Consider the following 115,077-nt stretch of genomic DNA (forward strand, 5'->3'; position numbering starts at 1 on the left):
TGCCGTGCTCACGGACATCGACCGCTGCGACGGACTGCCCGAACAGGGCGAGGACAGGGCGAGGCTCACCCCCGTGCCCGGGTCGAGTTCGTGCCACTGGCCTTCCGCGTCCCGCAGCAGGAACGGCGTCTCCAGGATCAGCTCGGCGTCCAGCCGGTAGCCCTCGTCGGGGTCGAGGGCGCAGAGGCTCAGTCCCACTTGGTGGTCGAAGGCTGTGCGCTCCACCCGAGATCCGATCAGAGCGGTGGGGATCTTCATCGCTTGCCTCCGTACTGCTAACCGACAGTTAGTGCAATCTTCTGGTCAGCGCTGTGCCGGAGTATCCTCGGGGTATGGAATCAGCCGCGCAGACCGGTGTGGCGCCCGTGCGGGAGGCCGCGGAGGCGGGTGTCGTGGATGTCGATGGGCTGGCCTTCGACGTGTTCGCCAGGAACTGCCCCTCGCGGGGCACCCTGGAGCACGTCACGGGTCGCTGGGGCGTGCTCACCATGGGCGCGCTGTACGACAGTTCGCTCCGCTTCAACGAGCTGCGCCGCCGTGTGGACGGCGTGAGCGAGAAGATGCTCTCCCAGACGCTGCACGCCCTGGAGCGCGACGGCCTCGTCCACCGCGACGCGCAGCCCACCAACCCGCCCCGCGTCGACTACAGCCTCACTCCGCTCGGCCGTGAGGTCTCCGCGCGACTGATGTCCCTCATCAGCTGCGTGGAGGACCGCATGGAGGAGGTGCTCCGGTCCCGTGAGCGCTACGACGCGGCGCGCGGCGCCCGCTGACACGTCGGGCAGAAGTAGCTGGACCGGTTCATCCAGGGCCGCCGTCGCATGGGCGTGGCACAGCGGCGACAGGGCAGCCCCTCACGGCCGTACGCGTCCAGGGAGCGGTCGAAGTACCCCGACTCACCGTTCACGTTGACGTAGAGGCTGTCGAAGCTCGTGCCGCCCACCGCGAGGGCCGCGTTCATCACGTCCCGTACGTGGCCCAGGAGTTCGGTGGTGCGGGGGCGCGTGAAACCGGCGGTGGGGCGCTCGAAGTGGATCCTCGCCCGCCAGAGCGCCTCGTCCGCGTAGATGTTGCCCACTCCGCTGATCAACGACTGGTCGAGCAGGGCCCGTTTGATCGTCGTGCGCTTCCGCCGCAGCGCCTGGTGGAAGGCCTCGGCGTCGAACTGCGGGTCGAGGGGGTCGCGGGCGATGTGCGCGATGACGTCCGGCAGCCCGTCGGGGGTGGTGTCGTGCAACGACAGTCCGCCGAAGGTGCGTTGGTCGACGAAGCGCAGTTCGGTGGCGAGGTCGTCCGCGAAGCGGACCCGGATCCTGAGGTGCTTCTCGTCGGCCGCGTCGTGCGGCTGCACGAGCAGTTGGCCGCTCATGCCGAGGTGCGCGAGGACGGCGATCCCGGTGTCCTCCACGGGCAGCCACAGGTACTTGCCGCGCCTGCTGGGCTCCCCGATGCGGTGGCCCTTGAGCCGGTGCGCGAAGTCCTCCGGGCCGGCCAGGTGCCGACGGATCGCCCGGGGGTGCAGCACCTCGACGTCGGCGACGGTGCGGTGCGCCACCCAGCGCTCCAGACCGCGTCGGACGACCTCGACCTCGGGCAGTTCGGGCACGGGGTCCTCCGGAGGTTGAGCGGGGGGGGCGTGAGGGGGTGAGCTTGGGGGGTGGGTGCGGGCGGGTGGGGCTTCTCGCGCAGTTCCCCGCGCCCCCTGAAAAGCAGGGGCTGCGCCCCGTGCTTCTCAGGCCCGCTGCCGGTCGCCCTACAGGGCTGCGGGCCTGGTCTTTCAGGGGCGCGGGGAACTGCGCGAGAAGCCCTACCCGCCCGCACCCGAGAACGCACCGAAGCCGCCCCCTCACCCCCTCACGGGGGCTTCGGGGGCGGCAGCCCTCGGCGTCAGGCCGGGGCGGTGTCCGAAGGGGTGTCCGCGATGTCGGCGGCCGACGCCGCGGCTTCGGCCGCCGCCTTCGCCCGCTCGTCCGCCGCGGCGCGGATCGCACGCCAGGCGGACTCGGCCGCCTGCTGCTCCGCTTCCTTCTTGCTGCGGCCGGTGCCGGTGCCGTACGAGACGCCTCCGACGCGGGCGGCAGCGGTGAAGGTCTTCTCGTGGTCGGGGCCGGTCTCCGTGACCAGGTACTCGGGCACGCCGAGCCCCTCGGTCGCGGTGAGCTCCTGGAGGCTGGTCTTCCAGTCCAGGCCGGCTCCGAGGTTCGAGGACTTCTCGATCAGCGGGTCGAACAGGCGGTGCACCAGCTCCGCCGCCGAGTCGAGCCCCTGGTCGAGATAGACCGCACCGATCACCGCTTCGAGGGTGTCGGCGAGGATGGATGCCTTGTCCCGGCCACCTGTGCCCTCTTCACCGCGGCCGAGCCGGATGAAGGAGCCGAGGTCGAGCCCACGGCCCACCTCCGCCAGCGCACGAGAGTTGACCACCGCGGCCCGCAGCTTGGCCAATTGGCCTTCGGGCAGGTCGGGGTGGGTGCGGTACAGCGTGTCCGTGACCACGAGGCCGAGGACGGAGTCCCCGAGGAACTCCAGGCGCTCGTTGGTCGGCAGACCGCCGTTCTCGTACGCGTACGAACGGTGGGTCAGCGCACGCACCAGAAGGGCGGACTCGAGCTTGTAGCCGAGCCGCCCTTCCAGAAGCGTGTGGGACGAGGCTGTGTTCTCCGCCTTTTTCTTGGCGTTGGTCTCCGCCTTGGCGTCAGACATAGAGCCTCTCACCAGCCGCTCAGACCTCGAGGACCTGGCGCTTGTTGTAGGTGCCGCAAGACGGGCACGCGATGTGCTGCAGCTTGGGCTCGTGGCAGCGCTCGCACGCAACCAGGGTGGGGACCGCAGCCTTCCACTGCGACCGGCGGTGGCGCGTGTTGCTGCGCGACATCTTCCGCTTCGGAACAGCCACGGCTACTTCTCCTGCTTCTCGTCGACACCGGGTTCGGCGCCGCTCATCTCGTCCTTCTCGCCGTCTTCGAGTGAACCGGCGAGTCCCTGCAGTGCCGCCCAACGGATGTCGACGGCGTCGTGGTGGTGGTCCGGGTCGTCCGCGAGCCGGGCTCCACACTCGGAGCACAGGCCGGGGCAGTCGTCCTGGCACACCGGCTGCATCGGCAGTGCGAGCACCACCGCATCACGCAGCACGGGTTCGAGGTCGAACAGTCCGTCCTCGAGGAAGAGCCTGTCCTCGTCGTCCTCGGCGTCGCTGTCGGGTTCCGCGATCACGCGGCCCCGCTCATCGGCGTCGGGGTACGAGAACATCTCCTGGAAGTCCGCTTCGAGCTCCAGCTCGACCGGCTCCAGACACCTTACGCACTCCCCCTTGGCGTCGGCACGGGCGGTGCCTGTGACGAGCACCCCTTCCATGACCGATTCCAGACGGAGTTCGAGCTCCACCGGGGCGCCTTCCGGCACTCCGACGACCCCCTTGATCCCGAGGTCCTTGGGAGCGTCGACCGAACGCGTCAGGCGCTGCTGCGCACCGGGCCGCCGACCCAGCTCGTGTGTGTCGAACACGAGGGGGTTGCGGTGGTCGAGGCGGGCGTTCAGAGCCATTTCTGCTTTCGGTCTTCGAAACTCGTCAGGAGGGCGCCGCCCCTGGTGTTCCGGGCAGCGCTCGATCGCGGGCGTCTGTTGCGGACAGCATGAACGCACGCACGACCGAAGAACCAGGATACTGGACCTTTCGCTGTCGGCCCAATCCGCTGTCAGCGGCCCTGCTCGTAGCGGCGCAACTGCTCCGCCGTGATCATGGTGGTGTCGAAGAGGCTGGTCTCGTCGAGCGTGTTCGCCTGCGGCTGCGCGTACCCCTGGTGCCCCTGCTGGTCCTGCTGCCCCTGCGGGTCCACGTGCCCCTGGTTCGGCTCGTACGACGGCTGCTGCGGGTAGCCGGCCGCGTACGGGTCGGCCTGCTGGTAGCCGTAGGGGTCTGCGGACTGCTGGGGCTGGGCGTACTGCTGCTGGTAGCCCCCGTAGGGGTCCTGCTGGTACGCCGTCGCCGCGTAGGAGTCCTGCTGCCCGTACGGCCGCTCCGCCAGGGACGGGGTCTGCTGGGCGGGGCTGTCGGCGAGACCGGCCAGGTAGTCGGCGTCGCTGGTGGGCTGCGGGGAGGTGCCGTCGTCGTTCAGGGCGAGGGAGCCGAGGTCGTCGGTGGCGATCCGGCCGTGGAGCTTCTGGCGGCCGCGGCCGACGGCCTCCAGGGTCTTGGCGAGGACGGCCTCGAAGGCGCCGAGCTTCGCGTCCACGTAGGCGTCGGCGTCGCGGCGCAGGGTCTCGGGGTCGTGGCTGCGCTCGGGGGCGTCGTCGTCCGCGTAGCCCTGCTCGTCGAGGCCGGGGCCCGTACCGAGGAGCTTCTCGCGGCCGCGGCCGACCGAGCCGAGGGTCTTGGTGAGGACGACCTCGAAGTTGGCGAGCTTGGAGTCGACGTAGTCGTCGGCCTCGGCGCGGACCTCCTCGGCCTCCTGACGGGCCTCGCCGAGGATGCGCTCGGCCTCGTCCTGGGAGCGGCGGGCGACCTCGGTGTCGGAGATCAGGGAGCCGCGCTCGGCGTGCGCGTTCGCGACGATCCGCTCGGCCTCCTGGCGGGCCCGCTCGACCATGTGGTCGCGGTCGCCGATCAGCTCCTGCGCCTGGGCGAGGGAGTCGGGCAGGGCCGCGCGCAGTTCGTCGAGGAGGGAGAGCAGTTCGGCGCGGTTGAGCACGCACGAGGCCGACATGGGCATGGATCGGGCGCCGGAGACCACCGAGACGATCTCGTCGAGCTTCTTCTGCACGTCCACCGTGTGGTCCACCGTGTGCTCGCCACTCTCTACAGCTGTGTTGGAGACGGTCGGGTCGACTGTACGGCCAGCGGGGGACGTTCGTCCGCTCAGTCCCGCTTCAGTCGCTCGGCCAGCGCTTCGAGCACCAGCGGCGGCACCAGGTGGGAGACGTCGCCGCCCCAGGTCGCGACCTCCTTGACCAGGGAGGACGACAGGAAGCTGTAGGTGGGGTTGGTGGGGACGAAGAGGGTCTCCACGCCCGACAGGCCGATGTTCATCTGGGCCATCTGCAGCTCGTAGTCGAAGTCGCTGACCGCGCGCAGGCCCTTGACGATGGCCGGGATCTCGCGCTGCTTGCAGAAGTCGACGAGCAGTCCGTGGAAGGCCTCCACCCGTACGTTCGCGTACTCGGCGGTGACCTGGCGGATCAGCTCGATCCGCTCGTCGACCTCGAAGAGGCCCTTCTTGGACTTGTTGATCATCACCGCGACATAGACCTCGTCGTACAACTTGGAGGCGCGGCCAATGATGTCGAGATGTCCGTTGGTGATGGGGTCGAACGACCCGGGACAGACGGCACGGCGCACTTGGGATCCCTCGCTCTCCGGTCCGGTCATCGTGCGTCTTCGCACGTAGAGGCGGCGCGACCGTACCAAAACGTTCCCTCGCCGTAGCGACGGGCCCTGATGGCTTCGAAACCGGTCGGCCAGGCGAATTCACCGCCTCTGGTGCTGCGCTCCACGGTGACGAGGGCTTCGTCGCCGAGCCAGCCCCCGGTACGGAGTGTGAGCAGGATCTCCCGAAGATCGTCGTCCGAGACGGCGTACGGCGGGTCCAGGAAGACGAGGTCGTACGGCTCGTCCGGCGCCGGGCCCTGGATGATCTGCTCGGCTTTGCCCGATCTCACCTCGGCGCCGGGGAGGCCGAGCGATCGGACGTTGTCGCGGACCGTTCTCGCGGCGCGGGCGTCGGCCTCCACCAGCAGGGTGTGGGCCGCGCCCCGGGAGAGTGCCTCCAGGCCTACGGCGCCGGAGCCGGCGTAGAGGTCGAGGACGCGTTCGCCGTCCAGGGGGCCGCCGAGGAGGGACTGCCAGGTGGAGAAGAGGCCCTCGCGTGCGCGGTCGGAGGTGGGGCGGGTGCCGTTGCCCGGCGGGACGGCGAGGCGGCGTCCGCCGGCGGCGCCGGCGATCACGCGGGTCATCTTGGGTCCTTGTTCGAGGGCGTGGTCACAGGTCCAGTCTGGCAGTCGGAGGAGAGGGGTGGTGAGGGCCAGGGGCGACTGCGACAGCGTCGTGGTCGCTCGCGCAGTTCCCCGCGCCCCTGAAGGACGCGCTGCCCTCAGCCCTTGTCCAGGTACTGCTCCCTCTCCTCGTCCAGGAGGGCGTCCAGGGCGGTCCGCAGTGCCGGGAGGTGCTCCAGGTCGGGGTCGGCCGCGACCACCGCCGCCGCCTCCTCCCTCGCCTCCGCGATGATCTCCTCGTCGTCGATGACGGTGAGCATGCGCAGGCTGGTGCGGGCGCCGGACTGGGCCTGGCCGAGGACATCGCCCTCGCGGCGCTGTTCCAGGTCGATGCGGGAGAGTTCGAAGCCGTCGAGGGTGGAGGCGACGGCGCCCAGGCGCTGGCGGGCGGCACTGGCCTCGGGCATCTCGGTGACGAGGAGGCAGAGACCGGCGGCGGAGCCCCGGCCCACCCGGCCGCGGAGCTGGTGGAGCTGGGAGACACCGAAACGGTCGGCGTCCATGATCACCATGGCGGTGGCGTTCGGGACGTTCACCCCGACCTCGATGACCGTGGTGGCGACCAGCACCTGGGTCTCGCCGGCGGCGAAGCGGCGCATGACCGCGTCCTTGTCGTCGGGGTGCATCCTGCCGTGCAGGACTTCCACCCGCAGGCCGTTCAGGGGGCCCTTGGCGAGCTGGTCGGCGACGTCGAGGACGGCGAGCGGCGGGCGCTTCTCGGCCTCGTCCTCCGGGGACTTTTTGGCCTTCTTCGGGTCGCCGGGTTCGTCGATGTCGTCGCCGATGCGCGGGCAGACGACGTACGCCTGGTGGCCGTTCGCCACCTCCTCGCGGACCCGTTCCCAGGCGCGGGCGAGGAAGTGGGGCTTGTCGGCGGCCGGGACCACATGGCTGGCGATGGGTGAGCGGCCGGCCGGGAGCTGGTCCAGGACCGAGGTCTCCAGGTCGCCGAAGACGGTCATGGCGACCGTGCGCGGGATGGGGGTGGCCGTCATGACGAGGAGGTGCGGCGGCTGTTTGCCCTTGCCCCGCAGGGCGTCGCGCTGTTCCACGCCGAAGCGGTGCTGCTCGTCCACCACGACCAGGCCCAGGTCGTGGAACTGGACCTTGTCCTCGATCAGCGCGTGCGTGCCGATGACGATGCCGGCCTCGCCGGTGACCAGGTCCAGCAGGGCCTGCCGGCGGCCGGCGGCGCCCATCGAGCCGGTGAGCAGCACCACCTTGGTGGCGTGCTCGGCGCCGCCCAGCATCCCGCCCTCGGCCAGCTCCCCCATCATCTCGGTCACCGACCGGTGGTGCTGCTGGGCGAGCACCTCGGTGGGCGCGAGCATGGCGGCCTGCCCGCCCGAGTCGACGACGGCGAGCATGGCGCGCAGGGCCACCATCGTGTTGTGGGTGACCGTGAAGTTGTCGGTGACGTATGCGTGGCTCGGGTGCGCCACGCTGATGCACTGGACCGGCTTTCGCCCCACGTGCTCGACGGCTCGGATTCCCCGCCGGAAGGTGTTGCATTTCGGCCGTGGCCGGACACGGTCGGCCTTACGGGTCAGCCTGAACGGCGTGTACTCGTCGGGCAACGCGACCGAGACGTTGAAAGCCGCTTGCTTCGGCAGGACGCGGGCACGGCCGCCGAGCGAGCGCACCAGCCAGGCGACATCGTCCGCAAGCCTGCGCGAGGCCGTGCAGAGCGACACGCTCATGCCGTCCGCCTGGACCGTGCCATCGATGTCCAGGAGCCCTTGCAACAGAGCGAGACGGTTCTTGACCGACGTGTTCTTGAACTCGTCGGGAACGAACTTGCCGTGCGACGTCTCGCCCCAGAGGTTCAGATCCCGCAGGGTCTGGATCACCGGGTTGCGCAATCCGCCGACTCGTCGGGAGAGCTGGATCGTGTAGTCGCAGCGAGAGCCCTTCACCGGTACGAGACTGCATTCCGGCGCCACGGCTGCGGCCACGGCATCACGGATCTCGTCGTCGATCGCGGACAGCCGCAGGTTGTGCCGGAATGAGCCGTCCCCGAGGAGAAGGCCGAACAGATAAGGGTCCAGTGGCAGCCCCGAGTCGCCTCCGAGGTCGGCGGGTGCTGCGGCCGGGATGTACCACTTCGAGGACCCGTTCGCCTTGAACGTATCGAGACGGATCTCCCGCGTCGTCATGACCTTGGGCGCCTGGCCCCGGTGCCACCCACAAGTCGTTCCGACGATCCAGAGATGCTCGTCGTCGCACTCCACAGAACTTCCGTCGGAAAGGACCAGACGCCACACATCGCGCTCTCCTTGCGGGAAGACGCCGTCGATCAGCGCGGTCTCCCCGTCCGGTACGACGACTTCGTCACCGACCCGCATCTCCCCCATTCGACGGAAACCGGCAGGTGTGAGCACGAGCGAGTCGAGGGGTTGGGCCTTTCCTGATCCGACTTCCCCCTGGAGCAGCCGGTGCATCGGGTGCTCGGTGGCCAGGTCGTCGAAGATCTCCCGGGAGACCTTCTGCTGGCCGTCGGTGAGGGTGAAGGGGAGGCGGGCGTCGAAGGCGGTGAGGAGGCCTTCGGGGGCGGGGCGGCGGGCCACGGCGGGGAGTTGGGCGTCGGCGTGGCGGCGGCGGGCGAGGGCGACCTGGAGGACGAAGGCCTCGTCCCACTTGAGGCGGTCGCGGGCGGACTCGATGTCGGCCCTGGTGTGCGGGCGGTGGATCTTCAGGAGGGCTTCGGGGAGGGTGGCCAGGCCCCGGCCCTCGCGCAGGGAGTCCGGGAGGGGGTCGACGGCCTCCTGGGCGCGGGGGAGGACGGTCTGGACCGCCTTGGCGATCTTCCAGGACTCCAGCTTGGCGGTGGCCGGGTAGATCGGGATGAGGGCGCCTGCCCAGGTGTCCACGGTCTCCGTGTCGTCCTCGCCGCGCAGCAGTTCGTAGGCCGGGTGTGCCAGTTGGAGGCGGCGGTTGAAGACGGAGACCTTGCCGGCGAAGAGGGCACGGGTGCCCGGGAGGAGGTCCTTGTGGGGTTTGTGCACGCCGTTGCCGAAGAAGACGAGCTGGAGGCGGCCGCTGCCGTCGGTGATGGTGACTTCGAGGCGCTGGCCCTTGCCCCGGGGTGCCTTGGCGGAGGCGAAGGTGTGCAGGCGGGCGTCGGCGACCTGGGCGACCACCGTGACGTGCTCGTCCATCGGCAGGTCGGCGAGGTGGGTGAGCTGGCCGCGCTCCTCGTATCTGCGGGGGTAGTGGTGCAGCAGATCGCCTACGGTGTGCAGGCCGAGGTGCTCGGCCATCACCTTCGCGGTGGCGGCGCCGAGCGTGTTCTTGAGCGGTTCTTCGAGCGCGGGCACGAGATCCATTGCACACCACGCCACTGACAATCCCGTATACGTCCTTGAAATCCGCTGGTCAGGCGGGTCGTTCGCGCCTAGGATGACGCACTCCCGGGCCCAGCAGTCGGGCCCTGCCGCCTCCGTCCGCGGTCACCGTCGAACGGGACCGCCCGACCCCGCCGCCGTCGCCAGAATCCCCTCCCCACCGGCGCTGCGACGATGGATTCAATGACCTCACAGTCATCCCAGGCACCCCAGACTCCTCAGGCACCCCAGTCGCCTCACACGTTCCAGGTCGATCTGCGTGGCCTGGTGGATCTGCTCTCGCACCACCTGTACTCCAGTCCCAAGGTCTATCTGCGCGAGCTGCTGCAGAACGCGGTGGACGCGATCACCGCGCGCCGCGCCGAGCAGCCCGACGCGCCCGCCCGGGTACGGCTGTTCGCCGAGGGCGGCACGCTGCGGGTGGAGGACTCGGGCATCGGGCTCACCGAGGCCGATGTGCATGATCTGCTCGCCACGATCGGCCGCAGCTCCAAGCGCGACGACGGGGGCATCCAGGAGGTCCGCTCGGACTTCCTGGGCCAGTTCGGCATCGGGCTGCTCGCCTGCTTCGTGGTCGCCGAGCGCATCCGTGTGGTCAGCCGCAGCGCCCGCCGGCCGGACGCGGCGCCCGTGGAGTGGACGGCGGCCGACGACGGCTCGTACACCGTCCGGACGCTGCCCGACGAGGCGCGCCCCGAGCCGGGCACGACCGTGCATCTGGTCGCGCGGCCCGGGGCGGCCGAATGGCTCTCCCCCGCGCGCGTGCTGACGCTGGCGCGGGACTTCGGGTCGCTGCTGCCGTACGACGTCCGGGTGGGCGAGGAGGCGGTCACCGATCTGCCGGCGCCCTGGGACCGGGCGTACCCCTCCCCCGCCGGCCGGCGGGTGGCGCTGGCCCGGCACTGTCACGACCTGTTCGGGTTCACACCGCTGGACTCCATAGCCCTGGACGTGCCGCTGGCCGGGATCCGGGGCGTCGCGTACGTACTGCCGACCGCCGTCAGCCCGGCGCAGCGGGCGAGCCACCGGGTGCATCTGAAGGGCATGCTGCTCACCGAGCGGGCCGAACAGCTGCTCCCCGACTGGGCGTTCTTCGTGCGCTGCGTCCTCGACACGGACAGCCTGCGGCCCACGGCGTCGCGGGAGTCGCTGTACGAGGACGAGACGCTGGCGGCCGTGCGGGAGGCGCTCGGCGAGCGGATCCGGAACTGGCTCACGGGCCTCGCCGCGGGTGATCCGGAGCGGCTGGCGGCCTTCCTGTCGGTGCACCACCTGGGCGTGAAGTCGCTGGCGCGGCACGACCGGGAGATGCTGCGCACGATGTTGCCGTGGCTGCCCTTCGAGACCACCGACGGACGGCTGTCCCTGGAGGAGTTCGCGCAGCGGCACCCGGTGGTGCACTTCACGCGGACGGTCGAGGAGTACCGGCAGGTGGCGCCGATCGCGTCCGCGCAGGGCGTCGGGGTGATCAACGGCGGTTACACGTACGACAGCGAGCTGGTCGAGGCGCTGCCGTCGGTGCGTCCGGGGACGGTGGTGGCCGAGCTGGACGCCGACACGGTGACCGCGCACCTGGACGTGCTGGACCCGGATGACGAGCTGGCGCTGGCGGGCTTCCTGTCGGCCGCGCGGGCGAAGCTCGACCCCCTGGGCTGCGACGTGGTGCTGCGGGCCTTCCATCCGCTGTCGGTGCCCGCGCTGCACCTGGACGACCGGTCCGCCCGGCACGAGCAGGCCCGCGCGGAGGCGGAGGAGCAGGCCGACGACCTGTGGGCGGGCATCCTCGGTTCGCTCCGGGGCAGCGCCCCGCGCGCGCGGCTGGTGCTCAACCACCTCAACCCGCTGATCCGGCGGATCAGTTCCCTGACGGACCGGGAGCTGATCGGCACGGCCACGGAGTCCCTGTACGGGCAGGCCCTGCTGATGGCCCAGCGGCCGCTCAGGCCCGCGGACTCGGCGCTCCTGAACCGCGCCTTCATCGGCCTGCTGGAGTGGGCCACGCACACCGAGGGGAACGGCCGCACGTGACGGACGCCATGGACTTCGACGAGCTGCGCCGGGCCATGGCGGAGAACTACGAGCAGCCGGAGGGCCCGGCGCGCAACGCGCGCGCCGAGCGGCTGCTCGCCGAGGCCGAGAAGCTGAACGTGCCGCTCGCCGTGATCGAGGCGCTCGGTCACCAGCTGAAGGTCTACAACTACAGCTCCGAGAAGGCGAAGATGTTCGTCCCCTTCGCGCGTCTGCTGCGCATGTGGGACGAACGGCCGGAGGACTTCGACGAGTACGAGATCCACTCCCTGCACTGGGTGTTCAAGTGGATGTCGGCCGGCATGCTCAACCAGCCGCACGTCCCGCTGGCCTCCATCGAGAAGTGGCTCGGCGAGATGGAGCACCGCTACCGGCTCGCCGGGCACTCGGAACGGGCCGTGCGCAGCGCCGAGTTCAGTGTGGCCGCGCACATCGGCGACCTGGAGCGCGCGGAGCGGGCGTACGGGGCGTGGCTGGCCGCCGACCGGGACACCATGGCCGACTGTCACGCGTGCGAGCTGCACGGGCAGGGCTGGTGGCGGGCGCGGCGGCGCGAGGACGCCGAGGCGCTGGAGCTGTGGGCGCCGGTCCTGGAGGGCGAGTACGTCTGCGCCCACGAGCCGCACACCGTGCTGGCGTCCTCGCTGGTGCCCCTGCTGCGCCTGGGGCGCCCGGACGAGGCCCGGGCCCACCACCTGCGGGGTTTCCGGCTGGTGCGGGCCATGGAGAGCATGCGGGGCGCGTACGCGGACCATGTGGAGTTCTGCGCCCTGACGGGCAACGAGGCGCGCGGCCTGGAGCTGCTGGCCGAGCGCCCGGCGTACTTCACCGATTCCGGGGACCCGCGCAGCAAGCTGGACTTCCTGAGCGTGGTGGCCCTGCTCATGGACCGCCTCACGGCGCGCGGGGTGGGCGAGCAGGCGGTGCCCGGTCCCGTCGGCCGCGAGTGGACCGCCCGCGAACTGGCCGCCCACGCGCGCGAGGAGGCACTGTCGCTGGCCGCGCTCTTCGACGAGCGCAACGGCACGGCGTACGTCAGCACGCATGTCCGGGAGCGGATGGACCAGCGCCCCCTGCTGGACCGGCTGCCGCTGGGGGTGCGCGCGCGGCGGACCACGGTGACGGTGCCCGCGCCCCGGCAGCCCCCCGCCGTGGAGACGACGGGGACGGCCGCGGCCCCGGAGGGCCTGCCCGCCCTCCTCGCCGAGGCGCGGCGGCTCTCCGCGTCCCTGCATCCCGGTTCCGTGGAGGCCTGGGCCGCCGTGGCGCGTGCCGCCGAGACGGAGGGCGCGGAGCTGGACGCCTGGGACCGCGCGGAGATCGTCGACCACGAGGCGATCGGCCTCGGACCGGAGGGCCTCCCCCTCTTCGAACGCGCGGCCGACATGTACGAGGCCGCCGGTGACCCCGGCGAGGCACTCGCGGCACGCGCGCGTGGGGCGAACGTGCACGCTCTCACGGGCCGCGTGGATGCCGCCCTGGAGCTGATGGCCGAGCCGTACGAGCGGATCCTCGCCCTCTGGTCGAGCGGCGGGACGGGGGCGCGGCAGACGGCGTCGGTGCTGGTGGGGCGGGCGCGGATACTCGTGCGGCGGATGCACGAGTCCGACGACACCGACGCAGGCGCCGACGCGGTGGCCCTGGCCGAGGCCGCGGTGCGGGAGCTGGCGGACTTCGTCGAGCCGCGCCGCTCGGAGGACGTACGGCTGGCCTCGCGGGCCGCGGAAGCACGGGCGATGCTCGGCGAGCTGGCCGCGCACCGCGGGGACGCGGAGACCGCCGCCGAGCTGTTCGCGGACGCCGCGCGGCGGTACGTGGCGGCCGGGCTGCCGTGGTTCGCGGTGCAGTACGAGGCACGGCTCGCCGGGCTGGCGCAGCACCTGGGAGACCTGGAGACCGCCGAGCGGGCGGCCCGCGCGGCGCTGGAGCACGGCGGGGCGGAGCTGGAGCCGGTGGGCCACGCCCAGCTGCGCCTCCAGCTGGCGGAGCTGCTGGGCGCCGGGGAACGGGTCGAGGAGGCCGCCGGGCACGCCCTGGAGGCGGCGCACTGGGCCGACGAGGCGGGCGAGGGTCCGACCCTCGGCGCCTGGGCCCGGCATCTGCTCGGCGGGTTCCTGCTGCGGCTGGGGCGGTGGGCGGAGGCGGCCGAGGTGCTGGAGTCGGCGCTGCCGGATCTCACGGCCGAGACGCACGGGGACGGGGCGGTCGCGCAAACCCTGTGGTGGCTCGGCGACTGCCACACCGAACTGGGTGAGCACCGCGAGGCGGCGGAGCGGTGGCTGCGGGCCGCCGACATCGCCCGGCACTGGCCCGAGCAGCGCGACCACGCGATGCTCGCCCATCTCGCCGCGGAGGCGCTCGCGCGCGCGGGGCTGCCCGCCGACGCCGACCGGGCGTACGCGCGCGCGGTCGACCTCTGGGGCGAACTGGGCCATGTCCACGGGTACGTCCGGGCGCTGCGGGCGCGGGCGTGGTACGCGGCGCGCGAGAGCCGCGCGGCTGCGGCGCCCGCTTCGCTGGACGAGGCCCGGGAGCTGATGGGGGACGCGGTCGCGGGCTGCGAGGCGGCGCTGTCGGACGTGGCCGGTGAGGAGCACCGGCGGCGGATCGTCGCGGAGCTCGGCGAGACGTACCGGCAGTTCGGCGATCTCCTCGCCCGGTCGGTGGCCGAGGACGCGGAACTCGACTCGTTCGGGCCGGTGTTCGAGGAGGCGCTGGGGTTCGTCGAGCGGGCGGTGTCGGTGTACGACTCCCTGGGGCCGGACTTCCTCGACGCGCGGACCGCCGCGGAGCTGGCCGCGGGCTGGTTGGAGGTGGATCTCCGGCGGAGTGGGGCGGCTGCCGGGCGGGCGCGGGGGGTGCTGGCCGTGTTCGCCGACGGGGGCGAGGACGACGAGACGGTGGTGGCTCGGCGGGTGGAGGCGGGGCGGCTGCTGGAGGCGGCGGATCAGGGCTGAGCGACACGGCGGGCCGCGTGCCCGAGCTTCCCCGCTCCCGCCGCCCCTACCTGTCCCGTCCCCAGGGGCTGCGCCCCTTCGGCCCCCACACGTCCGTCCGGTGGGGCTTCTCGCGCGGTTCCCCGCGCCCCTGAAAGGCCTGCGGCCATTTCATAGGGGCGCGCAGCCCCTGGAGGCGGGGACGGGGCGGCGGGGGCGGGGAAAGGTCTCACTCCACGCCGATCAGCAGCAGCGCCCCCTGCCGCCCACCCCGGTACACCACCGTGTCCACCGCCAGATACCCCTCCCGCACCCGGGCCTCCACCCGCTCCACCACGTCCTCCGGCGCCTCGTCCCCCAGCACCAGCGTGACCATCTCCCCACCTGCCGCCAGCATCCGGTCCACCACCGCCGCCGCGGTCACCGTGACATCCGACCCGATGACGGCGACGTCCCCGTCGACGAGCCCCAGGACGTCCCCGGCCTGGCAGATGCCCGCCATGGTCCAGGACTGCCGCTCGGCGACGACGACCTCGGCGTAACGGGTGGCACCGGCGGCGGAGGTCATCGAGACGACGTCCTCGTCGAAGCGGCGGCCGGGCTCGTGGACGGCGAGGGCGGCGATGCCCTGGACGGCCGAACGGGTGGGGATGAGGGCGACCCGGACCCCCTCGGCGCGGGCCTGCTCGGCCGCGGCGGCCGCCGTGTGCCGCAGGTCCGCGTCGTTGGGCAGCAGCACCACCTCGCGCGCGTGGGCACGCCGTACGGCCTCCACCAGCTCCCCGCTGGCGGGCGGCTCACCGGGCCGGGCCAGCACCGTGGTGGCGCCGGCCTCGGCGTAGAGCCCGGCCAGTCCCTCCCCCGGCACGACGGCCACCACGGCCCGCCCGGCGCGCTCACGCGGCTGCCGCCCGGCCTCGCCGGTCATGTGAGCGTCCTCGGCCCCGAAGTGGGTGATCCGGATCCGGTAGGGCCGCCCGGCCTCGACCCCGGCCTCCACGGCGGCGCCCGCGTCGTCGACGTGCACATGGACGTTCCACAGCCCGTCCCCGCCGACCACGACGAGGGAGTCCCCCAGTTCGTCCAGGCGTCGCCGCAGACGGGCCACCGCCGTGTCACCGGCCTCCAGGAGGTAGATCACCTCGAAGGCCGGGCCGCCCGCCTCGGGCCGGTCGTCCCCGTCGCACAGCTCCGCCACGGCTCCGGCGGCGGCCTCGGCGACGGCCACGCGCGTGTGCACGGCGGGAACGGCCACCGCCCTCGGCGCCTCCCCCGTGAACGTCTCCACCAGCGCCGCCAGCACCGCCACCAGCCCCCGTCCGCCCGCGTCCACGACACCGGCCCGCGCCAGGGCGGCCAGCTGGGCGGGGGTCGCCGCCAGGGCCCTCCCGGCGCCCTCGTGGGCGGCACGGGCGACGCTCGCGCAGTCGTCCTCGGCGTCACCGGCCGCGTCACCGGCCGCGTCTGCGGCGGCGGAGGCGACGGTGAGGACGGTCCCCTCGACGGGGTGCGCGACGGCGTCGCGGGCGGAGTCGGCGGCGTGCCGCAGGGCGAGGCGCAGTCCCCGGCCGTCGGTGCGGGGCGTCTCCCCGTCGTCGGCGAGGACCTGGGCCATGCCCCGCAGGAGCTGCGCGAGGATCGTCCCGGAGTTCCCCCGGGCGCCGATCAGCGCGCCGTGCGCCATGGCCCGCGCTGCCTCGGCGAGCGTGGGCTGTCCCGCTCCGGCCGCCGGGCCCGCCGTCTCGTGGCCCGCGAAGACCGCCTCGACGGCCGCCGCGGCCGACTCCATCGTCAGATACAGATTGGTGCCGGTGTCGCCGTCGGCCACCGGGTAGACGTTGATGGAGTCGATCTCCTCGCGCGCGCGTCCCAGCGCCGCCAGCGCGAGTCCGCACCAGGTGCGCACCGCGAGAGCATCGAAGAATGTCTGCGGCACCTGCGGCACCTGCGCCTCCTTGAGCTGCTGGGACTGGGACGCAGAGTAGACCTTGGAAGGGTGTCCGCCGGAAGGGGGCGGAGCAGGGCTCCTGAGCGGCCATGGTAGTTTCGTTGTACTGGCGCAGTCGTTGTATGCTGCTCCGGTTGCCCGATCCACATCGGGCCATTCCCCCTGGCAACGCCACTCAGATCTCTGATCCTGTGATCATGATCCCGGCCTGCCGGGATCATCCGTAAGTGCATCTGAAGTCTTTGGAGTGACCCGTGGCTGCCAACTGCGACGTCTGCGGCAAGGGGCCGGGCTTCGGCAACAACATCTCGCACTCGCACCGCCGTACGTCCCGTCGCTGGAACCCCAACATCCAGCGCGTCCGTACCGTGGTCGGCGGGACGCCGAAGCGCGTGAACGCCTGCACCTCGTGCATCAAGGCCGGCAAGGTCTCGCGCTGACGCACAGCTAAGCGCGCGGCCACTGCTGGTTCGCTGCATCGAGCCGGTCCACCTGGTGTGGACCGGCTTCTTGCTGTCCCCGCGGCGGCGTCCGCCTCAGGCCGCCGGAGTACCCGGGCCGAGCGTCCACCGGTGGTCCACCGGCCCGATGCCCCCGCCGAGCGCGAACCCGGCGGCGATCGCGCCCGTGACGTACTCCTTGGCCGCCGCGACGGCCTCCGGCACGGTCCGGCCCCGGGCGAGGTGCGCGGCGATCGCGGAGGCGAGGGTGCAGCCCGTGCCGTGGGTGTGACGGTTGTCGTACCTCGGGGCCCGCAGCCAGTGCTCCTCGGAGCCGTCGGTGAGCAGGTCGACGGCCTCCCCCGAAGCGGCCCGTCCCGAAGCGGCTCCCCCCGGGACGGCTTCACCGGAGAGAGCCTCACCCGGCAGATGGCCGCCCTTGATCAGCGCCCACCGCGGCCCGTACGCCAGCACGGCCTCCGCCGCCTCGCGCATCCCGGCCTCGGACTCGACCCTGACCCCGGTGAGTTGGGCCACCTCGTCGAGGTTCGGCGTCGCCACCGTGGCCACCGGCAGCAGGAGCGTGCGTACGGACTCCAGGGCGGAGGCGGCCAGCAGCGGGTCGCCGTGCTTGGAGACGCCGACCGGGTCGACGACCACCGGCACGTCCGTGGCGGCCAGCAATTCGGCGACGGCCTCGACGAGTTCGGCGGAGGCGAGCATGCCGGTCTTGACGGCCTGGACGCCGATGTCGTCGACGACGCTGCGGTACTGGGCGCGCACCGCCGCGACGGGCAGCTCCCAAGCGCCCTGCACACCGAGGGAGTTCTGCGCGGTGACGGCCGTGACGACGCTCATGCCGTGCACCCCGAGCGCCAGCATCGTCTTCAGGTCGGCCTGGATGCCGGCCCCGCCGCCGGAGTCGGACCCGGCCACGGTGAGGACCCGCGGCGGCGCCGCGCGCACGGCCGGGCTCATGACTCGATGTCCCCGAAGTGGTCCCAGCCGCCCTTGCTGGTCCAGGGCGCGCCGTCGACGGTCACCTGGGGCAGCGCGGAGGGGTTCTGGACCTCGCCGATCACCTTCCACCGCGCGGGCAGCTTCACGTCCTGCGGGAAGGTGGCGACGATCGCGTGGTCCTCACCGCCGGTGAGCACCCACTGGAGCGGGTCGACGCCGACGGCCTGGCCGATGTCGTGCATCTGGGTGGGGATGTCGATCGCGCCGGAGCGGATGTCGATCCGGCACTTGCTCGCCTCGGCGATGTGCCCCAGGTCGGCGATCAGTCCGTCGCTGACGTCGCACATGGCGGTCGCGCCGAGCGAGGCCGCGGCCGGACCCGCGTGGTACGGCGGCTCGGGGCGCCGGTGGGCCTCCACGAAGGCGCGCGGCGAACGGAAGCCCCGGGAGAGCACCGCGTGCCCGGCGGCGGACCAGCCGAGCCAGCCGGTGACAGCCACGACGTCGCCGGGTTGGGCTCCGCCCCGGGTCACGGGCTCGTGGTTGCGCAGATCACCGAGCGCGGTGATCGAGATCATGATGGTGTCGCCGCGGACGACGTCACCGCCGACCACGGCCGCGCCGGCCACCTGGCACTCGTCGCGCAGGCCGTCCATCAGCTCGGTGGCCCAGGTCACCGGCAGGTCCACGGGCGCGACCAGACCGAGCAGCAGCGCGGTGGGCACGGCACCCATGGCGGCGATGTCCGCGAGGTTCTGCGCGGCGGCCTTGCGCCCCACGTCGTACGCCGTGGACCAGTCGCGCCGGAAGTGCCTCCCCTCCAGCAGGAGGTCGGTGCTCGCCACGACCCTGCGGTCCGGCGCCGCCACCACGGCGGCGTCGTCGCCGGGGCCGACCCGGACCGCCGGGGTGGTGGTGAGCCGGGAGGTGAGCTCCCTGATGAGCCCGAACTCCCCCAGCTCTCCCACGGTGCCCTTCATCGTCGTATCGCCCCTTCTCGTGCCGCTTCCAGTGTCACTCGCGCCCGGTCGCGGGCCGTTGTCGTCCTCGGTACGGTCGAGTGGACCGTCAACTTCCGTCGCCCCCGCACCCCGGTGCGTGCGGCGCGGCCTCCGGGGGTCTCCCCCTGGCGCTCGGCGACGCGATACCGTGGCGTTCCTTTTCCCGACATGATCCACATGATCCTCGTGGCCGCCCTGGAGGTTCCGTGGTACAGGCGTACATCCTGATCCAGACGGAGGTCGGCAAAGCGTCGACCGTCGCCGACACGATCAGCAAGCTCCCTGGGGTCATCCAGGCCGAGGACGTGACGGGCCCGTACGACGTCATCGTGCGCGCCCAGGCCGACACCGTCGACGACCTCGGCCGGCTGGTGGTCGCGAAGGTCCAGCAAGTGGACGGGATCACCCGCACCCTGACCTGCCCGGTCGTTCACCTGTAGCCCCCGTCTACCCTTGCCCGGTGAACTCGTTCCGTCACCGGCGCCCCGCTCGTCTGGGGCTGCCCGTCCTGGCCGTCTCGTTGATCGCCGTCGCGGGCTGCTCCTCAGCAGACGACAGCGGCTCGGTGGCGGTTCCCGGCCCGGGGGCCGCCGCCACGAAACTGTGCCGGAACCTGGACGAGGTGCTGCCGCGGAAGGTGGACGGTCTCGACCGCCGGGATCCTCAGCCCGCCTCGACGCTGACGGCGGGCTGGGGCGACGCGGTGATCATACTGCGCTGCGGGGTGCCCCAGCCGCCCAAGATGGTCGACCCCGGGGTGGCGGAGGGACGGGACGCCGACGCGGTGGCCGGGGCCGTCGACGGGGTGGACTGGCTGATGGAGAAGCGGGACGGGGGCGCTTACCGCTTCACGACAGCCAATCGCTCCGTGTACGTGGAGGTGTCCGTGACGGCCGAGCGGGCCGCCGAGGACACGTCGCCGATCCTGGTGGGGCTGGCGCCCGCCATCAAGAAGGCGGTTCCCGAAGGGGTCGCCTCCTGAGGGGGTCCCTCAGGAGGCCGTCGGGAGGCTACGACGCCTTCGTGGCTGGTCGTGCGGCCCCCGGATGGGGCACGTCTCAGCGCAGGCCCGTCGAGCGGTGCAGGGCCGCCTGGATCAGGCGGTCCACCAGCTCGCCGTACTCGACGCCGCTCGCCTTCCACATCGCCGGGTACATCGAGATCGGCGTGAAGCCGGGGAGCGTGTTGATCTCGTTGATCACGAAGTCGCCGTCCTCCGTGAGGAAGAAGTCGGCGCGGACCAGACCCTCGCAGGAGGCCGCTTCGAAGGCGTCGACCGCGAGCCGCTGGACCTCGGCCGTCTCCGCCGGCGTCAGCGGGGCCGGGACGATGCCGGGGGTGGAGTCGATGTACTTGGCCTCGAAGTCGTAGTACGCGTGGGCCTCGGGCGGCGGGATCTCGGCGGGGACGGAGGCGCGCGGACCGTCCTCGAACTCCAGGACGCCGCACTCGATCTCCCGGCCGCGCAGGGCCGCCTCGACCAGGATCTTCGGGTCGTGCCGCTGGGCCTCGGCGATCGCCTCGTCGAGGCCGTCGAGGTCGTCGACCTTGGTGATGCCGATGGAGGAGCCCGCGCGGGCGGGCTTCACGAAGAGGGGCCAGCCGTGCTCGCCGGCGAGGTCGATGATCTTCTTGCGGGCGGCGGACTCGTCGAGCTGCCACTCGCGCGGCCGGATCACCACGTACGGGCCGACCTTGAGCCCGAACGAGGTGAACACCCGCTTCATGTACTCCTTGTCCTGGCCGACGGCCGAGGCGAGGACACCCGAGCCGACGTACGGGACGCCGGAGAGCTCCAGGAGGCCCTGGAGGGTGCCGTCCTCGCCGTAGGGGCCGTGCAGGACGGGGAAGACGACGTCGACCTCGCCGAGGGCCTTGGGCACCGAACCGGGCTCGCTGTAGACGACTTCGCGGTTGGCGGGGTCGACGGGCAGGATCACGCCGCCCTCCCGGGACTCGGCGAGTTCCTCGACGCTCGGCGTACGGCGGTCGGTGATCGCCATCCGCTCCGGTTCGTCGGCGGTGAGCGCCCAACGGCCGTCCCGCGTGATGCCGATCGGCAGGACGTCGTACTTCGTCCGGTCGATGGCACGCAGTACGGCGCCGGCCGTGACCACGGAGATCCCGTGTTCCGAGCTGCGGCCGCCGAAGACGACGGCCACGCGCGGCTTGCGGGACGGCTGCTCAGGGCTCTGGGGGAGGTTCTCGCTGCTCATATCGCGACGAGAGTACCCGGTGGTAGGGCGCGCGTCAGTGCCCGAACGGTCGCTTTCGCTCAGCGTCGCTCCGGTTTGGCGCTGCGCGACATCATCTCCTTGAGGGCGACGACCGGCGGCTTGCCGTCGTGGACGATGTCGACGACCGTCTCGGTGATGGGCATGTCGACGCCGTGCCGGCGGGCCAAGTCCAGCACGGACTCACAGGACTTGACGCCCTCGGCGGTCTGCTTGGTGACCGCGATGGTCTCCTGGAGGGTCATGCCCCTGCCGAGGTTGGTGCCGAAGGTGTGGTTGCGGGAGAGCGGCGAGGAACAGGTCGCCACCAGGTCGCCGAGGCCCGCGAGTCCGGAGAAGGTGAGCGGGTCCGCGCCCATCGCGAGACCGAGCCGGGTCGTCTCAGCGAGACCGCGGGTGATGAGCGATCCCTTGGCGTTGTCGCCGAGGCCCATGCCGTCCGCGATGCCGACGGCGAGACCGATGACGTTCTTCACCGCGCCGCCCAGCTCGCAGCCGACGACGTCGGTGTTGGTGTACGGGCGGAAGTACGGCGTGTGGCAGGCGGTCTGGAGCTTCTGGGCGACCGCCTCGTCGGTGCAGGCGACCACGGAGGCGGCCGGCATGCGGGAGGCGATCTCACGCGCCAGGTTGGGGCCGGAGACGACGGCGACGCGGTCCTGTCCCACCTTGGCGACGTCCTCGATCACCTCGCTCATCCGCATGGCGGAACCGAGTTCGACGCCCTTCATCAGCGAGACGAGGACCGTGCCGGGCGCCAGCAGGGGCGCCCATTCGGCGAGGTTGGCGCGCAGGGTCTGGGAAGGGATGGACAGGATCGTGAAATCGGCGTCGGCGGCGGCCTCGGCCGCATCCGTGGTGGCCCGCACGTTCCGCGGGAGTTCGAGGCCCGGCAGGTAGTCGGTGTTGGTCCGCGTGGAGTTGATCGCGTCCGCGACCTCCGGACGGCGCGCCCACAGGGTGACCTCGCACCCGGCGTCGGCGAGCACCGTGCCGAAGGCCGTACCCCATGAACCGGCGCTGAAGACGGCCGCCTTGACCGGCTTGCTCACTTGCCCTGCCCCTCTTCCTGATGTTCCTGGGCCCGCTGGACCGCGCTGTGCTCCTGCCGCTTCCCATTGTCGAGGACCGCACGCGCGCTCCTGCGCCGCTGCTCGATCCGCTCCCGCTTGGGGTCGTAAGGCGTCGCGGGGGCCTTCTCGCCGCGGATCTCCTCCAGCTGGTGGGTGATGGCGGCCATGATGACCTCCGTCGCGTCCTTCAGCAGGTCGGGGCTCATCTCCCGGCCGTAGAAGCGCGAGAGGTCGACAGGCGGGCCGGCGAGCACGTGGTGGGTCTTGCGCGGCAGGAGGTGGGGCTTCTTGGCGTACGGCGGCAGCAGCTCGTTGGCGCCCCACTGGGCGACCGGGATCACCGGGCACCTGGTCTGCAGCGCGACCCGCGCGGCACCGGTCTTGCCGGTCATGGGCCAGCCGTCCGGGTCGCGGGTGAGGGTGCCCTCGGGGTAGAAGGCGACGCACTCGCCGCGCTCCACGGCGTCGATCGCGGCCCGGAAGGCGCTCAGCGCGTCGGTGCTCTCGCGGTAGACGGGGATCTGACCGGTGCCGCGCATGACGGCGCCGATGAATCCCTTGCCGAAGAGGCCGCTCTTCGCGAGAAATCGCGGAACTCGGCCGCTGTTGTACTGATAATGGGCGTACGCAAAGGGATCGACATGCGAATTGTGGTTCACGGCAGTGATAAATCCACCCTCGGCCGGAATGTTCTCCATTCCGCGCCAGTCCCGCTTGATCAGCACCACCAGGGGTGGTTTGGCGATCACCGCGGCGAGGCGGTACCAGAAGCCGATTCTCCGGCGGGGCACGCGGACACCTTCCTCTAGGACTTCCCAGGGCCTGTTCCGGGGGCCCGGAGCCGCACAAGTGTCGCCCCGGGCTGCCGGTCTGTCGAGAACACCGTACGCCCCGCCCTGCGGCCGTCCTTGGCGCCCAGGTGACAATGGCCGCGACAAGAGAGGGACGGAACGCCCGTGCAGTGGACCCTGGTCGTACCCCTGAAGCCCCTGGCGCGGGCGAAGAGCAGGCTCTCGGACACCGCCGACGACCAGGTGCGCCCCGGTCTGGCCCTCGCCTTCGCGCAGGACACGGTGGCCGCGGCCCTGGCCGCCACGGCCGTCCGGGGTGTGGTGGTGGTCACGGACGACGCGCTGGCCGCGCGCGAGCTGGCGGCCCTGGGCGCCCGTACCGTCCCCGAGAATCCCCACGAGGGCTCCGGGGGCGGCCTGAACGCCGCTCTGCGGCACGCGGCGGCCGTCGTACGCGATATACGCCCGCAAAGCCCCGTGGCGGCCCTGAACGCCGATCTGCCCGCTCTGCGGCCCGGGGAATTGACCCGCGTCCTGGACGCGGCCGCCGAATTCCCCCGCTCTTTCCTTCCCGACGCGGCCGGCACCGGGACGACCCTGCTCGCCGCGACCGGCGGCCATGACCTCTCCCCCGTCTTCGGCCCCGACTCCCGTCGGCTCCACCGCCGCTCGGGCGCGGCCGAGCTCGCCCTCGCCGACGTCGACTCCGTACGCCAGGACGTGGACACCGGGGACGACCTGCGCGCCGCCCTCGGCCTCGGCGTCGGTCCCCGGACGGCCGCGGCGGCCGCGCGCCTGCTGATCCCCGGCCAGTAGGCTGCGGCCATGCAGGCCACCGCGTACACCTACGACCCCGCCACCCGCACCGGCCAGGTCCTCCTGGACGACGGCACCCCGCTCCCCTTCGACACCCCGGCGTTCGACGCGGGCGCCCTGCGGCTGCTGCGCCCGGGTCAGCGGGTGCGGATCGAGACGGAGGGCGAGGGCGAGGCCCTGCGCATCACGCTGATCACCCTGCAGACGTTCTGATTTCCTTGCGGCGCCTTCGCCACCCGCCCATGGACCAGATCCCCCACGGCGAACAGGCGCCCCGGATTCCTCCCCGAAACACGCCGCGGGCCGGGCTCCGAGTAACAGGGAGCCCGGCCCGGTGCGTGTGAGTACCCGGCGTTCTAAGCCTGACGCGCGGCCGTCTTCTTCGCGGTCGTCTTGCGAGCCGTCGACTTCTTGGCCGGCGCCTTCTTCGCGGTGGCCTTCTTGGCCGGGGCGCTCTTCGCCGCGGTCTTCTTCGCCGCCGCCGTCGTCTTCTTGGCGGTCGTCTTCTTCGCCGCCGCCGTCTTCGTGGTGGCCTTCTTGGCGGTCGTCTTCTTCGCCGTGGTCTTCTTCGCGGTGGCCGTCGTCTTCTTGGCGGCGGCCGTGGTCTTGCGGGCGGTCGTCTTCTTCGCCGTGGTCTTCTTCGCCGCCGCCTTCTTGACCGTCGCCGAAGCGCCACCGCTCAGGCTGCCCTTGGGCGCCTTCTTGACCGCGACCTCGCCACCACGGGGAAGCTTCTTCGAGCCGCTCACCAGGTCCTTGAAACCCTGGCCCGCGCGGAACCGCGGCACGGAGGTCTTCTTGACCCGAACCCGCTCACCCGTCTGCGGGTTGCGGGCGTAACGGGCCGGCCGGTCGACCTTCTCGAACGAACCGAAGCCGGTGACCGACACCCGGTCCCCGCCGACGACCGCGCGGACGATGGCGTCCAGAACAGCGTCGACCGCGTCGGCGGCCTGCTGACGCCCGCCGACCTTGTCCGCAATCGCTTCTACGAGCTGCGCCTTGTTCACGTCTTCCCCTTCGGAGACATCGCCCGAACGATAGTGTTCAAGCTTTTTCGCACGTTAGGCAGATATATACCGCAAATCAAACACGAAACGGGCTTATCACCCTTGTGCCGCAACGAACTCGGACGGTCATGGAGTTCCTTCAGCGTTCCTCTACGGGCATTCGCCCCTCGTCGAGGTCCGTCGTGAAGCTCTCCAGCCGCCTTGCCGCGTCGGCGAGATCGTGCTTGGCCACGGCCGTAATGACCAGCAGCTTCCGGGTCAGCGCCATGCGTACGCCCTCCGGGACTTGCAGTGCGCGCACTCTTGCGTGCGCTTCCTTGAGTTGGCCCGCGACCGCCGTATAGAGCTCGAGTTGGCCGTCGTGTTCCATGCACAGATTGTGCCATCTGGGGCGAGTTGTCGCCTGCGCAGGGGGCAACTGCCGTCTCCCCGGGGCTCTGGGAGCACCCCGAGGCGATGCCACACCATGATGCGCGTACCCCGGCAATCACCTTTGTAACTAGGGGAGTTGAAACCTTTCTGCACATGACTTCGAAGGTGCCCGGACCCGGACATGGAGGTACCCCCAACCGTGCACGATTGGGGGTACCTGGGGGTGTCGCGGTGGCTGGAATCCGCCTTGCGCGGCCCGCCCGAGGGTGGGTCCGCGTCGGCGGATCAGACCTTCAGCGTCCTCGGCTTGTACGAGGGGCGCTTGGCCTCGTACGCGGCGATGTCGGCCTCGTTCTGGAGGGTGATGGAGATGTCGTCGAGCCCGTTCAGCAGCCGCCAGCGGGAGTTCTCGTCCAGCTCGAAGGAGGCGGTGATGCCCTCGGCGCGCACCTCGCGGCTCTCGAGGTCGACCGTGATCTCGGCCTGCGGGTCGTTCTCCGTGAGCTGCTGCAGCGCGTCCACGATCTTCTGCTCCAGGACGACCGTGAGCAGGCCGTTCTTGAGCGAGTTTCCGCGGAAGATGTCGGCGAAGCGGGAGGAGATGACGGCCTTGAAGCCGTAGTTCTGCAACGCCCACACCGCGTGCTCGCGGGAGGAGCCGGTGCCGAAGTCGGGGCCGGCGACCAGGACGGTGGCGCCCTCGCGCTCGGGCTGGTTGAGGATGAAGGTCTCGTCCTTGCGCCAGGCCTCGAACAGCCCGTCCTCGAAGCCGTCCCTGGTCACCTTCTTGAGCCAGTGGGCGGGGATGATCTGGTCGGTGTCGACGTTGCTGCGGCGCAGCGGGACGGCCCGGCCGGTGTGCGTGGTGAATGCTTCCATGGCTGTTCAGACTCCAGCGGGCGCGGGGGTGTCGGTCAGGTCGGCGGGGGACGCCAGGTGGCCCAGGACGGCCGTAGCGGCGGCGACCTGCGGCGACACCAGGTGGGTGCGGCCGCCCTTGCCCTGCCTGCCCTCGAAGTTGCGGTTGGAGGTGGACGCGGAGCGCTCACCGGGGGCCAGCTGGTCGGGGTTCATGCCCAGACACATCGAGCAGCCCGCGTGCCGCCATTCGGCGCCGGCCTCCTTGAAGACGACGTCCAGGCCCTCGGAGACGGCCTGCAGACCGACCCGCGCGGAGCCGGGGACGACCAGCATCCGTACGCCGTCGGCGACTTTGCGGCCCTTTACCAGCTCGGCGGCGGCGCGCAGGTCCTCGATGCGGCCGTTGGTGCACGAACCTACGAAGACGGTGTCCACGGTGATGGACTTCAGCGGCTGGCCGGCCTCCAACCCCATGTACTCCAGGGCCTTTTCGGCGGCGAGGCGCTCCGAAGCGTCCTCGTACGAAGCGGGGTCGGGGACCGAGGCCGAAAGCGGCGCGCCCTGGCCGGGGTTGGTGCCCCAGGTGACGAACGGCGACAGGGAGGCGCCGTCGATGATCACCTCGGCGTCGAACTCGGCGTCGTCGTCCGTCTTCAGCGTCTTCCAGTACGCCACGGCCGCGTCCCAGTCCTCGCCCTCGGGGGCGTGCGGACGGCCCTTGAGGTAGTCGAAGGTGGTCTGGTCGGGGGCGATCATGCCCGCGCGGGCGCCGGCCTCGATCGACATGTTGCAGATGGTCATGCGGGCCTCCATCGAGAGTTTCTCGATGGCTTCGCCCCGGTACTCCAGGACGTAGCCCTGGCCGCCGCCCGTGCCGATCTTGGCGATGATCGCCAGGATCAGGTCCTTGGCGGTGACGCCCTCGGCCAGCTCGCCCTCGACCGTGATCGCCATGGTCTTGGGGCGGACCAGCGGCAGCGTCTGGGTGGCCAGCACATGCTCCACCTGGGAGGTGCCGATGCCGAAGGCCAGACCGCCGAAGGCGCCGTGCGTCGAGGTGTGGGAGTCACCACAGACGACCGTCATGCCGGGCTGGGTCAGACCCAGCTGCGGGCCGACGACATGCACGACACCCTGCTCGACGTCGCCCAGCGGGTGCAGACGCACACCGAACTCGGCGGCGTTCGCGCGCAGCGTCTCCAGCTGGACGCGGGAGACCGGGTCCGCGATGGGCTTGTCGATGTCGAGGGTGGGGGTGTTGTGGTCCTCGGTCGCGATGGTCAGGTCGAGCCGGCGAACCTTCCGCCCGCTCTTGCGGAGACCGTCGAAGGCCTGGGGGCTGGTCACCTCGTGCAGCAGGTGCAGATCGATGAAGAGGAGGTCGGGCTCGCCCTCGGCGCGCCGGACGACGTGGTCGTCCCAGACCTTCTCCGCGAGTGTCCTACCCATCGCTTTCCCTCCGGCCGACGCGACAGCGCGCCGACCCAACTAGAGATCTCGGAGGTGGCGAGCGCGCGAATCCCCTCGTGGCGCGCGCCGGCCGCCGGGCTCGTCGGTCCGCGAGCCGTTGTTGTTCTGCTTCCAGAGTGGCAAGGTCCACGCGAAATTGAACTTGCGTTTCACAGAGTGAGACGCGAGTATCGTTGCATGGACAACAGTAGCGGCGTCGGCGTTCTGGACAAGGCGGCCCTGGTCCTGAGCGCTCTGGAGTCCGGTCCGGCCACCCTCGCGGGTCTGGTCGGAGCCACCGGACTCGCACGACCCACGGCCCACCGCCTGGCCGTGGCTCTGGAACACCACCGCATGGTGGCACGCGACATGCAGGGCCGTTTCATCCTCGGCCCCAGGCTGGCCGAGCTGGCCGCGGCCGCCGGCGAGGACCGCCTCCTCGCGACGGCGGGCCCGGTGCTCACCCATCTACGGGACGTGACGGGCGAGAGCGCGCAGCTCTACCGCCGCCAGGGCGACATGCGCATCTGCGTCGCCGCGGCGGAGCGCCTGTCCGGTCTGCGGGACACGGTCCCGGTCGGTTCGACCCTGACGATGAAGGCCGGCTCCTCGGCGCAGATCCTGATGGCCTGGGAGGAGCCCGAGCGCCTGCACCGCGGCCTGCAGGGCGCCCGCTTCACCGCCACCGCCCTGTCGGGTGTACGGCGCCGGGGCTGGGCCCAGTCCATCGGCGAGCGGGAGCCGGGCGTGGCTTCGGTCTCCGCCCCCGTGCGCGGGCCGTCGAACCGTGTGGTCGCCGCGGTCTCCGTCTCCGGCCCCATCGAGCGGCTCACCCGGCATCCCGGCCGTATGCACGCCCAGGCGGTGATCGACGCCGCGGGCCGTCTCTCGGAGGCCCTGCGTCGCACCGGCTGACCCCTCGAAGCGTCCGTCCCACCACGAAGAAGGCCTGCCTCAACGCCGCGGCGGGCCTTTTCTCGTGTCGTCGAACTCAGGCCCCGGTAGGCCGAGTTGGGCATGACGAAGGCCCTCCACCAGAGGTGGAGGGCCTTCGTCGACGTACCCCCGACCGGATTCGAACCGGCGCTACCGCCTTGAGAGGGCGGCGTGCTAGGCCGCTACACAACGGGGGCGTGGAGCCTGCAGGCGCTCAGTACTGCACCGCCGCAGGTCCGAGCTGGTCTACCTGGACTCGAACCAAGACTAACTGAACCAGAATCAGTCGTGCTGCCAATTACACCATAGACCAATGTGGTTTAGACCAGTCAGTACCCCCGACCGGATTCGAACCGGCGCTACCGCCTTGAGAGGGCGGCGTGCTAGGCCGCTACACAACGGGGGCCCTAGCGATCCTGCGTCGAGGTGAGTGGGTGCGACCCGAACTCTCCCCGCGGGAAGGATCTGTACCCCCGACCGGATTCGAACCGGCGCTACTGCCTTGAGAGGGCAGCGTGCTAGGCCGCTACACAACGGGGGCTTCGCGGAGTTGATCTCCGCCTGCAGATGAGCTCTGCGAGCTGGCCTACCTGGACTCGAACCAAGACTAACTGAACCAGAATCAGTCGTGCTGCCAATTACACCATAGGCCACTGGAACGCAAGCCCCTGAAGGGATCTTGTTCTAGTGTGCTCCGTCGGTTCCGGCCTTTCGGCCCGCTCCCCGGCGGCGCAGAAAGAACATTACCCGAAGGTGGACGGCGCTCCAAAACGGGTATCCGAGCCGAGGATCGCGGGGAGTTCGGCGAGGGTGGCGATCCGGTGCGGCCCGACGGGCGGGTCGACGGTCGCATGGAGATCGCCGCGGTCGATCCAGACGGAGAGCAGACCGGCGTCGGCGGCGCCCCGGCCGTCGATCTCCGGGTGGTCACCGACGTACGCGACCTCGTGCGGAGGCAGCTCCAGGGCCTCGCAGGCCACGTGGAACGCCTCGGCGGCCGGCTTGTGGACACCCAGCTGCTCGGCGCACAGCACCGTCTCGAAGCGGTCCCACACGCCGAGGGTGCGCAGCTTGCGCTCCTGGACGGGGAGGCTGGAGTTGGAGAGCACCGCGTGCCGGTGGCTGGCGGCGAGGGCGTCCAGGACGGGCAGGACGTCCGGGAAGAGGGTCCAGGCACGCTCGTAGTGGGCGACGTACCGCTCGAACCAGGCGTCCGCCTCCGGGTCGGTCAGCGGTTCGCCGAGGAAGTCCCGGACGCGGTCGCGCCGGGTGGCCTCCCAGTCGCCCTCGCCGGCCGCGTAGCGCCGCCAGTGCAGGCTGGTGAGGTCCTTCCAGCGGGTGATCGCCTGATCGACGGAGGCGTATCCGTGGAGCAGCCCCTCGACGCCCAAGTGGGCGCGCATTCCGGCGCGGTCGGCCGCGGTGTAGTCGAAAAGGGTGTCGTCGACGTCCCAGAGAACGGCCTTGATGTTCATGGAACCGACCGTAACCCGAGGTCGCTCCCCGTGTCCGGGGGACGCGGAAGGGCGGCACCCGGATCCCCGGGTGCCGCCCCTCACACACCGTGCGTCACGCCGCGAGCTTCGCCAGCGCCGCGTCGATCCGGGCCAGCGTCTTCTCCTTGCCCAGGATCTCCAGGGACTCGAAGAGGGGCAGGCCGACCGTGCGGCCGGTGACGGCGACGCGTACGGGTGCCTGGGCCTTGCCGAGCTTGAGGCCGTGGGCCTCGCCCGCGGCCAGGACGGCCTCCTTCAGGGACTCCGCCGAGGTCCAGTCGGCGGACTCCAGCTTCTCGCGGGCCGTGCGGAGCAGGGCGTCGGAGCCCTCCTTCATGGCCTTGGTCCAGCTGGCCTCGTCCTCGGCCGGCTCCGGCAGGAACAGGAAGTCCACGTTCTCCGTGATCTCCGAGAGGACCTTCAGACGGGTCTGCGCGTGCGGGGCGATGGCCTCCCACTTGGCCTCGTCGAAGTCCTCCGGCGCCCAGGGGGCGAACGGGGCCTTCAGCCACGGGGCGCAGCGCTCGGTGAACTCCTTCACATCCAGCAGACGGATGTGGTCGGCGTTGATCGCCTCGGCCTTCTTCAGGTCGAAGCGGGCCGGGTTGGGGTTCACGTCGGCGATGTCGAAGGCGGCGACCATCTCCTCGATCGTGAAGATGTCCTTGTCGGCGGAGAGCGACCAGCCGAGGAGGGAGAGGTAGTTGAGCAGGCCCTCGGGCAGGAAGCCGCGCTCGCGGTAGAGGTTGAGCGAGGACTGCGGGTCGCGCTTGGACAGCTTCTTGTTGCCCTCGCCCATCACGTACGGCAGGTGCCCGAAGGACGGGACCTCCTTGGCGATGCCCAGCTCGATCAGCGCCTTGTAGAGGGCGATCTGGCGGGGGGTGGAGGAGAGCAGGTCCTCGCCGCGCAGGACGTGGGTGATCTCCATCAGGGCGTCGTCGACGGGGTTGACGAGCGTGTAGAGCGGGGCGCCGTTCGCGCGGACGATGCCGTAGTCCGGCACGTTCTCCGGGGTGAAGGTCAGCTCGCCGCGGACCAGGTCCGTGAAGGTGATCGCCTCGTCGGGCATCCGGAAGCGGACGATCGGCTCGCGGCCCTCGGCCTCGTAGCGCTCCTTCTGCTCCGGCGTGACCTCGCGGCACTTGCCGTCGTAACCGGAGGGCCGGCCGGCGGCGCGGGCGGCGTCGCGGCGTTCCTCCAGCTCGGAGGCGGTGCAGTAGCAGTAGTAGGCGTGGCCGGCGTCCTTGAGCTTCTCGGCCACCTCCTTGTACGTCTCCATGCGCTGCGACTGGCGGTACGGCGCGTGCGGGCCGCCGACCTCGGGGCCCTCGTCCCAGGTGAAGCCCAGCCAGCGCAGGGAGTCCAGGAGCTGCTCGTAGGACTCCTCGGAGTCGCGGGCCGCGTCGGTGTCCTCGATGCGGAAGACGAACGTGCCGCCGGTGTGGCGGGCGAACGCCCAGTTGAACAGGGCCGTGCGGACCAGGCCCACATGGGGGTTGCCGGTCGGGGACGGACAGAAACGTACGCGGACGGAGCCGTTAGCCACGCTTGATCACCTTGTTGGTGAGAGTGCCGATGCCTTCGATGGTGACGGCGACCTCGTCGCCGACGTTGAGGGGGCCGACCCCTGCCGGGGTGCCCGTGAGGATCACGTCGCCCGGGAGCAGCGTCATGGCCTCGGTGATGTTGACGATCAGGTCCTCGATGGAGTTGATCATCTCGCTCGTCCGGCCGAGTTGGCGCTGGTCGCCGTTGACGGTGAGCTGGATGGTCAGGTCGCCCGGGTCGAGGTCGGTCTCCACCCAGGGGCCCAGCGGGCAGGAGGTGTCGAAGCCCTTGGCCCGGGCCCACTGCTTCTCGCGCTTCTGGACGTCACGGGCGGTGATGTCGTTGGCGCAGGTGTAGCCGAAGATGACGTCCTTGACGCGTTCGCGCGGGACCTCGCGGCACATCCGGCCGATGACGACGGCCAGCTCGGCCTCGTGGTGGAGGTCCTCCGAGAAGGAGGGGTACTGGATCTCGTCGCCGGGCCCGATCACCGAGGTGGCGGGCTTGAAGAAGGCGAACGGGGCGTCGGGGACCTCGTTGCCCAGTTCGCGGGCGTGCTCGGCGTAGTTGCGGCCGAAGGCCACGACCTTGTTGGGGAGCACCGGCGGCAGCAGCCTGACCTTGTTGACCGGGACCTTCGTACCGGAGAGCTCGAAGTCCGCGAACGGGATGCCCTTGATGATGTCGAGGACGAGCTCGTCCGGCTTGTCGCCCTCGACCGCGCCGAAGGCTACGTTCCCGTCGATGGAGAACCTGGCGATGCGCACGGGTTGCCTGCGCCCCCTTGACTGAGCTGGCTGGAGTCTGACGGTCCAGGCTAACGCGGGGCGGGGTGGCCACCTCGCCCATGAGGTCGGTGGGCACACGGAAGGGCGCCCGGCTCGCGCCGGGCGCCCTTTCACCGAGCCCTCACGGAGACCCGCCGATTCCTCACCGGAACCGGCTTGAGTGATCGGCGGATTCCGCGCGTACTTGAGCCTGCAACTACTCCGCCGCCTGCACCGGGACCGTCATCAGGATCGTCCGGCGAGGGTTGGCGGTCACGGAGGGGAGGTCGACGGAGTGCTCCTGCTCCGGCGTACGCAGGTCCTCGGCGTCGGCGAGGTGGGCCAGGGTCGTGCGCCGGGGGTTGGCTATCGTGCGGAACATCGTCGTCGTCTTCACTGTTGTCCTGGACCTCGTCGTGTACGGGCGCCGGGCGGCCGCAAGGGCCGCCCCACAAGCGCGGGTTGTTGTCGGATTCGCCATCCCTGTAAAGCGTCAGGCTAAACATCCGATTCCCGGGTCAAGTCGTGAAGAAGGCATGATCGGCGTGTGAGTTTGCTCACTCAGTAGTGGGCAAAAGGGGCAATCCACACCACCAAGCCGCGCCCGCTAAACGGACATTAGTGACCTGAAGCCCGCATTCCGCTCCTGATCATGGCGACTGGGACACCCTGCTCACACCCCCGGATCGCACGGGTATGTCCGCAATAGACGGAAACACCTTCCACGCCTGGTGACGTAGTCCTCACATGCTGTCACAGTGAACAGACCGTTACCCATTGGCCTTGTTGGAGATCCGGCACTGTGCTGGAATTCCACGGACCGCCGCAGGATCGTGCCGGCGCGCAGGGGCGCAGAGAAGAAGCGCCTGGCGGCGGTGGAAGGGGGAGCCAGCGCCGGTCACTCACGACCACCAATTGGGGACGTATTCAGGGCGCCCCCGAAGACGCCGACACCGTCCCGCCGTTCACGCGGGGGGACGCCTGGTCCAGAGGTTGCGACGCTAGTGCAGGGACGTTTCAAGAGGGATGGCAGTGCTTCGGCGGAGCCGGAGCCACACATCGGGACCGGCAACGGTTCCTCCCCCCAGCACGCCCAGAACCCGGGTCCGGCGGAGATCGGCGACGGCGGGGAGCGCTCCGGGCGCCCCGGCGCGTCAGTTCCTGCCGTGCCGCCCGGGAAGCCCAAGGGCGGCACCAAGGCGGGCACCGGCAGCGGCTCGCGAATAGCCCTGCGCAACTGGCGCATCTCGACGCGTCTGGTGTCGCTGCTGGCGCTCCCCGTGGTGGCGGCGACCTCGCTCGGTGCCCTGCGTATCGGCGACAACGTCGACGACATCCAGCAGCTCGACAACATGCGGCTGCTGACCGACATGACGAAGCAGGCGACCGAGCTCGCCGCCGCGCTCCAGCAGGAGCGCGACCTGTCCGCCGGTCCCCTCGCACACGGTCTGGACGCCACCGACTTCACCGTCAAGGGCACCCGCGAGAAGACGGACCAGGCCCGCATCCAGTTCACGGACGCGACGCAGGCCGCCGAGACCGCGAACACCACCGCGAAGATGCCCGGCGTCCGCGACAGCCTCGTCCGCGTGGTGCGCGAGCTCTACAACCTCAGCAGCATCCGCAAGAACGCCTACGTGGACCCGAAGAACTCCACGCAGACGGTCGAGGCCTACCACCGCCTGATCTCCCAGCTGCTCGACCTGTCCACGGACATGGCCGAGGCCACCAGCAACCCGGACATGATCAAGCGGACCCGTGCCCTGGCGGCCTTCTCCTCCGCCAAGGAGTACGCCTCCATCCAGCGCGCGGTCATCGCGGCGGCCCTGCCCGCGACCGACGACAAGGGCGGCAAGCTCTCCGAGAACGACCGGCTCTACGCGAACTCGGCCCTCTCCAACGAGGAGTCCGACCGCAGCACCTTCTCCGACATCTACGGCACGGGTGCCGAGGAACTCACCAAGCCGATCGACGACGCGAGCCCCACCATCGAGGCCGCCGACGTCTACGCGGACCGGGTCCTCGCGAGCGCCGGCGGTCTGGGCGGTCAGGACAACCGCTCGTACAAGGACTGGACCGACGACTCCTCGGCCAAGATCGAGCAGATGAAGAAGATCGAGGGCTCGCTCCTCGAGCAGATGGAGCAGACCGCTCGCAACCTGCGCGCCGACGCCGAGCAAGAGGCGATCATCTCCGGTGCGCTGATCCTGCTCGTCCTCGGTGTCTCCCTGGTCGGCGCCTTCGTCGTGGCCCGGTCCATGATCCGCTCGCTGCGGCGCCTCCAGGACACCGCGACCAAGGTCGCCCAGGACCGGCTGCCCGAGCTGGTCAAGCAGCTCTCGGAGTCGGACCCGCAGGACGTCGACACCTCCGTCGAGTCGGTCGGTGTGCATTCCCGGGACGAGATCGGCCAGGTGGCCGCGGCCTTCGACGACGTGCACCGCGAGGCCGTCCGCCTCGCCGCCGAGCAGGCCCTGCTGCGGGGCAACGTCAACGCGATGTTCACCAACCTCTCGCGTCGCTCCCAGGGCCTCATCCAGCGTCAGCTCTCGCTCATCTCCGAACTCGAGTCCCGCGAGGCCGACCCGGACCAGCTGTCCTCCCTCTTCAAGCTCGACCACCTCGCCACCCGCATGCGCCGTAACGGTGAGAACCTCCTCGTCCTCGCCGGTGAGGAGCCCGGCCGCCGCTGGACCCGCCCGGTCCCGCTGGTCGACGTGCTCCGCGCCGCCGCCTCCGAGGTGGAGCAGTACGAGCGCATCGAGCTGGCCTCCGTGCCGACCACCGAAGTGGCCGGCCGCGTGGTCAACGACCTCGTGCACCTGCTCGCCGAGCTGCTGGAGAACGCCACCTCGTTCTCCTCGCCGCAGACCAAGGTCAAGGTCACCGGTCACGCGCTGCCCGACGGCCGCGTCCTGATCGAGATCCACGACACCGGTATCGGCCTCTCCCCCGAGGACCTCGCGGCGATCAACGAGCGGCTGGCCTCGCCGCCCACCGTGGACGTGTCGGTCTCCCGCCGCATGGGTCTGTTCGTGGTCGGTCGTCTGTCGCAGCGCCACGGCATCCGTATCCAGCTGCGACCGTCCGACTCGGGCGGTACGACCGCGCTCGTCATGCTTCCCGTCGACGTGGCCCAGGGCAACAAGAAGCCCACCCCGGGCAAGCCCGGTCAGGGCGGCCCGTCCACCGGTGGCCCCGCCGCCGCGCAGGCCGCGGCCGGTGCCGCCGCCGCGCGCCGCCAGGCGGGCAACCAGTCAGGTCCGCCCCTCGGCGGCCCCTCCGCCGGTGGCGGACTGCTGGGCGGCGCCCCGCAGCGTGGGCAGGTCGGCGCGGGCCAGGGTCCGCGGGCCGCGCTCCCCGGCAACCCCAGTGGTCCGGGCGGCTTCGGCAACCCCGGCGGCGGCCCGCGTGGTCCGCAGGCCGGTCCGCCGGTGCCCCCGCAGGGCGGTCGTCCGGCTCCGGCCGGCGCCGGTGCCGGCGGGTTCGGCGGCGGTCAGGCGCCGGGTGCCCCGCAGGGGCTGCAGGCCGCCGGGACCGGTGGTCCGGGCGGGTTCGAGAGCTTCGACGACTCCGGACGCCAGGGCGGCTTCCCGACCGGCACGGGCCTGCGCCCGGCCGGCGGTGCCGGTGACGCCGGTGCCGGACGGCAGGGCGGGGCCGACAATGGCCCGGGCGCCGTGCCGCCCAAGCAGGGCAAGGAACGTTCCGGCAGGCGTCGCCCGCAGCTGCCCGGCCGCGGTGGCCCGCGCGCCGAACTGCCCGGCGGCAACGCCCCGGCGCGGCCGAGCTGGAGCGACGACAACGCGCAGCCGCCGGTACCGCGCGCCTCGCTGGACGCCCCGCGCGGCCACGAGGAGCAGCCGGACGTCACCGCGCCGATGCCGCGTGTGGACCCCCACCAGGCTCCGGGTTCGGCCAACGACTACTCGCGCGCCCCGCAGGGCGACTTCGACAGCCGGAACCCCGGCACGGGCACCCCGCAGAACGGCACCGGGTCCTACGTCCGCTCCGACGTGTTCGGCGGGGCCGGTGCTCCGCCGGCGCCCACCGGCCCGTCCCACGGCGCCCCGCAGGACCCGTCCTCGACGGGCCAGTTCGCCACGCAGGGTTACGACGGCTCCAGCACGGGTCAGTTCCCGGCGCCGGGCCGGCAGAACCCGCAGGACACCGGCCAGTTCCCCGCGCCCGGCAGGCAGAACGGCCAGGGCACCGGGCAGTACGGTGCTCCGGGGCGGCAGAACCCGCAGGACACCGGCCAGTTCGAGCGGCCGCAGGTCAACGGCGAGAGCTACGGCGCGCCCCGCCCGCCGGTGCCCCCGCAGCGTCCTCCGGTGCCCCCGCAGCGTCCCGCGCGGCCGCAGGAGCCGGAGGCACTGCCCCCGGCGACGGGCCCGATGGACGGCCGTACCCCGCTGTACGACACGCTGGAGACCAACTGGTTCCACGGTCAGGGCGGCCAGAACGGCCAGCAGCAGGGCAACGGTTCCGCGCCGCAGCACACCACGCCGCAGCACACCGCTCCGGCACCCCAGACTCCGGCCGCCCCCCAGCGTCCGGCGGCTCCCGCAGCGCCTGCTTCCCCCACCTGGCGCAGCACTCCCAACGACGACCTGGTCCGCCAGGCCGAACGAGCCCGTCAGCCTTCGGCGGGCGGGGTCACCACCTCCGGCCTGCCGCGCCGGGTCCCGCGCGCGAACCTCGTGCCGGGCACGGCTCAGCAGCAACAGCACCAAACCGGTCCGCAGGTCTCGCGTTCGCCTGACGACGTACGCGGCCGGCTGACCAATCTCCGTCGGGGCATCGCGCAGGGTCGACAGGCCGGCAACGGCCAGACCGGCAGCTTCCCGAGCCCCACTCACCAGCAGGAGCGTTAGTTGAGCCAGATGAGCCAAGCGGCACAGAACCTCAACTGGTTGATCACCAACTTCGTGGACAACACCCCCGGGGTGTCCCACACCGTCGTCGTGTCCGCCGACGGTCTTCTTCTGGCGATGTCGGAAGGCTTTCCGCGCGACCGTGCCGATCAGCTCGCGGCCGTCGCCTCGGGACTCACCTCGCTCACGGCCGGGGCGTCCCGGATCTTCGAGGGCGGGGACGTGGCCCAGACGGTGGTCGAGATGGAACGCGGTTTTCTCTTCCTGATGTCCGTCTCCGACGGATCGTCCCTGGCCGTCCTCGCCCACCCCGAGTGCGACATCGGCCTGGTCGGTTACGAGATGGCGCTGCTCGTCGACCGCGCGGGCGCCGTGCTCACGCCCGACCTGCGCGCCGAACTCCAAGGCAGTTTGCTCCACTGACGCCTGCGGATCCACAGAATTCACCACATCACCGTCCGGCCGCCACAGTCCCCCCACCGGCCCCCGTCAGACGGCACGACTGACCGACTTGCTGTCCCGCTCGGAGGATCAATGACCCCGCCCACCGCTCCTCACGATCCGTACGCAGAGCCGTACGGAGACGAGGGCGACCAGCCGCTGGTACGGCCGTACGCCATGACCGGTGGCCGGACGCGGCCGCGTTACCAGCTCGCCCTCGAGGCGCTGATCAGCACGACGGCAGACCCCGCGCACCTGATGGGGCTGCTCCCCGAGCACCAGCGGATCTGCCACCTGTGCCACGAGGTGAAGTCGGTGGCCGAGGTGTCGGCCCTGCTGTCCATGCCGCTCGGTGTGGCCCGGATCCTGGTCGCGGACCTCGCCGAGGCCGGACTCGTCGCGATCCATCAGCCCGGTGGCGACGAGAACGCCGGTGGCGCCCCGGACGTGACTCTGCTGGAAAGGGTTCTCAGTGGACTTCGGAAGCTCTGAATCGGGGCGGGCCACCACCTCGGCGAAGATCGTGGTGGCGGGCGGTTTCGGCGTGGGCAAGACCACGTTCGTCGGGGCCGTCTCGGAGATCAACCCGCTGCGCACCGAGGCCGTGATGACGTCCGCGTCCGCGGGCATCGACGACCTCACCCACACCGGGGACAAGACGACCACCACGGTCGCCATGGACTTCGGCCGCATCACCCTCGACCAGGACCTGATCCTGTACCTGTTCGGCACCCCCGGCCAGGACCGCTTCTGGTTCATGTGGGACGACCTGGTCCGCGGCGCCATCGGCGCGGTGGTGCTGGTCGACACCCGGCGGCTGGCCGACTGCTTCCCGGCCGTCGACTACTTCGAGAACAGCGGCCTGCCGTTCGTCATCGCCCTCAACGGCTTCGACGGGCACCAGCCGTACTCGCCCGACGAGGTGCGTGAGGCGTTGCAGATCGGGCCCGACACCCCGATCATCACGACGGACGCCCGCCACCGCGCGGACGCCAAGTCGGCCCTGATCACCCTGGTCGAGCACGCGCTCATGGCCCGCCTGCGGTAGTTCCGCGGGTCGGAAGCACCACGACTGGGGCCAAAACAGGACCCAAGTCCACAACCGCATACGGCAGTTGTCGTAGTTACACCGAAGCCGGCTGTGTCCTTTGACACGGTCGGCCTCGGTGTTCATAACGTTTCGACAGAGAAATAGGGTGGTACGACCACGCGTCGCGGTCGATCGGTGCCGCTGCGCTCACAATGCCCCCGCTTTTTGCCGGGGCTCGCTCTTTATGACCGTTTTATCTGGGACTTACATCACGCGGAATCGTTGCCTCCCAGTGTTTGGAAGTCCTCAGCGTGACGTGCTGGAATGCCTGAACTGCCCATTAGTCAAAGACGTACTAGGGCGTGGAGTCACCCGCGGCACGACGTAGGTGCCGGCGCCGAGAGGTTGTTGGTCGAGTGAGGCGAAGCAAGAAAGGTCCCGAGCCGTCGGCGCGGGGCAACTTCACCCCGCCGCCGCGCGGAGCGGCACCCGCACAAGGACCGGAGCCGACGGCAGTTCCCGCGCCCAGCGGCAGTCGTCTCTCCCCCCGCAACTGGCGCGTACCCACCCGCCTGAACGCGATTCTCCTCATACCCGTGCTGGTCGGCCTGGTCATGGGCGGCTTCCAGGTGAAGGGCTCGATCGACACCTGGCAGGAAGCGAAGGACGCCGAGAAGGTCGCCAAGATCGTGGCCGCCGCCGGTACCTACGCGGAGGCCCTCCTCAACGAGCGTGACCTCTCCGCCCAGCCGCTGTTGGACGGCGACCGCGACAGCGACGTCGTCAAGGACGCCCGCGCCTTCACCGACGAGAAGGCCGACGCCTTCCACGCCGAGGTCGTGGGGATGCCGGCCGGGCAGGGCCTGGAGCGCCGGCTGCGCCTGGTGGAGGAGGCCGAACCGGCGCTGGAGAAGCTGCGGCAGACCGCCTTCACCCGCGCCGCCGACCCGGTCCAGACCGAAGAGGGCTACGTCACCGTCGAGCACCTCCTGGCGGAGTTCTCCAACGAACTCGGACTCGGTACCGGCAACATCACCGCGTACGGCCGTACGGTCTACGCGGTCACGCTCGCCAAGGGCGCCGCCTCTCTGCAACGTTCGATCGGCACCCACCTGCTGGTCCGGCCCAGCGAGGACGAGAGGGTCTTCCGTCAGCAGGTCACCGCGTTCACCTCGTACGCCTACCTGGAGAACATCGCCGTCCAGGAGTACGTCTCCGGCGGTACCGAGGCCGACGCCGCGCGGCTCGAGTCGGTCATGGCGCAGAAGACCGAAGAGGGCAAGAAGCAGGCGGCCGAGGCCGCCGCGAAGGACCCGGACTACGTCGCGCCGCCGGACACCATGCTGAAGATGATCCAGGCGATCGGCAGCGGTGCCTCCCCCGAGGACCTCGCCAAGCAGGGCGTCACCTACCAGAACTGGATGGCGGCCTCCACCCTGAAGTTCGAGGGCTACAGCGAGGTCGAGACCGAGCTGATCAACCGCGCCGTGGCCGAGGCCGGCCAGATCGCCTCCGACGCCCAGCGCGACGCCTACATCAACGGCGCCATCGTCATCGTCGCCCTGCTCGCCGCGTTCATCATCGCCGGGATCATGGCCCGCCAGATGAGCCGCTCGATGCGCCAGCTGCGCAACGCCGCCTTCGGCATCGCCGAGCAGCGTCTGCCGATGCTGGTCGACCAGCTCTCGCGCACCGACCCCGGCCGGGTCGACACCCGGGTGGCACCGATCCCGATCACCTCCACGGACGAGATCGGCGAGGTCGCCCGCGCCTTCGACCAGGTCCACCGCGAGGCCGTCCGGCTCGCCGCCGAGCAGGCCCTGCTGCGGGGCAACATCAACGCGATCTTCACCAACCTCTCGCGCCGCAACCAGTCGCTGATCGAGGGCCAGCTGACCCTGATCACCGACCTGGAGAACAACGAGGCCGACCCGGACCAGCTGGAGAACCTCTTCAAGCTGGACCACCTGGCGACCCGTATGCGCCGCAACGGCGAGAACCTCCTGGTCCTCGCCGGCGAGGAGCCCGGTCGCCGCTGGGACCAGCCGGTCCCGCTGGTGGACGTGCTGCGTGCCGCCTCCTCCGAGGTGGAGCAGTACGAGCGCATCGAGCTCTCCGGCGTCCCGGAGGCCGAGATCCACGGCCGCGCCGTGACCGACCTCGTGCACCTGCTGGCCGAGCTGCTTGAGAACGCCACCACGTTCTCCTCGCCCCAGACCAAGGTCCGCGTCACCGCGACCCGTCTCCCCGACGGCCGTGTGATGATCGAGATCCACGACAAGGGCATCGGCCTCACCGCCGAGGACTTCGCGGACATCAACCACAAGCTGGCCAACCCGCCGACCGTGGACGCCGCGATCTCGCAGCGCATGGGTCTGTTCGTGGTCGGCCGCCTGTCCGACCGGCACGGCATCCGCGTCCAGCTCCGCCCCTCGGGCGAGCAGGCCGGTACGACCTCGCTGGTCATGCTCCCCGACGTCATCACCCACGGTGGCGGTGGCGAGCAGCAGCCGGCCGCCGACCAGTTCACGGTCTCGCAGATCATCCCCGAGCAGCACTCGTTCCAGCAGCCGGCCGTGGCCCCGATGCGGACCGCCGCCGAGCTGGGCTTCGACGACAGCCGCTACGAGGTTCCGGACGACATCCGCGACCTGGACCCCGTGGGCCGGTCCCTGATGCGCGAGGAGCGCCGCGCGGCCCTGGAGTCCCAGGCGCACCAGAACCCGCAGCTGCCCGCCGGCGAGGCGCCGCGCTACGGCGACGACTTCCAGGCGCCCGAGCCGTCCTACGACAACGGCGCGAGCGCGTACGCGGACCCGCAGCGGTCGTACGACCATCAGACGGCGTACGAGGAGCCGCAGCAGCCGTCGTACGACGAGGCGTACTTCGGCCAGGGCAACGGCATGGCGAACGGCAACGGGCACCTGCCGGGCGGGAACGACACGTTCAGCGCTACCGGCGGTTACCCCGAGCCCGCCTATGCGGAGCCCGTCCAGGAGGACCACACGGCGGCCGCCGCGAACGCCCCGGAGACGTACACGGGCTTCGAAGAGCCGTCCTATCAGGACGACTGGCCGCAGCAGCAGGACTACCAGAGCTCGTACCGCTCCGAGTACGCTCCGGAACCGGAATCTGCGCAGGCCGCTGACGTGACGGAGCCGGACCGCGTAGGCTTCGACCGTCCGGGACCCACCCCTTCCGCCGGCCACGCGCTGACCGACGCCGGCCTGCCCCGCCGCGGCTCCACCGCGAGCGCGGGCGGCACGAGCGCGGGCGCCGCGAACGGACGACAGGATGTGGCCCAGGACCAGCCGACGACGGCCGGGGGACCGAACGGCGACTGGCGCTCCGCCAACGACGAGCGCTGGCAGCAGGCCTCCCAGCTGAAGAAGCCCAAGGCAGGCGGGGTCACCTCCTCCGGTCTGCCTCGGCGGGTGCCCAAGGCCAACCTGGTCGAGGGCGCCGCCACGACGACCCCGCAGGGAGGTCCACAGATCTCCCGTGCTCCCGAGGACGTCCGGGGCAGGCTGAGCAACCTGCGCCGTGGTGTCCAGCGTGGGCGCAACGCAGGCAGTGAAACGAACGGCCAGGGCTTCGGTCCTGACAGCACCTACAACCAGGAGCGTTAGTGTGAGCCCGATGAGCCAGGCGGCACAGAACCTGAACTGGTTGATCACCAATTTCGTGGACAACACCCCCGGGGTGTCGCACACGGTGGTGGTCTCCGCCGACGGACTCCTTCTGGCGATGTCCGAAGGGTTTCCCCGCGACCGTGCCGACCAGCTGGCGGCCGTCGCGTCGGGTCTGACCTCTCTGACCGCGGGTGCCTCCCGCATTTTCGAAGGTGGCAGCGTCAACCAGACGGTTGTGGAGATGGAGCGGGGATTCCTGTTCATCATGTCCATTTCCGACGGATCCTCGCTCGCCGTTCTCGCACATCCGGAAGCCGACATCGGCCTCATCGGGTACGAGATGGCCCTTCTGGTGGACCGTGCCGGTACGGTCCTGACGCCCGATCTTCGTGCGGAGCTCCAGGGCAGCCTGCTCAACTAACAGTCAGACGGTGCGTTTTGACGTCCCGGGGCCGTAAGGTTTCGGGACGCGGCTTCCAATGAGCCATGGATGCCAGCACAGTCGGAGGAGGAGAGAACGTGGCAACACCCCCAGGCGGTTCATCGTCGGGCAACTGGTCCTACCCTGGCCAGGGGCCGGGCCAGGGTGACCAGAACCGGTACAACTTCCCCTCCGCACCGAGCCGCCAGCAGCCGTACGCACCGCAGGGCCCCGGCCCCTCGCCGTACGACCAGCCGCCGGCGCCGCGCATCCAGCCCGTGCAGCCGCAGCGCCGCACCCCGGAGCCGTCGCCCGCCGGCGCGGCGACCAACCCCCTGGTGCGCCCGTACGCCATGACGGGCGGCCGCACCAGGCCGCGCTACCAGCTCGCCATCGAGGCACTGGTGCACACCACCGCGCAGCCGCACCAGATGCAGGGCCAGTTGCCCGAGCATCAGCGGATCTGCAACCTCTGCCGAGAGATCAAGTCGGTCGCCGAGATCTCGGCGCTGCTGACCATCCCCCTCGGCGTGGCCAGGATCCTCGTCGCCGACTTGGCGGAGGCAGGCCTGGTCGCCATTCATCAGCCCGGCGGCGACGAGAGCGCCGGCGGCCAGCCAGACGTGACACTGCTCGAAAGGGTGCTCAGTGGACTTCGCAAGCTCTAGCGGCGGTCCTTCCCGCTCCACCACCTCGGCGAAGATCGTGGTGGCGGGTGGCTTCGGCGTGGGCAAGACCACGTTCGTCGGGGCCGTCTCGGAGATCAACCCGCTGCGTACCGAGGCCGTGATGACGTCCGCGTCCGCGGGCATCGACGACCTCACCCACACCGGGGACAAGACGACCACCACGGTCGCCATGGACTTCGGCCGCATCACCCTCGACCAGGACCTGATCCTGTACCTGTTCGGCACCCCCGGCCAGGACCGCTTCTGGTTCATGTGGGACGACCTCGTGCGGGGCGCCATCGGCGCGATCGTGCTGGTCGACACCCGGCGGCTGGCCGACTGCTTCCCGGCCGTCGACTACTTCGAGAACAGCGGCCTGCCGTTCGTCATCGCGCTGAACGGGTTCGACGGTCAGCAGCCGTACAACCCGGACGAAGTCCGGGAAGCCCTTCAGATCGGTCCGGACACCCCGATCATCACGACGGACGCGCGGCATCGGGCCGATGCGAAGTCGGCGCTGATCACCCTGGTGGAGCATGCGCTGATGGCCCGGCTTCGGTAGCGGCCGCGGCTTCGACAGGGACCTCTTCCTTCGTGGGAGGGGTCCTTGTTCGTTGTCGGGTGCGGGTCCGGTGGGGGCTGGTCTTTCAGGGGCGCGGGGAACTGCGCGAGAAGCCCCACCGGACCCGCAGACACCCCGCACGCCAAAGGGCCCCCTCCCAGTAGGAAGGGGGCCCTTTCAAGCCACGGCTCAGCGCCAGCTGTGCGGTGCCCGGAAGCCCGGCTCGCGCTCCAGGCGGCGCCAGCCCGCGCGGAGGCGGCCGCGGTGGGCCGGGAGGGTCTCGGTCGGCTGCGCGGCCGCCCGGGCGAGCAGCAGCGCGGTGATCGCGGCCACTTCCTCGGGCTCGGCGTGGCCCTTCTCGACGCGAATATCAGGCAGCTTCATGGGTGTCAGTCTCCGTGGATGAGGTTTCCGCAGGGGTACCGCGAAGGAACCGGCGGGTTACTGCGGCGGGTTGCCGTGCTTGCGGGACGGCAGGTCCGCGTGCTTGGTGTGGAGCATCGCGAGGGAGCGGATGAGGACCGCGCGGGTGTCCGCGGGGTCGATCACGTCGTCCACGAGGCCGCGCTCGGCCGCGTAGTACGGGTGCATCAGCTCGGCCTTGTACTCCTTGACCATCCGGACCCGCATGGCCTCGGGGTCCTCGGCCTCGGCGATCTGGCGCCGGAAGATGACGTTGGCGGCACCTTCGGCGCCCATGACGGCGATCTCGTTGGTCGGCCAGGCGTAGGTGAGGTCGGCCCCGATGGACTGGCTGTCCATGACGATGTAGGCACCTCCGTACGCCTTGCGCAGGATCAGGGAGATCCGGGGCACGGTCGCGTTGCAGTACGCGTACAGCAGCTTCGCGCCGTGGCGGATGATTCCACCGTGCTCCTGGTCGACGCCCGGGAGGAAGCCGGGTACGTCCAGGAGAGTGACGATCGGGATGTTGAAGGCATCGCACATCTGTACGAACCGCGCGGCCTTCTCGCTGGCCTCGATGTCGAGGACGCCCGCGAGGGACTGCGGCTGGTTGGCGACGATGCCGACCACCTGACCGTCGAGCCGGCCCAGGGCGCAGATGATGTTGCGGGCCCAGCGCTCGTGGACCTCCAGGTAGTCGCCGTCGTCGACGATCTCCTCGATGACCTTGGCCATGTCGTACGGCCGGTTGCCGTCGGCCGGGACCAGGTCGAGGAGGACGTCGCCGCGGCGGTCGGCGGCGTCGGAGGCCTCCACGCGCGGCGGGTTCTCACGGTTGTTCTGCGGCAGCATCGACAGGAGGTAGCGCACCTCGGCGATGCAGGTCTCCTCGTCGTCGTACGCGAAGTGCGCGACGCCGGAGGTCTCGGCGTGCACGTCCGCGCCGCCGAGGCCGTTCTGGGTGATCTCCTCACCGGTGACCGCCTTGACGACGTCCGGGCCGGTGATGAACATCTGCGAGGTCTCGCGGACCATGAAGACGAAGTCGGTGAGGGCGGGGCTGTAGGCCGCGCCGCCCGCGCAGGGGCCGAGCATCACCGAGATCTGGGGGATGACACCCGAGGCCCTGGTGTTGCGCTGGAAGATGCCGCCGTAGCCGGCGAGCGCCGAGACGCCCTCCTGGATACGGGCGCCCGCGCCGTCGTTGAGCGAGACCAGGGGGGCACCGGCCGCGATGGCCATGTCCATGATCTTGTGGATCTTCGTGGCGTGGGCCTCGCCGAGGGCGCCGCCGAAGATGCGGAAGTCGTGGGCGTAGACGAAGACCGTACGGCCCTCCACCGTGCCCCAGCCGGTGACGACGCCGTCGGTGTACGGCTTCTTGGCCTCCAGACCGAATCCGGTGGCCCGGTGCCGGCGCAGCTGCTCGACCTCGTTGAACGAACCCGGGTCCAGCAGCAGCTCGATGCGCTCCCGGGAGGTCAGCTTGCCCTTGGCGTGCTGCGCCTCGGTCGCCTTCTCGCTGGGGCCGGCCAACGCCTGGGCACGGATCTCGTGCAGTTCGGCCACTCGCCCGCGCGCGTCCGTCGGCTCACCCGGTGCCTCATCCAAAACGGTCATGTAGCGACCTTACGAAGCCGAGCGAGGAAAGCGGTCCGTCGACTCCGTACAGTCTCCGGCGTGTTTTCCTGGTACCCCTGAACAGAACCTCGTCGGCATGCAGTCGAACCGACTGCTCAGGGGGTGTGGGGCTTGTAGGGGTCACACAAAGGCGGGGTTCTCCCTCAGGGGAGAGTCAGGTCACAGGTGTGAGTGGCGCAGGCCGTGCCGGGCGTGACGCGGAGCCGTAGGCGTCCCGGTGCCGACTCCAGCACCTCGACGGTGTCGTCCGCCCGGCCCACCCCACGGAACGGGCCGTTCCAGGTGATCTCCATCGGCTCGCCCGTGCGCGGCGGTTCGCTCACGCAGAGGGTAGCGGTCCTCCCCCTGCGGCGGACCAGCACGCTCGTCCCGGCGGATGCCGTCAGCGGGCCCACCGTACCGGGCTGCCAGAAGTTCGCGGCGAACAGCCCCAGCGAGGGGACGTGGACGGCCTGGCACCTGCTGTCGTTGGCGTAGATCGACAACCAGCGCCGGTCGGCGGCACGGGCCTCGACGGCGTGGCGGGAGGCTCCGGGCATGAGCAGATAGGCGTAGCCGGCGTTCACCGGATCGGTGCCGTGGTCCAGCCAGAGGGTCTGCCAGCGCCGGGTGCGGCGTTCGGTCGTACTGCCGGTGTTGATGTCGGACCAGGCGCCGGTGCGGTCCTCGCGCAGGGTGCGCAGGGCGCCGTCCGTCCGCGCCTCGGGGAAGACCCAGCCCCCGTGCCCCGCGAGGTGCGCCCAGCGGCGGCCCCGCAGCAGGGCCCGGGGTGCCGAGGCAGTGGCCGCCTCCCCCAGGTTCCGGTTGTCGACCACCGTCTCCACCGGCACCCCGTCCGCGCAGGTGATCCCCGCCCCGAGGCAGACGACGGCGTCCGCGACGCAGAACCACGACTTGTGGGCCTCCAGCGTGGAGCCGAGCCCCTTGAGGTGCTGGCCGATCGCCGCGTACTCGCCGTCCGTGGTGCCGCCGACCCACCGCACGGCGGGCTTCGGCGCGCCCCACTCGCCGCCCTCCCGGTCGGCGAGCCGCTTGGTGGAGACGGTGGTGCCGGGGAGGCGGTACCAGTCGACGGTGGGCCAGAACCAGTTCGTGTACTGGTCGCCGTGTCCGTCGGCCCACCACAGGGTCGTCCCCGAACCGGTGTGCCAGCCGCGCGGGTTCTCGCCGTTGCCGCACTCGTAGTGGGCGATGCGGTCGGAGGCCATGGCGATGTTCACCGTGAAGGCGGGCCGGCGGTGGACGGCTCTGTCCATGGCCGGGAAGAGTCGGTGGCCGACGGGTTCGGGCGCGGCGGCGACCGGGGAGGCGGCGACGGCGTGCAGCCGGGCCAGGTCCGCGACACCGAACTGGCGCGCCGTGAGGATCGGTGTCACCGTGTCGCGTTCGATCCATCCCTTGATCCGTCCGTGCCACCGCCGGCGCTCGGCGGCGTCGGCGCCGAGCGCGAGCAGCGCGATCGCGGCGATGACGCCGTGTCCGTGGAAGTGGTCGCCGCGCATGATGTGCCGGTCGTCGCCCTTGAGGTAACCCCGGCTGATGGCACGGCCGTTGACGCTGTCCATCACCAACCCGTCGTGGATGAGCGGGGCGTAGGCCCGCTCCACGCCGTCGAGCACGATCTGGCGGTTCGGATCGGTGACCGCCCAGCTCGACCCGGCAAGCAGGGCGAAGAGCCGGCCCAGTCCGTCGAGCATGACCTGCCCGTACGTTCCCGAGTAGGCGACCCAGGTGTGCTGGACGAACGAGCCGTCGGCGTACAGGCCGTCGCCCCGGGTGACGTACGGGAAGACGGGCGAGAGGGCGTCACGGGCGAGGGCGATCTTCTCGGGGGCGCGGCCGAGGATGCCGCGCAGGGCCACGGAGCGGCAGAGGTCGACGCGGTTGGCGCCGGTGGAGGTGCCGGTGTAGTCGCGGAGCATCGCGTCCGGGATGAAGTGGTCGATCGCCGCGCAGGCGGCGGCCCTGCGGGCAGGGGCCAGCTCGTCGTACAGGGCGGCGACGATGTCCAGCAGGAGGCGGGGGCTGCCGATCTGCCACTCCCACCAGTTGCCGTAGCGGGTGGTGCCGGGGTGGTAGACGGTCGTGGTGAGGTGGTCCAGGCCGCGCAGGACGTCGGCGAGGAGGGCGGCGTCGCCGGTGCGGCCGGTGCCGGGCTGGGCGTACGCCTGGGCCATCGTCCACAGACGGCTGTAGCTCTGGGTGATTCCGGCGGGCGGGTCGAAGGGATGGCCCGGCCAGAGGGAGTTCACGGTGGGCGCCATGGCAGCGCGGAAGGCGTGGGCCAGGTCGCCGGTCTCACGCAGCCGGGTGGCGTAGGGCTCGGCGGCGGGGTCGTAGCCCTCGCCGAGCGCGATGGCGAGCCAGCGGTGGCGGAGGGCGTCGAACTCGTCGTCGGCGTGCGCGGCGGCGCGCACACCGGGGCGTGAGGAGGGGCGCGCGAAGGGGCTGGGGGCGTTCGCCGCCACCAGGGTCGCGGCGGCGAGCAGGAGGGCGCGGCGCGTGGGGGTCATGCCCATGCCGTCTATCACTCGGGCCGCACAGGATCAACAACGCGTGACACTTCGATCACCGAAGCGACACGGTTGAACATTGAACGGAATAGGTCTACGGTGGGCCGTGTTCAGTTCGTTGAACATTGAACGACATCACTCAAGGAGCACGTCATGGGCATCTTCGGCCGCACCAACTCGACCACCGAGACCGCCACCACCCCGGCGACCGTCTCCGCGGTGAACCCCGACCTCGCCGCGCTGACCGGTGACTACTCGATCGACGCGTCCCACACCACGATCGGCTTCACGGCCCGCCACGCCATGGTCACCAACGTCAAGGGCTCCTTCCTCGACTTCTCCGGCAGCCTGCACCTGGACGGCACGGACCCGTCCCGGTCCACCGCCTCCATCGACGTCAGGATGGAGAGCATCGACACCGGCAACGCCGACCGTGACGGTCATCTGAAGAGCGCGGACTTCTTCAAGACGGAGGAGTTCCCGACGATGACCTTCCGCTCCACCAAGGCGGAGGCCCTCGGCGGCGACGACTACCGCATCACCGGCGACCTCTCCATCCTCGGCACGACCAGGCCCCTCACCATCGACCTGGAGTTCAACGGCGCCGCCAAGGACCCCTTCGGCAACGAGCGCGTCGGCTTCGAGGGCAAGGCCGAGCTCCTGCGCTCCGAGTGGGGCCTGACGTGGAACGCGGCGCTGGAGACCGGCGGCGTCCTGGTGTCGGACAAGATCAAGCTCACCTTCGACATCTCGGCGATCCGCAACGCGTGACCCCTTCGCCGGCGACGCCGCGCGTCTTCGACGCACCGCTGAGCACCCCCGCCCTTCGACTGCCCGGTGGGCAGGAGGGCGGGGGTGCGGCGTGTCCGAGGCCCACCTCCGTCTCCTCCGATGTCGCCGTCGCCATCGCTGTCACCGTCGCCATCGCCGTCGCCGTCGCCGTCGCCTCCAGCCTCTCCACCGTCGCGGCCGACCGAGCCACGCGCTGATCCGGGGTGCGCGCCCGCAGCACGCCGAGCATGGCGAGGTACCGCTCCGTCCTGCCGAGCCCGTCGAAGGCGGCCTTCGCGCGGGGGTTCCGCGCCAGCGCGGCCGCGAGGGCGTCGGGGACCACGGCGTTCTTCTGCGACTCGTACGCCGCCGCCCACCGGCCGTCCGCCCGAGCTGCGGCCACCTCCGCGAGACCACCGGACCGCATCCGCCCGGCGGCGGTCAGCGCCGCCACCCGCCGCACGTTCACCATCGACCAGTCGGCGCCCGGCCGACGCGGGGTGATCCGCTGGAGGAAGTACGAGGCGTCGAGACGCCGACGGCTCCCGGTGATCCACCCGTGGCAGAGGGCGACGTCATTGACCTCCCCGGCGTCGACGGAGCGGATCCCGGTCCCCTTCTTGGCGACCTTGACCCAGAGGCCACCGGAGGACGGGGCGGGGTGGGCGCCCAGCCAGGCGTCGAGGTGGCCGGCGTCGGGGAAGGCATGGAATTCCGGGACTTCGGAAGTGGTCATACCCGCACGGTAGACAGCCTCTAGGACGGTTTCGGTCCTAGACGGCCCTGGCGGGCTGGATGGTCCTCGCGGTCCTGGAGGGCTCTCGGTGCTAGACGACCGCGTCCTCCATCACCTGGTCGAGCACCCGGCGCTGTCGTCCCTCCGGGTCCGGGCTGGACAGGCCCGCCGTGCTGACCAGGGCCTTCCACAGTGCCCAGCCCCGGGCCCGCCGCCAGGCGTCGTCGGGCAGGCCGACGGCCTCGCGGAAGACCTTTCGTTCCTCGGCGGTGAAGTGGTTCCAGGCGATCACGAGGTCGCAGGCGGGGTCGCCGACGCCGGAGGAGCCGAAGTCGATGACGGCGGAGAGGACCCCGTCCGTGGTGAGGAGGTTGCCGACCGAGACGTCACCGTGGAACCACGTCGGCGCGGAGGGCCAGGCGGATGTCAGGGCCTGTGCCCACACGGCCCGGCAGGCGGCCACGTCGACGGAGTCCGCCAGCCGCTCCAGGGCCGCCTCGACCTCGTCGCCGTAGACGCTGGGATGACAGCCACGGAAGTACGAGTGCCGTCCGGCGGCCGGGCCGCGCCCGACCGGCGCCTCGCGCAGCCGGGTGAGGAAGTCTCCGAGGTCGCGGGCGAGCCGCGTCCGGTCGACGCCCGTCGCGGCCTCGACCGTCTCCCCCGGCAGCCATCGCCGCACCGACCACGCGAACGGGTACCCCGCCCCGGGCGCCCCGACGGCGACCGGCTCAGGCACGGGCAGCGGCACATGCCGGGCCAGCTCGGGCAGACAGCGGTCCTCCTTGGCGACGGCGGCCACGTACCCCTCCGCGCTGGGCAGCCGAACCGTCAGTTCGTCCCCGAGTCGGAAGGTCCGGTTGTCCCATCCCTGCCGGTCGACGGCTCTGACGGGAAGATCGCCCCACTGCGGGAACTGGCTGGAGATCAGGGCACGTACGAGTTCCGGTGAGATGTCGACCACCGGGTCAGTGTGCGCACTCCTCCGGCGCGGCCGCACTCCCTTTTCCGCCGGGACGGTTCCTCGGGCGGAAGGGGAGCTGGCTGGTTCGCGCCTCTTGTGCGGGGGGTTTCGGCGTTCTCATAATCCTGCAACAGAAATTGACCTGGGCATGCCACCCAAGGTGATTTCCTGGCGCCATATTGGCATGTCTGCGTCATGTCTGCGGTTCGGCAGTACGCGTCATCGAACGACTCATCGCATGTCAACCCCCCACGGAAGGCATCACGTTGAAGCGACTCATCACCGCTCTGAAGAGATGTGCGGCTGTCGGCGCCGCCGCGCTCGCGATCGCCAGCCTGCAGCCCCTGTCGACGGCGACGGCCGCGCCGGCGCCGGTGGTCGGCGGCACGCGGGCCGCGCAGGGCGAGTTCCCGTTCATGGTCCGGTTGTCGATGGGCTGCGGCGGCGCGCTGTACACGCAGCAGATCGTGCTCACGGCCGCGCACTGTGTCGGCGCGACCGGCAACAACACCGGCATCACGGCCACGGCCGGCGTCGTGGACCTGCAGAGCACCAGCGGCCGGGTCCAGGTCCGCTCGACCAAGGTGTACCGGGCCCCCGGCTACAACGGCGACGGCAAGGACTGGGCGCTGATCAAGCTCGCCTCGCCCATCAACCTCCCGACGCTGAAGATCGCCACGACCACCGCGTACAACTCCGGCACCTTCACGGTCGCCGGCTGGGGGGCGGCGACCCAGGGCGGCGCCCAGCAGCGGTACATGCTCAAGGCGACCGTGCCGTTCGTGAGCGACGCGACCTGCCGTTCCTACAGCGGCTACAGCGGGCTCATCGCCGGTGAGGAGATCTGCGCCGGTTACGCGGCGGGTGGCGTCGACACCTGTCAGGGCGACTCCGGCGGTCCGATGTTCCGCCGGGACGACGCCAACCAGTGGGTCCAGGTCGGCATCGTCAGCTGGGGCATAGGCTGCGCCCAGCCCAACGCCCCCGGTGTCTACACCGAGGTGTCCACCTTCGCGTCCCAGATCGCGTCGGCCGCGGCCACCCTCTGAGCGAGCCACCGCACCGCTTCCGTACGACGACCACGGGCCCGGCGGCTCCCAGCACCGGGCCCGTGCTCGTGTGCCTGCTCACCGACCGTTGGTCGCGGCTTGCGGCCGGCCCGCGTCGGGGTTGGGGCACAAGCCGGCCCGGGGTCTCAGAAACCTCCGCCGAAGTCGCCGCCTCCCCCGAAGTCGCCACCGCCGCCGAAGTCCCCACCGCCGAACCCGCCGCTGAAGTCGTCCGTGTCGAAGCCGCCGCCCGAGACGTCTCCGCCGCCGTAGCCGGAGGCCGCGCCGAAGTCGCCGTAGCCGGAGCCGTACATGGCGGCGTACGAGGGGGTGGCCATCATGCTGCCGAGCATGGTGCCGACGAGGAGGCCGGGGAGGAGGCCGCCGCCGAAGTAGCCGCCCGCCCAGGGGCCGTAGGCCGGGCCGGCGTCCCAGTAGGGGCGGCGGCCGCCGGACACCGTCTCCACCTCGCGGACCATGGGGTCCTGGCCGTCGGCGAGGCGGGCCCGGTCGGCGGCGCAGACCGGCACCTCGCGTGCGGTGCCGACGCCTGGGGCCCACAGGACGTCCGCGACCGACGGACCGTGGCGGGGGTCGAAGAAGCAGGGGGAGCGGCGCTCCGGCAGGGGGCGGCCCTCCCTGCGGGCGGCGAGCTGGGCCAGGGAGAAGCGGCCGTCCTCCAGGGTCTGGGTGACCGCGCGGACCTCCTCGGGGCGGGTGGTCGCCGCCATGAGGGACTTGGCCTTCTCGTAGGCGTCCAGGGCCCGTTCGTAGTCGGCGCGCATCGCGTCGTCGGCGCCCGCCTCGGCGGGGTGGAAGTCCAGGCGCTCCAGTTCCTCACCGAAGGCCGTGATGTCCTCGTCCACCACCACGGCGAGCTTGGCCAGCGCCTCGCGGCGTTCCTCCTCCTTGCGGCGACGGTTGCGGCGGACCAGCGCGTACGCGCCGGCGCCGCCCGCCGCCAGGACCACGCCCGTCGCGGCCAGGGTCCCTACGTCCACGCCCGCGTCGGCGCCGTCGCTCCAGCTCGACGGGGCCGAGCCGCCCGGGTTGCTGCGCAGGGCGTCGTCCACGAAGTCGTTGAGCTGGGCCTTCGGGTCGCCGGCCCCCTGGACGGCCGTCACCAGGTTGGCGACGGTCTCCTGACTCAGGACACTGCTGTCGGCCCGGGCGTCGAAGCGGTCGCCGAGGCGGACGCCGTAGAGGCCGGTCACGCCCGTCTCGGTGCGGAGGTTCTGGAAGAGGTCCTCGGTCGGGTAGCCGGCCGGGAGGACCGCCACGAAGATCGGCTCGTCCGCGTCCTCGATCTTGTCCGCGAGGGCCTCGGCGTCCGCCGCGGAGAGCAGGTCGGTGGCGGCCGGGTCGACGTAGACGGGGGCCTCGCGCAGGGCCGCGGCCACCGTGGACAGGTCGGTGGCCGCGTGGGCGCTCGGCGCACCGACCGACAGCACCGCCAGGGCCGCCGCGGCGAGCGACGCGATCAGCAGGCGGAGGAGGAGACGACGTCGACCCGGTACGCCTTTCATACCTTCGAAGCTACCTCGATCGTCACGAAAACGGACGATCCGATCAATGCGGGTGCGGGGAACCGGCACCGGCTCCGTTTCCGGCTCGGGGCGAATCCCTTATCCGCTTCGTGACGTGATGGGAGTCGTCCGCCGACTTGGGTGGGCGTCACAGTTGGCTGTACAACCGTTCGAGAGGGGCGAGTCACGCAGGGCGACGGGGAGACGGGGGCGGGCGGGATGTTGCGGAGAGTTCTCGGTGCGGCCGGTGCGCTGGCGGCGTCGGTGGTGCTGAGCGGTTGCGGTCCGGAGGTCCTGCCGTTGGCCGCCGTGGCGGTGGACGGCGACGGGACGCCGCGTGTACTGGTGCGGCCGTGCGGCGACGACACCTATGCGAAGCCGATGGTCGAGGGCTGGGCCGGCTCCTACGAGGAGAAGCCCGCCGCGGACGACGCGGACACCACGGTCTGGGAGACGGACGGCGCCTGGTCGGGGGACGTGGAGTTCCCGCTCTTCTCGCCGCCGGCCGCGTGGAAGGCGGAGGCGAGGGGGGAGCAGCGGTTGCTGCCGGGGCACACGTACGCGTTCGTCTTCTACGGGCACACCGACGACCGGGCCGACGGCGAGGTCAGCTTCACCGCGGCGGATCTGGGGCGGCTGGAGCGGGGTGAGGTGTGGGCCGACGATCGGGTCATGGGTGCGGACGAGTTCGAGGAGCTGGCCGAGGGGGCGTGCTGACGGCTCCGCCGTAGGGGCGGGATGCCGGGTGTGGTCGCTGGGTGCGTCGTCGGGTGCGGGTCCGGTGGGGCTTCTCGCGCAGTTCCCCGCGCCCCTAAAAGACCACGGCCCTGCGGGCCTGAAAGACCACGGCCCTGCGGGCCTGAAAAGCACGGGCGCAGCCCCGGCTTTTCAGGGGCGCGGGGAACTGCGCGAGCAACCCCCGCTCACCCGCACCCGGCGACGCACCTTGGCCACCCCGGGCCTACTCCGCCGGCTCGACGCCCGCGCGCAGCAAGCCGTACGTGTACGCGTCCTCCAGCGCCTGCCACGACGCGGCGATCACGTTCTCGGCCACGCCCACCGTGGACCACTCGCCCGTGCCGTCGGTCGTGGAGATCAGCACCCGGGTCGTGGAGTTGGTGCCGTGCTTGCCCTCCAGGATGCGGACCTTGTAGTCGACCAGCTCCAGCTTCGCGAGCTGGGGGTAGATCTTCTCCAGGGCGACGCGCAGGGCGCGGTCGAGCGCGTTGACGGGGCCGTTGCCCTCGGCCGTGGCGACGATGCGCTCGCTCTTGGCCCACAGCTTCACCGTGGCCTCGTTGGCGTGGCTGCCGTCGGGGCGGTCCTCGACGATGGCCCGCCAGGACTCCGTGCGGAAGTACCGCTGCGGCTTGCCCGCGACCTCGTCGCGCAGCAGGATCTCGAAGCTGGCGTCGGCGGCCTCGTAGGTGTAGCCGCGCAGTTCGCGCTCCTTGACGCGCTCGACGACCCGGCCGACCAGTTCGCGGTCGTCGCCGAGGTCGACGCCCAGTTCCTTGCCCTTGAGCTCGATGGAGGCGCGGCCGGCCATGTCGGAGACCAGCATCCGCATGGTGTTGCCGACCTGCTCGGGGTCGATGTGCTGGTACAGGTCCGGGTCGACCTTGATCGCGGAGGCGTGCAGGCCGGCCTTGTGCGCGAAGGCGGAGACACCGACGTACGGCTGGTGCGTGGAGGGCGTGAGGTTGACGACCTCGGCGATGGCGTGGGAGATCCGGGTCATCTCGCGCAGGGCGCCCTCGGGGAGGACCTTCTTGCCGTACTTCAGCTCCAGGGCGGCGACGACCGGGAAGAGGTTGGAGTTGCCGACGCGCTCGCCGTAGCCGTTGGCTGTGCACTGGACGTGGGTGGCGCCGGCGTCGACGGCGGCCAGGGTGTTGGCGACCGCGCAGCCGGTGTCGTCCTGGGCGTGGATGCCGAGACGGGCGCCGGTGTCGGCGAGGACGGTCGCCACGACGGCCTGGACCTGGGCGGGGAGCATGCCGCCGTTGGTGTCGCAGAGGATCACCACGTCGGCGCCGGCCTCGGCGGCGGCGCGGACGACGGCCTTGGCGTACGTGGGGTTGGCCCGGTAGCCGTCGAAGAAGTGTTCGCAGTCGACGAAGACCCGGCGGCCCTGCTCGCGCAGGTGGGAGACGGTGTCGCGGATCATCTCCAGGTTCTCGTCGAGGGTGGTGCGCAGGGCGAGTTCCACATGACGGTCGTGGGACTTCGCGACCAGGGTGATCACCGGGGCGCCGGAGTCCAGCAGCGCCCTGACCTGCGGGTCCTCGCTCGCCTTGCCGCCCGCGCGGCGGGTGGCGCCGAACGCGACCAGCTGGGCGTGCTTGAAGGCGATCTCCTGCTGCGCGCGGGCGAAGAACTCGGTGTCGCGCGGGTTCGCGCCGGGCCAGCCGCCCTCGATGAAGCCGACGCCGAAGTCGTCCAGGTGCCGTGCGATGGCCAGCTTGTCCGCGACGGTGAGGTTGATGCCCTCGCGCTGGGCGCCGTCGCGCAGGGTGGTGTCGAAGACGTGGAACGAGTCGTCGAGTTCGCTGGTTTCCGTCATGGTGTCAAGGCTCCTGCTGTTGGATCCCGCTGGATCTCGGTCTGTACCGGAATGACCGGCTCCACCGCCCCCAATGGTCCCTCGCGCTGCGCTCCCGGCTGAAGGTGGGCCAGAAAAGCGAAAAACCCCTCGCGGGTGCGAGAGGTCTGCGCGCGGGTCGAGGACGACGGTGTCCGCCCGTACCTGGTCGTACGTGGCGGTCACTGCGGACCGGCGCGCCTGCTGCCAATAATCGTGGCGAACGAGAGCACGGGGGCAGTCTGGCACAGACCGTCCCCGTGCTCACCGTCCGTCTCAGGATGCGAACAGTGCGCTGATCACCTCAGGGTCACCGCGTGTGGCGCACGAAGACGTCCGGGGCGTCGTTGGTGTCGCCGCCCGGGATCAGGGCGGGGTCCCCGGACACGAAGGCGACCCGGCCGGCGCCGTCGGCGATCGCGCCCGGTTCGACGGACGCGGTGGCCGCGCCGCCGGTGGGGTCCGGGGTGAGCAGGACGGTGGTCCCCCGCTTCAGATCCCGCAGGTGGACCGGGTGCCACGAGCCGCCGCCCGGCTCCTCCACCCACGACGTGAAGGTGACGAAGCGCCCGTCGGCGCTGACCGCGGGGTTACGGGTGTGGGCGTTGTGCGGTCCGCCGTGGGCGGCGTGCAGCCGCCGGTTCTTGCCGGTGGCGACGGTGTGCACGAACACGTTCCAGCTGCCGTCGCGGTCGTTCGGTACGAGACGGGTGTCCCGGGACTCGAAGACGACCGTGCGTCCGTCGCCGCTGATCGACGGTTCCAGGGACTCCCGCTCGGTCGGGGAGCCGTCGTGCGAGCGGTCGATCTGGGTGCGCTCGCCCGTGGCGCGGTCGAGCATCCAGATGTCGCCCCAGTCGCCGCCGCGCGGCCCGTTCGCGTAGACGTACTGGTAGGCGACCCGTTCGCCGTCGTCGCTGACGGTCGGAGCGAAGGCGTCGCGGGGCTCCCAGGTCGGCCTCGGGTGGCTGATCCGCTCGGTGGTTCCCCTGGCCCGGTCGCGCAGGAAGACGACGTGGCCCTCGTCGGCCGAGGCGACGAAGACGGCGTAGCGGGCGTCGGCGCTGAGGGAGAGTTCCCCGGAAGGTGTGAACCCGTCCGGGAGGCCGGTGTCGAGGCGTTCGGTGCGGCCGGTGCGGCGGTCGTGCAGTCGGAAGGTGCTGCCGACGGCGACGTACCGTCCGTCGGCGCTGATCGCCGGGGCGGCGCCGGCCGCGACGCGCTCCAGCCTCCCCGTGCGCAGGTCGCGGACGAAGACGCCGCCCGGCTTGCCCGGGACGAGGTTCGTGGCGGTGGAGGAGAACGCCACGTGGTGGCTGTCGCGGCTGATCACCACGTGCTCCGAGGCGCTGTCGCCCGCCCTCCCTCCGGGCGTGACGCTGATCGGTTCGGTGCGCGGAGCGCCGGGCGCGGCGGTCGAGGCCGGCCCGGTCAGGGCGACGGCCGCCGCGACGAGCGCGGCGACGAGCGCGGTGCGTGTGCGGGCGTACAAGGTCTGTTCCCCCTGTGCACTGGTCCGTGGGACCGGCGGTCAGCGGCCCCGCCGGGTGAACACGGCCACGGCTACGTTGGTGGCGTGGGCGACCCCGTCGTCACCCATGGGGGTGACGACCACGGCGTGGCCGTGACGGGGCGCCGCGAGGACGCGGGGGCCGACCGGGGGTCCCGGGTCGCGCTCACCCCAGTGACTCGTCGAGGAACTCCCGTACGTGGGACAGGATCTGCTCGCGGTGCCGGGCGCCCTCGATGGCGGCACTCCAGAAGTCGCTGTCCGGGGGACGCGGCAGGGCCGCCGCGGAGGAGTGTCCGCGGCGGCCCTGGAGGAGTTCCGGCGCCCTGGAGAAGATCTACGGGCGGTGTCAGCCCAGCTCGTGCATCCAGCCGTGCTTGTCCTCGACCGTGCCGCGCTGGATGTTCAGCAGCGCCTCGCGGAGCTTGAGGGTGACGGGGCCGGGCTCGCCGCCGGACTGCTGCCAGGAGGCGCCGGTGCGCTTGACCGTGCCGACGGGGGTGATGACGGCGGCCGTACCGCAGGCGAAGACCTCGGTGAGGGCGCCGCTCTCGGAGTCGGCCTGCCACTGGTCGATGGAGATCCGGCCCTCCTCGGCGGCGTAGCCGAGGTCGGCGGCGACCGTCAGCAGGGAGTCACGGGTGACGCCCTCCAGGATCGAGCCGGTGAGGGAGGGGGTGACGATGCGGTCGCCGTAAACGAAGTACAGGTTCATGCCGCCGAGCTCCTCGACCCACTTGCGCTCGACCGCGTCGAGGTAGCACACCTGGGCGCAGCCCTCGGCCGCCGCCTCGGCCTGGGCGAGGAGGGAGGCGGCGTAGTTGCCGCCGGTCTTGGCATCGCCCATGCCGCCGGGCACCGCGCGGACGTGGTCCTCGGAGACCCAGATGGAGACGGGCCGCACGCCGCCGGGGAAGTAGGCGCCGGCCGGGGAGGCGATCACCAGGAAGAGGTACTCGTTCGCCGGCTTGACGCCCAGGCCGACCTCGGTGGCGATCATGAAGGGCCGCAGATAGAGGGACTCCTCGCCACCGTGGGCCGGGACCCAGGCCTGGTCCTGCCGCACCAGCACGTCACAGGCCTCGATGAAGGTCTCGACGGGCAGCTCCGGCATGCCGAGCCGGCGGGCGGAGGCCTGGAAGCGCCTGGCGTTCTTCTCCGGGCGGAAGGTGGCGACGGAGCCGTCCGGCTGCCGGTAGGCCTTCAGGCCCTCGAAGATCTCCTGCGCGTAGTGCAGGACCATGGTGGCCGGGTCCAGGGAGAGCGGCGCGTACGGAACGAGCTGGCCGTCGTGCCAGCCACGGCCCTCGGTCCACTTGATGACGACCATGTGGTCGGTGAAGTGGCGGCCGAACCCGGGGTCGGCCAGGACCGCCTCGCGCTGTGCGTCGGAAAGTGGCGAGGCCGAGGGCTTGAGCTCGATCGTGGGCGTCGTCATGAGTGGTTGTCCTTCACCGGTTGTGTGTGACGGGCCGCGCTCACGTCCGTACTGCCGGTGGCGAGTGCTAGGACGTCCGAGCATTGCCTCATTCGGCGGCTCCGCGTTCGATTATCGCAAGCGGAGTCGGCGGACGAAAACGGCGTGAATGCGACCCAGGGATGATGGTGACACCCGGCGGGACCATGGGGAAGCCATACGGAAGCCGCCGGGTGCTGGTGCGACCCGGCGGCTTCGAAAGATTCGAGTGGCGCGGCGGGTCAGCCGGCTACTCGTACGGCGAGGGCGTCGCCGATCTCGGCCGTCGAACGGGCCGGCTTTCCGACGCGCTCCGCGAGGTCGGCGGAGACGGCCTCCTCGATGCGGGCGGCCTCGGCCTCGTAGCCGAGGTGGCGCAGGAGCAGGGCGACGGAGAGGACCGTGGCGGAGGGGTCGGCCTTGCCCTGGCCGGCGATGTCCGGGGCCGAGCCGTGGACGGGCTCGAACATGGACGGGAACTCGCCGGAGGGGTTGATGTTGCCGGAGGCCGCGACGCCGATGCCGCCGGAGACGGCCGCGGCGAGGTCGGTGATGATGTCGCCGAAGAGGTTGTCGGTGACGATCACGTCGAACCGGGCCGGGTCGGTGACCAGGTAGATCGTGGCCGCGTCGACGTGGATGTAGTCGGTGGTGACCTCGGGGAACTCCTCGGCCACCTTGTTGAAGATGTTGGTCCACAGGTGACCGGCGAAGGTCAGCACGTTGTTCTTGTGGACCAGGGTGAGCTTCTTGCGCGGGCGGGCCTGCGCGCGGGCGAACGCGTCCCGCACGACTCGCTCGACACCGAAGGCCGTGTTGACGGAGACCTCGGTGGCGACCTCGTGCTCGGTGCCCTTGCGGATGGTGCCGCCGTTGCCGGTGTACGGGCCCTCGGTGCCCTCGCGGACCACGACGAAGTCGATCTCGGGCTCGCCGGCGAGCGGGGTGGCGACACCGGGGAGCAGCTTCGACGGGCGCAGGTTCACGTGGTGGTCGAAGGCGAAGCGGAGCTTGAGCAGGAAACCGCGCTCCAGGACGCCGGAGGGGACGCTCGGGTCGCCGATCGCGCCGAGCAGGATCGCGTCGTGCCGCTTCAGCGCGTCGAGGTCGGCGTCGGTGAGGGTCTCACCGGTGGCGTGGTAACGCTTGGCGCCGAAGTCGTACTCCTGGGTCTCCAGCTTCACATCCTGCGGAAGGACGGCGGAGAGGACCTTGAGCCCCTGGGCCACGACTTCCTGACCGATGCCGTCACCGGGGATCACTGCGAGATTGAGGCTGCGAGACATGACGGCACCGTACTCCTTGTCCCACGGGATGACACGAGCTGTCCGCGATACGGACGCCCGGTCGGGTGACGCTGCCCACACGTCACCACGCGTTCACCCGTACGGGGGGCGGGTGTTGGGATTCGCTGGGAAGTTCGACAGCATGACCCACCCTTCCAGGGGGACACCCCCCGGACCCCCCGTCCTCGACTTCGGCATCCCGCCGCGGCTCGCGCGCCGGATGAGCATGGCCGAGCAGCACGAGTACCTGCGCACGAAGCTGTCGCGGCGCCGCACCCTGGTGACGGCGGGCTCCCTCGCGGCGGGCGGGGTGCTGACCGGCTGCGGCGGCTCCGACTCGTCGGCCTCGCCGAACGCGACGACCTCGGCCCCCTCCCCCGCCACCTCCAAGGCGCCCGGCTCCGCCGTCACCCCCTTCGGCCGTCATCTGGCGTTCGGCGCCGACCCGAAGACACAGATGCGGGTCTCCTGGCAGGTGCCGCTCGCGGTGCGCAAGCCGTATCTGCGGGTGGGCCTGAGGCCCGAAGAACTGACCCGGAAGGTCGAGGCGGAGGTCCGCGACCTGCACACACCGGGGGTGAAGGGCGTGCGGCTGGAGTTGGAGCAGTACTACCTGCACGCGGCCCTGGACGGCCTGCGTCCCGGCACGACGTACTACTACGGCGTCGGCCACGAGGGCTTCGACCCGGCCGCCCCGGCCCACCGCGCCACGATCGGCACCTTCCGTACGGCGCCCGCCGCGCCGGAGACGTTCGTGTTCACCGCGTTCGGCGACCAGGGCGTGGGAAAGGCCGCGGCGGCGAACGACAACCTGATCGTCCGCCAGAAGCCCGCGTTCCACCTCCACGCCGGCGACATCTGCTACGCCGACGGCAACGGCAAGGGGGTGGAGTCGGACGGCTACGACCCCGGGTTCTGGGACCTGTTCCTGAAGCAGAACGAGCCGGTGGCCAGGTCCGTGCCGTGGATGGTGACGACCGGCAACCACGACATGGAGGCCTGGTACTCGCCGGACGGTTACGGCGGTCAGCTCGCCCGCTGGTCGCTCCCGGACAACGGCTTCGACCCCCGCTCGGCGCCGGGGGTGTACGCCTTCACCTACGGCAACGTCGGCTTCGTGGCGCTGGACGCGAACGACGTCTCGTACGAGATCCCGGCCAACCTCGGCTACTCGGGCGGCCGGCAGACCAAGTGGCTGGACGCGAAGCTGAAGGAACTGCGGGCCGCGAAGGGCGTGGACTTCGTCGTCGTCTTCTTCCACCACTGCGCCTACTCGACGTCCTCGCACGCCTCCGACGGCGGTGTCCGCGACGCGTGGCTGCCGCTGTTCGCCAAGCACCAGGTGGATCTGGTGATCAACGGCCACAACCACGTCTACGAGCGGACCGACGCCGTCAAGGACGGCGAGGTCGGCAGGCCGGTGCCCGTGGGCGCGTCCACCGACCCGACCCGGGACGGAACGGTGTACGTCACGGCGGGCGGCGGCGGCCGGGATCTGTACGGTTTCCCGTCCGGCGTGAAGGAGAGCTACGAGGGACATGTGACCCGTCACGACGCCGTCGAGACGTTCACGTGGACGAAGTCCCGCAGGGCGAAGGCGGAGACGGTGGAGTGGTCGCGGGTGCGCTACCGGGGGTTCTCGCTGCTCTCGGTGGAGGCGGTCGGCGGCGCGCGGCCGGCCCTGAAGGTGTCGGCGCTGGCGCAGAACGGCGACCGCGTCGACCACTTCGAGGTGCGGCGCGGCGCGTGAGACGTCCGCTCACGGCCGCACCGCACCCCGAACGGGTGCGGCTCCCGGCTGGTGGGGGCACCGAAGTGCCCTGGCGGGCGGGCGGCTCAGTGCCCGGTGGAGCCGCCGTTGTCCCGGCGGTCGAGGGCGCGCTGCAGCGCGGCTGCGGCGTTCTTGCGGTCGGACTCGGTGGTCCGGGAAACGTGACGGACTCGGCGGCGGACGGTCGTCTCGGCCATGGGGAATCGACTCCTTCGAGGCAATCCGGAGTACGGAAACGGGAGGGTTACGAGACGCCGGAAGGGGCGGGGAGCGGGGCCGCAGGGGTTGCCTGCCTAGGGCTCCGGCTCACGACCGCCATTCGCTGGATCGAGCGAGACGTTCGGCTCCTACAAAGCTAGGTGAGCGGAGCGCATCTGTCTCCACAATTAGTCGGACTTCCTACTATCTGAGACGGTGGAATGGGTCACACCCCTCTGACCTGCGGTTTCCTCGATCTCCCCGAACGCGGCGGCGCCCGGCACCTCCATGACGGGAGGGGCCGGGCGCCGCGACGGTGGCCGGTGTCAGCCCATGTGCGGGTACGTGTAGTCGGTCGGCGGGACCAGGGTCTCCTTGATGGCGCGGGTCAGGGTCCAGCGCATCAGGTTCTGCGGGGCGCCGGCCTTGTCGTTGGTGCCGGAGGCACGGCCGCCGCCGAAGGGCTGCTGGCCGACGACGGCGCCGGTGGACTTGTCGTTGACGTAGAAGTTGCCGGCCGCGTAGCGGAGCTTGTCCATCGTGTACGCGGTGGCCGCGCGGTCGCCCGAGATGACCGAACCCGTCAGGGCGTAGGCCGACACCGATTCCATCTGGGTCAGCATCTCCTCGTAGCGGTCGTCCTCGTAGACGTGCACGGCGAGGAACGGGCCGAAGTACTCGGTGGTGAAGACCTCGTTGGCCGGGTCGGTGCACTCGACGACGGTCGGGCGGACGAAGTAGCCGACCGAGTCGTCGTAGGAGCCGCCGGCGACGATCGTGCAGGTCGGGTCGGACTTGGCGCGGTCGATGGCGGCCTTGTTCTTGGCGAAGGAGCGTTCGTCGATGACCGCGCCGACGAAGTTGGACAGGTCGGTGACGTCCCCCATGGTCAGGTACTCGACCTCGGCGGCGAACTCCTCCTTGAACCCGGAGTTCCAGATCGACGCCGGGATGTAGGCCCGGGAGGTCGCGCTGCACTTCTGGCCCTGGTACTCGAAGGCGCCGCGGGTGAGGGCGGTCTTGAGCACGGCGCGGTCCGCGCTCGGGTGCGCGACCACGAAGTCCTTGCCGCCGGTCTCGCCGACGAGGCGCGGGTACGACCGGTACTTCTCGATGTTGGCGCCGACCGTCTTCCACAGGTACTGGAAGGTCTTGGTCGAGCCCGTGAAGTGGATGCCGGCGAGGTCGCGGTGCTCCAGCGCGACGTTCGACACCTCGATGCCGTCGCCGGTGACGAGGTTGATGACGCCCTTGGGCAGGCCCGCCTCCTCCAGCAGCCGCATGAGCAGGACGGCGGCGTGGGTCTGCGTCGGGGACGGCTTCCAGACCACCACGTTGCCCATCAGCGCCGGGGCGGTCGGCAGGTTGCCCGCGATGGCCGTGAAGTTGAACGGCGTGATCGCGTAGACGAAGCCCTCCAGCGGGCGGTGGTCGAGGCGGTTCCACACGCCGGGCGAGTTGGCCGGGGGCTGCTCGGCGAGCAGGTCACGGGCGTACTTGACGTTGAAGCGCCAGAAGTCGACCAGTTCGCAGGGACAGTCGATCTCGGCCTGCTGGGCGGTCTTGGACTGGCCGAGCATGGTGGAGGCGGCCAGCGTCTCGCGCCAGGGGCCGGCGAGGAGGTCGGCGGCGCGCAGGATGATCGCGGCGCGGTCGTCGAAGGACATCGCGCGCCAGGCGGGCGCGGCGGCGAGGGCCGCGTCGATGGCGTCCCGGGCGTCCTGCCCAGTGGCGTTGGCGTAGGTGCCGAGGCGGGCCTTGTGGTTGTGCGGCTGCACCACGTCGAAGCGGTCGCCGCCGCCCATGCGCCGCTCGCCGCCGATGGTCATCGGCAGGTCGATCGGGTTCTCGGCCAGCTCCTTCAGCTTGACCTCCAGCCGGGCACGCTCGGGCGAGCCGGGGGCGTAGCCGTGCACCGGCTCGTTGACGGGGGTGGGGACCTGGGTCACAGCGTCCATGGGTTCCGTAACTCCTAACTGAGCGGTGTGTGGCGAGCCGTTGTGTGGGGCTCAGCCCTTGCTGACCATGGCGCGGAGGAAGAACCGCAGGTTGGCGGGCTTCTCCGCGAGGCGGCGCATGAAATAGCCGTACCAGTCGGTGCCGTACGCGGTGTAGACCCGCATCCGGTGTCCTTCGGCGGCCAGCCTCAGGTGCTCGTCGCCGCGGATGCCGTACAGCATCTGGAACTCGTACTCGTCGAGCTTGCGTCCGGCGCGGTGGGCGAGTTCCTGGGTGATGGAGATCAGGCGCGGGTCATGGGACCCGATCATCGGGTACCCCTCGCCGTCCATGAGGATCTTCAGGACGCGGACGTACGCCCTGTCGATCTCGGCCTTCTGCTGGAAGGCCACGTCGGCGGGCTCCTTGTAGGCGCCCTTCACCAGCCGCACCCGGCTGCCGGCGGCGGCCAGGCGGCGGGCGTCGGCCTCGGTGCGGAAGAGATAGGCCTGGATGACGCAGCCCGTCTGCGGGAAGTCCCGGCGCAGTTCGTCGTGGATGGCGAACATCGAGTCGAGGGTGGTGTGGTCCTCGGCGTCGAGCGTGACCGTCGTCCCGATCGCGGCGGCGGCCTCGACGACCGGGCGGACGTTGGCCAGGGCCAGCTCGTGGCCGCCGTCGAGCGCCTGGCCGAAGAGGGAGAGCTTCACGGACATCTCGGCGCGCTCGCCGAGCTCCAGCTCCTTCAGCCGGTCGATCAGCTCCAGATAGGCGTCGCGGGCGGCGGCGGCCTGCTCCGGACGGGTGATGTCCTCGCCGACGACGTCCATCGTGACGTCGAGACCGCGGCCGGTGAGCTCGCGGATGACGGGGACGATGTCGTCGACGCGTTCACCGGGGATGAAGCGGTCGACGACCTGCTTGGTCACGGGCGCCGCCGAGATCAGGCGTCGCATCCGGTCGCTGCGCGACGCGGCGAGAATCACGGGACCCAGCACGGGGCACCTCCACAAACCAGCAGATAGAACCACCGTGAAACCTAAGGATCCCTCCGTTCGCCGACCATCGACAGCTGTCACGTATCCGTGCCGCAGATCTCAGACAGATGTATGAAGACCGGTACGTGCGGAAGAATGCCCGCGTGACGCCGGAATCCGCATCGCCCCACCCCCTGGGTGGTTACCAGGACCTCGTCGACGAGATCTCCGCGCTGCTCGGCGCCCCGGCGACGCTGGAGAACCGCGACTTCGAGCTGATCGCCTTCGGCGCCTATGACAGCGAGGGCGAGCTCGATCCGTCGGCCATGGACCCGGTCCGCACCCGCTCGATCCTGACCCGCCGCTCGACGACGGCGGTACGCGAGTGGTTCGAGGGCTTCGGCATCACCCGCGCGACGGGCCCGGTCCGGATCCCCCCGACGCCGGAGGCGGGGGTGCTCCGGGGGCGGGTCTGTCTCCCGGTACGCCATCGGGGGGTCGTCCTCGGTTACGTCTGGCTCCTGGACGGCGATCCGGGCCCGACCGACGCCCAGCTGTCCGCCGCCATGGCGGTGACCTCCCGCATCGGCGCCCTCCTCGCGGACGAGGCCCAGGCCGGCGCCGATCTCACCCGGGAGCTGCGCGCGGTGCTCACCGCCGGGCGCGACTGGGAGCGCGACATGGCCGTGGCGGAGCTGCGCGCGGCACTCGGCCCCCGCGGCGACGGCGTCCACACGCTGGTGTGCGTGGCGCCCTGGCCGTCCGCCGACCCCGACGACGCCCCCTCCTTCCGTACCGTGCCGGGGGCGACCGCGCTGTGCACGGTGCCGTGGGACGAGGCGGACCAGGGCCTCGCCCTGCTGGTGCGGCTGCGCTCGGCGGACGTGCCCGCCCCGGCGCTCACGGCGGCCGCCCGGCTGCTGGAGCGCGCGGGCGCGCACGCGGCGGCGGGTGTCTCGGGGGCCCGCGCGGGCCTCGCCGAACTGGGCACCGACTGGCGGGAGGCCTCGGCGGCGGCCCGGGCGGCGCTGGCGGAGCCGCGGCTGGGCCCGATCGCCGAGTGGCGCTCCATCGGCCCGTACCGGCTGCTGACCGCGCTGCCTTCCGGCCTCCCCCAGGACCCGGCCGTGCGCACCCTCCTCAGCCCCGCCCACCGTGAACTCGCCCGCACCGCCGAGGTCTTCCTCGACCACGCGGGCCAAGCCGGGCGGACCGCCGCCGAGTTGGGCATCCACCGCCAGACCCTCTACTACCGTCTCTCCCGCGTCGAGCAGCTCACGGGCCTGCGTCTGACCGACGGCGAGGACCGCCTGCTGCTGCACATGGCGCTGAAGGGCGCGCGGCTGTGAGGTCTTTGGTGAGCGCCCATGAGGCCCTTGGTGAGCGTCGGCTCGCCGGGAGAGCCGGTGGGCGTCAACTCGCCGAGGGGAGCGGGAACAGCGCGCTGAGGCGGGGCAGACGGCGGTGCGACTCGGCGTCGTCGCGGGCGTCCCAGCGTTCGCCGGCGGGGTCCCCCGATTCGGGGTCGTCGCCGCCGAGTCTGTCCATGGCGTCGTAGAAGTCCTCCTCCGTACACCCCGTGACATGTTCGTAGGCCCGCGCGGCCACATAGTCCAGCTCCTCCCACTCCAGCCACTCCTCCTCGTCCCAGACCTCCGGCGAGCGGCCCACGAGCCGCCGCACCGCGGGCACCTCGGCCAGGGCGTCCGGGTCGCGGGCGACGCTGTCGAACCCCTCCCGGCCCAGGCCGACCAGCCAGAGCCGGAAGTAGAAGAAGCTGTCGTCGGAGCACCAGCCCATGATCCGGTCGGCGGCGCCCCACAGGTCCCAGGTGAGGGTGGGGGCCAGCACCCGGTCCAGGCCCGCCTGGAACCGCAGGATCTCGGGCTCGGGCCGGCCCGCCAGTCGCTCGCGCAGCCACTCCAGCCGCTCGTCGGGGCCGGCCGCCGCCCGGCGGCAGCCCTCGATCAGGTCCCAGAAGGTCTCGTCGTCCACGGCGCCACCATGACAGGGGGCACTGACAACGCCCTCCGGCCTGGGGGTTCGAGGCCGCGTGGCGGCATCGTGGTGGCGCGAAACCGCGCTTCTGAAAATGATTGTCATCGTGCTACGGTCAGGCACGTTGAATCTTTGACCACGCCTTTACTCGGAGTGTCCTGTGCGCGTCCCGGCCCGTTTCGTCCCGCTCACCGCGGTCACCACCGCGACCTCGGCCCTGCTCACGGGCTGTTTCTCGGCAGCGGGCCCCGAGAAGGCGGGCGGCGAGGGCAAGCGGATACGGGTCGCGATGATGCAGCCGCCCCGCTCGGGCCTGTCCCCGCTCTCCGACGACGCGTTCAAGCTGTCGCGCTGGTCGACCGCCGAGACCCTGGTGAAGCTGAACGCGGAGGGCGACGCACAGCCCGCGCTCGCCACCGAGTGGAAGCGCTCGGGCAAGAAGTGGACCTTCACCATCCGGGAGGGCGTGACCTTCCACGACGGTACGAAGCTGACGGGTGAGGCCGTCGTCAACTCCCTCACCGAGGCGGCCACCGCCTCCCCCAAGCCCCGCATCCTCGACGGCGTGGACCTCACGGCGAAGGCCGACGGCGACACCGTCACCGTCACCACGGCGGTCGAGGACCCGCTGGTCCCGCAGCGCCTCAGCTCGCCGCAGCTGTCGATCCTCGCGGCGAAGGCGTACAAGGGGAAGACGGTGAACCCGCAGGGCGCCGGCACCGGTCCCTTCGAGCTGACCGAGGTCGACGGCACCGCCTCCGCCACCCTCGACCGCTACGACGACTACTGGGGCGACAAGGCCAAGGCCCCCGGCATCGACGTGAGGTTCGTGCCGGACGGCACCGCCCGCGCGGCCTCCCTGCGCAGCGGCGAGGCCGACATCGTCGAGGCGGTCCCGGTGTCACAGGCCGCCGTGCTCGACCAGGACCTGATCACCGAGGTCCCGATGCCCCGCACCAACACCCTCTATCTGAACACCGAGAAGGGCGTGTTCAAGGACGCCTCGCTGCGCGCCGCCGCCCGCGAGGCCATCGACGCCGAGTCGATCGTCGAGGGCGTGTACGAGGGGCGCGCCGACGTCGCCGAAGGGCTGCTGGGGCCCGCGCTGCCCTGGGCCGCCGACCTGCGCTCGACGGTCGAGCGCGCCAAGGCCGGTGACCCGTCCGGAAAGTCGATCACCATCGGCACCTTCACCGACCGCGCCGAGCTGCCCGAGGTCGCCGCCACGCTGCAACAGCAGTTGCAGAAGGCCGGGTTCAAGGTGAAGCTCGACGTGCGCGAGTACGCCAACATCGAGTCCGACGCGCTCGCGGGCGAGTTCGACGCCTTCATCCTCTCCCGGGCGACCGTCCTCGACTCCGGCGACCCGGCCGCGTACCTCTACAGCGACTTCGCCTCCGACGGCTCCTTCAACATCTCCCAGCTCGCCGACAAGACCGTCGACACGGCTCTCGACTGGGCCTCCGACGCCGCCGCCGGTGACGCCCGGCGCCGGGCCGTCATCGACGCGGAGGCCGCCGTCCTCACCACCGACGCGGCTGTGCCGATGCTGCACGAGCGGGTGATCCAGGGCGACGCCGCCGGTGTGGTCGACGCCGCCCACGATCCGAGGGAGCGGCAATTGGTGACTGCGGACACCTACGTCAATTGAACCCTCCCCCGGCGGCAGTCGAGGGATTCCTGGCTCACGCCGCTCAGTCGCTCGACGAGCGATCGAGTCTTCCGCGATCAACACCAGCCGGGTTGGCACCAGCCCGGTCACGTCAACGTCAAGGATCCAGCGAATGTCTGGTTCGCGCAGAACTCTGGCCGCCGATCACGCGATCGAGTGGACGGTCCGCGCGCCTGGGCTCACCCGCCTCCTCTGTCTCCTCGCAGTGCTGACCGTCGTCGGTCTGCTGCCGTGGCTGTCCGGCCGTGACCCCGCGCTGACCGTGCTGCGGGCCCGGTCGGCCGAGCAGGAGGCGACCCCCGAGGCGCTGGCCGCGATCCGCGAGGACCTGGGCCTGGGCGCGGGTCCCCTGTCCCTGTTGGGTAGTTGGGCCTCCGGGCTGCTGCGCGGCGACCTCGGCACCTCATGGGTGTCCGGCACGGACGTCCTGCCCTCGGTGGTCTCCGGCCTCCAGGTCTCCCTCGCCCTGATGGGCACCGCCTTCGCCGTCGCGCTCGTGCTGGCCGGCGCGCTGGTCGCCCCGGTCCTCGTCCGGGGCCGGGGGTCGGCCGGCGCGTTCGCCGCGATGCTCGCCGCCGTCCCCGAGTTCCTGCTGGCCACGGTGGCGCTGCTGGTCTGCGGGGTCTGGCTGGGCTGGCTGCCCACGTCCGGCTGGGCGGGCCCGGAGTACCTGGTGCTGCCCGCGATCGCCCTCGGTGTCCCGGCCGGCGGTCTGCTGGGCCGCCTCGTCGCGGACGCGCTGCCCGCCGTGCTCGACGAACGCTGGGTCGAGCTGTGGCGGGGCGCGGGCGTCGGCCGGGCCCGTGTCTCGGCGGCCGCGCTGCGCCGCGTACTGCCGCCCCTGGTACCGCAGTTCGGCATGGCCGCCGTCGGCCTCACCGGCGGCGCCGTCGCCGTGGAGACGGTCTTCGCTGTCCCCGGCATCGGCCGTACCGCACTGGGCGCGGCCAAGTCCCAGGATCTCCCCCTCCTCCAGGGCGCGGTCCTCGCCCTCCTCGCCCTGGGCCTGGTCGCGGGCGCCCTGGCCGCCCTCGTCCGGCGCCGGCTCCTCGGCCCGGCGCTGCGCGACGCGAGCCTCACCCTGCCGCCGGCCCGGCCGGTCCGCGCCCACCCCGCGATACCGCTGACCCTCGCGGCCGTCCTCCTGGTCACCGTCGGCTGGGGTCTGCTGCGCGACCCGTACGCCGTGGACACCACCGCCCGTCTCCTCCCGCCGTCCTGGGCGCACCCGCTCGGCACCGACGGGCTCGGCCGTGACGTCCTGGCCCGCCTCGGCCACGGCGCGGCCGCCACGGTCGGCACGGCGGCGGCGGTCTGCGCGCTGAGCCTGCTCGTCTCCCTGGCGCTGGGCTTCCTGCCGCGTGCGGCGGCGGGCGCGGCGGACATCGCCAACGCGCTGCCCCCGGTGATCGTCGGCATCCTCGTCGCCGCGGCGGCCGGCCCCGGCACGGGCGGCGCGGCTCTCGCCGTGGCCCTGATCTCCTGGCCCGCCCTGTCCGCCCACGCGGCGGCGCTGGTGCAGGAGGTCCGTGCGTCCGCGTTCCTGACCGCCCAACGGGCCATCGGCGCGAGCCCGTGGTGGATCCTCACCCGGCACGTCCTCCCGTCGGTCGCCGCCCCCGTCGCCCGCCACGCCGTCCTGCGTCTGCCGGGCATCGCCCTGGCCCTCGCCTCGCTGGGCTTCCTGGGCCTCGGCGCCCAACCGCCCACGCCGGAGTGGGGGTTGCTCCTCGACGAGTCCCGCGCGTACGTGGAACGCGCCCCGTGGGCGGCCCTGGCACCGGCGGTCGCCCTCGCCCTGCTGGCCGGTCTCGCCGTGTCGGGCGCGGCGTACGCGCGGTCGAGGACGGGCGCGCGGCGCACGCGCACACCCGGTCGGGCCCACCGTACGAAGGGAAAGGCATCCGTTGAAGCCGCAACCGAGGTCTGACGTGCCGCGCGCGGACGCGCCGCCCGCCTCCGACGTCCTGCTCTCGGTCCGCGGGCTGCGGGTCGCGTTCGGCGGGGTCGAGGCCGTGCGCGGGCTGTCGTTCGACGTGCGGCCGCGCGAAGTGCTCGCCCTGGTCGGCGAGTCGGGCGCGGGCAAGTCCCTCACGGCCCGGGCGCTGCTCGGGATGCTGCCCGAGGGCGCGACGAGCAGCGGCACCGTACGGCTGCGCGGGGAGACCGACCTCGCCGCCCAGCGCGGCCGCCGTATCGCCCTGGTCCCGCAGGACGCCTTGTCGGCGCTCTCCCCCGTGCACCCCGTGGGCGACCAACTCGCCGCGGCCGTACGGTCGGTGGCGCGCGTCTCCCGCAAGGAGGCCCGCGCCCGGGCGGTCGCCGCGCTCGACCGGGTGGGCATCCCCGACGCCGGGCGCAGGGCGCGGGCGTATCCGCACGAGTACTCCGGGGGTATGCGCCAGCGGGCCGTGATCGCCATGGCGACGATCAACGAACCGGACGTGGTCGTCGCCGACGAGCCGACGACCGCGCTCGACGCGGAACTCCAGGAACAGGTGCTGCGGGTCCTCGCCGCACAGCGGGAGGCCGTCGGCGCCGCGCTCGTGCTGATCACCCACGACCTGGGCGTGGTCCGGGAGCACGCCGACCGCGTGCTGGTCATGTACGCCGGACGCCAGGTCGAACAGGGCCCGGCGGCGACCGTGTGGGGGCGCCCCCGCGCGCCGTACACGGCGGGCCTGCTGGCGTCGCTGCCACCGGACGACGCCGCCGACCACGGCAGCGACGACGACAGCAGCCGCAGCGACCACCGTCCGCGCCCCGCCGGTCGTCGTCGCCGGCGGCTGCCCTCCATCCCCGGCTCCCCGCCCGCCCCCGACGCCCTCCCGCCGGGCTGCACGTTCGCCCCGCGCTGCCCGCTCGTCGAGGACCGCTGCCGCCGCGAGGAACCGCCGCCGTGGGCGGCCGGGGACGGCCATGAGGTCTCCTGCCACCGCTGGGACGAGGTCCCGCACCCCGCGACCGAGTTGTTCCTGGAGCCCGTGTGAACCCGCAGACCCCCCTGCTCGACGTGCGCGACCTGGTCGTCCGCTACGGCCCGGTCACCGCCGTCGACCGGGTGTCCTTCACGGTGGCCGCGGGCGAGACCGTGGCGCTGAACGGCCCGTCCGGCTGCGGAAAGTCCTCCACGGTCGCCGCCGTGCTCCGGCTGCGCCGCCCGGACGGCGGCGAGGTCCGCTTCGAGGGACGGGAGCTGACGTCGCTCTCCGAACGCGAGCTGCGCCCGCTCCGGCCCCGTATGCAGCCGGTCTTCCAGGACCCGTACGGCTCGCTCAGCCCCCGCCACCGCGTCCGCGAGGCGGTCGCGGAACCCCTGCGCGTGCAGGGCCGCTGGGACGCCACCGGCCCCGACCGGGTCGCCGGGCTCCTGGACCGGGTCGGTCTGGACCCGGCCCTCGGCGACCGCTTCCCGCACGAGCTGTCCGGCGGCCAGTGCCAACGGGTCGGCATCGCGCGGGCGTTGGCGTCCGAGCCGCGCCTGCTGGTGCTCGACGAGCCGGTGTCCGCCCTGGACCCCTCCATCCGGGCCGGCGTCCTCAACCTGCTCACCGACCTCCAGGACGAGCTGGACCTCGGGTACCTCTTCATCTGCCACGACCGCGCGGTCGTACGCCACTTCGCGGACCGCTCGATCGAGATGCGCGCCGGGCGGTTCGTGCCGGAGGGGTCCACCGCGGTCTAGAGATGCCGCCCCGGCCCCGCGCCGGCGACGCGTCCCCGGAGCCGTGGGTCAGGTCGGCGAGCCGGTGGTGATCAGCCCCTGCCGGTAGGCGATGGCCACCGCCTCCGTACGGCTCGCCGCCCCCAACTTGGCCAGGATGTTGGACACATGGACGCTCGCCGTCTTCCCGGTGATGAACAGCTCCTCGCCGATCTGCCGGTTGGTGCGCCCGAGCGCGAGCAGCCGCAGGACATCGCTCTCCCGCGCGGTGAGGGCGGGCACGCCCCCGTCCCCCTGCGCCTCCCCCAACCGCCCCCGCCGCACCAGTGCGTCCAGGGCGGCCCGCAGCGGCACGGCGCCCAGCCGGTCGGCGGTCTCCCCGACCACGCGGGCCTCGGCCGCCGCCTTCTCCCGCGCCCCCGCCGCCAGCAGCGCCTCCGCCAGCCGCAGCCGGCACCGGGCCGACTCGTACGGATCACCGAACGCGAACGCGTCCACCGCCCCGCGCCAGACCTCCACCTCGGGGCCGGTCCGCACCCGCGTCCACTCCGCCTCGGCCCGCGCCAGCCAGGCCAGCCCCTCCGGCCCCTGCCCGCCGCCGTCCTCCCCCACGGCCGCCGTGTCCCGCGCGGCCCGCACCAGCTCCTCCCCCGTGGCGGCCCAGCGCCGCACCTCCTCCTCGTCCCCGGCCGACCGCCGTTCCGCCACCGCGTCCGCGACCGCCCCGAGCGCCAGCGCGGCGAGCCGGACGGTCGCGTCGGGCCGGGCCCCGACCTGCTCGGTGAGGAGGGAGACACTCTTGCGGAACTGCGCGACCGCGGCGTGGGGATCGCGCCGCAGGAGCGCCGCCTCGGCGAGGGTGATGCCCGCGACCAGGGCCGCCATGAAGTCGTAGCGCCCCTCCAGGAGCGCCCGTGCCCGCTCGACCACGCTCTCGTCGCCCCGGGCGAGGGCGACGTACAGGGCGGGACCGACCGCGTATCCGGCGTCTGCGGGCAGCCGGTCGGCGTCGGCGGCCGAGCGGACGCACTCGTCCCAGCGGCCCAGGGTGTAGAGGCACAGGGAGTGGAGGTAGCGCATCTCCACCGGGTACGGGGAGGAGAGCAGGCCCGCGCGGCCCGCCCGCTCCAGCCCCTCGGCGAGCCAGGCGAGGCACGCGTCGAGGTCGCCGGATTCGAAACAGCCGACGGCGAGGTTGAACAGGGCCCGCATCTCCACCGGGACGTTGCCCGCGCCACGGGCCAGGTCACGGGCCTCGCACAGCCGCGCCCGGCCCGGCGCCGTACGCCGGTTGGTCCGGGGGTCGAGGCCCACCACGGAGATGATCAGATCGGCCTGCGCGTCGGACAGCCCGAGGCGCTCGGCCACGTCCAGCGCCTGCCCGGCCACCCGCCCGGCCTCCTCGTCCTGCCCCACGTACCGCGCCGCCATCACATGCGTGGCCGCCGCCCACACCCAGGTACGGGACGGCGGCTCGACCGGGATCATCGCCAGCGCCTCGCTGCTGTACCGGAACGCGGCCTCCAGATGGTCCACGCGCATCAGGTCACCGGCGAGCGTGTAGCGCACCCTGGCGGCCAGCTCGGAGTCGGCGTCCGGGCCCGCTCCGGCGAGCGCCGAGCGGGAGAGGGAGACCGCGCGGTGGTTCTCCCCGGCGCGCGCGGCGGCGGCCGAGGCGCGCAGGGTCAGGGTCACCGTGTCCAGGTCCCTGGGCCGGGCCCCGGCGTCCACGGACGTCCACAGCTCCAGGGCACCCTCCAGGTGCCGCAGCTCCTCGGCGGGCGCCCCGATGCCGTGCGCGTGGTCGGCTGCCTCGACGGACGCCGCCAGCGCGTCCGCGAGGTCATGGCTCTCGCGGGAGTGGTGGGCGCGCTCGGCGCTCTCGGCCGCCCTCCCCCTGCGGGCCAGCAGCTTGGCGAACACCCCGTGCAGCCGGGCCCGTTCGCCCGGCAGCAGATCCGCGTAGACGGCCTCCCGGGTGAGCGCGTGCCGGAACTCGTACGTCGATCCCTCGCCCGGCAGCAGCAGTTGCCGGCCTACCGCCTCGCGCAGCGCCGACTCCAGCTCGTCGTCGGGGAGTTGGACGGCGTTCCGCAGCAGGTCGTGCTCGACCCTGCGGCCCGCGACCGCCGCCGTGCGCAGCACCTGCTGGGCCGCGCCGGGCAGTTGCTCGATCCGGATCAGCAGCACGTCGGCCAGCCCGCTCGGCAGCACCGCGCCCGGTTCGTCCGCCGTCGCGGCGAGCAACTCCTCGGCGTAGAAGGCGTTGCCCTCCGCCCGCTCGACGATCCGGCCCACCGTGGCCTCGGGCAGCGGCTCGGCGCGCAGCGAGCGCACCAGCCGGGCCACCTCCGTGTCCGGCATCGGCCTCAGCTCCAGCCGCTCCACGGCGGGCAGCCGCACCAGCTCGGCGAGCAGGGGGCGCAGCGGGTGGCGGCGGTGCAGATCGTCCGCGCGGTACGAGGCGAAGACGGCGAGCCGGTGGACCGGGGCGCCGGGGGTGGGCCGCTGGAGCACGGCCCGGCTGAGCAGGAAGCGCAGCAGGTCCCGCGAGGACTGGTCGGCCCAGTGCAGGTCCTCCAGCACGAGCAGGACGGGCGTCGTGCTGGAGAGGTCCGTCAGCAGCGCGGCGACGCCCTCGAAGAGCTGGAGCCGGTCCCCGCCGTCCGCTCCGCCGCCGAGGAGGCGGCCGGTCGCCGGGTGCGCCCGAAGGAGCGGCGCGAACCGCTCGTCCGCGGCCAGGGCACCGAGAATCTCGGTGAACGGCAGATAGGGCAGACCGACGTCGCCGAGGTCCACGCAGTGGCCGGTGAACACGACGGTGCCGTTGCGCGTCGCGTAGGCCGCCGCCTCCGCGAGGGTCCGGCTCTTCCCGACCCCCGCGTCCCCCGCGACCAGCACGGCCCGGGGCTCACCACCGCCGGCCCGGTCCAGCACGTCCCTCAGCCGGGCCATCTCTGTGTCCCGCCCGACGAACGGCGCGTGAACGATGCTCTGAGCCACGCCGCCATCCTGGCACGCCCGCGCACGCCCTCCGGGGTGCGGTGCGTTGTCGGGTGCGGGTGGGTGGGGCTTCTCGCGCAGTTCCCCGCGCCCCTGAAGGAAGCCTTCGGCCCCTTCATCAAAAAGCACGGGGCGCAGCCCCTGCTTTTTGAGGGGCGCGGGGAACTGCGCGACCAGCCCCCACCGGACGGACGTGTGGGGGTCGAAGGGGCGCAGCCCCTTGAGGATGGGACGGGTAGGGGCGGCGGGGGCGCAGAAGGCGGGGCCGGCCACCCGCAGGTGACCGGCCCCGCCTCCGGGCGGAACAGCGGCCTCAGACCAGGTTGACCGACCGCGCCGACGTCGCGCCGATCTCCTCCGCGACCTCGGCGAGCACCGCCGGAGGAACCGTGTCGTCCACCGTCAGCACCGCCAGCGCCTCCCCACCGGCCGCGGACCGCGCGACCTGCATACCGGCGATGTTGATCCCGGCCTCGCCGAAGACACGACCCACGGTGCCGACGACACCGGGCCGGTCGACGTAGCTGAGGACGACCATGTGGTCGGCCAGCGCGAGGTCCACGTCGTACTCACCGACCGCGACGATCTTCTGGTGGTGCTTCGGCCCGGCCAGCGTGCCGGACACCGACACCTCCTCGCCGCTGCCGAGCGTGCCGCGCACGGTGACGACGTTGCGGTGGTCGGGCGACTCGGAGCTGGTGGTCAGCCGCACCTCGACGCCGCGCTCCTGCGCGAACAGCGGAGCGTTGACGTACGACACCGTCTCGTCGACGACGTCCTCGAAGACACCCTTGAGCGCGGACAGCTCCAGCACCTTCACGTCGTGCTGGGTGATCTCGCCGTACACCTCGACGTCGAGGCGGACCGCGACCTCACCGGCCAGCGCGGTGAAGATCCGGCCGAGGCGCTCGGCGAGCGGCAGGCCCGGCTTGACGTCCTCGGCGATGACCCCGCCCTGGACGTTCACCGCGTCCGGGACCAGCTCGCCGGCGAGCGCGAGGCGCACGGAGCGCGCCACCGCGATGCCCGCCTTCTCCTGGGCCTCGTCGGTCGAGGCGCCGAGGTGCGGGGTGCAGACGACCTCGTCCAGCTCGAACAGCGGCGAGTCGGTGCAGGGCTCCTTGGCGTACACGTCGAGGCCCGCGCCGGCGACCCTGCCCTCCTTGAGCGCCGAGTAGAGCGCGGCCTCGTCGACGATCCCGCCGCGCGCGGCGTTGACGATGCGCACCGAGGGCTTGACCTTCTGCAGCGCCTCGGCGCCGATCAGGCCGACCGTCTCGGGGGTCTTCGGCAGGTGGACGGTGATGAAGTCGGAGACCTCGAGCAGCTCGTCCAGCGACAGGACCTTGACGCCCATCTGCGCCGCGCGCGCGGGCTGCACGTAGGGGTCGTAGGCGACGACCTTCATGCCGAAGGCGGACATGCGCTGGGCCACCAGGGCACCGATGCGGCCGAGGCCGACGACACCGAGGGTCTTCTCGGCCAGCTCCACGCCCGTGTACTTGCTGCGCTTCCACTCGCCGTTCTTCAGCGCCGTGTTCGCCTGCGGGATGTGGCGGGCGGTGGCGAGGAGCAGACCGCAGGCCAGCTCGGCGGCGGTCACGATGTTCGAGGTGGGGGCGTTGACGACCATCACGCCGGCCTTGGTGGCGGCGGAGACGTCCACGTTGTCCAGGCCGACGCCGGCGCGCGCGACGACCTTCAGCTTCTTCGCGGCGGCGATCGCCTCGGCGTCGACCTTGGTGGCCGAGCGGATCAGGATCGCGTCGACGTCGGCGATGGCGGGGAGCAGTTCGGCTCGGTCCGCTCCGTTGACGTTCCGGATCTCGAAGTCCGGGCCCAACGCGTCGACGGTGGCGGGCGACAGCTCTTCAGCGATCAGTACGACTGGTTTCGAGCTCACGTGAGTCCTCACAAGTCCAATGCTGCGGACGGCCGTCCCGACGGCCGCAGGCGGTGGAGGGGAGTGACACCCGGAATTCCCCGGTGTCGCTTGGCCGCGTGGAAGACGCACGACGCTGTGGGCCTGACGCGTATGTAGTGCAGCAGTGTAGTGGCGCCGGGGGCGTCGTCCCACGCCACCACGGAAAGGTCACCCGGACGTGAGAACGAGGCCGGTCGCGGCACCGGGTGAACCCCGCCGCGACCGGCCCCTCGGATCACGCCTCTTCGTCGTTGACCCAGCTCATGAGCTTGCGCAGCTCCTTGCCCGTGGTCTCCAGCAGGTGCTCGGAGTCCTGGGTCTTGTACTCGTTGTACTTCTTCAGACCGCCGTGGTACTCGTCCATCCACTGCTGGGCGAAGGTGCCGTCCTGGATCTCGGCGAGGACCTTCTTCATCTCGGCCTTGGTGGCGTCCGTGATGATGCGGGGGCCGGTGACGTAGTCGCCCCACTCGGCGGTCTCGGAGATCGACCAGCGCATCTTCTCCAGGCCGCCCTCGTACATGAGGTCGACGATCAGCTTCAGCTCGTGCAGGCACTCGAAGTACGCGATCTCCGGCTGGTAGCCGGCCTCGGTCAGCGTCTCGAAGCCCGCCTTCACCAGCGCGGCCGTGCCACCGCAGAGAACCGCCTGCTCACCGAAGAGGTCGGTCTCGGTCTCCTCGGTGAAGGTCGTCTTGATGACGCCGGCGCGGGTGCCGCCGATGCCCTTGGCGTACGACAGGGCCAGCGCGAAGGCGTTGCCCGTGGCGTCCTGCTCGACGGCGGCGATGCACGGAACGCCGCGGCCCTCCTCGTACTGGCGGCGGACCAGGTGGCCGGGGCCCTTGGGGGCGACCATGCAGACGTCGACGCCGGCCGGGGGCTTGATGAAGCCGAAGCGGATGTTCAGGCCGTGGCCGAAGAACAGCGCGTCGCCGTCGTTCAGGTTGTCCTTGATGTGGTCCTCGTAGACCTGGGCCTGGATGGGGTCCGGGACGAGGATCATGATGACGTCGGCCTCGGCGGCGGCCTCCGCCGGAGTCACCACGCGCAGGCCCTGCTCCTCGGCCTTCGCCTTGGACTTGGAGCCCTCGTGCAGACCGACGCGGACGTCGACACCCGAGTCGCGCAGGGACAGCGCGTGGGCGTGGCCCTGGCTGCCGTATCCGATGACCGCGACCTTGCGGCCCTGGATGATGGACAGGTCGGCGTCGGCGTCGTAGAACAGCTCGGCCACTTTGGGTTCTCTCCTTGAGTGCAGGTGTTGCGTCCCACCGTATGACGGCGGGCGGAATGAAGGTCTGCGGGTCTCGGCATACGGGCGGCCGCGCGTCGCCGGCCGCCCGTTTCACGCGTCAGGCCGATCGGTCCAGGGCGCGCAGCGAGCGGTCCGTGATCGAACGGGCGCCGCGGCCGATCGCGATCGTGCCGGACTGGACCAGCTCCTTGATACCGAACGGCTCCAGCATCTTGAGCATGGCGGCCAGCTTGTCGCTGGATCCGGTGGCCTCGATGGTGACGGCCTCCGGGGAGACGTCGACGGTCTTGGCGCGGAACAGCTGGACGATCTCGACGATCTGGGAGCGCGTCTCGTTGTCGGCGCGCACCTTCACCAGAACGAGTTCCCGCTGAACGGCGGAGGCCGGCTCCAGCTCGACGATCTTCAGGACGTTGACGAGCTTGTTGAGCTGCTTCGTCACCTGCTCCAGCGGCAGTTCGTCGACCACCGTCACCACGATGGTGATCCGGGAGATCTCGGGGTGCTCGGTGACGCCGACCGCGAGCGAGTCGATGTTGAAGCCGCGGCGGGAGAACAGGGCGGCGATCCGGGCCAGGATGCCGGGGGTGTTCTCCACCAGGACGGAGAGCGTGTGCTTGGACATGGTCGGGTTCCTTTACCTACGGCTCTCAGTCGTCTTCGTTGTCGCCGAAGTCGGGGCGGACGTCCCGGGCGGCCATGATCGTGTCGTTGGAGGTGCCGGCGGCGACCATCGGCCACACCATCGCGTCCTCGTGGACGACGAAGTCGACGACGACCGGGCGGTCGTTGATCGAGTTCGCCTCCTCGATGACCTTGTCGAGGTCGTCCGGGGACTCGCAGCGGATGGCGTAGCAGCCCATGGCCTCCGACAGCTTCACGAAGTCGGGGACGCGGGTGCCGCGGGCGTTGGGGTTGACGTCGTCCGGGCCGCTGTGCAGGACGGTGTTGGAGTAGCGCTGGTTGTAGAACAGCGTCTGCCACTGGCGGACCATGCCGAGGGCGCCGTTGTTGATGATGGCGACCTTGATCGGGATGTTGTTCAGGGCGCAGGTGGTCAGTTCCTGGTTGGTCATCTGGAAGCAGCCGTCGCCGTCGATCGCCCAGACGGGCCGGTCCGGGGCGCCGGCCTTGGCGCCCATGGCGGCCGGGACCGCGTACCCCATCGTTCCGGCGCCGCCGGAGTTCAGCCAGGTGGCGGGCTTCTCGTACTGGATGAAGTGGGCGGCCCACATCTGGTGCTGGCCGACGCCCGCCGTGAAGATCGTGCCCTCGGGGGCGAGTTGTCCGATGCGCTCGATGACCGCCTGCGGGGAGAGCGAGCCGTCGGCCGGCTGGTCGTAGCCGAGGGGGTAGGTCTCGCGCCAGCGGTTGAGGTCCTTCCACCAGGCGCTGTAGTCGCCCGGCGCGCCCTCGCTGTGCTCCTTCTGCACCGCCTGGATCAGGTCGGCGATGACCTCGCGGGCGTCTCCCACGATCGGCACGTCGGCGGCGCGGTTCTTGCCGATCTCCGCCGGGTCGATGTCCGCGTGGACGATCTTGGCGAACGGCGCGAAGCTGTCCAGCTTGCCGGTGACGCGGTCGTCGAAGCGGGCGCCGAGGGCGACGATCAGGTCGGCCTTCTGCAGGCCGGTGACGGCGGCCACCGAGCCGTGCATACCGGGCATGCCCAGGTGCTGGGGGTGGCTGTCGGGGAACGCGCCGAGCGCCATCAGCGTGGTGGTGACAGGGGCGCCGGTCAGCTCGGCCAGCACCTTCAGCTCGGCCGTGGCACGGGCCTTGAGGACGCCGCCGCCGACGTACAGCACGGGCCGCTTGGCGGCCGTGATCAGCTTGGCGGCCTCGCGGATCTGCTTGGCGTGCGGCTTGGTGACGGGCCGGTAGCCGGGCAGGTCCATGGTCGGCGGCCAGCTGAAGGTGGTCTTCGCCTGGAGGACGTCCTTGGGGATGTCGACCAGGACCGGTCCCGGGCGGCCGGTGGAGGCGATGTGGAACGCCTGCGCGATCGCCCGGGGGATGTCCTCCGCCTTGGTCACCAGGAAGCTGTGCTTGGTGATCGGCATGGTGATGCCGACGATGTCCGCCTCCTGGAAGGCGTCCGTACCGATCGCCTTGACCGCGACCTGTCCGGTGATCGCGACCAGCGGCACGGAGTCCATGTGCGCGTCCGCGATCGGGGTGACCAGGTTGGTGGCGCCCGGCCCGGACGTCGCCATGCACACCCCGACCTTGCCGGTGGCCTGCGCGTAACCGGTGGCCGCGTGGCCGGCGCCCTGCTCGTGACGGACCAGCACGTGGCGCACCCGCTTGGAGTCCATCATCGGGTCGTACGCCGGGAGGATGGTGCCGCCGGGGATGCCGAACACCGTGTCGGCCCCGACCTCCTCGAGAGAGCGGATGAGGGACTGCGCACCCGTGACGTGCTCGACGGGGGTGGTCGGTCCTCCGGATCGGGGCCGCGGCTGCGGATGGTGGGCCCCGGTGGCCTGCTCGGTCATCGGCATTCTCTTCTCGATGCTGAGGGTGTTTTGCGAGGTTCGTGCGGTGTGCGGCTAACGCCGACTGGTGCCCGTGCAACAAAAAACCCCTCCTTGCCACGAGGCAAGCGAGGGGAGCGCGCCGGGAACGTTCGCTGGGGATTCCGGATCGTGGTCCGGTGGGTCCCAGCTTCAGCCGACGCGCTTTCCAAGTACGAGGATTCGGGTGCGCATGGCACTGACCCTCCCCCTCGCGCGCACCACGTGTCAAGCGGGTGGGACGGGAGTCTCATTATGTGAGCGAAGGGCACTTCCGCCTCCGTAGACAGCGGGTACACCACCTGTGTACACCCCCGCGCCTCGCCACGCCCGCTCACCCCCGACGCGTCCCTCGGGCTCTCGCGCGCCACCCGCGAACGCGGGTTCGGCGGCGCCTCCGGGCACCGGGTAGTGCCCGAGGGAGAGGGCCCGGCGGAGCCGGTACTCGTCCAGTGGTCCGGAGAAGGCCGCGCCCTGGCCGTGAGTGCAGCCCATCGCGCGCAGGACGATCACCTGCTCGGGCAGATCCACGCCGTCGGCGACGGACTGGAGCCCGAGGTCGTCGGCGATGCGCAGCAGCCCCCGGGTGATCTTGTGCAGCCGGGTGGACTCCACGATGCCCTCGACGAGGCTCCGGTCCAGCTTCAGCACGTCGACGGGGAGACGGCGCAGCGCCGTGATGGCCGCGTGGCCGCTGCCGAGGCCGTCCAGGGCGATCCGGACACCGAGGCGCCGCAGATGGTGCAACCGGCGCTCCAGCTCGTCGAGCGGGCACTTCAGCTCGGTGTCGGAGAGCTCGACGACCAGGGAGCCGGAGGGCAGGCCATGGCGGCTCAGGAGCGCCTCCAGCGAGCCCGGGGGCAGTGAGCGGTCCAGCAGGCGCCGGGCGCTCATCCGGACGGAGACCGGTACGTTCAGGCCGTTGCTGACCCGGTCGGCCGCCTGCTCGACGGCCTGCTCCAGCATCCAGCGGCCCAGCTCGGCGGTCTTGTCGCTGTCCTCGGAGACCCGCAGGAACTCGGCGGGGGTGAACAGCACCCCCTGGGAGGAGCGCCAACGGGCCGCCGTGGCGACCGACGAGATCCGGCCGGTCTCCAGCTCCACCACGGGCTGGTTCAGCAGCATGAACTCGCCGTCGTGCAGCGCGGCCCGCAGCCGGGTGGCCAGCTCGGCCTTGCGTACGACGTCCTGCTGCATCTGCGGCTTGTACAGCTCGACGCGGCCCTTGCCGGACGCCTTGGCTCGGTACATGGCGAGGTCGGCGTTGCGCAGCAGCTCGCCCGCGCCGAGGCCGGGCTCGGCGAAGGAGACCCCGATGGAGGCGGCCACCCGGACGTCGTTGCCGTCGATGGTGTACGGCTGCGAGAGGGCGATCCTGAGACGGTCGGCGAGCTCCACGATGTGCTGTTCCCGGGCGGCGCGGTCCCGGGAGCCGTCGCCGACGATGAGGGCCGCGAACTCGTCGCCGCCGAGACGGGAGGCGGTGTCCCCCTGCCGGACGGCGTCCTGGAGTCTGCGGGCGGCCTGGACGAGCAGTTCGTCCCCGGCCTGGTGGCCGATGGTGTCGTTGACGGCCTTGAAGCCGTCGAGGTCGATGAAGAGGACCGCCGTGTTGCGCAGGGCGACGCCCCGGTCGGAGGAGCGGCGGCCGGAGAGCGCCTGCTGGACGCGCTTGGTGAACAGGGCACGGTTGGGCAGGTCGGTGAGCGGGTCGTGCTCGGCGTTGTGCTGGAGCTGGGCCTGCAACCGCACTCTCTCGGTCACGTCCCGGCTGTTGAAGATGAGGCCGCCGTGGTGACGGTTGACCGTGGACTCCACGTTCAGCCAGCCGCCGTCGCCGGACTTGAAGCGGCACTCGATACGGGTGGTGGGCTCCTCGGCGGGGCTGGCGGCGAGGAAGCGGCGCACCTCGTGGACGACGCAGCCGAGGTCCTCGGGGTGGATGATCGAGGCCAGCTCCTTGCCGACGAGGTCCTCCGCGGGGCGTCCGTAGACCCCGGCGGCGGCCGGGCTGACGTAGCGGAGGATGCCGTTCGGCGCGGCGATCATGATGACGTCGCTGGAGCCCTGGACCAGGGAGCGGAAGTGGTTCTCCTTCTGGGCCAGCTCCTGGGTGAGCGTGATGTTGTCCAGGAGCATGATCCCCTGGCGCACGACGAGCGCGAGCACGACCGTGCAGGCGGTGATGAGCACCACGCGGTCGACGCTGCGGCCGTTGAGGACGTTGTAGAGGATGCCCAGGGTGCAGACGGCGGCGGCCAGGTACGGGGTGAGCGCGGCCAGGGATCCGGCGATGGGGCGGGTGGCCGGATACCGACTGTGACCTCCTCCCTGGAGGAGCACATGGACGTGCCCTCCCTGCGCCCCGTCATGGCGGTGGCCGAGCTGTGCCTCGTGGCGGTGGCCCGGGTGCGCGTCGTGCCGCTGACCGGGGATGTGTTCGTGCACCACGCGCCCGTGGCCGCCCTCGTCCTGCCCGCCCCGCTGGCCGGCCCAGGGGGCGTAGGCGAGGAGCAGGGAGCCCGCGAACCAGCCGGCGTCGAGGAGCTGACCGGACTGGTAGCTGGTGTGCAGCAGGGGCGAGGTGAACAGGGCGTCGCACATCACGGTGAGCGCGAGGGCGCCGATCGCCGTGTTGACCGCGGAGCGGTGCATCGAGGAGCGGCGGAAGTGCAGCGCGAGCACCATGCTGACCAGGGCGATGTCGAGCAGCGGGTAGGCCAGCGAGAGCGCGGTGTGCGCGGTGTTGGAGTCCTCCAGCTGGGCGTTCTGGGCGAGCGCGAGGCTCCAGGAGAGGGTGACGAGGGAGCCGCCGATGAGCCAGGAGTCCAGGGCCAGGCAGACCCAGCCGGCCTTGGTCACGGGCCTCTTGGCCAGCACCAGCAGGCCGACGATGGCGGGTGGCGCGAAGCAGAGGAAGAACAGGTCGGCGTAGCTCGGCTCGGGCACGGGCCGCTCCAGGACGACCTCGTACCACCCCCAGACGCCGTTGCCCAGGGCGGCCATGACGGAGGAGAGGGCGAACAGCAGCCAGGCGGGTCGAAAGCGGCTGCGCCGGGTGCGCGCGTAGCGGAAGCAGGAGACGGCCGCGGCCGCCGCGGCGGCGCTGAGCCCGAAGTCGCCCATGACGAGGGCGACTTGCTCATTGCCCCAGCCGAACGCGGCACCGACCGCGTACGCCGCGCAGAGCAGGGCGAGGACGAGCTGGGCTCGGATGCGGCCGCGGCCGGTCGCCCGCCCACCGGGCGACTGCGGTCCGGGCAGCGGCTTGGCGGCCCGGAGCGTGGGGTCCAGCGTGGCGGCGGAGGACGGGCGGGTACTCACGGGGTCTCCCCGGTGAACACCGCTCCCGTGTCCCGCCGGTCCCGGCGCGTCGGGTGGGTGTGCTTTCTGCGGCTGCTGTGCCTGCGGTACTGACCGTGACCGCCGCGTCCGCCGTGGCTCCCGTGCGGGTGCCTCCGCGTCGCAGCTCGCCAGGGCCGCCGTCGGCGGCTCCGCCGCGTCGGATCGTTCGTCCATAGGCCGTGCATCGCCCGTCGCCCCCCTCGCTGTCTCAAGTCCGTCCCCGGCGCCGAACGGTGCGCGGCGCAGCCCCTGTCGGGGACGATACACCAGTCTCGTCACTCAGGGACATAGTTCCTCTACGCTCAGTGACCACCTGCGGCAACACGAGCACGTTCCGCTTCCGAAGGAATGCGGAGGGTGCCCGAAGTGGATTACGCGTCGTCCGTCTCGCCTGTCGTAAGGACCACGTTGCGCAATGGCTCCCGGTTCACGAAACGCCCCAACTGGTCCACCAACAGCCTTTTCGCGCGCGGCAGGAAGGCCGATGTGGGGCCGCCGACGTGCGGGCTGATGAGCACCCCGGGCGCGCGCCAGAGGGGGTGGCCGGGCGGCAGCGGCTCGGGGTCGGTGACGTCCAGCGCCGCGGTGATGCGGCCGTTGTCCAGTTCCGCCAGCAGTGCCTTGGTGTCGACGACGCCTCCGCGGGCAACATTCACCAGGAGGGCCCCGTTCTTCATGTGGGCCAGGAAATCGGCGTCGACCAGGCCTTTCGTCTGTTCCGTGAGAGGCGTGGACAGAATCACGACATCCGCCTGCGGCAGCAGGGAGGGCAGTTCGGTGAACGAATGCACCGGTCCGCGCGCCGTGGTGCGCTCAGAGCGCGCGACGCGCGCCACCCGCGCCACCTCGAAGGGTACGAGCCGGTCCTCGATGGCCGCGCCGATCGCGCCGTAACCGACGATCAGCACGGTCCTGTCGGCGAGCGCGGGGCGGAAGGCGCCCTCCCAGCGCTCCTGTTGCTGAGCCCGGACGAAGTCGGGGACACCGCGCAGCGAGGCGAGGGTCAGGGTGAGCGCGAGTTCGGCCGTGCTGGCCTCGTGCACTCCGCGGGCGTTGCACAGCTGGACACCGGGAGCGACCACGGACAGCCGGGCCAGGACGTCGTCGACGCCCGCCGTGAGCGTCTGGATCACCCGCAGGTTCCGCATGTGCTCCAGCGGGTTCACCTTCACCGGCCAGCGCTTCATATAGGGCACCACGTACAGGACGCAGTCCGCGGGGTCGCCCGGATACGGCTGCGTGCCGTCCTCACCTCCGTCCCAGAAGAGGTAGTTGGGGCCCTGTGGGAGCCCCTCGATCTCGTCCGGCGGGATGGGGAGCCACACATCGGCGGTCACGTCCGCGGTCGGGTCGGCAGTCGCGTCAGCAGTCATGCTCCGGAGGCTATGTCAGGTACCCGCTACGGCAGAGGTTAGGTTGGGGGTTCGGGAGAGGGAGGGTCACGACCAGGTGGAGCGCAGGACGATCGGCGCGGCGACGCTCGAGGTGGGGGCCGTAGGACTCGGGTGCATGCCGATGAGCTGGGCGTACACCGGGTCGCGGCAGCGGGGCGACGAGTCGATGCGGACGGTGCACCGGGCCCTCGACCTCGGCACCACGCTGCTGGACACGGCCGACATGTACGGTCCCTTCACCAATGAGCTGCTGGTGGGCCGGGTACTGAAGGAGCGGCGCGCGGAGGCCTTCGTCTCCACCAAGGTGGGCCTGCTGGTGGGCGAACAGCACATCGTGGCCAACGGCCGCCCCGGTTATGTGAAACGTGCCTGCGACGCCTCGCTGCGCCGGCTCCAGACCGATGTCATCGACCTCTACCAGCTCCATCGCGCGGACCCCGAGGTCCCCGTGGAGGAGACGTGGGGCGCGATGGCGGAACTCGTACAGGCCGGGAAGGTACGGGCGTTGGGCCTGTGCGCGGTGGGCGCGCGGGCGGGCCGCCGGCCGGGGGCGGGGGTCCACGACACCACGCTCCGCCAGCTCCGGCGCATCCAGCAGGTGTTCCCGGTGAGCGCGGTGCAGGCGGAGCTGTCGGTCTGGTCGCGGGAGGCCCTGGACGCCCTGCTCCCCTGGTGCGTGGCCCGTGGCATCGGCTTTCTCGCGGCCATGCCTCTGGGGAACGGTTTCCTCACCGGCACCCTGACCCCCGGCGGCGGCTTCGAGCCGGACGACCTCCGGGCCCGTCATCCCCGCTTCACCGCCGAGATGATGGCGGCCAACCAGCCACTCGTCGTCGGCCTGCGCCGGATCGCGGCCCGCCACGGGGCGACGGTGACCCCGGCCCAGGTGGCCCTCGCCTGGATCCTGTCCCTCGGCCCCCACGTGGTCCCGGTGCCGGGCACGAAGCAGGCGCGGTGGGTGACGGAGAACGCGGCCGCCCACGCGCTGCGTCTGACGCCGCAGGACCTGGCCGAGGTGGCAGGTCTGCCGCCCGCGCGGGGATCCTGGGACTGAGGGAACGCGGCACCGAGGGACGTACGCCTCGGGGAGCGACCGGCTGAGCCCGCCACGCGGCCGGCACCGCGAAAGATCCGCTGGTTCCGGCGGAGGTGGAACTTGTGGGGCACTCGCGGTGTAAGACAAGTAGAAGCTCCACGCCGAAGGGATCGTGATGGTGCAACGTCGTGTGGTGACGGCCGCGTTGGCCGCCGCCGTGCTCCTGGTGACGACCGGCTGCTCCTCCGACGACGGAGAGAAGACGGACGCGGCCGGCAGCCCACCCCCGAGCAGCAGCAGTGCCGGTTCGTCCCCGCCCGGCAAGGCGGCGGACGAGCCACCTCCCGCGAAGGGCTCGGTGAAGGTGGTCCGCACCGTCGCCGAGGGCCTCGACACCCCGTGGGGGCTTGCGCCCCTCCCTGAGGGCGGCCTCCTCGTCTCCTCCCGTGACGGGGCCACGATCAGCAGAATCGACGAGAAGACCGGCAAGCGGACCGAGCTCGGCGAGGTCCCCGGCGTCGCCCCGGCGGGCGAGGGCGGCCTCATGGGCATCGCCGTCTCCCCGGAGTACGCCTCCGACCACATGATCTACGCGTACTTCACCTCGGAGTCCGACAACCGCATCGTGCGGATGCTGTACGACCCCGAGAAGCCGGCCGGCGAACAGCTCGGCGCCCCTGACACCATCCTCCGGGGCATCCCCAAGGGCACCAACCACAACGGCGGCCGGCTCGCCTTCGGCCCCGACCGGATGCTCTACGCGAGCACGGGCGAGCGGTACGAGGGGCCGCTGGCCCAGGACAAGGACTCCCTCGGCGGCAAGATCCTCCGTATGACCCCGGAGGGGCAGCCCGCCCCGGGCAACCCCTTCGACGACTCCGTCGTCTACTCCTACGGCCACCGCAACGTCCAGGGCCTCGCCTGGGATCCCGAACAGCGCCTGTGGGCCTCGGAGTTCGGCCAGAACACCTGGGACGAGCTGAACCACATCCGCCCCGGCGGGAACTACGGCTGGCCGGAGGTGGAGGGCAAGGGCGGCGAGTCCGGCTATGTGGACCCGGTGGCCGTGTGGAGCACGGAGGAGGCCTCCCCGAGCGGGATCGCCATAGCGGAGGGCTCGGTCTGGATGGCGGGCCTGCGCGGCCAGCGTCTGTGGCGCGTCCCCCTCGACGGCACGAAGACCGCCGCCGACCCCCAGGCCTTCCTGGAGGGCGACTACGGCCGACTCCGCACGGTCGTCTCCGCCGGCGGCGACAAGCTCTGGCTGGTGACCAGCGAGACGGACGGACGGGGCTCCCCGGAGGGCGGCGACGACAAGATCCTCGAGCTGGAGGTGACGTAGACCTCCGCCTACTCCTCGGCCGCCGTGGCCGAGTCGGCCTCCTTCTCCACGGGCTCGGGCGGGCGTATGACGACCTTCCCGGACGCGAGGTCTATCGGTCCGCGTCCTGGATCGTTGTCCCCGACGTCCTCACGGGTCAGTGCCAGCCGGTTCTCCTCGTCACGGGTGTGCTTGCGGCCAGGTGCGAACAGTTCCTCGAAGGCGTTGAACACTGTCTTCCCTCCCCCAGGGCCACGAGGCGGCGGGCGGGCGGTCCCGGTCGGGCAGCGGAGCCTCGGTGGTCCTCCCTTCCATCATCCCGCGGCCAGCCGTTCTCCGGCCCCTGTAGGGGCCAGGCCCACCCGGTGGGCCACCGCCGCCGCCTCGCCCCGGCTGGAGACGCCGAGCTTGGCGAGGATGTTGGAGACGTGGACGCTGGCCGTCTTGGGGGAGATGAAGAGTTCCTCGGCTATCTGACGGTTGGTGCGGCCCGCGGCGACCAGGCGCAGGACGTCGTCCTCCCGGTCGGTGAGGCCGAGCGCGGCCACGGGGTCGGCGGCGGTGGGAGCCGGCTCGGGTGCGCGGCTCAGGGTGAGGCGGGCTCGGCGGGCGAGGAGGGCGACCTCGTCGGCGAGGGGGCGGGCGTCGAGGTGGTCGGCGACGGCGGCGGCCAGCCGCAGCAGTTCCGTCGCCCGGTCCCGGGCCTCGTCGGTGCCGTCGGCCAGCAGCGCCTCGGCGAGGCGGTGCCGGACGCGGGCGAGGTCGTAGGGCCGTTCCAGCGGCTCGAAGGCGTTGACGACGTCGGACCAGGTGTCGGGGTCCGTCCTGCCCTCGGCGCGCTGGAGTTCGGCGCGGACCCAGCGTTCGTGGGCGAGCCAGATCGGTGAGCCGGTGGTGAGCTTCCTGGCCACGGTGAAGATCCGGTCGAGGGTCTCGGCACGGCCGGGCCCGGCGGCCGGGAGGGTGCGGGCGTCGGCCTCGGCGGTGGCGGCGGTGAGCAGCAGGGGCCAGGCGTAACGCTGGGTGCCGACGGAGAAGCCGGTGTCGAGGACGCGGGCCAGTTCCGCGCGGGCATCCATGAGGCGGTCCTCGGCGGCGGCGATGCCGAGGGCGAGGAAGGAGAGCGGCAGATCGTTCTGCGGCATGGGGTTGTGGTGGCCGTAGTGGCCGCGGGCGGCGGCCAGGTGACCGCGGGCTTCGGCGATGTCGCCGCGGGCGAGGGCGATGAAGGTCTGGATGAGGGTGCTGAGGCCTCGGGACTTCTGGCTGGAGGCGACGCTCTGGGCCATGGTCACCGCTTCGAGGGCCTCGTCCCAGCGGCCCAGGGAGAGCAGGGACTCGGCGAGGTTGCCCCACACCCAGGCCTCGGACTCCAGCAGGCCCCGGCGTCGGGTGATGTCGATGCCCTCCTTCAGCAGGCGCACGGCTTCCTGGGAGCGGCCGATGCCTTCCAGGCAGGAGGGGATGTTCACATAGGAGCGGCCCACGACGGCGGCGGGTCCGCGTTCCAGGGCGCGGCGGCGGACCTCCTCCATCACCGCGATGCCCGTGTCGACGTCGCCGGCGTCGACCATCAGGCCGCCGAGGGTGAGGCGGGCGTTGAGTTCGATGTCCTCGGCGCCCACCATGCGCGCGTAGTCGACGGCGCGCTGGGCGTCGGAGAGCGCGTCGGGTCCGGGGGCGTGGAGCATGGACCAGCCGGCCACCCGGGAGAGCACTTCGGCGTGGACCTCGGAGGGCGGCAGTCCGCGGACGAGGTCCTGGGCGGTGGCGAGTTCCTTCCAGCCGTCGCCCCGGGCGAGACCTTCGGTGAGCAGGGAGCGCTGGACCCAGAACCAGGCGGTGCGCAGCGGGTCGCCCCCGTCCGCGAGCAGGTCCAGTGCGCGGCGGGTGATCCGCATGGCCCGCTCGCGCTCTCCGCACAGCCGTCCGGCGACGGCGGCCTCGGCCATGAGGTCGAGGTAGCGCAGCGGGGTGGTGGCCGGGTCGCAGCCGCAGGGAGGGTAGACCTCGGTGTAGTCGACGGGGCGGAGGGCGGCGCGGACGGCCTCGGGGGCGGTGTCCCACAGCTCCATCGCCCGTTCCAGGAGGCGGAGTTGCTCGGCGTGGGCGTGCCGGGAGCGGGCCTCGGCGGAGGCGTCGAGGACGGCGGGCAGGGCCTTGGCGGCGTCGTGGGCGTGGTACCAGTAGCTGGCCAGGCGGGTGGCGCGGCCGTCGGTGGGGACGAGGGACGGGTCGGCCTCCAGGGCCTCGGCGTAGCGGCGGTTGAGGCGGGAGCGTTCGCCGGGCAGCAGGTCGTCGCTGACGGCCTCGCGGACCAGGGAGTGCCGGAAGCGGTAGCCGTCGTCGCCGGGGGCGGCGAGCAGGATGTTGGCGCCGACGGCGGCCCGCAGGGCTTCGATGAGGTCGTCCTCGGGGAGCCGGGCGACCGCGGCGAGCAGGGCGTACTCCACGGTGGAGCCGCCCTCGGCGACGAGGCGGGCGATCCGCTGGGCGTCCTCGGGGAGCCGTTCGACGCGGACGAGCAGCAGGTCGCGCAGGGAGTCGGTGAGGCCGGGGCAGCCGCCGTCGTGGGCGGCGACGGCGAGTTCCTCGACGAAGAAGGCGTTGCCGTCGGAGCGGTCGAAGATCTCGTCCACGCGCTCCGGTTCGGGTTCGGTGGCGAGGATGCCGGCGAGTTGGTGGCCGACCTCGGCGCGGTTGAAGCGGGGCAGTTCGATGCGGCGGACCGTGCGGAGGCGGTCGAGTTCGGCGAGGAGGGGGCGCAGCGGGTGGCGGCGGTGGATGTCGTCGGAGCGGTAGGTGGCGAGGACGACGAGGCGGCCGGTGCGCAGGGTGCGCAGGAGGTAGGCGAGGAGGTGGCGGGTGGAGGCGTCGGCCCAGTGCAGGTCCTCCAGGACGAGGACGATCGTGCGGTCGGCGGCGAGGCGTTCCAGCAGGCGGGCGGTGAGTTCGAAGAGGCGCGCGGTGCCCTCCTCGTCGTGCCGTGCGCGGGGGGTCTCGCCCAACTCGGGCAGCAGCCGGGCCAGTTCCTGTTCCTGTCCGGTGGCCGCGGCGGCCAGTTCGTCGGGCAGTCGGCGGCGCAGCGCCCGCAGGGCGGTGGAGAAGGGGGCGTAGGGCAGGCCGTCGGCCCCGATCTCGACACAGCCGCCGAGGGCGACGACCGCGCCCCCGCGCGCGGCCTCGCCGGTGAACTCCTCGACCAGGCGGGTCTTGCCGACCCCGGCCTCACCGCCGAGCAGCAGTGCCTGTGGGCCGCCGCCCCCTCCGCCCCCGTCTCCCCCGTTCCCCGCCGCGACCGCGGCGCCTCCCCCGGCGCGGGCCAACGCCTCGCGCAACACCTTCAGTTCGTCGGTACGACCCACGAACACCGGACTGACGGACCTGGTCTCCACAGCGCCGAGCATCGCACGGCCCTCGGACACTCGGGCACCGATTATCCGCGGCCCCCGGGCGGCCAGGAGGCGATCGGCCGCCCAGGGGACGGCTTCCGTCCCGGCCCGGGCGGCCCTCCCCGTCATGCGGGACGCGGGAAGCGGAGCCGGCGTGGGCGGTGGTGTGGCACGCTCCCCTCCGCGTCCTGTTCCCCGTCCCCCGAGGCGGACCTCGTCGTGGTCGTGGAGTCGTGTGCGGCCGCGCGGCGGGCGCGGCGGGCCTCGCGCACCTGGCGGTAGTGCTCGGCCTCGCGGATCAGCTCGGCGGAACGGATCTGCTGGAGCTCGTACTCGAACATCTCGTACCCCTCGTGAAGAGTCGGTCTCGGCTCGCTTGCTGCGATGCCTCAACCTTCGTCCTTGACGCGGGTGCGCCACATCGGGAGAGTTCCGCATCTTGGACGCGGCGAGGGGCCTTAGGCCCGTCGTAGGGATGCCTACGACGGGCCTAAGGCCCCTCAGAAGCCGCTTCCGCCCGGTCGGGCGAGGGCGTCAGGTGCTCGGCAGTGCCAGCAGGAGGTCGGAGTACTTCAGGGCGGCCAGCACCAGCCCGATGAAGCCGACCGAGACACCGGCCCAGGCCACCGACTTGATCCACGGCGCCTGGACCTGGTCGGGGTCGCCGAACGCGGGCCGCACCAGCACGGCGACGCCGACGATCAGGCCGACCACCGCGAAGAGGCCGCCCCAGAGGGCGGAGGCCTGCCAGGCGTCGCCGTAGACGGCCTGGAGCTGGGTGGCGACGGTCGCGTTGGTCGCGGCCTGCATCTCCAGCTGTCCGGTGATCTCCTCACGCGCGGAGGCGACGGTGCCGACCCAGCCGCCGGTGAGGGAGACGAGGCCCAGGACCACGGACACGATGCCGGCGGCCCCCTGGCCGACGCCCGGCGTCGCCTTCGCGGCGGCCGGCGGGAACTCCTCGCTGGCTTCCTCGGCTTCCCCGGCCTCGTCGGAGGCGTCGGTGCCGTCGGTCTCGACCGAGTCGTCGGCCCCCGGCGCGGCGTCCTCGGGCGCCGCGTCCTCCTTGGTGACGTCGGTGCCCTTCACCGACTCGTCGTCGTTCCTGGCCTCGGCGCCCGTCTCGGCCCCGGTCTCGTCAGCTGTCTTGGTTCCCATACCTCGCACCGTACGAATGTTGTCTGAGAGGTTTCTTAATGATCCTGGTGAGCGCTGCGGGCGCGTGCCGCACGCCATTCGGGCGCCAGGACGGACCATATCTCCAGGTCGTGCCGTACCCCTCGGTGGGGATATCTCTCGCGCTGCACACCGTCCCTGACCATGCCGAGCCGCCGTGCCACATCGAGGCTCGGGGTGTTGCCGGAGGCCGCGATCCATTCGACCCGGTGGACGGCGCGGACGTCGACGGCCCAGTCGATGAGGATCCGCATGGCGCGGGTGACGAGCCCCCGCCCGGTGGCGGCGGGCTCCAGCCAGCAGCCGACCTCACAGTTGGCGTTCTCCGCGTCGAAGTTGAGGAAGAGGACCCCGCCGACGAGTGTGCCGTCGAGCCAGATGCCGTGCAGGGAGCCGGTGTCGGCGGCGCGCATGTCGGCGTACCGCTGGAGGACGACGCGGGCGCCGTCGACGTCCGTGGCGCTCTGGCCGAAGGGGACGTACTGGTTGATGAAGTCCCGTCCCCGCTCCAGGTGGGCGAGGAACTCCTCGGCGTGCCAGGGCTCCAGGGGCCGTAGTTCGGCGCCGTCGTCACCCAGGGATATCGCGTACATCCTCCGGTCGCTCCTTCTCCAGATCTTCCACCACGACGTCCGCGAGCCTCTCATGGGCGGCGCGGGTCTCGGGCGGTTCGATGCTGATGCGGGGCATGCGCCGGTCGAGCCAGCGGGGCAGCCACCAGTTGGCGCCGCCGAGCAGGTGCATGAGGGCGGGGACGAGGAGCGTACGCAGGACGAAGGCGTCCAGGGCGACGGCGGCGGCGAGCGCGATGCCGAACATGGCGATCACGCGGTCGCCGCTGAGCACGAAGGCGAGGAAGACGGAGATCATGATGACCGCGGCGGAGTTGATCACCCGGCTGGTCTCGGCGAGGCCGACGCGGACCGCGCGCCGGTTGTCGCCGGTCTCCAGCCACTCCTCGTACATCCGGCTGACCAGGAAGACCTGGTAGTCCATGGAGAGTCCGAAGAGGACCGACACCATGATCACGGGGAGGAAGGGTTCGATCGGTCCGGCGCGGCCGAGGCCCAGCAGCTCGCTCCCCCAGCCCCACTGGAAGATCGCGACGACCACGCCGAACGCGGCGGCGACGGCGGCCACGTTCATCGCGGCGGCCTTGAGCGGTATCCCGATGGACCGGAAGGCGAGCAGGAGCAGCAGACAGCCGAGGCCGATGACGACGCCCACGAACAGCGGCAGCTTGCCGACGATGACGTCCGCGAAGTCGTCGTACCCGGCGGTCACCCCGCCGACGTGCAGATCGAGCGTGGTGCCCGTCTCGGCGCGCGGCAGCACCTCGTCGCGCAGCCGTTCGACCAGCTCGCTGGTCCTCGCGGACTGCGGGGAGGAGTCGGGGACGACAGTGAGGTAGGCGGTGTCGCCGCCGGTGTCGTACGTCACCGGGGTCACCGTCGAGACGCCTTCGGTGGCCCTGAGCGTGGTGTCGAGGTTGTCGAGGGCGAGCTTGTCGGCGGCGCCGTCGACCTCGGTGACGAGGGTGAGGGGGCCGTTCACGCCCGGGCCGAAGCCGCCCGCGAGGAGGTCGTACGCCTGGCGGGTGGTGGTCGTCGCGGGGTCGTTGCCCTGGTCGGAGGTGCCGAGGCGCAGTCCGAGCGTGGGCAGGGCGAGCAGGGTCATGACGACCAGGGCGAGGGCGCCGAGCTTCTTGGGGTGCCGTTCGACGAAGGCGGACCAGCGGGCGGCGAAGCCGGTGGGCACCTCGGGCTCGGGGCCGTGCTCGGCGAGACGGCGGCGCTCGCGGCGGCTGAGCGCCCGCATGCCGATGAACGACAGCAGGGCCGGCAGCAGCGTCACGGAGGCGGCGACGGTCAGGACCACGGTGAGGGAGGCGGCGATCGCGACGCCGTTGAGGAAGCCGAGCCGCAGGATCAGCATGCCCAGCAGGGCTATGCAGACCGTGGCGCCGGCGAAGACCACGGCCCGTCCGGTGGTCGCGACGGCGCTGCGCGCGGCCTCCTCGACGGACAGGCCCCGTTTCAGCCCCCGGCGGTGCCGGGTCACGATGAACAGCGCGTAGTCGATGCCGACGCCGAGGCCGATGAGGGTGCCCAGCATGGGCGCGAAGTCGGCCACCGTCATGGCGTGCCCGAGCAGGGTGATCCCCGCGTAGGCGGTGCCCACGCTGACGAGCGCGGTGGCGATCGGCAGCAGCGAGGCGGCGAGCGAGCCGAAGGCCAGGAAGAGGACGACGGCGGCGACGAGGACACCGACGATCTCCGCGAGGTGCCCGCCGGAGGTCTCGGTGAGTCCGATCGAGGTGCCGCCCAGCTCCACCTGGAGCCCGCTGCTCTCGGCGGCCTTCGCCGTGTCGACGACGGCCTCGGCCTGCGCCTTGTCCACGTCCTCGGCGGGCCGGTCGAAGGTGACGGTGGCGTAGGCCGTACGGCCGTCCTCGCTGATCCGGCCGCCGTCGGCGCCGTCGTAGGGGTCGGTCACGGCGGCGACGCCCGGCAGCTCGGCGATCTTGTCGAGGGTCTTCGTCATGGTCTGCTCGACGGCGGCGGCCCGCACGCTCGCGGCCCCGTCGCTCGCGGCCCCGCCGCTCGTGTGCCAGACGACGGTGGCGCTGTCACCGCTGACGCCCGGGAAGCCCTCGTTCAGCAGTTCGGTGGCACGGCTGGACTCGGTTCCGGGGGTCTTGTAGTCGTTCGAGTACGCGGCTCCCGCGACGGCGGCGCCCGCGGCCGTGCCGGCGAAGGCAAGAAGCCACAGGAGGACGGCGACAAGACGGTGCCGGAGACACCAGCGCGCGAGGGCTGCCACGGATCGTGCTCCTGAGGGGGGAGGCGTGAGTGATTCCTGGCAACTGTTGCACCACAATGTGATCGTTTGGCCCCTTTGAGGGTCTCCTCACAGGGGATGGGAGACACCTCACAGGACAGATGACGGCACTCTGTCGCCCTGCGTCACGGCCGCACGCACGCCCGAGGGCGACGCATCGCGGGGATGCGCCGCCCTCGGGGATACGCGGAGAACCGCCGTCGCGTTCAGCCCTCGCCGACGCCCAGCTTCTCCAGGATCAGCTCCTTGACGCGGGCCGCGTCGGCCTGACCGCGGGTGGCCTTCATGACCGCGCCGACCAGGGCACCGGCCGCGGCGACCTTGCCGGAGCGGATCTTGTCGGCGATGCCCGGGTTGCCGGCGATGGCCTCGTCGACGGCGGTGCCGAGGGCACCCTCGTCGGAGACGACCTTCAGACCGCGCTTCTCGACGACCTCGTCCGGGGTGCCCTCACCCGCGAGGACGCCCTCGATGACCTGCCGGGCGAGCTTGTCGTTCAGGTCGCCCTTCGAGACCAGCTCGGTCACGCGCGCGACCTGCTCCGGCGTGATGGCCAGCTCGTCGAGCGCCGTGCCCGACTCGTTGGCGCTGCGCGCCAGCTCGCCCATCCACCACTTGCGGGCGGAGGCGGCGTCCGCCCCGGCCTCGATGGTGGCGACGATGAGGTCGAGGGCCCCGGCGTTGAGGATCGCCTGCATCTCGGTGCCCGAGATGCCCCACTCCGCGAGGAGCCGGTTGCGGCGGACCAGCGGCAGCTCGGGCAGCGCGGCCCGCAGCTCCTCGACCCACTCGCGCGAGGGGGCCACCGGCACGAGGTCCGGCTCGGGGAAGTACCGGTAGTCCTCGGCCTCCTCCTTGACCCGGCCCGAGGTCGTGGACCCCGTGTCCTCGTGGAAGTGGCGGGTCTCCTGGATGATCGTGCCGCCGGACGAGAGCACCGCGGCGTGCCGCTGGATCTCGAACCGGGCCGCACGCTCCACGGACCGCAGCGAGTTGACGTTCTTGGTCTCCGAACGCGTGCCGAACTTCTCGGTGCCGTTCGGGCGCAGCGACAGGTTCACGTCGCAGCGCATCTGGCCCATCTCCATCCGGGCCTCGGAGACGCCGAGCGCCTTGATGACCTCGCGCAGCTCACGGACGTACGCCTTGGCGACCTCGGGGGCACGCTCGCCGGCGCCCTCGATCGGCTTGGTGACGATCTCGATGAGGGGGATGCCCGCGCGGTTGTAGTCGAGCAGCGAGTGCGAGGCGCCGTGGATACGGCCGGTGGCCCCGCCGACGTGCGTCGACTTGCCGGTGTCCTCCTCCATGTGGGCGCGCTCGATCTCCACGCGGAAGGTCTCGCCGTCCTCCAGTTGCACGTCGAGGTAGCCGTTGAAGGCGATCGGCTCGTCGTACTGGGAGGTCTGGAAGTTCTTCGGCATGTCCGGATAGAAGTAGTTCTTCCGGGCGAAGCGGCACCACTCGGCGATCTCGCAGTTCAGCGCGAGACCGATCTTGATCGCCGACTCGACGCCGATCGCGTTGACGACCGGGAGCGCGCCGGGCAGGCCGAGGCAGGTGGGACAGGTCTGCGTGTTGGCGCCCTGACCGAGTTCGGTCGAGCAGCCGCAGAACATCTTGGTCCTGGTGCCGAGTTCGACATGGACCTCAAGGCCCATGACGGGGTCGTACGACGCCAGCGCGTCCTCGTACGACACCAGGTCGGTCGTGGTGGTCACGGTGGAAACTTCCCTCTCAGCCCAGCAGGACGTCGTCGTCGCCCAGCCGCTTCAGTTCGCGGTAGAGGACGGCGAGGCCGGTGACGATGCCGATGGCGGCCACAGACGCGTCGATCAGCCGCAGCGTGTCCTGATCGGCGCGGGCCTTCCTGATCCGCTTGGCGATGCCCCACGCGCCGAAGGCGGTGGTGGCGATGGACACGTACGTACCGGACTTGGACTTCTGGAAGTCCTTGGCCTTGGACAGTGCGTTGCTCACAGCGACGGAGCCTCCTCCAGGAGCGGGTGCCCCCACTTTTCCACGAAGGCGGCCTCGACGGCGGCGCCGACCTTGTAAAGACGGTCGTCCTTCAGCGCCGGGGCGATGATCTGCAGTCCGACCGGCAGTCCGTCCTCCGGCGCGAGGCCGCAGGGCAGGGACATCGCGGCGTTGCCCGCGAGGTTGGTCGGGATGGTGCAGAGGTCCGCCAGGTACATCGCCATCGGGTCGTCGGCGCGCTCGCCGATCGGGAAGGCGGTGGTCGGCGTGGTCGGCGACACGATGACGTCGACCTTCTCGAACGACTTCTCGAAGTCCCGGGTGATGAGCGTCCGGACCTTCTGGGCGCTGCCGTAGTACGCGTCGTAGTAGCCGGAGCTGAGCGCGTACGTGCCGAGCATGATGCGGCGCTTCACCTCGGGGCCGAAGCCCGCCTCACGGGTGAGGGAGGTGACGGCCTCCGCGGAGTTCGTGCCGTCGTCACCGGCCCGCAGGCCGTAGCGCAGGCCGTCGAAGCGGGCGAGGTTGCTCGAACACTCGCTCGGCGCGATCAGGTAGTACGCGGCCAGCGCCAGGTCGAACGACGGGCAGTCCAGCTCGACGATCTCGGCGCCCAGCTCCTTGAGGAGGGCGACGGACTCGTCGAACCGCTGGAGCACACCGGCCTGGTAGCCCTCGCCGCGGAACTGCTTGACCACACCGACGCGCATCCCGGCGACGCTGCCGTTGCGGGCGGCCTCGACGACCGGCGGGACCGGGGCGTCGATGGAGGTGGAGTCGAGCGGGTCGTGGCCGGCGATCACCTCGTGCAGCAGCGCCGCGTCCAGGACCGTACGGGCGCAGGGCCCGCCCTGGTCGAGGGAGGAGGAGAAGGCGACCATGCCGTAGCGGGAGACCGCGCCGTACGTCGGCTTGACGCCGACCGTGCCGGTGACGGCGGCCGGCTGGCGGATGGAACCGCCGGTGTCGGTGCCGATGGCGAGGGGCGCCTGGTAGGAGGCGAGGGAGGCGGAGGAACCGCCGCCGGAGCCGCCGGGGATACGGGTGAGGTCCCACGGGTTGCCGGTCGGGCCGTACGCGCTGTTCTCGGTGGAGGACCCCATGGCGAACTCGTCCATGTTGGTCTTGCCGAGGATGACGACGTCCGCGTCCTTGAGCCGCTTGGTGAGCGTGGCGTCGTACGGCGGGATCCAGCCCTCCAGGATCTTCGAACCGACGGTGGTGGGAACCCCGACCGTGGTGAAGATGTCCTTGAGCGCGAGCGGGACGCCGGCGAGCGGGCCGAGCTGCTCGCCCCGGGCCTTCTTCTCGTCGACGGCACGGGCCTGCGCGAGGGCGCCCTCGCGGTCGACGTGCAGGAAGGCGTGCACCTTCTCGTCGACGGCCTCGATCCGGGCGAGGTGGGCCTCGGTGACCTGGACGGCGGTGAGTTCACCGGCGGCGATCTTCGCGGCGATCTCGGCCGCGGTGAGCTTGATGATGGCGTCGGTCATGACGTGATCAGTCCTCCCCCAGGATCTGCGGCACCTTGAAACGCTGCTGCTCCTGGGCCGGGGCGGCGGACAGCGCCTGCTCGGGGGTGAGCGACGGACGGACCTCGTCCGCGCGCATGACGTTCGTCAGCGGCAGCGGGTGCGAGGTCGGCGGTACATCTTGGTCGGCGACCTCGCTGACGCGGGCGACCGCGCCGATGATGTCGTCCAGCTGGCCCGCGAAGTGTTCGAGTTCTTCGGGTTTCAGCTCCAGACGCGCCAGCCGTGCGAGGTGGGCGACCTCCTCGCGCGTGATGCCAGGCATGCAGCGATCCTCTGGGGTGAGTGTGTGTGGTTTGGCGCCAATCCTATGGGGCGCGCGCCGTTGTCCGCGCACGGGTTCTTCGCCCCCGCCGCCCCTACCCGTCCCATCCTCAAGGGGCTGCGCCCCTTCGACCCCCACACGTCCGCCCGGTGGGGGCTTCTCGCGCAGTTCCCCGCGCCCCTGAAAAAGCGGGCTGCGCCCTGCTTTTTTCGGGCCGAAAGGCCGGAGGCCTTTCAGGGGCGCGGGGAACTGCGCGAGAAGCCCCCACCCACCCGCACCCGCCGACGAAACCCGCACCCCCGAGCTGTCAGGCGCCCCGCTGCTCCTCGGCGGTAGCCGCAGGCAACGCCGCCGCCGGCCGCTGCCACCCCCGCGACCCCCGCGCCCGCAGCCAGGCCGTGGCCTCCTCGGGCGGCATCGCGGCAGCGACGAGCCACCCCTGCACCGCGTCGCACCCCAGATCCCGCAACCGCTCCCACGTCTCGTCGTCCTCGACCCCCTCCGCCACGACGAGCAGCCCCAGCGAGTGCGCCAGATCGACCGTGCACCGCACGATCTCCGCGTCCTCGTTGTCGATCGCCAGCCGTGCCACGAACGACCGGTCGATCTTCAGCTCGCTCACCGGCAGCCGCCGCAGATGCACCAGCGACGAGTACCCCGTCCCGAAGTCGTCGAGCGACATCTTCACCCCGTGCCCGGTCAGCCCGGCGAGCGTGTCCGCCGCCCGCTGCGGGTCCTCCAGCAGCACGTGTTCCGTTATCTCCAGCTGCAACGCCCCGGCCGGCACCCCGTGCCGGGCCAGCCGCGCCGCGACCGCCCCCGCGAACCCGGGGGTGTGGACATCGCGCGGGGAGACGTTCACCGCGACCGGCACGTGCAGCCCCTGGGCCCGCCACCGCGCCACCTGCCCGAGCGCCGTCTCCAGGACGTACTCCGTCAGATGCGGCATCAGCCCGGACGACTCGGCGATCGCTATGAACTCGTCCGGCGGCACCTTCCCCCGCTCGGGGTGCACCCACCGCACCAGCGCCTCCAGACCGGCGACCTGCCCGTCGAAGCGCACCTTCGGCTGGTAGTGCAGCTCGACCTCGCGCGCGTCCAGCGCGCGCCGCAGGTCACCGAGGAGACCGAGCCGGTCCGGGGTGTTGGAGTCGCGCTTGGACTCGTAGACCTCGACGCCCGTGCGGTCCCGCTTCGCCTGGTACATCGCCACGTCCGCCCGCCGCAGCAGCCCCTCCGCGTCGAGCGCGTGGTCGGGGAAGACGGCGAGCCCCGCGCTGGCCTCCAGGACGAGGGTGAGCCCGTCGAGGTCGAGCGGTGAACCGAGCGCGGCGACGAGGTTACGGGCGACGCGGGAGGCGGACGTGGTGGAGTCGGCGACGGGCAGCAGGACGGCGAACTCGTCGCCGCCGAGCCGCGCGGCCTCCGCTCCGCGGGGCAGGGCGACCCGCAGCCGGTCGGCTATCTGCAACAGCAGCCGGTCACCGGCGAGGTGCCCCAGCGTGTCATTGACGGAACGGAAGCGGTCGAGGTCGATCAGCATCAGTGCCGATCTCGCCCCGATGCGTTCGGCATCGTCCAGGGCGGTCCAGGTGCGCTCCAGCAGCCACTGCCGGTTGGGCAGTCCGGTGAGCGGGTCGCGCAGCTGTTCCTCGGCGCGGGCGCGGGCGATCCACAGCGTGGAGTCGAGCGCGATGAGGGGGATGGCGAAGAGCGGCAGCAGCAGCGGCTGGGCGAGGGCGACGACGCAGACGAGCGGGGCGATGCCGAGCAGCGCGACGGCGACGAGGCCCTGTCTGACCAGGGCGGTGCGCGCGACGGTGGGCAGACCGCCGCGCGGTGCGGCCAGGTACCAGAGCAGGACGCGGCTGACCACGAGGTAGGCGATGGCGACCAGGGCCACCTGGGGCGCCGAGTAGAGGTTCCAGCTGTCCGGGTCCCAGGGCCGTTCCACGGAGGGGACACGGCCGAAGACCCGCAGGACGAGCGCGCCGGCGCCGATGCCGAGGATGTCGACCGCGCCGTGCAGCACGCCCTGCCGCCAGCGCCCCCGGCGGGCGACACCGACCAGCACGACGACCGTGAGGCTGACCATCCCGGCGGCCACCCAGCCGTAGAGCAGCAGGACGGCGAGGGTGAGGGCGGCGCCGGAGCCGGTGCCGCCCCACCAGCGGGCGCGGCCCATGGCGACGAGGTGGCCGACGATGATGCCGGTGAGCAGGGCGAGGGACCAGCCGACCGCTCCGGCCGGGAAGAGGGCGCTCTCTCCCGTGAAGGCACGGTAGAACCCGGCGCCCAGGATGGCGCCGGCCAGGCCCACGATCACGGCGGGCAGTGCGGGCCAGGACAGCTGCCGGTCGGCGTCGTGCCCCACGAGGTCGTGGGCGCGGTCCTCGCCGAGCGCGCCGGTGAGGGCGGGCGCCCCGCCGGTGCCGACCGAGGTGCCGGTGAGCTGCGCCGGGCCCGGTACGAGCGGGCCGCGTGCGCTCGCGCCCGCACGGCCCGGCGGCCAGGCGCCCCCCGTCCTGGACTCCGCGGCCGTCGTCCGGCCGGGTCCCCGCTCCGGGCTTCCCGGTTCACGACGTCCGAGCCCCCGGCTTCCCGGCTCCCGGCTTCCCTCGAACGGGCGTACCCCCATGAGCAGGGAGCGGCCCCGTCGCCAGGCCCCGGAGACCCGGCGCAGGCGCAGCCTCGAGTCCGGGGCGACGCTCTCGGTCGGTTCCATTCCCGTCCCTCTCACAGCCGGCGGTGCCCACGCCACGCGGCCCGTTGCTCCCGATCGATCCGGGGCGGCACCGCGTCCGAGAACCCGCCACGCGTCCGGGCACGGCAGGCGCACACCTCAACAGTAGGCCGCACAAGGCTTCCACGGGCAGCGGTCGGTGTCGGTTGCCCGAATGCGACCGGCCACCCGTATGCATCTGGTATGCGCCGAACGGGTGGCCTTCAACCCCTACTCCTCGATCGGGAGCGCGACTTCCGCGGCCGCGTCCGGCCCTTGTTCGAGCAGGACGGCGAAGCCGTCCTCGTTGAGGACGGGGACCTTCAGCTGCATCGCCTTGTCGAACTTGGAGCCCGGATTCTCACCGACCACGGCGAAGGAGGTCTTCTTCGACACCGATCCGGTGACCTTGGCGCCCCGGCTCTGCAGCGCCTCCTTGGCGCCGTCCCGGGTGTGGTGTTCGAGTGTCCCGGTCACCACGACCGTCAGCCCTTCGAGGGGCCTGGGGCCTTCGTCCTCGCCGGAGCGCTCGTCCTCCAGACGGACGCCTGCGGCCTTCCACTTGCGCAGGATCTCCTGGTGCCACTCCACCGCGAACCACTCCTTCAGGGAAGCGGCGATGATCGAGCCGACACCGTCGGTGGCGGCGAGCTGCTCCTCGCTCGCCTCCCTGATGGCGTCGATGGAGCGGAACTCGCGTGCCAGCGCCTCGGCGGCCACCGGGCCGACGTGCCGGATCGACAGACCGGTGAGAATGCGGGCGAGCGGCCGGTTCTTGGCCGCCTGGATGTTCTCCAGCATCGCGACCGCGTTCTTCTTGGGCCCGCCCTCCTTGTTGGCGAAGACCATGGCGTGCTTCTCCTCGCCGGTCTCCGGGTCCCGCTTGGGCAGACCGCTGTCCTGGTCGAGGACGTACGCCTTGATGGGCAGCAACTGCTCGATGGTGAGGTCGAACAGGTCGCCCTCGTCGAGCAGCGGCGGCTCGGACGGCTCCAGCGGCTTGGTGAGCGCGGCGGCGGCGACGTAGCCGAAGTGCTCGATGTCGAGGCACTTGCGGCCGGCGAGGTAGAAGAGACGCTCACGCAACTGGGCCGGGCAGCTGCGGGAGTTGAGGCACCGCACGTCGATGTCGCCCTCCTTGGCCGGCGCCAGCGGCTCGCCGCACTCCGGGCACTCGGTCGGCATCACGAACGGGTGGGTCTCGTTCTTCTTGCGCAGCGCCACGACCGGCCCGAGGATCTCGGGGATGACGTCACCGGCCTTGCGGATGACGACCGTGTCGCCGATGAGGACGTCCTTCGCCTTCACGACCTCCTGGTTGTGCAGGGTCGCGAACTCGACCTCCGAGCCGGCCACCGTGACCGGCTCGACCTGGGCGTACGGGGTCACACGGCCGGTGCGTCCGACGCCCACCTTGATGTCGATGAGCTTGGTGTTGACCTCTTCCGGCGCGTACTTGTAGGCGATCGCCCAGCGGGGTGCGCGGGCCGTCGACCCGAGACGGCCCTGCAGCCGGATCTCGTCGAGCTTGACGACGGCGCCGTCGATCTCGTGCGCCACGGAGTGGCGGTGCTCGCCGTAGTAGGCGATGAACTCCCGTACGCCGTCGAGGTCGTCGACCACCCGGTTGTGCTCGGCGGTGGGCAGGCCCCAGGACCTGAGGAGGTCGTAGGCCTCGGAGAGGCGGGTGAAGCCGCCGTCGAAGCCCTCCAGGGCGCCGATGCCGTGGACGACCATGTGCAGCGGCAGGGTGGCGGTGACCTTGGGGTCCTTCTGGCGCAGTGAACCCGAGGCGGAGTTGCGGGGGTTGGCGTACGGCTTCTCACCGGCCGCCACCCGGCGTTCGTTGAGACCCTGGAAGGCCTCCATCGGGAAGTAGACCTCGCCCCGGATCTCGACGAGCCGCGGGAGGCGGTCGCCCTTCAGCCGGTGCGGGATCTCGGCGATGGTCATGACGTTGGGCGTGATGTCCTCGCCGGTCCGCCCGGTGCCCCGGGTGGCGGCACGGGTGAGCCTGCCGTCCTCGTACGTCAGGTTGACCGCGAGGCCGTCGATCTTGAGCTCGCACAGCAGGTGGTAGTCGGAGGTGCCGACGTCCTTGGCGACGCGCTCGGCCCAGGCGGCGAGGCCCTCGTCGTCGAAGACGTTGTCGAGGGAGAGCATGCGCTCGCGGTGCTCCACCTCGGCGAGGTCGGTCTCGTACTCGACGGCCACCTTCTGCGTCGGCGAGTCCGGCGTGCGCAGCTCGCTGTACTCGTCCTCCAACGCCTCCAGCGTGCGCAGGAGTTCGTCGAACTCCGCGTCGCTGACGATCGGGTCGTCCTTCACGTAGTACCGGAAGCGGTGCTCCTCGATCTGTTCGGCGAGCCGCGCGTGCTGCTCGCGGGCCTCGGCGGGCACCGCTGCCTCGGCGGGTACCGATGTGGGCTGTGCGTCCTTGTCGCCGGCCACCGTGTTGTCCTCCGTCACTCTGGGTTGTCCGCGAGGGATCTCGCCGCCTTGACGCAGTGGGCGAGCGCCCGCCGTGCGTACGCCGGGGAGACCCCCGCGAGCCCGCACGTCGGCGTGACCGTGACCGCCTCCGCGAGCAGCCCCGGATGCAGCCCCAGCCTGCGCCACAGCGTCCTGACCCCCATGACGCTACCGGCAGGGTCCGACAACGCCCCCTCCGTCGTCGGCACGACACCGACGAGCAGCTTCGTGCCCCCTTCGACCGCTTCCCCGATCATGTCGTCGTCACGCTCAGTGAGCAAGGTGAAGTCGAACGAGATACCGGTGGCACCGGCGCGGCGCAGGAGCGCGAAAGGTACGTCGGGGGCGCAGGAGTGCACGACGACCGCCCCCTGCTCCGCGTGCACGCCGATGACGTCCCTGAGGGTGGCCTCGACGAGCTGGCGGTCCACGGCGCGGTGGGTGCGGTAGCCGCTGGCGCTCTTGACCTGGCCGCGCAGGACGGCGATCAGGGACGGCTCGTCCAGCTGGAGCACGATCGTGGCGCCCGGGACGCGCCGCTGGACCTCGGCGAGGTGCTGGCGCAGGCCCTCGGCGAGCGAGCCGGCGAGGTCGCGGCAGGCGCCGGGGTCGGAGAGGACGGCCTCGCCGTTCTTCAGCTCCAGCGCGGTCGCGAGGGTCCAGGGGCCGACGGCCTGGACCTTCAGCGGGCCCTCGTACCCCTGGGTGAACTCCTCCAGCGCGTCCAGGTCCTCGCCGAGCCACGACCTGGCCCGCTTGGTGTCCCGGCCGGGGCGGTCGCCGATGCGCCAGCCGCTGGGCTCGACGCGGGCGTACAGCTCGACCAGCAGGCCCGCGGTTCTGCCGATCATGTCGGCGCCGGGGCCTCTGGCGGGGAGTTCGGGGAGGTGGGCCATGCCTGTCTCCGGCCACTCGAAGGTGCCGGTGACGCTCTTGGCGGCTTCGCGGGCGTCGCCGCCCGGCAGGGACCCGACGCCGGTGGCAGGGCCGAAACTGAAGTCTTCACTCACGCCTTGAAGCGTACGGCTCCGCTGGGGGCGCGTAGTCGGGTGCGGGTGAGTGGGGGCTGGTCGCGCAGTTCCCCGCGCCCCCGAAAAGCAGGGGCTGCGCCCCGCCTTTCAGGGGCGCGGGGAACAGCGCGAGAAGCCCCACCGGAGCCGCACCCGACAACGCACCCCGTTCGGCAGACCCCTCAGGCGCCCGGCCGGACCGTCAGGTCGTTCACCTCCGCGTCCCGCGGCAGGTCCAGCGCCATGAGGATCGTCGTGGCGACCGACTCCGGCGCGATCCAGCGCGAGGCGTCGTACTCCTTGCCCTCCTGCTGGTGCACCTTCGCCTGCATGGGACTGGCCGTGCGCCCCGGGTAGACCGTGGTCACCCGGACCCCGTTGCCGTGCTCCTCCCAGCGCAGGGAATCGGCGAGGGCCTTGAGCCCGTGCTTGGAGGCCGCGTAGGCGGACCAGTCCGCGTGCGCGTTGAGGCCCGCGCCGGAGTTGACGAACACCACATGGCCCCGCGCGGCGCGCAGTTGGGGCAGGAAGTGCCGGGTCAGCTCGGCGGGAGAGACGAGGTTGACGTTGAGCTGGTGCCGCCACGACTTCGGCGTCAGTTCGCCGACCGCGCCGAGGTCCACCACGCCCGCGATGTGCAGCAGCGAGTCCACCCGGTCGGGCAGCGTCTGGTGGGAGAAGGCCCAGGACAGCTTGTCCGGGTCCGCGAGATCGCCGACCAGGGTCCGCGCCCCCGAGAACTCGGCCGCCAGTTCCTTCGCCCGCCCCGCGTCGCGCGCGTGCAGCACGAGGTCGTCGCCGCGCTCGTGCAGCCGTCGGGCGACGGCCGCGCCGATGCCGGAACCCGCCCCGGTGATCACATGAGTAGCCATGCGGTCATGCTCGCATCACGGGAGCGGGACGGAAAACGGCTCAGGCGACGCCCCGGCTCTCCTCCAGGTACGCCATCGCGCCCACCGGCTCCTCCGCGAAGAAGACCAGGTCGGTCAGGGGGCGGGGCAGGAAGCCCTCGTCCTCCATGCGCCGGAACTGTTCCTTCAGCCCGTCGTAGAAGCCGGCTGTGTTCAGCAGGACCACCGGCATCTCCGTGTGGCCGTGCTTCTTCAGCTCCAGGATCTCCGTCGCCTCGTCGAGCGTGCCGGTGCCGCCGACCATGATGACGACCGCGTCGGCCTTCTCCAGGAGCAGCCGCTTGCGCTCGGCGAGGTCCCGCGCGACCACCATCTCGTCCGTGCCCGGCCGCGTCTTCGCCGCGAGGAACTCGACGGAGACGCCCAGCAGTCTGCCGCCCGCCTCCTGCACCCCGTCGGCGACGACCTTCATCAGCCCGACGTCCGAACCTCCCCACACCAGGGTGTGCCCGCCCTTGCCGATCAGCTTGGCGAACTCCTTCGCGGGGCGGGTGTAACGGTCGGCGAGGTCGGCGGCGGAGAGGAAGACACAGATGTTCATGGGTCCACGTTAGGGGGCGGCACCTACATCGGGTCCGCTCGTCCGCCGGGTACCTCCGCCACCGTCGCGCGGATCTTCGACTGGCGGTGCGGCAGGTCCTCCCAGTCGTCCATGAGGCGGGCGGACAGACCGTGTTCGCGGGCGAGTTCGACGAGGGTCTCGGTCCGGTAGTAGAAGTCCTCGTGCAGTACCTGGTGTTCGGGGCCCTCGGTGCGGCCGAAGGTGAAGTCGAAGAAGCCGCCGGGGGCGAGGACACGGCCGACGTGGGCGAGGCACTGCTCGATGACGTGCGGCGGCGAGTGGGAGAACACGCTGTGCGCGTGGACGACGTCGAAGTACCCGGCGGGCAGGAAGGAGAAGGTGAGGTCGGCGACGAGCGCCAGATGCGGGAGCTTGGCCTGCAGGCCCTCGCGGGCGAGGGTGCGCTGGGCCTCCATGAGGATGGCGGGCGAGATGTCGATGCCGTAGTAGTTGCCGGTGTCGAGGTGGTCGATGAACAGCCGCCCGGCCCGCAGGTTCCCGCAGCCGATCTCCAGCATCCGGTGCCGTGGCTCCAGGCCGTGCCGCAGGAGGTAGTCGAACTGCATCCGGCCCATGCGTTCCCACTTCTCGGCCGACGGGTTGTGCCCGACGGCGGCCTCCGGGCTGCGCGCGGTGTCGGCGGCCATGACCGCCCGGTAGTAGGCGATGTGGTCGCGGTGCTTCAGCCGCAGCCAGGTGTCCCGGGCCACGCGGTGAGCGTGCGCGGGCACCCGCCGGGGGTGCCGCAACGCGTACCGCACCCGATGGGACAGACTCCGCCGATTGCGGAAAGCGGCGCCGGTCTCCCTCCCGGCCCCCTGTCCACCGGACGGCCCTCCGGGCTGCTCGGGCGGTATGTCGGCGCGCCCCGGTGGTACGCCGGGCCTTTCGGGTGGGTCCATGGCTGGCATCTCGGCCTCCTCCGTCCCCCTGCGGCCCGTCAGGGCCTTCCGCCGGGCTCGGGGAGCCCACCAAGCAGCCTGCGCCGCGCACGCGCGGACGGCTACCCGGGGAGAGACGATCGTGGCCGGTGGACCTACGCCACGCCGGCCTTCGCGCGCGTGGTGGAGGCGATCGTCGCGGAGCCGACGACGCGCGTGCCGTCGTACAGGACGATCGCCTGGCCGGGGGCGACGCCCCGGACCGGCTCGGTGAAGCGGACCTGGAGGGTGTCGTCCACCAGTTCCGCGTGGACCTCGGTCTCGCCGCCGTGGGCGCGCAGCTGGGCCGTGTAGGTGCCGGGGCCGGTGGGGGCCGCGCCGCACCAGCGGGGCTTGATCGCGGTCAGGGCGTCGACGTCGAGGGCGGCGGCCGGACCGACCGTCACCGTGTTGTCCACCGGCGAGATGTCGAGGACGTAGCGCGGCTTGCCGTCGGGGGCGGGCGTGCCGATGCGCAGGCCCTTGCGCTGGCCGATGGTGTAGCCGTAGGCGCCCTCGTGGGTGCCGAGGACGGTTCCGGACTCGTCGACGATGTCGCCCTCGGCCTTGCCGAGGCGGCTCGCCAGGAAGCCCTGGGTGTCGCCGTCGGCGATGAAGCAGATGTCGTGGGAGTCGGGCTTCTTCGCGACGGCCAGCCCCCTGCGCTCGGCCTCCGCGCGGATCTCGTCCTTCGTCGTCACCGTGTCCCCCAGCGGGAACATCGCGTGGGCGAGCTGCCGGTCGTCCAGGACGCCGAGGACGTACGACTGGTCCTTGGCCATGTCGGAGGCCCGGTGCAGCTCCCGGGTGCCGTCCTCGCCCACGATCACCTGGGCGTAGTGGCCCGTGCAGACCGCGTCGAAGCCCAGGGCGAGCGCCTTGTCGAGCAGGGCCGCGAACTTGATCTTCTCGTTGCAGCGCAGGCAGGGGTTCGGGGTGCGTCCGGCCTCGTACTCGGCGATGAAGTCCTCGACGACGTCCTCGCGGAAGCGCTCGGCGAGGTCCCAGACGTAGAAGGGGATGCCGATGACGTCCGCGGCGCGGCGGGCGTCCCGGGAGTCCTCGATCGTGCAGCAGCCGCGCGCGCCGGTCCGGAACGACTGCGGGTTCGCGGACAGCGCCAGATGGACGCCCGTCACGTCGTGCCCGGCTTCCGCCGCTCGGGCGGCGGCCACGGCGGAGTCGACCCCGCCGGACATGGCGGCGAGGACACGGAGGGGGCGGGTCTGCTGCGAGATCTCAGTCATAACCCTTCCAGGGTACGGGTCGCCGGGAACCGGAACCCGCGAGTATCCGTTGACGCTCTCGTGGGAACGAGAAAGGCTTCGAAGAACGGCTCCGGCGGTGGCGACGCGGGCCGGCGCGTGGGGCGCCGGGCGCTGCTCATCGGCACGGCCGTGGCCGCCGTCGGCACGGCCGTGGTGGCGCGGGACGAGCTGACGCGCGCGTGGTGGCGGGTGCCGGGGGTCACGAAGCCGCGCAAGGAGGGCGAGGTCGACTACACGGGCGCGAAGTGGGTCGCGGCGTCCGACGCGAACTGGCGGCTGGCGGACCGGCCGGACGACTTCGGGATAGACATGGTGATCATCCATGTCACCCAGGGCAGCTTCGACAGCGCGGTGAAGGTCTTCCAGGACCCGGAGCACGGCGCGGCGGCGCACTACATCGTCCGCAGGGACGGCCATGTCACGCAGATGATCCGCGAGTTGGACGTGGCGTACCACGCGGGCAACCGCGACTACAACGAGCGCAGCGTCGGCATCGAGCACGAGGGTTTCGTCGAGAAGCCCGAGGACTTCACCGACGCGATGTACGAGGCCTCGGCGCGGCTGACGGCCCGGATCTGCGCGCGGTACGACATCCCGCTCGACCGCGAGCACATCCTCGGCCATGTCGAGGTCCCCGGCACGGACCACACGGATCCCGGCGAGGGCTGGGACTGGGACCGCTACATGAAGCTGGTGCGGGCGGCGGCGAAGACCGGGACGTCGACTCCCGCCTGACCCTCGACAGCCGGGCCACAGGGGCGCGAGAGGCCGGGGACGGCGCCACCACGGACCGTCGATCACGTGACGGGCATCGGACCGGCGCGTACCCGGACCTGAGGTGAGAGAGAGCCGGCGTCGGCGGGGGCTCCAGGACGGCGGTGGGGTCACGCATCGGCGGACTCGGTGACCGCCGCCCCGCCGTCGACTCGGCTGCCGGGCGGCGCTCTCAGCTCAGGCCCGCGGTGCGGGCGCGTTCCACCGCCGGGCCGATCGCCTTCGCGACCGCCTCGACGTCCGCCTCCGTGGAGGTGTGGCCGAAGGAGAAGCGGAGGGTGCCGCGCGCGAGGTCCGGGTGGGTGCCGGTGGCGAGGAGGACATGGCTGGGCTGGGCGACACCGGCCGTGCAGGCGGAACCCGTGGAGCACTCGATGCCCTGGGCGTCGAGCAGCAGCAGCAGCGAGTCGCCCTCGCAACCGGGGAACGTGAAGTGCGCGTTGGCCGCGAGGCGCCCCGCCGGGGACGGGTCACCGCCGAGGACGGCGTCCGGCACCGCCGTACGCACCGCCTCGATCAGGGCGTCGCGCAGGGCGCCGATCTCCCGGGCGAACCACTCGTGCTGCTCGGCGGCGAGCCGGCCGGCGACCGCGAAGGAGGCCACGGCCGGGACGTCGAGGGTGCCGGAGCGGACATGGCGCTCCTGGCCGCCGCCGTGCAGCACGGGCACGGGGCTGTACTCGCGGCCCAGCAGCAGCGCGCCGATGCCGTACGGGCCGCCGATCTTGTGGCCGGAGACGGTCATCGCGGCGAGCCCGGAGGCGTCGAAGTCGACCGGAACCTGTCCGAAGGCCTGCACCGCGTCGGCGTGCAGGGGGACGTCGAACTCCGCTGCCACGTCGGCGAGTTCGCGGACCGGCATGATCGTGCCGATCTCGTTGTTGGCCCACATCACGGTGGCCAGGGCGACATCGTCGGGGTTGCGGGCGACGGCCTCACGGAGGGCTTCGGGGTGGACCCTGCCGTACGCGTCCACCGGGAGGTACTCGACGGTGGCGCCCTCGTGTTCGCCGAGCCAGTGGACGGCGTCGAGGACCGCGTGGTGCTCGACGGGGCTGGCGAGGACCCGGGTGCGGGCCGGGTCGGCGTCGCGGCGGGACCAGTACAGCCCCTTCACGGCGAGGTTGTCGGCCTCCGTGCCGCCGGAGGTGAACACCACCTCGCTGGGGCGGGCTCCGAGGGCTGCGGCGAGGGTCTCGCGGGCCTCCTCGACGGTGCGCCGCGCTCGGCGGCCGGAGGCGTGCAGCGAGGAGGCGTTGCCGGTGACGCTCAGCTGGGCGGTCAGGGCCTCTGCCGCCTCGGGGAGCATCGGGGTGGTCGCCGCGTGGTCGAGGTAAGCCATGGTGAGCCGATTCTACGGGGCCGGGTCCGGGCGACCTCGGGGTGCTCCGGTGAGCCGGGGTTTTCCGGCCTCAGACGCTCCAGGACACCGTGTTCGTCGTCTGCATCAGGGTGGCCAGGACGATCAGGTCGGCGACGCCCAGGCCGAGGCCCAGGAAGGCGCGGCCCCGTCGGGTCGTGCCGCGCTTGAGGGCCACCGCCGCGAGGACGATCGCGATCGGGCCGAGGAAGAGGTTGAGCACGAGGAGGCCCAGGAGGCCGAGGACGAAGGAGGCGACGGCCATGCCGTCGGCGTCACGGCCTCGGGGGCGGGCGGTGGTCGTTCCGGTCTGCTGGCGCGGGGCGGTGAGCTGCATGGTCGGTCTGCTCCCAACGGGTTGGCGGTGACGGACGGTCAGTGCGTGCGGTGACCGCGGCGGGCGTGGCGCTCGCGGTACGCGAAGATCGCCAGCCAGAGCGCGATACCGACGGCCAGGACCGTCGAGACGGCCGGCGGCACATGGGCCACGGTGCCCAGGACGACACCCAGCAGCAGAAGTGCGGCGACGAGGAACAACATCGTGGAATGCCTCCGTGACAGTTGGGTGAACGGTTGTAGTAACAGTTGTTCACTGACTCTCAAGTCTAGCGCGCCGCCCGGCTTTGCAATTACGGAGAACAGTTGTTAACTGCATGGCATGAGTCACACTTTCGGCGTCCGGCAGGTGCAGAAGCAGAAGACGCGGCGGGCGCTCATGGACGCCGCCCTCGCCCTGCTGGAGGAGCAGAGCCTCAGCAGCCTCGGACTTCGCGAGGTCACCCGGGCCGTGGGGGTCGCCCCCACCGCGTTCTACCGGCACTTCCGGTCGACCGCGGACCTCGGCGTCGCGCTGGTCGAGGAGGCGCTCGGCAGTCTGCACCCGGTGCTCGGGGATCTGATGTCGGCGGTGGGCGACAGTGACGAACTCATCGAGCGCGCCGTGGATCTGATCGCCCGCCACGTCGACGGGTACCCCGCGCACGTCCGGTTCATCGCACGCGAACGGCACAGCGGGGTCCAGCCGGTGCGGGACGCCATCCAGGGGCAGCTCACCCGGTTCACCGAGGAGGTCCGCGGCGAGCTGGCCAAGCGGCCGGAGACGGCGGGATGGACCGACGACGACCGGCTGATGCTCGCGGGTCTGTACGTCGATCAGATGCTGGTGACCGCCTCGCTGTTCCTGGCGGCCCAGGACGAGCCGGAGGAGGAACGCCTGCGGGTGACCCGGCTGGCGGGCCGCCGGATGCGGCTGATCAGCATCGGCTGCCGCCACTGGCTGGACTGATCCATCGCGCGCACGACAGGGAGGGCGAGCCCGATGCACTCGGGCGCGCCCTCCCTGTCGCCGCTCCGCCGGTCAGTCGGACAGCCTGGCCCTGGCCAGCTGGCGTGACTGGGCGACCAGGCGGTCTGCGCTGTCCCAGACCTCGGCGTCCTCCTCCAGGAAACCCCCGGCGAGATTGCGGGTGGTGATGGCGACGCGGAGCGGCCCCGGCGCCGGGCGGCACCGGATGTGCACGGTCAGCTCGACCGTCGGGACCCAGCCCTTCAGGCCCATCTCGAAGGCGGTCGGCGGCAGCGCGTCCACCGCGAGGAGCAGGGAGAACGGGTCGGCGTCACGCCCGTCGGCGAGCCCGAACCAGGACCGCATCTCACCCTTGCCGGAGGGGGCGCCGAGGGCCCAGCCGAGCGTCGCGGGGTCGAGCTTCAGGAACAGCCGGTCGGCGATGGCGGAGCCGCCGGGGACGGGGCCGGGCGCGTCCTGCGGGCCGAAGCACTCCTCGATCGGCGGCATCGCGGGCGGCTGCGCCGTCGTCCGGACGTCGTCCGGGAGGGAGTCCAGGTCGCCGTAGGAGGCGAGGACTCGGATCCGCTCGATCTCGCGGCCCTCGTCGTCGTACTGGAAGAGGGAGGCCTGGCCGGTCGAGAGGGTCCGGCCGGTGCGGACGACGTCCGTGCGGACGACCGCCGGGCCGGGCTGGGACGCGGTCAGGTAGTACGCGGAGATCGTGAACGGGTCGTCGTGCGGGAGCGCGTCGGCGAGGGCGCGGCCGAGGACGGCCAGCAGATAGCCGCCGTTGACGGCACCGATGATCGTCCAGCCGGCGGAGAGGTCGATGTCGTAGACGCCGGGGGCCCGCCGGGTGAGCGCGGTGTCCCGGTCGAACTCGCTGTCGCCGACGGTGGCCTGTACGGAAGCTGCTTCGGGCATGGATGAACCGTACAACAGGTCATTACTAAGCGGTAGCTTTATGCCTGGGGTCCGCTCTCACGCCTCCTCGACGGCCGCGGACCGCCTGTTCCACGCGCGCGGCGCCCGCCAGTGGCAGCGCATCGCCAGCAGTCGCAGGACGAAGGCGGTGACCGCGGCGAGGGCCGAGGTGACGGGGGTCAGGGCGTCCTGGCTGATGCAGAGCACGACCAGCCCGGCGCCGACCATCGCGGGCACGGCGTACAGGTCGCGGTCCCAGCGCAGCAGCGAGGGCACCTCGTTGGCGAGGACGTCACGCAGCACACCGCCGCCGACCGCTGTGGCGAGGCCGAGAGTGGCGGAGGCGGTCAGGCCGAGCCCGTAGTCGTACGCCTTGGTCGTGCCCGCGACGCAGAAGAGGCCGAGGCCGGCGGCGTCGAAGACGTTCACCCCGGCCTGGATGCGCTCCACGTGCGGATGGAGGAAGAAGACGAGGAGGGCGGCGAGCAGCGGGGTGAGGAAGTAGCCGAGGTCGGTGAAGGCGGCCGGCGGTACGGCACCGATGACCAGGTCCCGGAACAGCCCGCCGCCGAGCGCGGTGACCTCGGCGAGGACGGCGATGCCGAAGATGTCGAAGTTCTTGCGGACGGCCAGGAGCGCGCCGGAGATGGCGAAGACGAAGATGCCGATCAGGTCGAGCGGGTAGGGGGACACCCGTACATTCTGCCCTGCAAACAAGCGTGCGCCTTGCAATGCAAGGCGCACACCGTCTGACGTCAGTCTTTCCCGGGCTTCTCGGGGCCCTCGGGCTCCTTGGGCGCTACGGGCGCTTCGGGCTTCTCGGGGGCCTCCGGCGCCGCAGGGGCCTCAGGCACCTCCGGCTCCTCCGGCTTCTTCACCGTGTCCGGTACCAGCTCGCCCGCCTCCTTCGCGGCCGTGAGCAGGACGACGTCCTGCGGCTGCTGGTCCTCGAAGTTCTCCGGGTGGTGGCAGGCGACCCGCTGGCCCGGCTTCAGCTCGGCGAGCGGCGGCTCGGTGGTCTTGCAGACCTGGGTGGCCTTCCAGCAGCGGGTGTGGAAGCGGCAGCCGCTCGGCGGCGCGATCGGCGAGGGCACATCGCCCTTGAGCAGGATGCGCTCGCTCTTGGCGCCCCGGCGCGACGGGTCCGGGATCGGCACGGCCGACAGCAGCGCCTTGGTGTACGGGTGCATCGGCGCCGCGTACAGCGAGTCCCGGTCGGCGAGTTCGACGATCTTGCCGAGGTACATCACCGCGATGCGGTCGGAGACATGGCGGACGACGGAGAGGTCGTGCGCGATGATCACGTACGTCAGACCGAGCTCGTCCTGGAGGTCGTCCATCAGGTTGACGACCTGGGCCTGGATGGACACGTCGAGCGCGGAGACCGGCTCGTCCGCGACGACCATCCGGGGCTTGAGGGCGAGCGCGCGGGCGATGCCGATGCGCTGGCGCTGGCCGCCGGAGAATTCGTGCGGGTAGCGGTTGTAGTGCTCGGGGCTCAGGCCCACCAGCTCCAGGAGGCGCTGGACCTCCTTCTTCACCCCGCCCTCGGGCTCCACGCCCTGGAGCTTGAAGGGCGCCGAGACGATGGT

The 115,077-nt window shown here is 71.6% G+C and carries 97 protein-coding genes, 5 tRNA genes and 1 pseudogene (3 of these 103 only partly in view); 30 read left to right on the top strand and 73 right to left on the bottom strand.

The window, feature by feature from the left end; genetic code table 11:
* Window positions 1-97: the 5' end (the start) of a DUF6188 family protein gene (locus ACZ52C_RS29005; protein ID WP_469077527.1), read on the bottom strand. Its footprint begins 146 nt before the window's first position; 97 of the gene's 243 nt are visible here — the first part of the coding sequence; the start codon lies at window positions 95-97; its stop codon lies off the left edge, out of view.
* Window positions 1-258, bottom strand: partial view of a hypothetical protein gene (locus tag ACZ52C_RS29010; RefSeq protein ID WP_469077612.1) — the 5' portion only. It extends 9 nt beyond the left edge of the window; only the first 258 of its 267 coding nucleotides appear in the window; it begins with the start codon at window positions 256-258; its stop codon lies off the left edge, out of view. The genes ACZ52C_RS29005 and ACZ52C_RS29010 overlap by 106 nt, the downstream gene beginning before the upstream one ends.
* 74 nt (window positions 259-332) lie before the next feature.
* Here ACZ52C_RS29010 and ACZ52C_RS29015 point away from each other — a divergent pair, with 74 nt between their 5' ends.
* Window positions 333-773, top strand: coding sequence for a winged helix-turn-helix transcriptional regulator (locus tag ACZ52C_RS29015; protein WP_192335287.1), 441 nt, complete (start codon window positions 333-335; stop codon window positions 771-773).
* Here ACZ52C_RS29015 and mutM read toward each other — a convergent pair.
* The 8 genes from mutM to ACZ52C_RS29055 form a co-directional block, all read right to left on the bottom strand.
* Window positions 746-1,606: a bifunctional DNA-formamidopyrimidine glycosylase/DNA-(apurinic or apyrimidinic site) lyase gene (gene mutM, locus ACZ52C_RS29020; RefSeq protein WP_469077528.1), complete on the bottom strand. Its 861-nt coding sequence runs from the start codon at window positions 1,604-1,606 to the stop codon at window positions 746-748. The two genes, ACZ52C_RS29015 and mutM, sit on opposite strands and share 28 nt — an antisense overlap.
* A 281-nt stretch (window positions 1,607-1,887) precedes the next feature.
* Window positions 1,888-2,703, bottom strand: a complete 816-nt coding sequence (gene rnc, locus ACZ52C_RS29025) for a ribonuclease III (RefSeq protein ID WP_469077529.1) — start codon at window positions 2,701-2,703, stop codon at window positions 1,888-1,890.
* Window positions 2,704-2,722: 19 nt separating this feature from the next.
* The gene (gene rpmF, locus ACZ52C_RS29030; RefSeq protein ID WP_007493396.1) at window positions 2,723-2,896 is read right to left on the bottom strand and encodes a 50S ribosomal protein L32; all 174 of its coding nucleotides are present in this window, start codon (window positions 2,894-2,896) and stop codon (window positions 2,723-2,725) included.
* Window positions 2,897-2,898: 2 nt separating this feature from the next.
* Window positions 2,899-3,543 carry a YceD family protein gene (locus tag ACZ52C_RS29035; RefSeq protein WP_469077530.1) on the bottom strand — a complete coding sequence of 215 codons (645 nt, stop codon included), beginning with the start codon at window positions 3,541-3,543 and terminating at the stop codon, window positions 2,899-2,901.
* A 152-nt stretch (window positions 3,544-3,695) separates the two neighbouring features.
* A complete protein-coding gene (locus ACZ52C_RS29040) occupies window positions 3,696-4,766 on the bottom strand; it encodes a cell division initiation protein (RefSeq protein WP_469077602.1) in 1,071 nt (356 codons plus the stop codon).
* Between the two features lie 89 nt (window positions 4,767-4,855).
* Window positions 4,856-5,335, bottom strand: a complete 480-nt coding sequence (gene coaD / locus ACZ52C_RS29045) for a pantetheine-phosphate adenylyltransferase (RefSeq protein ID WP_179202444.1) — start codon at window positions 5,333-5,335, stop codon at window positions 4,856-4,858.
* A gap of 26 nt (window positions 5,336-5,361) precedes the next feature.
* Window positions 5,362-5,949, bottom strand: coding sequence for a 16S rRNA (guanine(966)-N(2))-methyltransferase RsmD (gene rsmD / locus ACZ52C_RS29050; RefSeq protein ID WP_469077531.1), 588 nt, complete (start codon window positions 5,947-5,949; stop codon window positions 5,362-5,364).
* A 137-nt stretch (window positions 5,950-6,086) separates the two neighbouring features.
* Window positions 6,087-9,314, bottom strand: coding sequence for a helicase-related protein (locus tag ACZ52C_RS29055; protein ID WP_469077532.1), 3,228 nt, complete (start codon window positions 9,312-9,314; stop codon window positions 6,087-6,089).
* 192 nt (window positions 9,315-9,506) lie between these two features.
* Here ACZ52C_RS29055 and ACZ52C_RS29060 point away from each other — a divergent pair, with 192 nt between their 5' ends.
* The gene (locus ACZ52C_RS29060; RefSeq protein ID WP_469077533.1) at window positions 9,507-11,360 is read left to right on the top strand and encodes an HSP90 family protein; all 1,854 of its coding nucleotides are present in this window, start codon (window positions 9,507-9,509) and stop codon (window positions 11,358-11,360) included.
* A gap of 8 nt (window positions 11,361-11,368) precedes the next feature.
* A complete protein-coding gene (locus ACZ52C_RS29065) occupies window positions 11,369-14,317 on the top strand; it encodes a tetratricopeptide repeat protein (protein ID WP_469077603.1) in 2,949 nt (982 codons plus the stop codon).
* A 208-nt stretch (window positions 14,318-14,525) separates the two neighbouring features.
* Here the strand turns inward: ACZ52C_RS29065 and ACZ52C_RS29070 are convergent, their stop codons facing one another.
* Window positions 14,526-16,241, bottom strand: a complete 1,716-nt coding sequence (locus ACZ52C_RS29070; RefSeq protein WP_469077534.1) for a DAK2 domain-containing protein — start codon at window positions 16,239-16,241, stop codon at window positions 14,526-14,528.
* A 257-nt stretch (window positions 16,242-16,498) separates the two neighbouring features.
* Between ACZ52C_RS29070 and rpmB the strand changes: the two genes are divergently transcribed.
* On the top strand, window positions 16,499-16,684 hold the full coding sequence (rpmB, locus tag ACZ52C_RS29075; RefSeq protein ID WP_003993230.1) for a 50S ribosomal protein L28: 186 nt from the start codon (window positions 16,499-16,501) through the stop codon (window positions 16,682-16,684).
* Between the two features lie 96 nt (window positions 16,685-16,780).
* On the opposite strand, the gene thiD is transcribed toward rpmB, so the two are convergent.
* Together thiD and ACZ52C_RS29085 are read right to left on the bottom strand one after the other, a co-directional pair.
* Window positions 16,781-17,662 (bottom strand): bifunctional hydroxymethylpyrimidine kinase/phosphomethylpyrimidine kinase, encoded by an 882-nt coding sequence (gene thiD / locus ACZ52C_RS29080; RefSeq protein ID WP_469077535.1) that lies wholly within the window; start codon window positions 17,660-17,662, stop codon window positions 16,781-16,783.
* Window positions 17,659-18,624 (bottom strand): thiamine-phosphate kinase, encoded by a 966-nt coding sequence (locus tag ACZ52C_RS29085; RefSeq protein ID WP_469077536.1) that lies wholly within the window; start codon window positions 18,622-18,624, stop codon window positions 17,659-17,661. Before ACZ52C_RS29085 ends, thiD begins: the two co-directional genes overlap by 4 nt.
* Window positions 18,625-18,851: 227 nt before the next feature.
* Between ACZ52C_RS29085 and ACZ52C_RS29090 the strand changes: the two genes are divergently transcribed.
* Window positions 18,852-19,085, top strand: a complete 234-nt coding sequence (locus tag ACZ52C_RS29090; protein WP_033526900.1) for an Lrp/AsnC family transcriptional regulator — start codon at window positions 18,852-18,854, stop codon at window positions 19,083-19,085.
* A gap of 20 nt (window positions 19,086-19,105) precedes the next feature.
* Entirely contained in the window at window positions 19,106-19,627 is a 522-nt protein-coding gene (locus ACZ52C_RS29095; RefSeq protein ID WP_469077537.1) for a DUF3515 domain-containing protein, read from the top strand.
* A 76-nt stretch (window positions 19,628-19,703) separates the two neighbouring features.
* On the opposite strand, the gene ACZ52C_RS29100 is transcribed toward ACZ52C_RS29095, so the two are convergent.
* From ACZ52C_RS29100 to ACZ52C_RS29110, 3 genes are read right to left on the bottom strand one after another with little or no spacing between them, the layout of a single operon-like run.
* Complete coding sequence (locus ACZ52C_RS29100) at window positions 19,704-20,861, bottom strand: D-alanine--D-alanine ligase family protein (protein WP_469077538.1); 1,158 nt, start codon at window positions 20,859-20,861, stop codon at window positions 19,704-19,706.
* A gap of 59 nt (window positions 20,862-20,920) precedes the next feature.
* Window positions 20,921-21,931 carry an NAD(P)H-dependent glycerol-3-phosphate dehydrogenase gene (locus tag ACZ52C_RS29105; RefSeq protein ID WP_045561485.1) on the bottom strand — a complete coding sequence of 337 codons (1,011 nt, stop codon included), beginning with the start codon at window positions 21,929-21,931 and terminating at the stop codon, window positions 20,921-20,923.
* Window positions 21,928-22,743, bottom strand: a complete 816-nt coding sequence (locus tag ACZ52C_RS29110) for a lysophospholipid acyltransferase family protein (RefSeq protein ID WP_469077539.1) — start codon at window positions 22,741-22,743, stop codon at window positions 21,928-21,930. Before ACZ52C_RS29110 ends, ACZ52C_RS29105 begins: the two co-directional genes overlap by 4 nt.
* A 165-nt stretch (window positions 22,744-22,908) precedes the next feature.
* On the opposite strand from ACZ52C_RS29110, the gene cofC reads away from it, so the two are divergent.
* Both cofC and ACZ52C_RS29120 read left to right on the top strand, forming a co-directional pair.
* The gene (gene cofC / locus ACZ52C_RS29115; protein WP_469077540.1) at window positions 22,909-23,559 is read left to right on the top strand and encodes a 2-phospho-L-lactate guanylyltransferase; all 651 of its coding nucleotides are present in this window, start codon (window positions 22,909-22,911) and stop codon (window positions 23,557-23,559) included.
* 9 nt (window positions 23,560-23,568) lie between these two features.
* The gene (locus ACZ52C_RS29120) at window positions 23,569-23,772 is read left to right on the top strand and encodes a hypothetical protein (protein ID WP_033526894.1); all 204 of its coding nucleotides are present in this window, start codon (window positions 23,569-23,571) and stop codon (window positions 23,770-23,772) included.
* A 143-nt stretch (window positions 23,773-23,915) separates the two neighbouring features.
* Here ACZ52C_RS29120 and ACZ52C_RS29125 read toward each other — a convergent pair whose 3' ends face one another.
* The 4 genes from ACZ52C_RS29125 to leuC form a co-directional block, all read right to left on the bottom strand.
* Window positions 23,916-24,569 carry an HU family DNA-binding protein gene (locus tag ACZ52C_RS29125; RefSeq protein ID WP_469077541.1) on the bottom strand — a complete coding sequence of 218 codons (654 nt, stop codon included), beginning with the start codon at window positions 24,567-24,569 and terminating at the stop codon, window positions 23,916-23,918.
* 139 nt (window positions 24,570-24,708) lie between these two features.
* Window positions 24,709-24,939: an SCO5555 family protein gene (locus ACZ52C_RS29130; protein WP_469077542.1), complete on the bottom strand. Its 231-nt coding sequence runs from the start codon at window positions 24,937-24,939 to the stop codon at window positions 24,709-24,711.
* A gap of 287 nt (window positions 24,940-25,226) precedes the next feature.
* The gene (leuD, locus tag ACZ52C_RS29135; protein ID WP_469077543.1) at window positions 25,227-25,820 is read right to left on the bottom strand and encodes a 3-isopropylmalate dehydratase small subunit; all 594 of its coding nucleotides are present in this window, start codon (window positions 25,818-25,820) and stop codon (window positions 25,227-25,229) included.
* A gap of 6 nt (window positions 25,821-25,826) precedes the next feature.
* The gene (leuC, locus tag ACZ52C_RS29140) at window positions 25,827-27,251 is read right to left on the bottom strand and encodes a 3-isopropylmalate dehydratase large subunit (RefSeq protein ID WP_319110673.1); all 1,425 of its coding nucleotides are present in this window, start codon (window positions 27,249-27,251) and stop codon (window positions 25,827-25,829) included.
* Between the two features lie 198 nt (window positions 27,252-27,449).
* On the opposite strand from leuC, the gene ndgR reads away from it, so the two are divergent.
* A complete protein-coding gene (ndgR, locus tag ACZ52C_RS29145) occupies window positions 27,450-28,166 on the top strand; it encodes an IclR family transcriptional regulator NdgR (protein ID WP_020270051.1) in 717 nt (238 codons plus the stop codon).
* 145 nt (window positions 28,167-28,311) lie between these two features.
* Here the strand turns inward: ndgR and ACZ52C_RS29150 are convergent.
* The 9 genes from ACZ52C_RS29150 to ACZ52C_RS29190 all read right to left on the bottom strand — a co-directional run bounded on the left by ACZ52C_RS29150 (window position 28,312) and on the right by ACZ52C_RS29190 (window position 32,398).
* Window positions 28,312-28,384 (bottom strand) — tRNA-Glu (locus ACZ52C_RS29150).
* Between the two features lie 44 nt (window positions 28,385-28,428).
* Window positions 28,429-28,500, bottom strand: a tRNA-Gln gene (locus ACZ52C_RS29155).
* Between the two features lie 20 nt (window positions 28,501-28,520).
* Window positions 28,521-28,593: transfer RNA gene (locus ACZ52C_RS29160), tRNA-Glu, on the bottom strand.
* Window positions 28,594-28,655: 62 nt separating this feature from the next.
* Window positions 28,656-28,728: transfer RNA gene (locus tag ACZ52C_RS29165), tRNA-Glu, on the bottom strand.
* Between the two features lie 40 nt (window positions 28,729-28,768).
* Window positions 28,769-28,840, bottom strand: a tRNA-Gln gene (locus ACZ52C_RS29170).
* A gap of 90 nt (window positions 28,841-28,930) precedes the next feature.
* Window positions 28,931-29,662: an HAD family hydrolase gene (locus ACZ52C_RS29175; protein ID WP_469077544.1), complete on the bottom strand. Its 732-nt coding sequence runs from the start codon at window positions 29,660-29,662 to the stop codon at window positions 28,931-28,933.
* Window positions 29,663-29,756: 94 nt separating this feature from the next.
* Window positions 29,757-31,232, bottom strand: coding sequence for a glutamate--tRNA ligase (gene gltX, locus ACZ52C_RS29180; protein ID WP_469077545.1), 1,476 nt, complete (start codon window positions 31,230-31,232; stop codon window positions 29,757-29,759).
* A complete protein-coding gene (locus ACZ52C_RS29185; RefSeq protein WP_319110667.1) occupies window positions 31,225-32,001 on the bottom strand; it encodes a fumarylacetoacetate hydrolase family protein in 777 nt (258 codons plus the stop codon). Before ACZ52C_RS29185 ends, gltX begins: the two co-directional genes overlap by 8 nt.
* A gap of 217 nt (window positions 32,002-32,218) precedes the next feature.
* The gene (locus tag ACZ52C_RS29190; RefSeq protein WP_060883163.1) at window positions 32,219-32,398 is read right to left on the bottom strand and encodes a hypothetical protein; all 180 of its coding nucleotides are present in this window, start codon (window positions 32,396-32,398) and stop codon (window positions 32,219-32,221) included.
* A gap of 607 nt (window positions 32,399-33,005) precedes the next feature.
* On the opposite strand from ACZ52C_RS29190, the gene ACZ52C_RS29195 reads away from it, so the two are divergent.
* The 8 genes from ACZ52C_RS29195 to ACZ52C_RS29230 all read left to right on the top strand — a co-directional run bounded on the left by ACZ52C_RS29195 (window position 33,006) and on the right by ACZ52C_RS29230 (window position 43,632).
* On the top strand, window positions 33,006-36,878 hold the full coding sequence (locus tag ACZ52C_RS29195) for a sensor histidine kinase (RefSeq protein ID WP_469077546.1): 3,873 nt from the start codon (window positions 33,006-33,008) through the stop codon (window positions 36,876-36,878).
* Window positions 36,879-36,887: 9 nt separating this feature from the next.
* Complete coding sequence (locus ACZ52C_RS29200; protein WP_005479910.1) at window positions 36,888-37,301, top strand: roadblock/LC7 domain-containing protein; 414 nt, start codon at window positions 36,888-36,890, stop codon at window positions 37,299-37,301.
* 111 nt (window positions 37,302-37,412) lie between these two features.
* Complete coding sequence (locus ACZ52C_RS29205) at window positions 37,413-37,811, top strand: DUF742 domain-containing protein (protein ID WP_009314205.1); 399 nt, start codon at window positions 37,413-37,415, stop codon at window positions 37,809-37,811.
* The gene (locus tag ACZ52C_RS29210) at window positions 37,792-38,367 is read left to right on the top strand and encodes a GTP-binding protein (protein WP_469077547.1); all 576 of its coding nucleotides are present in this window, start codon (window positions 37,792-37,794) and stop codon (window positions 38,365-38,367) included. The genes ACZ52C_RS29205 and ACZ52C_RS29210 overlap by 20 nt, the downstream gene beginning before the upstream one ends.
* Before the next feature lie 398 nt (window positions 38,368-38,765).
* Window positions 38,766-41,978, top strand: a complete 3,213-nt coding sequence (locus tag ACZ52C_RS29215) for a sensor histidine kinase (RefSeq protein ID WP_469077548.1) — start codon at window positions 38,766-38,768, stop codon at window positions 41,976-41,978.
* A gap of 10 nt (window positions 41,979-41,988) precedes the next feature.
* Window positions 41,989-42,402 carry a roadblock/LC7 domain-containing protein gene (locus ACZ52C_RS29220; protein WP_004983065.1) on the top strand — a complete coding sequence of 138 codons (414 nt, stop codon included), beginning with the start codon at window positions 41,989-41,991 and terminating at the stop codon, window positions 42,400-42,402.
* Between the two features lie 98 nt (window positions 42,403-42,500).
* Entirely contained in the window at window positions 42,501-43,070 is a 570-nt protein-coding gene (locus ACZ52C_RS29225) for a DUF742 domain-containing protein (RefSeq protein WP_045561500.1), read from the top strand.
* On the top strand, window positions 43,051-43,632 hold the full coding sequence (locus tag ACZ52C_RS29230) for a GTP-binding protein (protein WP_009314218.1): 582 nt from the start codon (window positions 43,051-43,053) through the stop codon (window positions 43,630-43,632). The genes ACZ52C_RS29225 and ACZ52C_RS29230 overlap by 20 nt, the downstream gene beginning before the upstream one ends.
* A 189-nt stretch (window positions 43,633-43,821) precedes the next feature.
* Here the strand turns inward: ACZ52C_RS29230 and ACZ52C_RS29235 are convergent, their stop codons facing one another.
* From ACZ52C_RS29235 to ACZ52C_RS29245, 3 genes are all read right to left on the bottom strand, one after another.
* Window positions 43,822-44,016: an acyl-CoA carboxylase epsilon subunit gene (locus ACZ52C_RS29235; protein ID WP_045561501.1), complete on the bottom strand. Its 195-nt coding sequence runs from the start codon at window positions 44,014-44,016 to the stop codon at window positions 43,822-43,824.
* A gap of 57 nt (window positions 44,017-44,073) precedes the next feature.
* Window positions 44,074-45,657, bottom strand: coding sequence for an acyl-CoA carboxylase subunit beta (locus ACZ52C_RS29240; RefSeq protein ID WP_469077549.1), 1,584 nt, complete (start codon window positions 45,655-45,657; stop codon window positions 44,074-44,076).
* 164 nt (window positions 45,658-45,821) lie between these two features.
* On the bottom strand, window positions 45,822-48,197 hold the full coding sequence (locus ACZ52C_RS29245; RefSeq protein ID WP_469077550.1) for a polysaccharide lyase 8 family protein: 2,376 nt from the start codon (window positions 48,195-48,197) through the stop codon (window positions 45,822-45,824).
* Window positions 48,198-48,344: 147 nt separating this feature from the next.
* Between ACZ52C_RS29245 and ACZ52C_RS29250 the strand changes: the two genes are divergently transcribed.
* Window positions 48,345-48,962, top strand: a complete 618-nt coding sequence (locus ACZ52C_RS29250) for a YceI family protein (RefSeq protein WP_469077551.1) — start codon at window positions 48,345-48,347, stop codon at window positions 48,960-48,962.
* Between the two features lie 172 nt (window positions 48,963-49,134).
* Here ACZ52C_RS29250 and ACZ52C_RS29255 read toward each other — a convergent pair.
* Window positions 49,135-49,698, bottom strand: a pseudogene (locus tag ACZ52C_RS29255) (YdeI/OmpD-associated family protein); the annotation flags it as partial.
* Between the two features lie 91 nt (window positions 49,699-49,789).
* Window positions 49,790-50,662, bottom strand: coding sequence for an aminoglycoside phosphotransferase family protein (locus ACZ52C_RS29260; RefSeq protein ID WP_469077552.1), 873 nt, complete (start codon window positions 50,660-50,662; stop codon window positions 49,790-49,792).
* A 266-nt stretch (window positions 50,663-50,928) separates the two neighbouring features.
* Between ACZ52C_RS29260 and ACZ52C_RS29265 the strand changes: the two genes are divergently transcribed.
* On the top strand, window positions 50,929-51,711 hold the full coding sequence (locus ACZ52C_RS29265) for a serine protease (protein ID WP_469077553.1): 783 nt from the start codon (window positions 50,929-50,931) through the stop codon (window positions 51,709-51,711).
* Between the two features lie 146 nt (window positions 51,712-51,857).
* Here ACZ52C_RS29265 and ACZ52C_RS29270 read toward each other — a convergent pair whose 3' ends face one another.
* Window positions 51,858-53,237, bottom strand: coding sequence for a hypothetical protein (locus tag ACZ52C_RS29270; protein WP_469077554.1), 1,380 nt, complete (start codon window positions 53,235-53,237; stop codon window positions 51,858-51,860).
* Window positions 53,238-53,456: 219 nt separating this feature from the next.
* Between ACZ52C_RS29270 and ACZ52C_RS29275 the strand changes: the two genes are divergently transcribed.
* Window positions 53,457-53,954 carry a hypothetical protein gene (locus ACZ52C_RS29275; RefSeq protein ID WP_469077555.1) on the top strand — a complete coding sequence of 166 codons (498 nt, stop codon included), beginning with the start codon at window positions 53,457-53,459 and terminating at the stop codon, window positions 53,952-53,954.
* 244 nt (window positions 53,955-54,198) lie between these two features.
* Here the strand turns inward: ACZ52C_RS29275 and cimA are convergent, their stop codons facing one another.
* The 4 genes from cimA to ACZ52C_RS29295 form a co-directional block, all read right to left on the bottom strand.
* A complete protein-coding gene (cimA, locus tag ACZ52C_RS29280; RefSeq protein WP_469077556.1) occupies window positions 54,199-55,803 on the bottom strand; it encodes a citramalate synthase in 1,605 nt (534 codons plus the stop codon).
* Between the two features lie 328 nt (window positions 55,804-56,131).
* A complete protein-coding gene (locus ACZ52C_RS29285) occupies window positions 56,132-57,313 on the bottom strand; it encodes a hypothetical protein (protein ID WP_469077557.1) in 1,182 nt (393 codons plus the stop codon).
* Between the two features lie 367 nt (window positions 57,314-57,680).
* Window positions 57,681-58,769 carry a branched-chain amino acid aminotransferase gene (locus ACZ52C_RS29290; protein ID WP_469077558.1) on the bottom strand — a complete coding sequence of 363 codons (1,089 nt, stop codon included), beginning with the start codon at window positions 58,767-58,769 and terminating at the stop codon, window positions 57,681-57,683.
* A 260-nt stretch (window positions 58,770-59,029) separates the two neighbouring features.
* Window positions 59,030-60,073 carry a 3-isopropylmalate dehydrogenase gene (locus ACZ52C_RS29295; RefSeq protein WP_045562442.1) on the bottom strand — a complete coding sequence of 348 codons (1,044 nt, stop codon included), beginning with the start codon at window positions 60,071-60,073 and terminating at the stop codon, window positions 59,030-59,032.
* A gap of 142 nt (window positions 60,074-60,215) precedes the next feature.
* On the opposite strand from ACZ52C_RS29295, the gene ACZ52C_RS29300 reads away from it, so the two are divergent.
* Window positions 60,216-61,823 carry a purple acid phosphatase family protein gene (locus ACZ52C_RS29300; protein WP_469077559.1) on the top strand — a complete coding sequence of 536 codons (1,608 nt, stop codon included), beginning with the start codon at window positions 60,216-60,218 and terminating at the stop codon, window positions 61,821-61,823.
* Window positions 61,824-61,909: 86 nt separating this feature from the next.
* On the opposite strand, the gene ACZ52C_RS29305 is transcribed toward ACZ52C_RS29300, so the two are convergent.
* From ACZ52C_RS29305 to ACZ52C_RS29315, 3 genes are all read right to left on the bottom strand, one after another.
* The gene (locus tag ACZ52C_RS29305) at window positions 61,910-62,041 is read right to left on the bottom strand and encodes a hypothetical protein (RefSeq protein WP_005479955.1); all 132 of its coding nucleotides are present in this window, start codon (window positions 62,039-62,041) and stop codon (window positions 61,910-61,912) included.
* A gap of 327 nt (window positions 62,042-62,368) precedes the next feature.
* The gene (gene pruA, locus ACZ52C_RS29310) at window positions 62,369-64,000 is read right to left on the bottom strand and encodes an L-glutamate gamma-semialdehyde dehydrogenase (RefSeq protein WP_469077560.1); all 1,632 of its coding nucleotides are present in this window, start codon (window positions 63,998-64,000) and stop codon (window positions 62,369-62,371) included.
* A 51-nt stretch (window positions 64,001-64,051) separates the two neighbouring features.
* A complete protein-coding gene (locus ACZ52C_RS29315; protein ID WP_469077561.1) occupies window positions 64,052-64,978 on the bottom strand; it encodes a proline dehydrogenase family protein in 927 nt (308 codons plus the stop codon).
* 107 nt (window positions 64,979-65,085) lie between these two features.
* On the opposite strand from ACZ52C_RS29315, the gene ACZ52C_RS29320 reads away from it, so the two are divergent.
* Window positions 65,086-66,306 carry a PucR family transcriptional regulator gene (locus tag ACZ52C_RS29320; protein ID WP_469077562.1) on the top strand — a complete coding sequence of 407 codons (1,221 nt, stop codon included), beginning with the start codon at window positions 65,086-65,088 and terminating at the stop codon, window positions 66,304-66,306.
* A 64-nt stretch (window positions 66,307-66,370) separates the two neighbouring features.
* Here ACZ52C_RS29320 and ACZ52C_RS29325 read toward each other — a convergent pair whose 3' ends face one another.
* On the bottom strand, window positions 66,371-66,952 hold the full coding sequence (locus tag ACZ52C_RS29325; protein WP_469077563.1) for a DUF4240 domain-containing protein: 582 nt from the start codon (window positions 66,950-66,952) through the stop codon (window positions 66,371-66,373).
* 163 nt (window positions 66,953-67,115) lie between these two features.
* On the opposite strand from ACZ52C_RS29325, the gene ACZ52C_RS29330 reads away from it, so the two are divergent.
* From ACZ52C_RS29330 to ACZ52C_RS29345, 4 genes are all read left to right on the top strand, one after another.
* On the top strand, window positions 67,116-68,606 hold the full coding sequence (locus ACZ52C_RS29330) for an ABC transporter substrate-binding protein (protein WP_469077564.1): 1,491 nt from the start codon (window positions 67,116-67,118) through the stop codon (window positions 68,604-68,606).
* A gap of 133 nt (window positions 68,607-68,739) precedes the next feature.
* Window positions 68,740-70,557, top strand: coding sequence for an ABC transporter permease subunit (locus ACZ52C_RS29335; protein ID WP_469077565.1), 1,818 nt, complete (start codon window positions 68,740-68,742; stop codon window positions 70,555-70,557).
* A gap of 1 nt (window position 70,558) precedes the next feature.
* Window positions 70,559-71,617: an ABC transporter ATP-binding protein gene (locus tag ACZ52C_RS29340; RefSeq protein ID WP_469077566.1), complete on the top strand. Its 1,059-nt coding sequence runs from the start codon at window positions 70,559-70,561 to the stop codon at window positions 71,615-71,617.
* The gene (locus tag ACZ52C_RS29345) at window positions 71,614-72,312 is read left to right on the top strand and encodes an ATP-binding cassette domain-containing protein (RefSeq protein ID WP_469077567.1); all 699 of its coding nucleotides are present in this window, start codon (window positions 71,614-71,616) and stop codon (window positions 72,310-72,312) included. Before ACZ52C_RS29340 ends, ACZ52C_RS29345 begins: the two co-directional genes overlap by 4 nt.
* A gap of 48 nt (window positions 72,313-72,360) precedes the next feature.
* Here ACZ52C_RS29345 and ACZ52C_RS29350 read toward each other — a convergent pair whose 3' ends face one another.
* From ACZ52C_RS29350 to ACZ52C_RS29380, 7 genes are all read right to left on the bottom strand, one after another.
* Window positions 72,361-75,294, bottom strand: a complete 2,934-nt coding sequence (locus tag ACZ52C_RS29350; RefSeq protein ID WP_469077568.1) for a helix-turn-helix transcriptional regulator — start codon at window positions 75,292-75,294, stop codon at window positions 72,361-72,363.
* Window positions 75,295-75,607: 313 nt separating this feature from the next.
* Window positions 75,608-77,197, bottom strand: a complete 1,590-nt coding sequence (gene serA, locus ACZ52C_RS29355) for a phosphoglycerate dehydrogenase (RefSeq protein ID WP_045562451.1) — start codon at window positions 77,195-77,197, stop codon at window positions 75,608-75,610.
* Window positions 77,198-77,453: 256 nt separating this feature from the next.
* Window positions 77,454-78,455, bottom strand: a complete 1,002-nt coding sequence (ilvC, locus tag ACZ52C_RS29360; protein ID WP_275455950.1) for a ketol-acid reductoisomerase — start codon at window positions 78,453-78,455, stop codon at window positions 77,454-77,456.
* 118 nt (window positions 78,456-78,573) lie between these two features.
* Window positions 78,574-79,101, bottom strand: coding sequence for an acetolactate synthase small subunit (gene ilvN / locus ACZ52C_RS29365; RefSeq protein ID WP_469077569.1), 528 nt, complete (start codon window positions 79,099-79,101; stop codon window positions 78,574-78,576).
* Window positions 79,102-79,126: 25 nt separating this feature from the next.
* Window positions 79,127-80,974, bottom strand: coding sequence for an acetolactate synthase large subunit (locus ACZ52C_RS29370; protein ID WP_469077570.1), 1,848 nt, complete (start codon window positions 80,972-80,974; stop codon window positions 79,127-79,129).
* A gap of 246 nt (window positions 80,975-81,220) precedes the next feature.
* Window positions 81,221-84,316, bottom strand: coding sequence for a putative bifunctional diguanylate cyclase/phosphodiesterase (locus ACZ52C_RS29375; protein ID WP_469077571.1), 3,096 nt, complete (start codon window positions 84,314-84,316; stop codon window positions 81,221-81,223).
* 392 nt (window positions 84,317-84,708) lie between these two features.
* The gene (locus ACZ52C_RS29380; RefSeq protein ID WP_469077572.1) at window positions 84,709-85,710 is read right to left on the bottom strand and encodes a 2-hydroxyacid dehydrogenase; all 1,002 of its coding nucleotides are present in this window, start codon (window positions 85,708-85,710) and stop codon (window positions 84,709-84,711) included.
* Between the two features lie 76 nt (window positions 85,711-85,786).
* On the opposite strand from ACZ52C_RS29380, the gene ACZ52C_RS29385 reads away from it, so the two are divergent.
* Window positions 85,787-86,785, top strand: a complete 999-nt coding sequence (locus ACZ52C_RS29385; protein ID WP_469077573.1) for an aldo/keto reductase — start codon at window positions 85,787-85,789, stop codon at window positions 86,783-86,785.
* A gap of 157 nt (window positions 86,786-86,942) precedes the next feature.
* On the top strand, window positions 86,943-88,109 hold the full coding sequence (locus ACZ52C_RS29390) for a PQQ-dependent sugar dehydrogenase (protein WP_469077574.1): 1,167 nt from the start codon (window positions 86,943-86,945) through the stop codon (window positions 88,107-88,109).
* Window positions 88,110-88,117: 8 nt separating this feature from the next.
* Here the strand turns inward: ACZ52C_RS29390 and ACZ52C_RS29395 are convergent, their stop codons facing one another.
* From ACZ52C_RS29395 to mnmA, 17 genes are all read right to left on the bottom strand, one after another.
* Complete coding sequence (locus ACZ52C_RS29395) at window positions 88,118-88,321, bottom strand: DUF6191 domain-containing protein (RefSeq protein ID WP_469077575.1); 204 nt, start codon at window positions 88,319-88,321, stop codon at window positions 88,118-88,120.
* Window positions 88,322-88,402: 81 nt separating this feature from the next.
* Complete coding sequence (locus tag ACZ52C_RS29400) at window positions 88,403-91,495, bottom strand: helix-turn-helix transcriptional regulator (protein WP_469077604.1); 3,093 nt, start codon at window positions 91,493-91,495, stop codon at window positions 88,403-88,405.
* 110 nt (window positions 91,496-91,605) lie between these two features.
* A complete protein-coding gene (locus ACZ52C_RS29405) occupies window positions 91,606-91,821 on the bottom strand; it encodes a hypothetical protein (protein WP_469077576.1) in 216 nt (71 codons plus the stop codon).
* 193 nt (window positions 91,822-92,014) lie between these two features.
* Window positions 92,015-92,638: a hypothetical protein gene (locus ACZ52C_RS29410; protein ID WP_469077577.1), complete on the bottom strand. Its 624-nt coding sequence runs from the start codon at window positions 92,636-92,638 to the stop codon at window positions 92,015-92,017.
* A gap of 35 nt (window positions 92,639-92,673) precedes the next feature.
* Window positions 92,674-93,249, bottom strand: coding sequence for a GNAT family N-acetyltransferase (locus ACZ52C_RS29415; protein WP_469077578.1), 576 nt, complete (start codon window positions 93,247-93,249; stop codon window positions 92,674-92,676).
* The gene (locus tag ACZ52C_RS29420) at window positions 93,227-95,479 is read right to left on the bottom strand and encodes an MMPL family transporter (protein WP_469077579.1); all 2,253 of its coding nucleotides are present in this window, start codon (window positions 95,477-95,479) and stop codon (window positions 93,227-93,229) included. Before ACZ52C_RS29420 ends, ACZ52C_RS29415 begins: the two co-directional genes overlap by 23 nt.
* A gap of 224 nt (window positions 95,480-95,703) precedes the next feature.
* Window positions 95,704-97,218, bottom strand: a complete 1,515-nt coding sequence (gene gatB, locus ACZ52C_RS29425) for an Asp-tRNA(Asn)/Glu-tRNA(Gln) amidotransferase subunit GatB (protein ID WP_319109782.1) — start codon at window positions 97,216-97,218, stop codon at window positions 95,704-95,706.
* A 16-nt stretch (window positions 97,219-97,234) separates the two neighbouring features.
* Window positions 97,235-97,477 (bottom strand): hypothetical protein, encoded by a 243-nt coding sequence (locus ACZ52C_RS29430; RefSeq protein ID WP_469077580.1) that lies wholly within the window; start codon window positions 97,475-97,477, stop codon window positions 97,235-97,237.
* Window positions 97,474-98,970 (bottom strand): Asp-tRNA(Asn)/Glu-tRNA(Gln) amidotransferase subunit GatA, encoded by a 1,497-nt coding sequence (gene gatA, locus ACZ52C_RS29435; RefSeq protein ID WP_469077581.1) that lies wholly within the window; start codon window positions 98,968-98,970, stop codon window positions 97,474-97,476. The genes ACZ52C_RS29430 and gatA overlap by 4 nt, the downstream gene beginning before the upstream one ends.
* A gap of 7 nt (window positions 98,971-98,977) precedes the next feature.
* Window positions 98,978-99,274, bottom strand: coding sequence for an Asp-tRNA(Asn)/Glu-tRNA(Gln) amidotransferase subunit GatC (gene gatC / locus ACZ52C_RS29440; protein WP_005480000.1), 297 nt, complete (start codon window positions 99,272-99,274; stop codon window positions 98,978-98,980).
* A gap of 307 nt (window positions 99,275-99,581) precedes the next feature.
* Window positions 99,582-101,999, bottom strand: coding sequence for a putative bifunctional diguanylate cyclase/phosphodiesterase (locus ACZ52C_RS29445; RefSeq protein WP_469077582.1), 2,418 nt, complete (start codon window positions 101,997-101,999; stop codon window positions 99,582-99,584).
* A gap of 228 nt (window positions 102,000-102,227) precedes the next feature.
* The gene (gene ligA / locus ACZ52C_RS29450) at window positions 102,228-104,447 is read right to left on the bottom strand and encodes an NAD-dependent DNA ligase LigA (RefSeq protein WP_469077605.1); all 2,220 of its coding nucleotides are present in this window, start codon (window positions 104,445-104,447) and stop codon (window positions 102,228-102,230) included.
* 14 nt (window positions 104,448-104,461) lie between these two features.
* On the bottom strand, window positions 104,462-105,478 hold the full coding sequence (locus ACZ52C_RS29455) for a methionine synthase (RefSeq protein WP_469077583.1): 1,017 nt from the start codon (window positions 105,476-105,478) through the stop codon (window positions 104,462-104,464).
* A 182-nt stretch (window positions 105,479-105,660) separates the two neighbouring features.
* Window positions 105,661-106,350 carry an SDR family oxidoreductase gene (locus tag ACZ52C_RS29460; protein WP_469077584.1) on the bottom strand — a complete coding sequence of 230 codons (690 nt, stop codon included), beginning with the start codon at window positions 106,348-106,350 and terminating at the stop codon, window positions 105,661-105,663.
* A 40-nt stretch (window positions 106,351-106,390) separates the two neighbouring features.
* Complete coding sequence (locus ACZ52C_RS29465; RefSeq protein WP_469077585.1) at window positions 106,391-106,930, bottom strand: LOG family protein; 540 nt, start codon at window positions 106,928-106,930, stop codon at window positions 106,391-106,393.
* 23 nt (window positions 106,931-106,953) lie between these two features.
* Window positions 106,954-107,724, bottom strand: coding sequence for a class I SAM-dependent methyltransferase (locus ACZ52C_RS29470; RefSeq protein ID WP_469077606.1), 771 nt, complete (start codon window positions 107,722-107,724; stop codon window positions 106,954-106,956).
* 263 nt (window positions 107,725-107,987) lie between these two features.
* Window positions 107,988-109,118 (bottom strand): tRNA 2-thiouridine(34) synthase MnmA, encoded by a 1,131-nt coding sequence (mnmA, locus tag ACZ52C_RS29475; protein ID WP_469077586.1) that lies wholly within the window; start codon window positions 109,116-109,118, stop codon window positions 107,988-107,990.
* Between the two features lie 60 nt (window positions 109,119-109,178).
* Here mnmA and ACZ52C_RS29480 point away from each other — a divergent pair, with 60 nt between their 5' ends.
* Window positions 109,179-109,874 carry an N-acetylmuramoyl-L-alanine amidase gene (locus tag ACZ52C_RS29480; protein ID WP_469077587.1) on the top strand — a complete coding sequence of 232 codons (696 nt, stop codon included), beginning with the start codon at window positions 109,179-109,181 and terminating at the stop codon, window positions 109,872-109,874.
* A 211-nt stretch (window positions 109,875-110,085) separates the two neighbouring features.
* Here the strand turns inward: ACZ52C_RS29480 and ACZ52C_RS29485 are convergent, their stop codons facing one another.
* From ACZ52C_RS29485 to ACZ52C_RS29495, 3 genes are all read right to left on the bottom strand, one after another.
* Window positions 110,086-111,255, bottom strand: a complete 1,170-nt coding sequence (locus ACZ52C_RS29485) for a cysteine desulfurase family protein (protein WP_469077588.1) — start codon at window positions 111,253-111,255, stop codon at window positions 110,086-110,088.
* 70 nt (window positions 111,256-111,325) lie between these two features.
* Window positions 111,326-111,610 (bottom strand): hypothetical protein, encoded by a 285-nt coding sequence (locus ACZ52C_RS29490; RefSeq protein ID WP_045562474.1) that lies wholly within the window; start codon window positions 111,608-111,610, stop codon window positions 111,326-111,328.
* Window positions 111,611-111,648: 38 nt separating this feature from the next.
* Window positions 111,649-111,813 carry a hypothetical protein gene (locus ACZ52C_RS29495; protein ID WP_045562475.1) on the bottom strand — a complete coding sequence of 55 codons (165 nt, stop codon included), beginning with the start codon at window positions 111,811-111,813 and terminating at the stop codon, window positions 111,649-111,651.
* Window positions 111,814-111,931: 118 nt separating this feature from the next.
* Between ACZ52C_RS29495 and ACZ52C_RS29500 the strand changes: the two genes are divergently transcribed.
* The gene (locus ACZ52C_RS29500; RefSeq protein WP_469077589.1) at window positions 111,932-112,558 is read left to right on the top strand and encodes a TetR family transcriptional regulator; all 627 of its coding nucleotides are present in this window, start codon (window positions 111,932-111,934) and stop codon (window positions 112,556-112,558) included.
* A 72-nt stretch (window positions 112,559-112,630) separates the two neighbouring features.
* Here the strand turns inward: ACZ52C_RS29500 and ACZ52C_RS29505 are convergent, their stop codons facing one another.
* The 3 genes from ACZ52C_RS29505 to ACZ52C_RS29515 form a co-directional block, all read right to left on the bottom strand.
* Window positions 112,631-113,485: a thioesterase family protein gene (locus ACZ52C_RS29505; RefSeq protein ID WP_469077590.1), complete on the bottom strand. Its 855-nt coding sequence runs from the start codon at window positions 113,483-113,485 to the stop codon at window positions 112,631-112,633.
* Window positions 113,486-113,542: 57 nt separating this feature from the next.
* Entirely contained in the window at window positions 113,543-114,178 is a 636-nt protein-coding gene (locus ACZ52C_RS29510; protein WP_469077591.1) for a trimeric intracellular cation channel family protein, read from the bottom strand.
* 62 nt (window positions 114,179-114,240) lie between these two features.
* Window positions 114,241-115,077: the 3' portion of an ABC transporter ATP-binding protein gene (locus ACZ52C_RS29515; protein ID WP_469077592.1), read on the bottom strand. 390 nt of this gene lie beyond the right edge of the window; the window shows 837 of its 1,227 coding nt (coding positions 391-1,227); its start codon lies beyond the right edge, outside the window; the stop codon is at window positions 114,241-114,243.

The sequence above is a fragment of the Streptomyces sp. NPDC034049 genome (assembly GCF_055575575.1).

Coding starts and splice junctions, on each gene's coding strand:
- ACZ52C_RS29015 (WP_192335287.1), top strand. CDS start 333: ATGGAATCAGCCGCGCAGACCGGTGTGGCGCCCGTGCGGGAGGCCGCG.
- rnc (WP_469077529.1), bottom strand. CDS start 2,703: ATGTCTGACGCCAAGGCGGAGACCAACGCCAAGAAAAAGGCGGAGAAC.
- ACZ52C_RS29035 (WP_469077530.1), bottom strand. CDS start 3,543: ATGGCTCTGAACGCCCGCCTCGACCACCGCAACCCCCTCGTGTTCGAC.
- rsmD (WP_469077531.1), bottom strand. CDS start 5,949: ATGACCCGCGTGATCGCCGGCGCCGCCGGCGGACGCCGCCTCGCCGTC.
- ACZ52C_RS29055 (WP_469077532.1), bottom strand. CDS start 9,314: ATGGATCTCGTGCCCGCGCTCGAAGAACCGCTCAAGAACACGCTCGGC.
- ACZ52C_RS29060 (WP_469077533.1), top strand. CDS start 9,507: ATGGATTCAATGACCTCACAGTCATCCCAGGCACCCCAGACTCCTCAG.
- ACZ52C_RS29065 (WP_469077603.1), top strand. CDS start 11,369: ATGGACTTCGACGAGCTGCGCCGGGCCATGGCGGAGAACTACGAGCAG.
- thiD (WP_469077535.1), bottom strand. CDS start 17,662: ATGAGCCCGGCCGTGCGCGCGGCGCCGCCGCGGGTCCTCACCGTGGCC.
- ACZ52C_RS29085 (WP_469077536.1), bottom strand. CDS start 18,624: ATGAAGGGCACCGTGGGAGAGCTGGGGGAGTTCGGGCTCATCAGGGAG.
- ACZ52C_RS29100 (WP_469077538.1), bottom strand. CDS start 20,861: ATGAGCAGCGAGAACCTCCCCCAGAGCCCTGAGCAGCCGTCCCGCAAG.
- ACZ52C_RS29120 (WP_033526894.1), top strand. CDS start 23,569: ATGCAGGCCACCGCGTACACCTACGACCCCGCCACCCGCACCGGCCAG.
- ACZ52C_RS29130 (WP_469077542.1), bottom strand. CDS start 24,939: ATGGAACACGACGGCCAACTCGAGCTCTATACGGCGGTCGCGGGCCAA.
- leuD (WP_469077543.1), bottom strand. CDS start 25,820: ATGGAAGCATTCACCACGCACACCGGCCGGGCCGTCCCGCTGCGCCGC.
- leuC (WP_319110673.1), bottom strand. CDS start 27,251: ATGGGTAGGACACTCGCGGAGAAGGTCTGGGACGACCACGTCGTCCGG.
- ndgR (WP_020270051.1), top strand. CDS start 27,450: ATGGACAACAGTAGCGGCGTCGGCGTTCTGGACAAGGCGGCCCTGGTC.
- ACZ52C_RS29175 (WP_469077544.1), bottom strand. CDS start 29,662: ATGAACATCAAGGCCGTTCTCTGGGACGTCGACGACACCCTTTTCGAC.
- ACZ52C_RS29200 (WP_005479910.1), top strand. CDS start 36,888: ATGAGCCAAGCGGCACAGAACCTCAACTGGTTGATCACCAACTTCGTG.
- ACZ52C_RS29205 (WP_009314205.1), top strand. CDS start 37,413: ATGACCCCGCCCACCGCTCCTCACGATCCGTACGCAGAGCCGTACGGA.
- ACZ52C_RS29220 (WP_004983065.1), top strand. CDS start 41,989: ATGAGCCAGGCGGCACAGAACCTGAACTGGTTGATCACCAATTTCGTG.
- ACZ52C_RS29235 (WP_045561501.1), bottom strand. CDS start 44,016: ATGAAGCTGCCTGATATTCGCGTCGAGAAGGGCCACGCCGAGCCCGAG.
- ACZ52C_RS29240 (WP_469077549.1), bottom strand. CDS start 45,657: ATGACCGTTTTGGATGAGGCACCGGGTGAGCCGACGGACGCGCGCGGG.
- ACZ52C_RS29245 (WP_469077550.1), bottom strand. CDS start 48,197: ATGGGCATGACCCCCACGCGCCGCGCCCTCCTGCTCGCCGCCGCGACC.
- ACZ52C_RS29250 (WP_469077551.1), top strand. CDS start 48,345: ATGGGCATCTTCGGCCGCACCAACTCGACCACCGAGACCGCCACCACC.
- ACZ52C_RS29270 (WP_469077554.1), bottom strand. CDS start 53,237: ATGAAAGGCGTACCGGGTCGACGTCGTCTCCTCCTCCGCCTGCTGATC.
- ACZ52C_RS29275 (WP_469077555.1), top strand. CDS start 53,457: ATGTTGCGGAGAGTTCTCGGTGCGGCCGGTGCGCTGGCGGCGTCGGTG.
- cimA (WP_469077556.1), bottom strand. CDS start 55,803: ATGACGGAAACCAGCGAACTCGACGACTCGTTCCACGTCTTCGACACC.
- ACZ52C_RS29290 (WP_469077558.1), bottom strand. CDS start 58,769: ATGACGACGCCCACGATCGAGCTCAAGCCCTCGGCCTCGCCACTTTCC.
- ACZ52C_RS29295 (WP_045562442.1), bottom strand. CDS start 60,073: ATGTCTCGCAGCCTCAATCTCGCAGTGATCCCCGGTGACGGCATCGGT.
- ACZ52C_RS29300 (WP_469077559.1), top strand. CDS start 60,216: ATGACCCACCCTTCCAGGGGGACACCCCCCGGACCCCCCGTCCTCGAC.
- ACZ52C_RS29305 (WP_005479955.1), bottom strand. CDS start 62,041: ATGGCCGAGACGACCGTCCGCCGCCGAGTCCGTCACGTTTCCCGGACC.
- pruA (WP_469077560.1), bottom strand. CDS start 64,000: ATGGACGCTGTGACCCAGGTCCCCACCCCCGTCAACGAGCCGGTGCAC.
- ACZ52C_RS29320 (WP_469077562.1), top strand. CDS start 65,086: ATGTATGAAGACCGGTACGTGCGGAAGAATGCCCGCGTGACGCCGGAA.
- ACZ52C_RS29335 (WP_469077565.1), top strand. CDS start 68,740: ATGTCTGGTTCGCGCAGAACTCTGGCCGCCGATCACGCGATCGAGTGG.
- ilvN (WP_469077569.1), bottom strand. CDS start 79,101: ATGTCCAAGCACACGCTCTCCGTCCTGGTGGAGAACACCCCCGGCATC.
- ACZ52C_RS29370 (WP_469077570.1), bottom strand. CDS start 80,974: ATGACCGAGCAGGCCACCGGGGCCCACCATCCGCAGCCGCGGCCCCGA.
- ACZ52C_RS29380 (WP_469077572.1), bottom strand. CDS start 85,710: ATGACTGCTGACGCGACTGCCGACCCGACCGCGGACGTGACCGCCGAT.
- ACZ52C_RS29390 (WP_469077574.1), top strand. CDS start 86,943: ATGGTGCAACGTCGTGTGGTGACGGCCGCGTTGGCCGCCGCCGTGCTC.
- ACZ52C_RS29400 (WP_469077604.1), bottom strand. CDS start 91,495: ATGCTCGGCGCTGTGGAGACCAGGTCCGTCAGTCCGGTGTTCGTGGGT.
- ACZ52C_RS29405 (WP_469077576.1), bottom strand. CDS start 91,821: ATGTTCGAGTACGAGCTCCAGCAGATCCGTTCCGCCGAGCTGATCCGC.
- ACZ52C_RS29410 (WP_469077577.1), bottom strand. CDS start 92,638: ATGGGAACCAAGACAGCTGACGAGACCGGGGCCGAGACGGGCGCCGAG.
- ACZ52C_RS29415 (WP_469077578.1), bottom strand. CDS start 93,249: ATGTACGCGATATCCCTGGGTGACGACGGCGCCGAACTACGGCCCCTG.
- gatA (WP_469077581.1), bottom strand. CDS start 98,970: ATGACCGACGCCATCATCAAGCTCACCGCGGCCGAGATCGCCGCGAAG.
- gatC (WP_005480000.1), bottom strand. CDS start 99,274: ATGCCTGGCATCACGCGCGAGGAGGTCGCCCACCTCGCACGGCTGGCG.
- ACZ52C_RS29445 (WP_469077582.1), bottom strand. CDS start 101,999: ATGGAACCGACCGAGAGCGTCGCCCCGGACTCGAGGCTGCGCCTGCGC.
- ACZ52C_RS29460 (WP_469077584.1), bottom strand. CDS start 106,350: ATGGCTACTCATGTGATCACCGGGGCGGGTTCCGGCATCGGCGCGGCC.
- ACZ52C_RS29465 (WP_469077585.1), bottom strand. CDS start 106,930: ATGAACATCTGTGTCTTCCTCTCCGCCGCCGACCTCGCCGACCGTTAC.
- mnmA (WP_469077586.1), bottom strand. CDS start 109,118: ATGACTGAGATCTCGCAGCAGACCCGCCCCCTCCGTGTCCTCGCCGCC.
- ACZ52C_RS29485 (WP_469077588.1), bottom strand. CDS start 111,255: ATGGCTTACCTCGACCACGCGGCGACCACCCCGATGCTCCCCGAGGCG.
- ACZ52C_RS29490 (WP_045562474.1), bottom strand. CDS start 111,610: ATGCAGCTCACCGCCCCGCGCCAGCAGACCGGAACGACCACCGCCCGC.
- ACZ52C_RS29495 (WP_045562475.1), bottom strand. CDS start 111,813: ATGTTGTTCCTCGTCGCCGCACTTCTGCTGCTGGGTGTCGTCCTGGGC.
- ACZ52C_RS29500 (WP_469077589.1), top strand. CDS start 111,932: ATGAGTCACACTTTCGGCGTCCGGCAGGTGCAGAAGCAGAAGACGCGG.
- ACZ52C_RS29505 (WP_469077590.1), bottom strand. CDS start 113,485: ATGCCCGAAGCAGCTTCCGTACAGGCCACCGTCGGCGACAGCGAGTTC.